This window comes from Streptomyces sp. VRA16 Mangrove soil (assembly GCF_017377775.1).
In the GTDB taxonomy this organism is placed as follows: Bacteria; Actinomycetota; Actinomycetes; order Streptomycetales; family Streptomycetaceae; genus Streptomyces.
The window spans coordinates 1-113,203 of the sequence record NZ_JAFVLN010000007.1; the positions used below are offsets into that span (position 1 = coordinate 1).

At 72.9% G+C, this 113,203-nt stretch carries 100 protein-coding genes (1 of these 100 cut by a window edge); 49 read left to right on the forward strand and 51 right to left on the reverse strand.

From position 1 onward, the window contains the following. Positions 1-86: 86 nt before the first annotated feature. Complete coding sequence (locus J3486_RS19960; RefSeq protein ID WP_207822019.1) at positions 87-962, forward strand: hypothetical protein; 876 nt, start codon at positions 87-89, stop codon at positions 960-962. 66 nt (positions 963-1,028) lie between these two features. Next, positions 1,029-1,376 (forward strand): rhodanese-like domain-containing protein, encoded by a 348-nt coding sequence (locus J3486_RS19965; RefSeq protein WP_207822021.1) that lies wholly within the window; start codon positions 1,029-1,031, stop codon positions 1,374-1,376. A gap of 12 nt (positions 1,377-1,388) precedes the next feature. On the opposite strand, the gene J3486_RS19970 is transcribed toward J3486_RS19965, so the two are convergent. The 6 genes from J3486_RS19970 to paaA all read right to left on the reverse strand — a co-directional run bounded on the left by J3486_RS19970 (position 1,389) and on the right by paaA (position 6,463). Continuing rightward, a complete protein-coding gene (locus J3486_RS19970) occupies positions 1,389-2,579 on the reverse strand; it encodes an acyl-CoA dehydrogenase family protein (RefSeq protein ID WP_207822023.1) in 1,191 nt (396 codons plus the stop codon). Between the two features lie 153 nt (positions 2,580-2,732). After that, positions 2,733-3,827, reverse strand: a complete 1,095-nt coding sequence (gene paaE / locus J3486_RS19975) for a 1,2-phenylacetyl-CoA epoxidase subunit PaaE (protein ID WP_207822026.1) — start codon at positions 3,825-3,827, stop codon at positions 2,733-2,735. Next, the gene (gene paaD / locus J3486_RS19980; protein ID WP_207822029.1) at positions 3,827-4,393 is read right to left on the reverse strand and encodes a 1,2-phenylacetyl-CoA epoxidase subunit PaaD; all 567 of its coding nucleotides are present in this window, start codon (positions 4,391-4,393) and stop codon (positions 3,827-3,829) included. Before paaD ends, paaE begins: the two co-directional genes overlap by 1 nt. Next, positions 4,387-5,136 carry a 1,2-phenylacetyl-CoA epoxidase subunit PaaC gene (gene paaC / locus J3486_RS19985; RefSeq protein ID WP_207822031.1) on the reverse strand — a complete coding sequence of 250 codons (750 nt, stop codon included), beginning with the start codon at positions 5,134-5,136 and terminating at the stop codon, positions 4,387-4,389. Before paaC ends, paaD begins: the two co-directional genes overlap by 7 nt. Next, positions 5,133-5,444, reverse strand: coding sequence for a 1,2-phenylacetyl-CoA epoxidase subunit PaaB (gene paaB, locus J3486_RS19990; RefSeq protein WP_207822033.1), 312 nt, complete (start codon positions 5,442-5,444; stop codon positions 5,133-5,135). Before paaB ends, paaC begins: the two co-directional genes overlap by 4 nt. After that, a complete protein-coding gene (gene paaA, locus J3486_RS19995; protein WP_207822035.1) occupies positions 5,441-6,463 on the reverse strand; it encodes a 1,2-phenylacetyl-CoA epoxidase subunit PaaA in 1,023 nt (340 codons plus the stop codon). The genes paaB and paaA overlap by 4 nt, the downstream gene beginning before the upstream one ends. A 289-nt stretch (positions 6,464-6,752) precedes the next feature. On the opposite strand from paaA, the gene J3486_RS20000 reads away from it, so the two are divergent. From J3486_RS20000 to J3486_RS20010, 3 genes are all read left to right on the forward strand, one after another. Further along, complete coding sequence (locus J3486_RS20000) at positions 6,753-7,550, forward strand: DUF5819 family protein (protein WP_207822036.1); 798 nt, start codon at positions 6,753-6,755, stop codon at positions 7,548-7,550. Then, positions 7,547-8,830: an HTTM domain-containing protein gene (locus J3486_RS20005; protein WP_229378317.1), complete on the forward strand. Its 1,284-nt coding sequence runs from the start codon at positions 7,547-7,549 to the stop codon at positions 8,828-8,830. The genes J3486_RS20000 and J3486_RS20005 overlap by 4 nt, the downstream gene beginning before the upstream one ends. 85 nt (positions 8,831-8,915) lie before the next feature. Next, positions 8,916-9,719 (forward strand): RNA methyltransferase, encoded by an 804-nt coding sequence (locus tag J3486_RS20010; RefSeq protein WP_207822038.1) that lies wholly within the window; start codon positions 8,916-8,918, stop codon positions 9,717-9,719. Positions 9,720-9,722: 3 nt separating this feature from the next. On the opposite strand, the gene paaN is transcribed toward J3486_RS20010, so the two are convergent. Then, positions 9,723-11,441 carry a phenylacetic acid degradation protein PaaN gene (paaN, locus tag J3486_RS20015; protein ID WP_207822040.1) on the reverse strand — a complete coding sequence of 573 codons (1,719 nt, stop codon included), beginning with the start codon at positions 11,439-11,441 and terminating at the stop codon, positions 9,723-9,725. 201 nt (positions 11,442-11,642) lie between these two features. Here paaN and J3486_RS20020 point away from each other — a divergent pair, with 201 nt between their 5' ends. After that, entirely contained in the window at positions 11,643-13,151 is a 1,509-nt protein-coding gene (locus tag J3486_RS20020) for a 3-hydroxyacyl-CoA dehydrogenase (RefSeq protein ID WP_207822042.1), read from the forward strand. Continuing rightward, a complete protein-coding gene (locus J3486_RS20025; protein ID WP_207822044.1) occupies positions 13,148-13,741 on the forward strand; it encodes a TetR/AcrR family transcriptional regulator in 594 nt (197 codons plus the stop codon). The genes J3486_RS20020 and J3486_RS20025 overlap by 4 nt, the downstream gene beginning before the upstream one ends. A gap of 9 nt (positions 13,742-13,750) precedes the next feature. Here J3486_RS20025 and J3486_RS20030 read toward each other — a convergent pair whose 3' ends face one another. Beyond that, positions 13,751-14,278 carry an Lrp/AsnC family transcriptional regulator gene (locus J3486_RS20030; RefSeq protein ID WP_374194749.1) on the reverse strand — a complete coding sequence of 176 codons (528 nt, stop codon included), beginning with the start codon at positions 14,276-14,278 and terminating at the stop codon, positions 13,751-13,753. Positions 14,279-14,452: 174 nt separating this feature from the next. On the opposite strand from J3486_RS20030, the gene pdhA (J3486_RS20035) reads away from it, so the two are divergent. From pdhA (J3486_RS20035) to J3486_RS20065, 7 genes are all read left to right on the forward strand, one after another. Further along, positions 14,453-15,592 (forward strand): pyruvate dehydrogenase (acetyl-transferring) E1 component subunit alpha, encoded by a 1,140-nt coding sequence (pdhA, locus tag J3486_RS20035; protein ID WP_207822046.1) that lies wholly within the window; start codon positions 14,453-14,455, stop codon positions 15,590-15,592. Next, positions 15,589-16,599 (forward strand): alpha-ketoacid dehydrogenase subunit beta, encoded by a 1,011-nt coding sequence (locus J3486_RS20040; RefSeq protein WP_207822049.1) that lies wholly within the window; start codon positions 15,589-15,591, stop codon positions 16,597-16,599. The genes pdhA (J3486_RS20035) and J3486_RS20040 overlap by 4 nt, the downstream gene beginning before the upstream one ends. A gap of 53 nt (positions 16,600-16,652) precedes the next feature. Further along, complete coding sequence (locus J3486_RS20045) at positions 16,653-18,113, forward strand: dihydrolipoamide acetyltransferase family protein (RefSeq protein ID WP_207822050.1); 1,461 nt, start codon at positions 16,653-16,655, stop codon at positions 18,111-18,113. Between the two features lie 90 nt (positions 18,114-18,203). Then, positions 18,204-19,325, forward strand: a complete 1,122-nt coding sequence (locus tag J3486_RS20050; protein WP_207822053.1) for a DUF6457 domain-containing protein — start codon at positions 18,204-18,206, stop codon at positions 19,323-19,325. 251 nt (positions 19,326-19,576) lie between these two features. Continuing rightward, positions 19,577-21,181 (forward strand): molybdopterin molybdotransferase MoeA, encoded by a 1,605-nt coding sequence (locus J3486_RS20055; RefSeq protein WP_374194754.1) that lies wholly within the window; start codon positions 19,577-19,579, stop codon positions 21,179-21,181. A gap of 46 nt (positions 21,182-21,227) precedes the next feature. After that, complete coding sequence (locus J3486_RS20060; RefSeq protein ID WP_207822056.1) at positions 21,228-22,304, forward strand: TrkA family potassium uptake protein; 1,077 nt, start codon at positions 21,228-21,230, stop codon at positions 22,302-22,304. Positions 22,305-22,365: 61 nt separating this feature from the next. Further along, on the forward strand, positions 22,366-23,346 hold the full coding sequence (locus tag J3486_RS20065; protein WP_207822059.1) for an NAD(P)H-quinone oxidoreductase: 981 nt from the start codon (positions 22,366-22,368) through the stop codon (positions 23,344-23,346). 15 nt (positions 23,347-23,361) lie between these two features. Here J3486_RS20065 and J3486_RS44195 read toward each other — a convergent pair whose 3' ends face one another. Continuing rightward, on the reverse strand, positions 23,362-23,763 hold the full coding sequence (locus J3486_RS44195; protein ID WP_229378319.1) for a hypothetical protein: 402 nt from the start codon (positions 23,761-23,763) through the stop codon (positions 23,362-23,364). A 171-nt stretch (positions 23,764-23,934) separates the two neighbouring features. On the opposite strand from J3486_RS44195, the gene J3486_RS20075 reads away from it, so the two are divergent. Beyond that, the gene (locus tag J3486_RS20075; RefSeq protein ID WP_307804873.1) at positions 23,935-24,483 is read left to right on the forward strand and encodes a bacterial proteasome activator family protein; all 549 of its coding nucleotides are present in this window, start codon (positions 23,935-23,937) and stop codon (positions 24,481-24,483) included. A 229-nt stretch (positions 24,484-24,712) separates the two neighbouring features. On the opposite strand, the gene J3486_RS20080 is transcribed toward J3486_RS20075, so the two are convergent. Then, complete coding sequence (locus J3486_RS20080; protein WP_207822061.1) at positions 24,713-26,386, reverse strand: protein kinase; 1,674 nt, start codon at positions 26,384-26,386, stop codon at positions 24,713-24,715. A 333-nt stretch (positions 26,387-26,719) separates the two neighbouring features. On the opposite strand from J3486_RS20080, the gene J3486_RS44710 reads away from it, so the two are divergent. Together J3486_RS44710 and J3486_RS20085 are read left to right on the forward strand one after the other, a co-directional pair. After that, on the forward strand, positions 26,720-26,845 hold the full coding sequence (locus J3486_RS44710; protein ID WP_267878212.1) for a hypothetical protein: 126 nt from the start codon (positions 26,720-26,722) through the stop codon (positions 26,843-26,845). After that, positions 26,845-28,416: a protein kinase gene (locus tag J3486_RS20085; protein ID WP_207822063.1), complete on the forward strand. Its 1,572-nt coding sequence runs from the start codon at positions 26,845-26,847 to the stop codon at positions 28,414-28,416. Before J3486_RS44710 ends, J3486_RS20085 begins: the two co-directional genes overlap by 1 nt. A gap of 10 nt (positions 28,417-28,426) precedes the next feature. Here the strand turns inward: J3486_RS20085 and J3486_RS20090 are convergent, their stop codons facing one another. Together J3486_RS20090 and J3486_RS20095 are read right to left on the reverse strand one after the other, a co-directional pair. Further along, positions 28,427-28,891 (reverse strand): pyridoxamine 5'-phosphate oxidase family protein, encoded by a 465-nt coding sequence (locus tag J3486_RS20090; RefSeq protein WP_207822065.1) that lies wholly within the window; start codon positions 28,889-28,891, stop codon positions 28,427-28,429. 98 nt (positions 28,892-28,989) lie between these two features. Beyond that, positions 28,990-29,649: a response regulator transcription factor gene (locus tag J3486_RS20095; RefSeq protein ID WP_207822067.1), complete on the reverse strand. Its 660-nt coding sequence runs from the start codon at positions 29,647-29,649 to the stop codon at positions 28,990-28,992. A 395-nt stretch (positions 29,650-30,044) separates the two neighbouring features. Here J3486_RS20095 and pdhA (J3486_RS20100) point away from each other — a divergent pair, with 395 nt between their 5' ends. The 3 genes from pdhA (J3486_RS20100) to J3486_RS20110 are packed head-to-tail and all read left to right on the forward strand — an operon-like array spanning position 30,045 to position 33,563. Beyond that, positions 30,045-31,223: a pyruvate dehydrogenase (acetyl-transferring) E1 component subunit alpha gene (gene pdhA / locus J3486_RS20100; RefSeq protein ID WP_307804874.1), complete on the forward strand. Its 1,179-nt coding sequence runs from the start codon at positions 30,045-30,047 to the stop codon at positions 31,221-31,223. Between the two features lie 5 nt (positions 31,224-31,228). Beyond that, entirely contained in the window at positions 31,229-32,209 is a 981-nt protein-coding gene (locus tag J3486_RS20105) for an alpha-ketoacid dehydrogenase subunit beta (RefSeq protein WP_207822069.1), read from the forward strand. A gap of 19 nt (positions 32,210-32,228) precedes the next feature. Continuing rightward, positions 32,229-33,563 (forward strand): dihydrolipoamide acetyltransferase family protein, encoded by a 1,335-nt coding sequence (locus tag J3486_RS20110; protein WP_207822071.1) that lies wholly within the window; start codon positions 32,229-32,231, stop codon positions 33,561-33,563. A gap of 100 nt (positions 33,564-33,663) precedes the next feature. Here the strand turns inward: J3486_RS20110 and J3486_RS20115 are convergent, their stop codons facing one another. Beyond that, the gene (locus J3486_RS20115) at positions 33,664-34,539 is read right to left on the reverse strand and encodes a D-alanyl-D-alanine carboxypeptidase (RefSeq protein ID WP_229378320.1); all 876 of its coding nucleotides are present in this window, start codon (positions 34,537-34,539) and stop codon (positions 33,664-33,666) included. Positions 34,540-34,715: 176 nt separating this feature from the next. Between J3486_RS20115 and J3486_RS20120 the strand changes: the two genes are divergently transcribed. Then, positions 34,716-35,387: a GntR family transcriptional regulator gene (locus J3486_RS20120; RefSeq protein WP_207822073.1), complete on the forward strand. Its 672-nt coding sequence runs from the start codon at positions 34,716-34,718 to the stop codon at positions 35,385-35,387. Further along, complete coding sequence (locus J3486_RS20125; protein WP_207822075.1) at positions 35,384-36,700, forward strand: nitrate/nitrite transporter; 1,317 nt, start codon at positions 35,384-35,386, stop codon at positions 36,698-36,700. Before J3486_RS20120 ends, J3486_RS20125 begins: the two co-directional genes overlap by 4 nt. 182 nt (positions 36,701-36,882) lie before the next feature. On the opposite strand, the gene J3486_RS20130 is transcribed toward J3486_RS20125, so the two are convergent. Then, positions 36,883-37,707 carry a maleylpyruvate isomerase family mycothiol-dependent enzyme gene (locus tag J3486_RS20130; protein WP_207822077.1) on the reverse strand — a complete coding sequence of 275 codons (825 nt, stop codon included), beginning with the start codon at positions 37,705-37,707 and terminating at the stop codon, positions 36,883-36,885. A gap of 147 nt (positions 37,708-37,854) precedes the next feature. Between J3486_RS20130 and J3486_RS20135 the strand changes: the two genes are divergently transcribed. Further along, entirely contained in the window at positions 37,855-38,655 is an 801-nt protein-coding gene (locus J3486_RS20135) for a carbon-nitrogen family hydrolase (RefSeq protein ID WP_207822080.1), read from the forward strand. 330 nt (positions 38,656-38,985) lie between these two features. Here the strand turns inward: J3486_RS20135 and J3486_RS20140 are convergent, their stop codons facing one another. After that, positions 38,986-39,486 carry an LURP-one-related/scramblase family protein gene (locus tag J3486_RS20140; RefSeq protein ID WP_207822081.1) on the reverse strand — a complete coding sequence of 167 codons (501 nt, stop codon included), beginning with the start codon at positions 39,484-39,486 and terminating at the stop codon, positions 38,986-38,988. A gap of 285 nt (positions 39,487-39,771) precedes the next feature. On the opposite strand from J3486_RS20140, the gene J3486_RS20145 reads away from it, so the two are divergent. Both J3486_RS20145 and J3486_RS20150 read left to right on the forward strand, forming a co-directional pair. Further along, entirely contained in the window at positions 39,772-41,247 is a 1,476-nt protein-coding gene (locus J3486_RS20145) for a VCBS repeat-containing protein (RefSeq protein ID WP_207822084.1), read from the forward strand. Between the two features lie 90 nt (positions 41,248-41,337). After that, entirely contained in the window at positions 41,338-42,663 is a 1,326-nt protein-coding gene (locus J3486_RS20150; RefSeq protein ID WP_229378321.1) for a hypothetical protein, read from the forward strand. Here the strand turns inward: J3486_RS20150 and J3486_RS20155 are convergent. From J3486_RS20155 to J3486_RS20165, 3 genes are all read right to left on the reverse strand, one after another. Then, complete coding sequence (locus J3486_RS20155; RefSeq protein WP_207822086.1) at positions 42,569-43,462, reverse strand: YhjD/YihY/BrkB family envelope integrity protein; 894 nt, start codon at positions 43,460-43,462, stop codon at positions 42,569-42,571. The two genes, J3486_RS20150 and J3486_RS20155, sit on opposite strands and share 95 nt — an antisense overlap. 83 nt (positions 43,463-43,545) lie before the next feature. Continuing rightward, entirely contained in the window at positions 43,546-43,989 is a 444-nt protein-coding gene (locus J3486_RS20160; protein WP_207822089.1) for a GNAT family N-acetyltransferase, read from the reverse strand. Positions 43,990-44,037: 48 nt separating this feature from the next. Beyond that, positions 44,038-45,060, reverse strand: a complete 1,023-nt coding sequence (locus J3486_RS20165) for a helix-turn-helix domain-containing protein (RefSeq protein WP_207822091.1) — start codon at positions 45,058-45,060, stop codon at positions 44,038-44,040. Between the two features lie 53 nt (positions 45,061-45,113). Here J3486_RS20165 and J3486_RS20170 point away from each other — a divergent pair, with 53 nt between their 5' ends. Continuing rightward, the gene (locus tag J3486_RS20170) at positions 45,114-45,512 is read left to right on the forward strand and encodes a cupin domain-containing protein (protein WP_207822092.1); all 399 of its coding nucleotides are present in this window, start codon (positions 45,114-45,116) and stop codon (positions 45,510-45,512) included. Between the two features lie 22 nt (positions 45,513-45,534). Next, complete coding sequence (locus tag J3486_RS20175; protein WP_207822094.1) at positions 45,535-47,358, forward strand: NHL domain-containing thioredoxin family protein; 1,824 nt, start codon at positions 45,535-45,537, stop codon at positions 47,356-47,358. A gap of 21 nt (positions 47,359-47,379) precedes the next feature. On the opposite strand, the gene J3486_RS44715 is transcribed toward J3486_RS20175, so the two are convergent. The 8 genes from J3486_RS44715 to J3486_RS20215 form a co-directional block, all read right to left on the reverse strand. Further along, positions 47,380-48,102: a DUF4232 domain-containing protein gene (locus J3486_RS44715; RefSeq protein ID WP_207822097.1), complete on the reverse strand. Its 723-nt coding sequence runs from the start codon at positions 48,100-48,102 to the stop codon at positions 47,380-47,382. 94 nt (positions 48,103-48,196) lie between these two features. Continuing rightward, complete coding sequence (locus tag J3486_RS20185) at positions 48,197-50,971, reverse strand: BTAD domain-containing putative transcriptional regulator (protein ID WP_207822099.1); 2,775 nt, start codon at positions 50,969-50,971, stop codon at positions 48,197-48,199. Between the two features lie 54 nt (positions 50,972-51,025). Beyond that, positions 51,026-51,646, reverse strand: a complete 621-nt coding sequence (locus tag J3486_RS20190; protein WP_207822101.1) for a hypothetical protein — start codon at positions 51,644-51,646, stop codon at positions 51,026-51,028. Positions 51,647-51,761: 115 nt separating this feature from the next. Next, positions 51,762-54,554 carry an AfsR/SARP family transcriptional regulator gene (locus J3486_RS20195; protein WP_207822103.1) on the reverse strand — a complete coding sequence of 931 codons (2,793 nt, stop codon included), beginning with the start codon at positions 54,552-54,554 and terminating at the stop codon, positions 51,762-51,764. A 171-nt stretch (positions 54,555-54,725) separates the two neighbouring features. After that, positions 54,726-54,950 carry a DUF6458 family protein gene (locus J3486_RS20200; protein WP_207822105.1) on the reverse strand — a complete coding sequence of 75 codons (225 nt, stop codon included), beginning with the start codon at positions 54,948-54,950 and terminating at the stop codon, positions 54,726-54,728. Between the two features lie 93 nt (positions 54,951-55,043). Beyond that, positions 55,044-56,342 carry a M18 family aminopeptidase gene (locus tag J3486_RS20205; protein WP_207822107.1) on the reverse strand — a complete coding sequence of 433 codons (1,299 nt, stop codon included), beginning with the start codon at positions 56,340-56,342 and terminating at the stop codon, positions 55,044-55,046. A 209-nt stretch (positions 56,343-56,551) separates the two neighbouring features. Further along, a complete protein-coding gene (locus J3486_RS20210) occupies positions 56,552-58,390 on the reverse strand; it encodes an acyl-CoA dehydrogenase (protein WP_207822109.1) in 1,839 nt (612 codons plus the stop codon). 179 nt (positions 58,391-58,569) lie between these two features. After that, positions 58,570-59,388, reverse strand: coding sequence for an alpha/beta fold hydrolase (locus J3486_RS20215; protein WP_207822111.1), 819 nt, complete (start codon positions 59,386-59,388; stop codon positions 58,570-58,572). A 163-nt stretch (positions 59,389-59,551) separates the two neighbouring features. Here J3486_RS20215 and J3486_RS20220 point away from each other — a divergent pair, with 163 nt between their 5' ends. The 4 genes from J3486_RS20220 to J3486_RS20235 all read left to right on the forward strand — a co-directional run bounded on the left by J3486_RS20220 (position 59,552) and on the right by J3486_RS20235 (position 64,821). Next, positions 59,552-60,055, forward strand: coding sequence for an SseB family protein (locus J3486_RS20220; RefSeq protein ID WP_207822114.1), 504 nt, complete (start codon positions 59,552-59,554; stop codon positions 60,053-60,055). Positions 60,056-60,222: 167 nt separating this feature from the next. Continuing rightward, entirely contained in the window at positions 60,223-62,343 is a 2,121-nt protein-coding gene (locus J3486_RS20225; RefSeq protein WP_207822116.1) for a DUF11 domain-containing protein, read from the forward strand. A gap of 199 nt (positions 62,344-62,542) precedes the next feature. Continuing rightward, positions 62,543-63,511, forward strand: a complete 969-nt coding sequence (locus J3486_RS20230; RefSeq protein WP_207822118.1) for a pirin family protein — start codon at positions 62,543-62,545, stop codon at positions 63,509-63,511. 125 nt (positions 63,512-63,636) lie between these two features. Next, positions 63,637-64,821: an AI-2E family transporter gene (locus J3486_RS20235; RefSeq protein WP_207822120.1), complete on the forward strand. Its 1,185-nt coding sequence runs from the start codon at positions 63,637-63,639 to the stop codon at positions 64,819-64,821. Here the strand turns inward: J3486_RS20235 and J3486_RS20240 are convergent. Beyond that, on the reverse strand, positions 64,707-66,902 hold the full coding sequence (locus J3486_RS20240) for a SpoIIE family protein phosphatase (protein ID WP_207822122.1): 2,196 nt from the start codon (positions 66,900-66,902) through the stop codon (positions 64,707-64,709). The genes J3486_RS20235 and J3486_RS20240 overlap by 115 nt on opposite strands. 250 nt (positions 66,903-67,152) lie before the next feature. On the opposite strand from J3486_RS20240, the gene aspS reads away from it, so the two are divergent. Further along, the gene (gene aspS, locus J3486_RS20245) at positions 67,153-68,919 is read left to right on the forward strand and encodes an aspartate--tRNA ligase (RefSeq protein WP_207822124.1); all 1,767 of its coding nucleotides are present in this window, start codon (positions 67,153-67,155) and stop codon (positions 68,917-68,919) included. Between the two features lie 108 nt (positions 68,920-69,027). On the opposite strand, the gene J3486_RS20250 is transcribed toward aspS, so the two are convergent. The 3 genes from J3486_RS20250 to J3486_RS20260 all read right to left on the reverse strand — a co-directional run bounded on the left by J3486_RS20250 (position 69,028) and on the right by J3486_RS20260 (position 71,417). Further along, positions 69,028-69,429 carry a hypothetical protein gene (locus J3486_RS20250; protein WP_207822126.1) on the reverse strand — a complete coding sequence of 134 codons (402 nt, stop codon included), beginning with the start codon at positions 69,427-69,429 and terminating at the stop codon, positions 69,028-69,030. A 153-nt stretch (positions 69,430-69,582) separates the two neighbouring features. Continuing rightward, positions 69,583-70,281, reverse strand: a complete 699-nt coding sequence (locus J3486_RS20255; protein WP_307804875.1) for a response regulator transcription factor — start codon at positions 70,279-70,281, stop codon at positions 69,583-69,585. Beyond that, positions 70,278-71,417, reverse strand: coding sequence for a sensor histidine kinase (locus tag J3486_RS20260; protein WP_207822128.1), 1,140 nt, complete (start codon positions 71,415-71,417; stop codon positions 70,278-70,280). Before J3486_RS20260 ends, J3486_RS20255 begins: the two co-directional genes overlap by 4 nt. Before the next feature lie 290 nt (positions 71,418-71,707). Between J3486_RS20260 and J3486_RS20265 the strand changes: the two genes are divergently transcribed. The 4 genes from J3486_RS20265 (at position 71,708) to J3486_RS20280 (ending at position 75,128) form a co-directional block, all read left to right on the forward strand. Next, positions 71,708-72,649 (forward strand): ABC transporter ATP-binding protein, encoded by a 942-nt coding sequence (locus tag J3486_RS20265; RefSeq protein ID WP_229378322.1) that lies wholly within the window; start codon positions 71,708-71,710, stop codon positions 72,647-72,649. Then, a complete protein-coding gene (locus J3486_RS20270) occupies positions 72,646-74,088 on the forward strand; it encodes a hypothetical protein (RefSeq protein ID WP_307804876.1) in 1,443 nt (480 codons plus the stop codon). The genes J3486_RS20265 and J3486_RS20270 overlap by 4 nt, the downstream gene beginning before the upstream one ends. A 17-nt stretch (positions 74,089-74,105) precedes the next feature. Next, positions 74,106-74,858 carry a hypothetical protein gene (locus tag J3486_RS20275; RefSeq protein ID WP_229378323.1) on the forward strand — a complete coding sequence of 251 codons (753 nt, stop codon included), beginning with the start codon at positions 74,106-74,108 and terminating at the stop codon, positions 74,856-74,858. Between the two features lie 78 nt (positions 74,859-74,936). After that, positions 74,937-75,128: a hypothetical protein gene (locus J3486_RS20280; RefSeq protein WP_207822130.1), complete on the forward strand. Its 192-nt coding sequence runs from the start codon at positions 74,937-74,939 to the stop codon at positions 75,126-75,128. Positions 75,129-75,138: 10 nt separating this feature from the next. Here the strand turns inward: J3486_RS20280 and metG are convergent, their stop codons facing one another. The 3 genes from metG to J3486_RS20295 all read right to left on the reverse strand — a co-directional run bounded on the left by metG (position 75,139) and on the right by J3486_RS20295 (position 80,350). Then, complete coding sequence (gene metG, locus J3486_RS20285; RefSeq protein ID WP_207822132.1) at positions 75,139-76,866, reverse strand: methionine--tRNA ligase; 1,728 nt, start codon at positions 76,864-76,866, stop codon at positions 75,139-75,141. Between the two features lie 200 nt (positions 76,867-77,066). Continuing rightward, positions 77,067-79,139 carry a VWA domain-containing protein gene (locus J3486_RS20290; protein WP_207822134.1) on the reverse strand — a complete coding sequence of 691 codons (2,073 nt, stop codon included), beginning with the start codon at positions 79,137-79,139 and terminating at the stop codon, positions 77,067-77,069. 206 nt (positions 79,140-79,345) lie between these two features. Continuing rightward, the gene (locus J3486_RS20295) at positions 79,346-80,350 is read right to left on the reverse strand and encodes a hypothetical protein (RefSeq protein WP_207822136.1); all 1,005 of its coding nucleotides are present in this window, start codon (positions 80,348-80,350) and stop codon (positions 79,346-79,348) included. Between the two features lie 260 nt (positions 80,351-80,610). Between J3486_RS20295 and J3486_RS20300 the strand changes: the two genes are divergently transcribed. After that, positions 80,611-80,985, forward strand: a complete 375-nt coding sequence (locus J3486_RS20300) for a VOC family protein (RefSeq protein WP_207822138.1) — start codon at positions 80,611-80,613, stop codon at positions 80,983-80,985. 87 nt (positions 80,986-81,072) lie between these two features. Here the strand turns inward: J3486_RS20300 and J3486_RS20305 are convergent, their stop codons facing one another. The 4 genes from J3486_RS20305 to J3486_RS20320 form a co-directional block, all read right to left on the reverse strand. Next, the gene (locus J3486_RS20305; RefSeq protein ID WP_207822140.1) at positions 81,073-83,031 is read right to left on the reverse strand and encodes an FUSC family protein; all 1,959 of its coding nucleotides are present in this window, start codon (positions 83,029-83,031) and stop codon (positions 81,073-81,075) included. Positions 83,032-83,079: 48 nt separating this feature from the next. Next, the gene (locus tag J3486_RS20310) at positions 83,080-84,102 is read right to left on the reverse strand and encodes an endonuclease/exonuclease/phosphatase family protein (RefSeq protein WP_207822143.1); all 1,023 of its coding nucleotides are present in this window, start codon (positions 84,100-84,102) and stop codon (positions 83,080-83,082) included. Between the two features lie 89 nt (positions 84,103-84,191). Further along, complete coding sequence (locus J3486_RS20315; protein WP_207822145.1) at positions 84,192-84,704, reverse strand: hypothetical protein; 513 nt, start codon at positions 84,702-84,704, stop codon at positions 84,192-84,194. After that, positions 84,701-85,597 (reverse strand): hypothetical protein, encoded by an 897-nt coding sequence (locus J3486_RS20320; protein ID WP_207822147.1) that lies wholly within the window; start codon positions 85,595-85,597, stop codon positions 84,701-84,703. The genes J3486_RS20315 and J3486_RS20320 overlap by 4 nt, the downstream gene beginning before the upstream one ends. A gap of 132 nt (positions 85,598-85,729) precedes the next feature. Between J3486_RS20320 and J3486_RS20325 the strand changes: the two genes are divergently transcribed. Beyond that, a complete protein-coding gene (locus J3486_RS20325) occupies positions 85,730-86,161 on the forward strand; it encodes an SH3 domain-containing protein (RefSeq protein WP_207822150.1) in 432 nt (143 codons plus the stop codon). 32 nt (positions 86,162-86,193) lie between these two features. Here the strand turns inward: J3486_RS20325 and J3486_RS20330 are convergent, their stop codons facing one another. Next, complete coding sequence (locus J3486_RS20330; RefSeq protein ID WP_207822152.1) at positions 86,194-86,595, reverse strand: hypothetical protein; 402 nt, start codon at positions 86,593-86,595, stop codon at positions 86,194-86,196. Between the two features lie 109 nt (positions 86,596-86,704). Between J3486_RS20330 and J3486_RS20335 the strand changes: the two genes are divergently transcribed. Then, a complete protein-coding gene (locus J3486_RS20335) occupies positions 86,705-87,346 on the forward strand; it encodes an NAD(P)-dependent oxidoreductase (protein ID WP_207822154.1) in 642 nt (213 codons plus the stop codon). On the opposite strand, the gene J3486_RS20340 is transcribed toward J3486_RS20335, so the two are convergent. The 5 genes from J3486_RS20340 to J3486_RS20360 all read right to left on the reverse strand — a co-directional run bounded on the left by J3486_RS20340 (position 87,274) and on the right by J3486_RS20360 (position 93,048). Then, positions 87,274-88,560, reverse strand: a complete 1,287-nt coding sequence (locus J3486_RS20340) for a PP2C family protein-serine/threonine phosphatase (RefSeq protein WP_207822156.1) — start codon at positions 88,558-88,560, stop codon at positions 87,274-87,276. The two genes, J3486_RS20335 and J3486_RS20340, sit on opposite strands and share 73 nt — an antisense overlap. A gap of 270 nt (positions 88,561-88,830) precedes the next feature. Beyond that, positions 88,831-90,234 carry a helix-turn-helix domain-containing protein gene (locus tag J3486_RS20345; RefSeq protein WP_307804877.1) on the reverse strand — a complete coding sequence of 468 codons (1,404 nt, stop codon included), beginning with the start codon at positions 90,232-90,234 and terminating at the stop codon, positions 88,831-88,833. 24 nt (positions 90,235-90,258) lie between these two features. Further along, positions 90,259-91,080, reverse strand: coding sequence for a ParB/RepB/Spo0J family partition protein (locus J3486_RS20350; RefSeq protein WP_207822158.1), 822 nt, complete (start codon positions 91,078-91,080; stop codon positions 90,259-90,261). Next, complete coding sequence (locus tag J3486_RS20355; RefSeq protein WP_207822160.1) at positions 91,080-91,907, reverse strand: ParA family protein; 828 nt, start codon at positions 91,905-91,907, stop codon at positions 91,080-91,082. The genes J3486_RS20350 and J3486_RS20355 overlap by 1 nt, the downstream gene beginning before the upstream one ends. 85 nt (positions 91,908-91,992) lie before the next feature. After that, positions 91,993-93,048 (reverse strand): Lrp/AsnC family transcriptional regulator, encoded by a 1,056-nt coding sequence (locus J3486_RS20360; protein WP_207822162.1) that lies wholly within the window; start codon positions 93,046-93,048, stop codon positions 91,993-91,995. A gap of 146 nt (positions 93,049-93,194) precedes the next feature. Between J3486_RS20360 and J3486_RS20365 the strand changes: the two genes are divergently transcribed. Together J3486_RS20365 and J3486_RS20370 are read left to right on the forward strand one after the other, a co-directional pair. Then, a complete protein-coding gene (locus tag J3486_RS20365) occupies positions 93,195-95,276 on the forward strand; it encodes a hypothetical protein (RefSeq protein ID WP_207822164.1) in 2,082 nt (693 codons plus the stop codon). Further along, positions 95,264-97,807 (forward strand): bifunctional serine/threonine protein kinase/MFS transporter, encoded by a 2,544-nt coding sequence (locus J3486_RS20370; RefSeq protein ID WP_207822166.1) that lies wholly within the window; start codon positions 95,264-95,266, stop codon positions 97,805-97,807. Before J3486_RS20365 ends, J3486_RS20370 begins: the two co-directional genes overlap by 13 nt. Here J3486_RS20370 and J3486_RS20375 read toward each other — a convergent pair. Both J3486_RS20375 and J3486_RS20380 read right to left on the reverse strand, forming a co-directional pair. Next, positions 97,777-98,580 carry a DUF4389 domain-containing protein gene (locus J3486_RS20375; protein ID WP_207822168.1) on the reverse strand — a complete coding sequence of 268 codons (804 nt, stop codon included), beginning with the start codon at positions 98,578-98,580 and terminating at the stop codon, positions 97,777-97,779. The genes J3486_RS20370 and J3486_RS20375 overlap by 31 nt on opposite strands. 226 nt (positions 98,581-98,806) lie before the next feature. Then, positions 98,807-100,057: an MFS transporter gene (locus J3486_RS20380; RefSeq protein WP_207822170.1), complete on the reverse strand. Its 1,251-nt coding sequence runs from the start codon at positions 100,055-100,057 to the stop codon at positions 98,807-98,809. A gap of 83 nt (positions 100,058-100,140) precedes the next feature. Here J3486_RS20380 and J3486_RS20385 point away from each other — a divergent pair, with 83 nt between their 5' ends. Then, positions 100,141-101,124 (forward strand): LysR family transcriptional regulator, encoded by a 984-nt coding sequence (locus J3486_RS20385; RefSeq protein WP_207822771.1) that lies wholly within the window; start codon positions 100,141-100,143, stop codon positions 101,122-101,124. A gap of 14 nt (positions 101,125-101,138) precedes the next feature. Further along, positions 101,139-102,113 carry a S8 family peptidase gene (locus tag J3486_RS20390; RefSeq protein ID WP_207822172.1) on the forward strand — a complete coding sequence of 325 codons (975 nt, stop codon included), beginning with the start codon at positions 101,139-101,141 and terminating at the stop codon, positions 102,111-102,113. Positions 102,114-102,125: 12 nt separating this feature from the next. Here J3486_RS20390 and J3486_RS20395 read toward each other — a convergent pair whose 3' ends face one another. Continuing rightward, a complete protein-coding gene (locus tag J3486_RS20395; RefSeq protein ID WP_207822174.1) occupies positions 102,126-103,142 on the reverse strand; it encodes a sodium-dependent transporter in 1,017 nt (338 codons plus the stop codon). A 101-nt stretch (positions 103,143-103,243) separates the two neighbouring features. Here J3486_RS20395 and J3486_RS20400 point away from each other — a divergent pair, with 101 nt between their 5' ends. Continuing rightward, positions 103,244-103,699 carry a hypothetical protein gene (locus J3486_RS20400; RefSeq protein WP_207822176.1) on the forward strand — a complete coding sequence of 152 codons (456 nt, stop codon included), beginning with the start codon at positions 103,244-103,246 and terminating at the stop codon, positions 103,697-103,699. Here the strand turns inward: J3486_RS20400 and J3486_RS20405 are convergent. Then, on the reverse strand, positions 103,690-105,522 hold the full coding sequence (locus J3486_RS20405; protein ID WP_207822178.1) for a DUF6049 family protein: 1,833 nt from the start codon (positions 105,520-105,522) through the stop codon (positions 103,690-103,692). The two genes, J3486_RS20400 and J3486_RS20405, sit on opposite strands and share 10 nt — an antisense overlap. A gap of 112 nt (positions 105,523-105,634) precedes the next feature. Then, complete coding sequence (locus tag J3486_RS20410) at positions 105,635-106,045, reverse strand: VOC family protein (protein ID WP_207822180.1); 411 nt, start codon at positions 106,043-106,045, stop codon at positions 105,635-105,637. 129 nt (positions 106,046-106,174) lie between these two features. Between J3486_RS20410 and cbiE the strand changes: the two genes are divergently transcribed. The 3 genes from cbiE (at position 106,175) to J3486_RS20425 (ending at position 109,139) form a co-directional block, all read left to right on the forward strand. Then, a complete protein-coding gene (gene cbiE, locus J3486_RS20415) occupies positions 106,175-107,434 on the forward strand; it encodes a precorrin-6y C5,15-methyltransferase (decarboxylating) subunit CbiE (RefSeq protein WP_307804878.1) in 1,260 nt (419 codons plus the stop codon). 6 nt (positions 107,435-107,440) lie between these two features. Further along, positions 107,441-108,190: a precorrin-4 C(11)-methyltransferase gene (cobM, locus tag J3486_RS20420; RefSeq protein ID WP_207822182.1), complete on the forward strand. Its 750-nt coding sequence runs from the start codon at positions 107,441-107,443 to the stop codon at positions 108,188-108,190. Between the two features lie 208 nt (positions 108,191-108,398). After that, entirely contained in the window at positions 108,399-109,139 is a 741-nt protein-coding gene (locus J3486_RS20425) for an MBL fold metallo-hydrolase (RefSeq protein WP_207822184.1), read from the forward strand. Here J3486_RS20425 and J3486_RS20430 read toward each other — a convergent pair. Then, entirely contained in the window at positions 109,126-109,473 is a 348-nt protein-coding gene (locus J3486_RS20430; protein WP_207822186.1) for a helix-turn-helix domain-containing protein, read from the reverse strand. The two genes, J3486_RS20425 and J3486_RS20430, sit on opposite strands and share 14 nt — an antisense overlap. A 98-nt stretch (positions 109,474-109,571) precedes the next feature. Here J3486_RS20430 and J3486_RS20435 point away from each other — a divergent pair, with 98 nt between their 5' ends. Further along, positions 109,572-110,450, forward strand: a complete 879-nt coding sequence (locus tag J3486_RS20435) for an NAD(P)-dependent oxidoreductase (protein WP_207822188.1) — start codon at positions 109,572-109,574, stop codon at positions 110,448-110,450. Between the two features lie 27 nt (positions 110,451-110,477). On the opposite strand, the gene J3486_RS20440 is transcribed toward J3486_RS20435, so the two are convergent. Together J3486_RS20440 and J3486_RS20445 are read right to left on the reverse strand one after the other, a co-directional pair. Further along, positions 110,478-111,248, reverse strand: a complete 771-nt coding sequence (locus J3486_RS20440) for a calcium-binding protein (protein ID WP_207822190.1) — start codon at positions 111,246-111,248, stop codon at positions 110,478-110,480. A gap of 136 nt (positions 111,249-111,384) precedes the next feature. Then, on the reverse strand, positions 111,385-112,524 hold the full coding sequence (locus J3486_RS20445) for a cobalt-precorrin-5B (C(1))-methyltransferase (RefSeq protein ID WP_207822192.1): 1,140 nt from the start codon (positions 112,522-112,524) through the stop codon (positions 111,385-111,387). A gap of 11 nt (positions 112,525-112,535) precedes the next feature. Between J3486_RS20445 and J3486_RS20450 the strand changes: the two genes are divergently transcribed. Then, positions 112,536-113,203 carry the 5' portion of a cobalt-precorrin-6A reductase gene (locus J3486_RS20450; RefSeq protein WP_207822194.1) on the forward strand. It continues 76 nt past the right edge of the window, so 668 of the gene's 744 nt are visible here — the first part of the coding sequence; the start codon lies at positions 112,536-112,538; its stop codon lies off the right edge, out of view.

Genomic DNA, 113,203 nt, shown 5'->3' on the forward strand with positions numbered 1-113,203 from the left:
GGGGCGGGGAGGGAGGGGGGAGGGGGAGGGGCCCCCTCCCCGAGCGGACCGGAAGTGCCCAGGGCGCCGTGCCCTACGCTGGACGGGTGACGACCCCGGAGACCGACGACGTGGCAGGGCAGCCGGAGGAGCAGCCTCGGGAGCGGCTCAAGGACCGCCTGAAGCAGCGCCTTGAGCAGGCTGAGGAGCGGCCCGAGGAGCGCCTTGAGCGGGCTGTGCGCGCTGCCGAGCAGGCGCTGATCGAGTTCGAGATCGCCGTGGAGACCTTCCGGGTCGAGGTGGAGAACTTCTCGCGGCTGCATCACCAGAAGCTCGGCCCGATGTACACCCGGCTCGATGAGCTGGAGGCGTTGATCGCCGAGGCGACGGCGGAGCGCAGCGGGGATCCGGAGGACCGGCGGCGGGCCGAGGAGGCGCGGGCGCGGGTGTTGCCGATGCCGGGTGTCGAGGAGCTGTTCCACGGGTGGATGGACGGGGACGGGTTGTTCCCGGAGGCCGTGGCGATGCTGACCGATCAGCCGGTGCGGCCGCCGCAGCGGGTGCGGCCCAGCGAGGAGGCCCGCAAGCTCTACCGCGAGCTGGCCCGTAAGGCGCATCCGGATCTGGCGCAGGACGACAGGGAGCGGGAGCGGCGCGACGAGTTCATCGCGCGGGTCAACGCGGCGTACGGGCGTGGTGACGAGGCTCTGTTGCGTGAGCTGGCGGAGGAGTGGGCCGCGGGTCCGGTGCCGGCGGAGCGGGCGCCTTCGCCGAGCGAGGAGCTGTATGCGCGGCTGGAGTGGCTGGCGCAGCGCAAGGAGCTGTTGACGGTCGTGGCGCGGGATCTGGAGGAGAGCGCGATCGGCTCGATGCTGCGGATGGCGCCCGATGATCCGGACAAGCTGCTGGAGGAGATCGCGGAGCAGTTGCTCGCGCAGGTCGCCGAGCGGGAGTCCGAGCTGGAGCGGATCACCGCGGGGTGATCATGGCGGGCCGACCGTCTTGAGGGTGGGGCGTGTGTCCGTGGGTGGTCGGGTAGCGTCGGGGGCATGGTTTTCGGTTCTGGTGTGCCCACGGTCGGTGTCGATGAGCTCAAGGAAGGTGACTTCCTGCTCGATGTCCGTGAGGACGACGAGTGGCAGGCGGGTCACGCCGAGGGTGCGTTGCACATTCCGATGAGTGAATTCGTGTCCCGGTTCGGTGAGTTCACCGAGGCGGTGCCGCAGGACGCCCAGGTGAAGGTGGTCTGCCGGGTCGGCGGGCGGTCGGCTCAGGTGACGGCTTATCTGGTGCAGCAGGGCGTCGACGCGGTGAATGTGGCGGGTGGCATGCAGGCGTGGGAGTCGGCCGGCCGCCCTGTCGTGGATGACAAGGGGCAGCCGGGCGCGGTTGTCTGACCTGCTGATTTCTCAGCCCAGGGGGTGGGCGGCCAGGAGGTCGCCCAGGGTTTCCTCGTGGGCGGCTGCCGGGCCGAGCGAGAGTTCGAGGTGCTTGGCCCAGGCGTGGTAGCGGTGCAGTGGGTAGTCGGTGTCGGCGCCGAAGCCGCCGTGCAGGTGCTGTGCGGTCTGCACGATGCGTCGTACGCCGTCGGAGGCCCAGGTCTTCGCGACCGCGATGTCCGCGCCGGCGGGGAGTGCGCCGCCCGCTCCGCTGCTGATGCGCCAGGCGGCCTGCCACAGGGTGGCTTCCATGGCGCGCAGGTCGATGTAGCGGTCGGCGGCCTGGACGGCGACGGCCTGGAACGTGGCGATGGGGTGCCCGAACTGTTCGCGTTTGCTCGCGTAGTCGCTGGTCATCTTGAGGACGCCGGTGCCGAGGCCGAGTGCGAGGGCGCAGGTGCCGGTGGCGAGCAAGTCGTGGAGTGAGGACCAGGCGGCCGGGTTCTCGATGAGGTGGCGGTCGTCGAGGTGTACGCCGTCGAGGCGGAGTTCGGCCAGGCGTTCGCCGGTGGTGGAGATCTGCTCGGTGAGGGTGAGGCCGGGCAGGCGGGGCTCTTCGGTGGCGGGTCCGGGGAGGATCGCGAGGACGGCGGTGCCGTCGCCGGTGTGGGCGGGGACGAGGATGTGGTCGGCTCCCCAGGCCCAGGGCACGGCTGTCTGTACGCCGTCGAGGATCCAGCCGGTGGTGGTCGTGGTGGTTGTGGTGGGCGTGGTGGGCGTGGTGGTCTCGCGGTGTGCGGTGACGGCGAGTTCGGCCGGGTCGTGTCCGGTGCGGCCGGCTGTCGCGACGGTCAGGGTGAGTCGGCCGTCGGCGGCGCGGGGGAGGATCTCCTGTCGGAGTTCGTCGCCGCCGTACGTGTCCACGGTCGCCGCCGCCGCGCTGTGTTCGAGGAGCGGGATGCGGGCGAGGACCTTGGCGGATTCGCGCAGGACGAGGCAGAGGGCGATGGCGTCGAGTCCGGCGCCGCCGTGCTCGGGGGTGATGAGCAGGCTGAGCAGGTCGGCGTCGGCGGCTTTGGTCCACAGGGTGCGGTCGAGGTCGGCGGCGACGGCGCCGGAGGTGAGGGCGGGGCTGGGCACGCTGTCGGGGGCGACCGGTGCGAACACCGCCTGTGCTGCCTCGAGTGCCGCCTGTTGCTCCTCGGAGAAGGTGAAGTCCACCGGCTGTCCTCCCGTTCCTGCTGAGCTCGTGCCCGGGGGTGGGTCCGTGGCCGTGCGGCGGTGTGGACCCACCGGGATCTGACGGAGCGTCAAGATAGAACAGGTTCTACGAGGAGGGAAGGGAACGGCCGCGCCGGTGCGCGCGGTGTCCGCTCAGCGGTCGAAGTCCAACTCCACTTTCTCCGTGGTCGGATGGGACTGGCAGGCCAGGACGTATCCGGCTTCGGTCTCCTCGGGTTCGAGTGCGAAGTTGCGGTCCATGCGGACCGAACCCGAGACGAGGAAGGCGCGGCACGTGCCGCAGACGCCGCCCTTGCAGGCGTAGGGCGCGTCGGTTCTGTTGCGCAGCACGGTCTCCAGGAGGGACTCGGCGCCCTGTACCGGCCAGGTGCCGGAGCGGCCGTCGAGCTGTGCGGTCACCGTGCTGTGCGCGGGAGCCGAGGCCGCGGCGGTGCGGTCCGGTGCGGGTCCTTCATCCACGTGGAAGATCTCCTCGTGGATGCGCTCGCGCCGGACGCCGAGTCCGCGCAGCGCCCGCTCGGCGCTCTGCACCAGGCCGTAGGGCCCGCACAGGAACCAGCCCGCCATCCGCTCCACCGGCAGCAGCGCGGGCAGCAGTGCCGTCAGCCGCTCCTGGTCGAGCCGTCCCGATGCCAGGCCGGCCTGCTGCTCTTCCCGGGACAGGACGGTGACCAGCTGGAACCGGTCCGGGTAGCGGTCTTTGAGGTCGGCGACCTCTTCGAGGAACATCGTCGAGGCGGTGGTGCGGTCGCTGCGTATCAGGCAGAAACGGGCCCGGGGCTGCTGTTGCAGGACTGTCGTCGCGATGGAGAGCACCGGGGTGATGCCGCTGCCGCCGACCACGGCCGCGTAGTGCCCGGGGGCCGCGTCGGGGGTGATGTCGAGCGTGAACCGTCCGGCTGGTGTCATCACCTCCAGCTCGTCGCCCACCGCTATCTCCTTGTGGGCGTACGTGGAGAAGGCGCCGCCGTCGACCAGGCGCACTCCGACCCGCAGGGTGTGCGGGGCGGCGCCGTCGGCGGGGGCGGCGGAGCAGATCGAGTACGTGCGGCGGACCTCTGTGCCGTCCACGGTGCGGCGCAGGGCGAGGTGCTGGCCCGGTGCGTGGCGGTAGGCGTCGCGCAGGTCGGGCGGGACGGTGAAGGTGAGGGCGACGGAGTCGTCGGTGAGCCGGTCGACCGCCGTGACGGGGAGCCGGTGGAAGCGGGCGCGGGCAGCTGCTGCCATCACAACTCCTTGAAGTGGTCGAAGGGTTCACGGCAGGCGAGGCAGCGGCGCAGTGCCTTGCAGGCGGTGGAGGAGAACCGGCTGAGCAGCTCGGTGTCGGTCGAGCCGCAGTGCGGGCAGGCGATGGCCTCGTGCGCGGGGTCGGTGGCCGGGGCTGCGGTGGGGTGCGTGGTGTGCCGGGTCGGGCCGAGGGCGACGGTGACCGGGCCGGCCGGGGTGCGGGTGGTGCGCGGCGGCGCGATCCCGAACTCCTTCAGTTTGCGGCGGCCTTCGGGGCTGATGTCGTCCGTCGACCAGGCCGGTGCGAGCACGGGGCGGACGGTGACGTCGGGGATGCCGTGCTCGTGCAGGACCCGCTCGATGTCGGCCGACATGCTCTCGATGGCGGGGCAGCCGGTGTAGGTGGGGCTGAGCTCGACCTCGACGCGGCCCGGCCCGAGGGTGTGCACGGCGCGCAGGACACCGAGCTCCTCCAGGGTGAGCACCGGCAGTTCGGGGTCGGGCACCGCGCCGGCGAGGCGCCGCAGCTCGGCCTCCAGGGGCGTCTCTTCGAGGGGGGTCACCATGTCGCCCCCGGGTGGCTGCGGTGCAGGTGCTGCATCTCGGCGAGCATCCGCCCGAACGGTTCGGTGTGCAGGCCCTGGCGGCCCGCTCCCGCGCTCCAGGCGCCGCTGTGCGGGCCGTCGGGGACGGTGAGGGTCGCTTCCTGGAGGACGGCGGTGATCGTCGCGGTCCAACGGGTGTGCAGGTCCTGCCCGTTGACGTCGAGGCCGGGGAGCGGCTGGAACATCTCGCCGGTGAAGCGCCACAGGGCGTCGACGGCGCGCTGCATCCGCGCGTGGCTCTCCTGTGTGCCGTCGCCGAGGCGCAGGGTCCACTGCCGGGCGTGGTCCTGGTGGTAGGCCACCTCCTTGACCGCTTTGCCGGCCAGTGGGGCGAACGTGCTGTCCCCGGCGGCCAGTTGGCCGTACAGGAGGTGCTGGTAGGTGGAGAAGTACAGCTGGCGGGCGATGGTGTGGGCGAAGTCGCCGTTGGGCTGCTCGACCAGCTGGAGGTTGCGGAAGGCGCGCTCCTCGCGCAGATACGCCAGTTCGTCCTCGTCGCCGACTGTGCTGAGCAGGACGCGGGCCTGGCCGAGCAGGTCGAGCGCGATGTTCGCGAGGGCGACCTCCTCCTCCAGGACCGGGGCGTGGCCCGCCCACTCCCCCAGCCGGTGCGAGAGCACCAGGGCGTCGTCGCCGAGGGCCAGGGCGGCGTCGGTCGTTTTCGTGTGCTGGGCGTGCTGCGTGTGCTGCGCGGGCTGCGTCACAGGTGCTTCACCCCTTCCGGGATCTCGTAGAACGTCGGGTGCCGGTAGGGCTTGTCGGCGGCCGGTTCGAAGAACGGGTCCTTCTCGTCGGGCGAGGAGGCGGTGATCGCCGCGGACGGTACGACCCACAGGGAGACGCCTTCGCCGCGGCGTGTGTACAGGTCCCGTGCGTTGCGCAGGGCCAGCTCGGCGTCCGGTGCGTGCAGGCTGCCGGCGTGGGTGTGGGCGAGGCCGCGCCGGGAGCGTACGAAGACCTCCCAAAGGGGCCACTCCGTGGTGCCCGAGGAGCTGCTCGGGGTCTCGCTCATGCCGCCCTGCCTTCGTGAAGAGGTCCTGCGGAGGGGCCTGTGGAGGGTTCTGCGCTGGGTCCTGTGGAGGGGCCTGCGTGCTTGGCCGCGTGGGCCGCCGCGGCCTCGCGGACCCAGGCGCCCTCGTCGTGGGCGCGCCTGCGCTGGGTGATCCGCTGTTCGTTGCACGGGCCGTTGCCCTTGAGGATCTCCTTGAACTCCGCCCAGTCGATCGGGCCGAAGTCGTGGTGTCCCCGCTCCTCGTTCCACCGCAGGTCCGGGTCGGGGAGGGTGAGTCCGAGGGAGGCGGCCTGGGGGACGCAGATGTCGACGAAGCGCTGCCTCAGCTCGTCGTTCGAGTGGCGCTTGATCTTCCAGGCCATGGACTGGGCGGAGTGCGCCGACTCGTCGTCGGGCGGGCCGAACATCATCAGGGACGGCCACCACCAGCGGTCCACCGCGTCCTGCGCCATCGCGTGCTGGGCCTGGGTGCCGCGGCTGAGGGCGAGCAGCAGCTCGTACCCCTGGCGCTGGTGGAAGGACTCCTCCTTGCAGATGCGGACCATCGCGCGGGCGTAGGGGCCGTAGGAGCAGCGGCACAGCGGGACCTGGTTGGTGATCGCCGCGCCGTCCACGAGCCAGCCGATCGCGCCGACGTCGGCCCAGGTCAGCGTCGGGTAGTTGAAGATCGAGGAGTATTTCTGGCGGCCGCTGTGCAGCTTGTCGAGGAGCTCGTCGCGGCTGGTGCCGAGGGTTTCGGCGGCGCTGTACAGATACAGTCCGTGCCCCGCCTCGTCCTGCACCTTCGCCATCAGGATCGCCTTGCGGCGCAGGGAGGGTGCGCGGGTGATCCAGTTGGCCTCCGGCTGCATGCCGATGATCTCGGAGTGCGCGTGCTGTGCGATCTGGCGCACGAGCGTGGCGCGGTAGGCGTCGGGCATCCAGTCGCGGGGCTCGATGCGCTCTTCCGCGGCCACGGCCGTGTCGAACGCGGACTGGAGCGTGCCCGTCGCGTCCGTCCCGTCCACTGCTGTCGCCATTCCAGGTCCCCCTCGACCTCGATCGACCTTCGGCTGTCCGATCCGCCGACCGGGCCCTCACCGCTCCCGACCGATCGTTCGGTTCGTCGGATTCAATGGTGGGACCCGGCGCCGTAAGGTGTCAACCCTGAACGACCCGGCCTGTGGATAACCTCGGCCGCCTGTGCTTCGGAGCCGCTCCCCAGTACCGTGCCGGTGCGCCGCACCTGTGCGTCGACGGCGCGGAATCGGTTCGGCGGCGGACGGGCCGGGCGCGACGGCACCGGGACCGGAAAAACGGGGAGCACTGATGAACACGGAAGCAGGCGCCGCGGGCGAGGCCGACCGGCCCGCCCCGCAGGCGCCGCCCGCGGCGCCCGGCGCCGCGTACGAGCCCGCCCCGCAGGCGCCGCCCGAGCGCCGCGGCCTCGCGGCGCTCTCCCCGCGCTACCAGGTGGCCGCCGCGCTGGCCCTCGCCGGTGTCGCCCTTGTCGCGTGCGTCCACGTCCTGATGGTGTTCCTGCACGTCGCTCCGGCGAACACGCTGACCAAGGAGCACGGGGACGTCGTCGACGAGTGGATCTACCCCGAGTTCGAGCAGAACTGGAAGCTGTTCGCACCCAACCCGCTGCAGCAGAACATCGCCGTGCAGGTCCGCGCCGAGCTGCGCGGCTCCGACGGTGCGCAGCGCACGACCGGCTGGTACGACCTGTCCGCGCAGGACGGCGCCGCGATCAAGAGCAATCTGCTGCCCAGCCACACCCAGCAGAACGAACTGCGCCGCGCCTGGGACGTCTACAGCGCCACGCACGACACCGAGAACCGGCCGACCGGGCTGCGCGGCACGCTGTCCGAGCAGTACCTGCGGCGCATTCTCGTGATGCGGCTCGACCGGCTCGGTGTGGCCGGCAAGGGGGACGTGATCGAGCGCGTCCAGGTCCGTTCCGAGTCGACGACCATCGCGCCCCCGAAGTGGAGTGACGAGAAGGTGAACCAGAAGCCGTTCTACCGGCAGCTGCCCTGGTGGGCGGTGAGTTCGAGCGACGCGCCGCTCGACAGCGGTACGCACGTGCGCGCGCTGGACGGCCGGACGGGCGGTGCCCGATGAACGCCCCGCACACCCCCGCACCGCACACCCCCGCACCGCACACGCCCGCCCCGCACACCCCCGTGACGCCCGCTGCCGGCGTCGGTCAGCGGATCGGCACCGCGCTGGGTGCCGGGGTCCAGCGGGCCACCGCGTCCGCGCTCGGCCCCTACCAGACCGCCGTGGTCCGTATCGGGTTCTCGGCGACCTGGCTGCTGTTCCTTCTGCGTGAGTTCCCGCACCGCCAGGAGCTGTACGGTCCCGACGGCCCGTGGAGCTGGAACCTGGCGCAGCAACTGATCTCCGACAACGGCGCGTTCACCGCGCTGATGTGGTCGGACGGCCAGGGCTGGTTCGAGTGCGTCTATGCCGTCGCGGTGCTCTCCGCCCTGCTGCTGATGCTGGGCTGGCGCACCCGCACCATGTCGGTCCTGTTCATGATCGGCGTGCTGTCGCTGCAGAACCGTAGCGTGTTCATGGGGGACGGCGGCGACAACGTCATCCACCTCATGTCGATCTACCTGGTCTTCACCCGGTGCGGGCAGGTGTGGTCGCTGGACGCGCGCCGGGCGGCACGCGCGCGTGAAGGGCTGCCCGGTGAGGACCGGGCCGGGCCCGTGCTGTGGTGGGTGGTCGGGCTCGCGCTGTCGGCGCTCACGTTCACGGGGAAGGCGAGCGTCGGCTGGCTGCTCCTCTTCTGGGGGCTGTGGGCCGTCCAGGGTGTGTGGTGGTACGTCAACCGCCGTGACCCGTACGGCGATCCGCGGCTGCTGTGCGACGTCGTCGCCAACCTCGCGCACAACGCCGCCCTGCTGATCGTCATGGTCGAGGCGTGCCTGATCTACGCGACGGCCGGCTGGTACAAGATCCAGGGCAGCCGCTGGCAGGACGGCACCGCCGTCTATTACCCGCTCCACCTGGACTACTTCTCGCCGTGGCCCGCCCTGGGCGAGCTGCTCACCACGTTCGGCCCGATGGTGATGCTCGTGACCTACGGGACGGTCGTCGTCCAGGTCGCCTTCCCGTTCACCGTCTTCAACCGGCGGGTGAAGAACGTCCTGCTGGTGTTCATGATGATCGAGCACACGTTCATCGCGGTCATGCTGGGCCTGCCGTTCTTCTCGCTCGCGATGATCGCCGCCGACGCGGTGTTCCTGCCGACGCCGTTCCTGCGGTTCGTCGGCGACCGGGTGGCCCGCGCGGCCGGCCGCGTCCTCCCCGCCCGCACGGGCGGCGTCCCGGTGCTGCCGGGCCAGCGCCCCGCCACGGAGGGCGTGGAGTCTTCGGCGGCGCGCACGTAAGGGGGCAGCACCTTGCGCGCCGGTGCGGTGGGCGGACGTCGACGTCGAGCCGGGCCGGCCCCACCCACGGATTAGGCTTCCTGCCATGAGCGGCACAAGCACGGTGGGTGGCAGGGGCAGCGGGGAGCAGGAGGGGCCCGAGGAGGCCGTGCGGGTCTGGCGGCTCGGGGTCGACTCCTCCGTGGTGCTCGACGGGTTCCATGCCCTCAAGCACGCCCTGCGCTTCGGTGCGACCGTTCCGGTGGCGCTCGCCGTGGACAAGGCGGCCGCACTGGCCCTGGCCGGCGAGCTGGCGCCCGATGTCGCCGACGAGCTGGCCGCGCGGCTCGTCGAGGTGCCGGGCGACGTACTGCGTGCGCTCGTGCCGCGGCTGCACCCCACCGGGGTCGCCGCGCTCGCCGCGCGGCCCGCGCGCGCCGACAACCTGGCCGCCCTCGGGCGCGCGGGACGCACCACCCCGGTCGTCGTCCTCGACGAGCCGCGCAACCTCGGCAACGCGGGCGCGGTGATCCGCCTGGCCGCCGGGTACGGGGCCGCCGGCGTCGTCACCACGGGCAGCCTCGACCCCTGGCACCCCACCGTCGTACGGGGCGGGGCCGGGCTGCACTTCGCGACCGCCGTGGAACGCCTTGCCGTCGACGCGCTGCCCGACGGGCCGCTGTACGCGCTCGACCCCGAGGGCGACGACATCCGGGGCCTGAAGCTGCCGGACGACGCACTGCTCGCCTTCGGGTCCGAGCGCAGTGGCCTGTCCGCCGAACTGCGCGCGCGTGCCGACCACTTGGTGTCTCTGCCGATGCGGCCCCAGGTCTCCAGCTACAACCTGGCCACCAGCGTCGGCATGACTCTGTTCCACTGGAGCACGCACAGCACATACGCGCCCCAGTAGGTGTCAGGCGGTCTCGCGGCGGACTTCCACCACCCGGAAGCGGTTGGCCACGAACGCGCCGTCGCACAGCGCCGCGTTCGCCGCCGGGTTGCCGCCCGAGCCGTGGAAGTCGGAGAACGCCGCCGTCTGGTTCACGTACACCCCGCCCGTCAGGTTGAGCGAGAGCTGGGCGCACTCCTCCAGGCAGACCTCCTCGACCTCCGCGGCCACCTCCTCGGAGGTGGTGTACGCGCCGACCGTCATGGCGCCCTTCTCGCGCACGGTGCGCCGCAGCAGCTCCAGCGCCTCCCGCGTGGAGTCGACGGCGACCGCGAAGGAGACCGGGCCGAAGCACTCGCTCATGTAGGCGGCCTCGGTGTCCGCCCCCTCCCAGTACTTCTGTGCGCCGTCGAGCTTCACGATCACCGGGGTGCGGACCACGGCGTCGGGGAACTCCGGATTGCTGATCTCCCGTGACGGCAGGGCGACGTCACCGAGCCCGGCGGCCGCCTCCAGGCGCGCCTTCACGTCGGGATTGACGAGGGCGCCGAGCAGCGCGTTCGCCCGCGCGTCGTCGCCGAGCAGGCCGCCGACCGCCTTGGCGAGGTCCGCGACCACCTCCTCGTACGACTTGGGGCCCGCGTCGGTGGTGATGCCCTCGCGCGGCACCAGCAGGTTCTGCGGGGTCGTGCACATCTGGCCGCTGTACAGGGACAGCGAGAAGGCCAGGTTCGACAGCATGCCCTTGTAGTTGTCCGTGGAGTCGACGACGACCGTGTTGACGCCCGCCTTCTCCGTGTAGACCTGCGCCTGGCGGGCGTGGGTCTCCAGCCAGTCGCCGAACGCCGTCGATCCCGTGTAGTCGATGATCCGGATCTCGGGGCGGACGGCCAGGGTCTTCGCGATGCCCTCGCCGGGCCGCTCGGCCGCGAGCGCCACCAGGTTCGGGTCGAAGCCCGCCTCGGCGAGCACATCGCGGGCCACCCGCACGGTGAGTGCGAGCGGCAGCACCGCGCGCGGGTGCGGCTTCACCAGGACCGGGTTGCCGGTCGCCAGGGAGGCGAACAGGCCCGGGTACCCGTTCCACGTCGGGAACGTGTTGCAGCCGATCAGCAGGGAGATGCCGCGACCGACCGGGGTGAACTCCTTGGTGAGCTCCAGCGGTTCGCGCTTGCCCTGCGGCTTGGACCAGGCGGCCGTGCCGGGGGTGCGCACCTGCTCCGCGTACGCGTACGCCACCGCCTCCAGGCCGCGGTCCTGCGCGTGCGGGCCGCCCGCCTGGAACGCCATCATGAACGCCTGGCCGCTGGTGTGCATGACCGCGTGTGCGAACTCGTGCGTACGGGCGCTGATGCGGGCCAGGATCTCCAGGCAGACCGCGGCGCGCAGCTCCGGGCCGGCCTCGCGCCACGCGCGCATGCCCGCGCGCATGGCGGGCAGCAGCACGTCCGCGTCCACGTGCGGGTACGTGACGCCCAACTCGATCCCGTAGGGCGAGACTTCACCGCCTACGAAGTCGTCCGTGCCGGGCTGGTCCAGGTCGATGCGGGTGCCGAGCAGTGCGTCGAAGGCGGCCTTGCCGTCCGCCGTGCTCAGGCTGCTGCTTCCCTCGGTGTCCCCGTACGCCTTGGGGTGCTCGGGGTGCGGGGACCAGTACGCGCGGGTGCGGATCGCCTCCAGCGCCTGGTCGAGGGTGGGCCGGTGCTGGGCGATCAGGTCGTGCGCGGTGGATACGGCGGCCATGCGGACCAACTCCTCCTCGGCGGCGGCTCCTCGTCGAGCCGGCGAGCTGGGCGGGACTGAGCGGGCTGGGCGGGTGAGCACAGCAAGAGTTAGAGTAACCGAACGATCGGTCGGGACAAGGGGCCGGGGAGAAGCTGTGGAAAACCTGCCCATCGAGCCCCGAAGGGCCGCGGTCGGCCGGGGTACGGAAGGATCGCGGCCATGACTGCACATGACCGCCTCGTGGGCGTCGTCGGCACCGGGACCATGGGCCAGGGCATCGCACAGGTCGCGCTCGTCGCGGGCCATCCCGTCCGGCTGTACGACGCGGCGCCGGGCCGGGCGCGCCAGGCCGCGGACGCGATCGCCGCGCGGCTCGCCCGGCTCGTCGAGAAGGGGCGGATGAGCGCGCAGGAGCGCGAGTCCGCCGTCGCGCGCCTGGAGCCCGCGCAGAGCCTCCACGAGCTCGCCCCCGCCGCGCTCGTCGTCGAGGCCGTCCTGGAGCGTCTGGACGCCAAGCAGGAGCTGCTGCGCGAGCTGGAGGACATCGTTGCCGACGACTGTCTGCTCGCCACCAACACCTCGTCCCTGTCCGTGACGGCGATCGGCGGCGCGCTGCGCGTGCCGGGACGTTTCGTCGGACTGCACTTCTTCAACCCGGCGCCGCTGATGCCCCTGGTCGAGGTCGTCTCCGGGTACGCCACCGACGTCACGGCGGCCACGCGCGCGTACGAGACCGCGCGTGCCTGGGGCAAGACCCCCGTGGCCTGCGCCGACACCCCTGGTTTCCTGGTCAACCGGATCGCGCGGCCCTTCTACGCGGAGGCGTTCGCCGTGTACGAGGAGCAGGGCGCCGACCCGGCCACCGTCGACGCCGTGCTGCGCGAGAGCGGCGGCTTCAAGATGGGCGCCTTCGAGCTGACCGACCTCATCGGGCAGGACGTGAACGAGGCGGTCACCCGCTCCGTGTGGGAGGGCTTCTTCCAGGACGTGAAGTTCCGGCCGTCCCTGGCACAGCGCCGGCTCGTCGAGGCCGGGCGCCTCGGCCGCAAGTCCGGGCAGGGCTGGTACGCGTACGGGGAGGGCGAGGAGCGTCCCGAGCCGCACACCGCGGCCCCGGCCGAGCCGCCCGCGCGCGTGACCGTCGAGGGCGACCTGGACAACGCCTCGGAGCTGATCGCGATGATGCGCGAGGCGGGCATCGCGGTCGACCAGGAGGACGAGGACAAGGGAACCCGCATCGTGCTGCCCAGCGGCGGCCAGCTGGTGCAGGCGGACGGGCAGACGTCCATCGAGTTCCGGGACGTCGTCTACTTCGACCTGGCGCTCGACTACCGGTCGGCGACCCGTATCGCCCTGGCGGCCTGCCAGGACGGCAACCCGCGCACTCTCGGCGAGGCCGTGGGCCTCTTCCAGGCGCTCGGCAAGAAGGTCAGCGTCATCGGTGACGTGCCCGGCATGATCGTCGCCCGGACGGTGGCCCGGATCATCGACCTGGCGCACGACGCCCTCACGCGCGGGGTGGCCACCGAGGAGGACATCGACACCGCGATGCGGCTCGGCGTCAACTACCCGCTGGGGCCCTTCGAATGGAGCCGCAAACTCGGCAGGAACTGGGCCTGCGGCCTGCTGGAGGAGCTGCACGACCGGGACCCCTCCGGGCGCTGCGCGCCGTCCTTCGCGCTCCTGAGGCACTCGTACGACCCCAAGAAGTGGGAGGGCTCCGCATGACCACCGCCCGGCGTGACACCTACACCCCGGAATCCCTGCTCGCGGTCGCCGTGACCGTCTTCAACGAGCGTGGCTACGACGGCACGTCCATGGAGCACCTCTCCAAGGCGGCCGGTATCTCCAAGTCGTCGATCTACCACCATGTGACGGGCAAGGAGGAGCTGCTGCGGCGTGCGGTGAGCCGGGCGCTCGACGGGCTCTTCGGGATCCTCGACGAGCGGCCCGCGCGCGTGGGACGCGCGGTGGAGCGCCTGGAGTACGTCACCCGGCGGATGGTCGAGGTGCTCACCGCCGAACTGCCCTACGTGACGCTGCTGTTGCGGGTGCGCGGCAACACCGGCACCGAGCGCTGGGCCATGGAGCGGCGCAGAGAGTTCGACCACCAGGTCGCCGAGCTGCTCAAGGCGGCCGCCGCCGACGGCGACGTACGGGGCGACATAGAGGTGCGCCTCGCGACCCGGCTCGTCTTCGGCATGATCAACTCGATCGTGGAGTGGTTCCGGCCCGAGGGCGGCGAGCTGGAGAGCGCTGAAGTGGCCGACGCCGTCGTGGAGTTGGTGTTCGGCGGGCTGCGCGGCGCGGACCGCTGAGGGGCCGCCCTACGCGTCCGGGGACCCCGCGTCCAGGGTCTCCTCCTCGAAGACCAGCAGGGTGCGCGTGCTGAGCACCTCGGGGATGGCCTGCAGCTTGGTGAGGACCAGCTCGCGCAGTGCCCGGTTGTCCCGGGTGTGGACCAGGATCAGGACGTCGAAGTCGCCGCTGACCAGCGCGATGTGCGCGGCCTCCGGCATCCGGCGCAGCTGGTCGCGGACCGTCCGCCAGGAGTTCTGGACGATCTTGAGCGTGATGTAGGCGGAAGCGCCCTGGCCCGCCCGTTCATGGTCGACGCGGGCGCCGAAGCCGCGGATCACGCCGTCGTCGATGAGGCGGTTGATCCGTGCGTAGGCGTTCGCCCGTGACACATGGACGCGCTCGGCTACGGAGCGTATCGAGGCGCGCCCGTCCTTCTGGAGCATCTGGAGGATGTCGCGGTCGATGGCGTCCAGCGGGCGGGCCGCGGGGTCCTGGGCGCCGGAATCCTCGGCGGCGCGGCCTCCGGAGCCTTCGGCCATTTGTTCAGATGCCATGTGCCCCCGCCTCCTTACCATGGACGTACTGCGTTCATCTCAGGCTGTGGAGAACCGATTGTCCACAGCCTGGAGGGGCCTGTAGCCAAAATGTGCCGACGACCGAACAATCGGTAGGTGAGGCGGGTCACATCCGACACGCCCTCTGAGCCGCTCCCACGAGGAGGTGTCGTCATGACGGTCATGGAGCAGCGGGACACCCGCGCCGCACCGGTTCCCCCGCCCGCCTGGCAGCCCCGCACGGACCCCGCGCCGCTGCTGCCGGACACGGAGCCGTACCGGGTCCTGGGCACCGCAGCGGCCGCCCAGGCCGACCCCGCACTGCTGCGCCGGCTGTACGCCGAGGTGGTGCGCGGCCGCCGGTACAACGCGCAGGCGACGGCGCTGACCCGGCAGGGACGCCTCGCCGTGTACCCGTCGACGACCGGCCAGGAGGCCGGCGAGGTCGCCGCCGCCCTCGTCCTCCAGGAGCGCGACTGGCTCTTTCCCAGCTACCGCGACACCCTCGCGGCCGTCGCCCGTGGCCTGGACCCCGTCCAGGCGCTGACGCTGCTGCGCGGCGACTGGCACACCGGGTACGACCCGCGCGAGCACCGCATCGCCCCGCTGAGCACCCCGCTCGCGACCCAGCTCCCGCACGCCGTGGGCCTCGCCCACGCCGCCCGCCTCAAGGGCGACGACGTGGTGGCGCTCGCCATGGTGGGCGACGGCGGCACCAGTGAGGGCGACTTCCACGAGGCGATGAACTTCGCCGCAGTGTGGCAGGCCCCGGTCGTCTTCCTCGTCCAGAACAACGGTTTCGCCATTTCCGTGCCGCTGTCGAAGCAGACCGCGGCGCCTTCCCTGGCCCACAAGGCCGTCGGGTACGGGATGCCGGGCCGCCTGGTCGACGGCAACGACGCGGTGGCGATGCACGAGGTGTTGAGCGAGGCCGTGACCCGCGCGCGCGAAGGGCACGGCCCGACGCTGGTCGAGGCCGTCACGTACCGCATGGACGCGCACACCAACGCCGACGACGCGACCCGCTACCGCAGCGACGCCGAGGTCGAGACGTGGCGGGCGCACGACCCGATCCTGCTCCTGGAGCGGGAGCTGACCACGCGCGGGCTGCTCGACGAGGACGGCATACAGGCCGTGCGCGACGAAGCCGAGACGATGGCGGCCGGGCTGCGCGCACGCATGAACCAGGACCCGGAGCTCGACCCCATGGACCTGTTCGGCGACGTGTACGCCGAGCCGACACCGCAACTGCGCGAGCAGGCCGCCCAGTTGCGGGCCGAGCTGGCGGCCGAGGCCGAAGGGGGACAGGCATGAGCACGGTCGCGGAGCCGCGCGCGGCCAAGCCCGCCACCATGGCGCAGGCCCTCGGCCGGGCACTGCGGGACGCCATGGCGCAGGACCCCACGGTGCACGTCATGGGTGAGGACGTGGGCACCCTGGGCGGCGTCTTCCGGATCACCGACGGCCTCGCCAAGGAGTTCGGCGACGACCGCTGCACCGACACCCCGCTCGCCGAGGCGGGCATCCTCGGCACCGCCGTGGGCATGGCGATGTACGGGCTGCGGCCGGTCGTGGAGATGCAGTTCGACGCGTTCGCCTACCCGGCCTTCGAGCAGCTGATCTCGCACGTGGCCCGGATGCGCAACCGCACGCGCGGCGCCATGCCGCTGCCCATCACCGTGCGCGTGCCCTACGGCGGCGGCATCGGCGGCGTCGAGCACCACAGCGACTCATCCGAGGCGTACTACATGGCGACGCCGGGCCTGACCGTCGTCACCCCGGCCACGGTCGCCGACGCCTACGGGCTGCTGCGGCAGTCGATCGCCTCGGACGACCCGGTGGTGTTCCTGGAGCCCAAGCGCCTGTACTGGGCCAAGGATTCCTGGAACCCCGAGCAGCCGGCGGACGTTGAACCGATAGGCAAGGCAGTGGTCCGCCGCCCCGGGACCGGTGCCACGCTGATCACGTACGGTCCGTCCGTGCCCGTCTGCCTGGAGGCGGCGGAGGCGGCCCGCACGGAGGGCTGGGACCTCGAAGTGATCGATCTGCGCTCCTTGGTGCCGTTCGACGACGAGACGGTCGCCGCCTCCGTGCGCCGCACCGGGCGCGCGGTCGTGGTGCACGAGTCGGGCGGCTTCGGCGGGCCCGGAGGGGAGATCGCGGCGCGTGTCAGCGAGCGCTGCTTCCACTACCTTCAGGCACCGGTGCTGAGGGTCGCCGGGTTCGACATCCCGTATCCGCCGCCGATGCTGGAGCGTCACCATCTGCCCGGTGTGGACCGGGTGCTGGACGCAGTGGCGCGGCTGCAGTGGGACCAGTGAACATGGGACCAGTGACAGGGCCGGTCAAGGATCCGGTGAGGGACGGTGGGCCGATGGCGCAGGTGCTGGAGTTCAAGCTGCCCGACCTCGGGGAGGGACTCACCGAGGCGACAATAGTGAGCTGGTTGGTGCAGGTCGGCGACGTGGTCGCCGTGGACCAGCCGGTCGTCGAGGTGGAGACCGCCAAGGCGATGGTCGAGGTGCCGTGTCCCTACGGGGGCGTGGTCACCGCACGCTTCGGCGACGAGGGGACCGAACTGCCCGTGGGCGCCGCGCTGTTGACGGTCGCCGTCGGAGCCTCCGACGGCGCGCCGGTCAGGACAGGTGCCGCCGGTGCCGGTGCCGGTGCCGGTGCCGAATCCGGTTCCGCGGCGGCGGGGGACGTGGTCGCCGCCAAGGGCGGCAAGGCCGAAGGGTCGGGGAACGTCCTGGTGGGGTACGGGACCAGCGCGGCCCCCGCACGCCGCAGGCGGGTGCGGCCCACGGTGTCGAACGGGGTGCCCGAGCGCAGGGAACCCCCGCGCGTGGTGCCCGCCCCGGGACCGATCCCCGTGATCTCGCCGCTCGTGCGCCGGCTGGCGCGTGAGAATGGCCTCGATCTGCGCGCGGTGAAGGGATCGGGGCCCGAAGGGCTCATCCTGCGCTCGGACGTGGAGCGGGCTGTGGCGGATCGCCCCGCGACCGCCGCCACCGCGTCCTCCACCGTCGTGGACGTCATGCCCTCCGCGTCGGCCGATGCCATGCCGATGCCCTCCGAGGAGCCGACACCGACAGCCGCCGCATCCGCTCCCGCGTCCGCCCCCGCCGCACCCCAGGGTCACCGCACCCCGCTGCGCGGCATCCGCGGCGCCATCGCCGACAAGCTGTCGCGCAGCCGTACCGAGATACCCGACGCCACCTGCTGGGTGGACGCCGACGCCACGGAACTGCTGCGCGCGCGTGCGGTGATGAACGCGGCGACCGGCCCGTCCGCGGGCCCGAAGATCTCCGTGCTGGCGCTGCTCGCGCGGATCTGCACGGCGGCCCTCGCCCGCTTCCCGGAGCTGAACGCGACGGTGGACATGGAGCGCCGCGAGATCGTCCGCCTCGACGCGGTGCACCTCGGGTTCGCCGCGCAGACCGAGCGCGGCCTCGTCGTCCCCGTCGTGCGGGACGCCCACGCGCGCGGCGCCGAGTCGCTGAGCGCCGAGTTCGCGCGGCTCACCGACAAGGCACGGGCCGGGACGCTGACGCCCGGGGAACTCACCGGCGGCACCTTCACGTTGAACAACTACGGGGTGTTCGGGGTCGACGGCTCCACGCCGATCATCAACCACCCCGAGGCTGCCATGCTCGGGGTCGGCCGGATCGCGCCCAAGCCGTGGGTGCACGAAGGGGAGTTGGCGGTCCGTCAGGTCGTCCAGCTCTCCCTGACCTTCGACCACCGGGTGTGCGACGGGGGCACTGCGGGCGGCTTCCTGCGGTACGTGGCGGACTGCGTGGAACAGCCGGCGGTGTTGCTGCGCACGCTGTGACGGCCGGTGCGGCCCCCGCTGACCGGGGCCGCGCCGCCGAGTCGGTGTCCCCGGGGTGGCAATGATCGATTCTGCGCCCATACTCGGGGGATGACCGAAGCAGCCGCGCCCGGCCGCCGCACCGTGCCCGTGTACGACGCCGTCGTGCTCGCGGGAGGCGCCGCGCGACGGCTCGGCGGCGCGGACAAGCCCGGGGTGCGGGTCGGCGGCCGCGCGCTGCTCGACCGGGTCCTCGCCGCGTGCGCCGGGGCCCGCGCCACGGTCGTCGTGGCGGAACCGCGGCCCACCGCGCGCCCCGTCGGCTGGGCCCGCGAGGAACCGCCCGGCGGCGGCCCGCTCGCTGCGCTGGGCGCGGGAATCCAGAGCCTGGGCCCGGACAAGGGACAGCAGCCTCAGGACGATCGGCGGAACGCTCCGGATCCGATGGACGACCGGCGGAACGCCCCGGATCGGACGGATGATCGGCGGAACGCCGCGGATCCGATGGATGATCGGCGGAACGCTCCGGATCCGACGGGCGATCGGCAGAACGCGCAGGCGGAGACTGTGATCGTGCTCTCCGCCGATCTGCCGTTCCTGCGGGAGCGCACCGTGCGGCTGCTGCTCGACGCCCTCGACGGACCCGGCGCTCCGGACGCCCGAGGGGCTGAAGGGGCCGAAGGGGTCGAAGGCGTAGAAGGCGTCGAGGGGGCGCTGCTCACCGACCGGGACGGCCGGGACCAACCACTCGTGGCCGCCTACCGGGTGGCGGCGTTGCGCCGGACGCTCGACGCCCTCGCACAGGAGCACGGGGCGCTCACGGGGCTGCCGTTGCGGCTGCTCACCCGGGAGTTGCGCCTCGCCCGCGTCGCGGATCCCGTCGACGGGTCGGCGTCCTTCGACTGCGACACCTGGGACGACATCGCCGTCGCCCGATCACGTATCAGGGAGCATGGTCACGTGTTGGATGAATGGATCTCCGCAGCCAAGGACGAACTGGGTATCGACCTGGACGTCGACACCGGCGTTCTCCTCGATCTCGCCCGCGACGCCGCACACGGGGTCGCGCGCCCCGCGGCGCCGCTGACGACGTTCCTCGTCGGCTACGCGGCCGCGCAGGCGGGCGGCGGCCCCGAAGCCGTGGCCGCGGCGGCCGCCAAAGCCGCGGCGCTCGCCAACCGGTGGGCCGAGGAAGCCGCCGCGTCGGACGCCGCACCCGGCGACGCGGGATGAGCGGCCCGCAGGCGCGGGCGGCGCACGCCGGACCGCCGGCCGCCGACCCGCTGGACGGCGACGTCGACGAGGCGCTCGCGCTGGCCAACGAGAACCGGGGACCGTCCCGCCCGGACACCCCGGCCCCTGACCCCGCCGCCCCGGCCACCGACGCCGCCCGGCAGGAACGGGACCGGCAGCCGGCACCCCCCGGCGCCCGCTCGGCCCCGGACACCGCACAGACCGCACAGACCCCACACACCCCACAGACCCTGCACGGCAGCCACGGCAGCCACGGCGGTCAAGGCGTGCACGGCAGCCGCGGCGGTCAAGAAGTGCACGGCGGTCACGGCGGTCACGGGCACCGCGAGGGAACGCCCTGGCCCGCCGCCCGCGACCGGGCCGCCCTGGCGGGCCGCGAGGCCGCCGAGCACCGGGTCCGCAGCGCCCGGCCCCCACAGCCGACGCCGCGGCGGGCCCCGGACGCGCCGGGCGACGCGCGCCCAGGAGCGGCGGAACCTGACCCCCGTACGGCAGCGGCAGCGGCCGCGACGGCCGGTACCGCCTCCGACGCCCTGCCTCCCGTCCCGGTGGGCGAGGACCAACTCCCGCTCCCCGGGCTCCCGTTCGAGGCACCCGAACCCAAACCCGCACCCGCACCCGCACCCGCACCCACCCCGCCCCCGTCGCCCCAGGAGGCCGAGCCCCCGGCCGAACCGGCGCCCGTCCCCCGCGGAGCCGTCCGCGTCCCCCTGGACCAGGCGCTCGGCCTCGTGCTGGCCGCTCCGCTGACCGCCCTCACCGATCTGCCGTCCTTCGACACGTCGGCGATGGACGGCTGGGTCGTGGCGGGGCCGGGTCCCTGGGTCGTACGGGACCAGGGGATCCTCGCCGGGCACGAGCTGCCGGAGCCGTTGGCCGACGGCGAGGCGGCGACGATCGCGACCGGTGCCCGCATCCCGCAGGACACCACCGCCGTCATCCGCTCCGAGCACGGACACCTCGACGCACAGGGCCGGCTGCACCCGCTGCACGACGTCGCGCACGGGCAGGACATCCGCCCGCGCGGCCAGGAGTGCCGCAGCGGCGAACCGCTGCTGCCCGCCGGAGCGGTCGTCACTCCGGCCGTCCTCGGGCTCGCGGCCGCCGCCGGCTACGACGACCTGGCCGTCGTCCCCCGGCCCCGGGTCGAAGTCCTCGTCCTGGGCGACGAGTTGCTGACCTCGGGGCGGCCCCACGACGGTCTGATCCGGGACGCGCTCGGCCCGATGCTGCCGCACTGGCTGCGGGCGCTCGGCGTCGAGGTCACCGCGGTGCGCCGGCTCGGCGACGACGCGAAGGCGGTGCTGCGGGCCGTACGGAAGTCCACGGCCGACCTCGTCGTGACGACCGGCGGCACCGCGTCCGGGCCCGTCGACCACGTCCACCCGACCCTGAAGGCCCTCGACGCCGACCTTCTCGTGGACGGGGTCGCGGTCCGCCCCGGCCATCCGATGCTGCTGGCCCGCCTCAAGGAGGGGCAGCACCTCGTCGGGCTTCCCGGCAATCCGCTGGCCGCCGTCTCCGGACTGCTCACGCTCGCCGAACCGCTGCTGCGCGCACTGTCCGGGCGGGCCCGCCCGCACGACGAGCCGTACGGGGCGCCGCTCCACACCTCCGTGCAGGGGCACCCGCGTGACACCCGGCTCGTCCCCGTCGTGCTCCGGCAGGACGAGGGCAGCGGGCACGAGTGGGCGGTACCGCTGCACTACAACGGCCCGGCCATGCTGCGCGGGGTCGCCGCCGCCGACGCGCTCGCGGTGATCCCGCCGGGCGGGGCCAAGGAGGGGCAGGACGTCGAGATCCTCGACCTGCCGTGGTCCTGGGGCACGCGATGACCGTCCGGGCCCGTCCCCAACCGTGCGCGAACGAAGGGTGTTTCACGTGAAACTGGCCGGCCATGACGCCATGGCGCGCCAAGCGGACGAGCGCACCGCGACCTACCGGGTGAAACTGCCGCGGCGGATCGTCGAGCGTCCGCTGCGCCAGGTCGCCCGCCGTGTCCTGATGGCGCTGACCGTCCTGGTGACGACCGCGCTGATCGTGTGGTCCGACCGCGACGGCTACAACGACACCTCCGACGGCAAGGTCGACTTCCTCGACTCCTTCTACTACGCGACCGTCACCCTCTCCACCACGGGCTACGGCGACATCGTCCCGGTCAGCGACCTCGCCCGGCTCGTCAACATCTTCGTCATCACGCCGCTGCGTGTGCTGTTCCTGATCATCTTGGTCGGCACCACGCTCGAAGTCCTCACCGAACGGACCCGGGAGGAATGGCGTCTGAACCGCTGGAGGTCCACCTTGCGTGACCACGTCGTCGTCGTCGGCTTCGGTACGAAGGGCCGCAGCGCCGTGGAGACGCTCTGCGCCGCCGGTCTGAAGCCGGAGCAGGTCGTGGTCGTCGACCCCAGCCCCAAGGTCATCGACGCGGCCACCGCCTCCGGGTACGCGGGCGTCATGGGCGACGCCACTCGCAGCAGCGTCCTGCTGCGGGCCGAGGTGCAGAAGGCCCGGAAGATCATCATCGCCACCCAGCGCGACGACACGGCGGTGCTCGTGACGCTCACGGCGCGACAGCTCAACCGCGGCGCGAAGATCGTCGCCTGTGTGCGCGAGGAGGAGAACGCGCCGCTGGTGCGCCAGTCCGGCGCCGACGCCGTCATCACCAGCGCCAGCGCGGCGGGCCGGCTGCTGGGCCTGTCGGTGCACAGCCCGCACGCGGGCGCGGTGATCGACGATCTGATCCAGCAGGGCAGCGGCCTCGACCTGATCGAGCGGCCGGTGGTCAAACCCGAGGTCGGACTGAAGCCGCGGGACGTGGAGGACCTGGTCGTCAGCGTCGTACGGGGCCATCGCGTCCTCGGCTACGACGACGAGGCCATCGGCACCCTCCAGCCGGCGGACCGCCTCATCACCATCACGCGGGTCTCGCCGCAGTCCAGGACCGTGCGGGGCTGACGGCCCGCGCACCCGCGTCCGGAACCTCGTCCCGCAACCGCACGGGAGTAGCCTCGCGGCCATGTATGCGATCACGATTCCGGAACCCGGTGGACCCGAGGCGCTCGTCTGGGCGGAGGTCCCCGACCCCGTGCCCGGCGAGGGGGAGGTCCTCGTCGAGGTGGTCTCCAGCGCGGTCAACCGCGCCGATCTGCTCCAGCGCCAGGGCTTCTACAGCCCGCCGCCCGGCTCGTCCCCGTACCCCGGTCTGGAGTGCGCGGGGCGGATCGCCGCGCTCGGGCCGGGCGTCTCCGGCTGGTCGGTCGGCGACGAGGTGTGCGCGCTGCTCGTCGGCGGCGGTTACGCCGAGAAGGTCGCCGTCCCGGCCGGGCAGCTGCTGCCCGTGCCGAAGGGCGTCGACCTCGCCACGGCCGCCGCGCTGCCCGAGGTGACCTGCACCGTCTGGTCGAACGTCTTCATGATCGCCCACCTGCGTCCGGGCGAGACCTTCCTGGTGCACGGCGGCTCCAGCGGCATCGGCACGATGGCGGTCCAGCTGGCGAAGGCGGTCGGCGCCAAGGTCGCGGTGACGGCGGGGACCAAGGAGAAGCTGGACTTCTGCGCCGAGCTGGGCGCGGACATCCTCGTGAACTACCGCGAGCAGGACTTCGTCGAGGAGATCAGGAACGCCACGGACGGCGCCGGGGCGGACGTCATCCTCGACAACATGGGCGCCAAGTACCTGAACCGCAACGTCGACGCCCTGGCCACCAACGGCCGTCTCGCGATCATCGGCATGCAGGGCGGTGTGAAGGGCGAGCTGAACATCGGCACGCTGCTCGGCAAGCGCGGCGCCATCACGGCGACCACGCTGCGGGCCCGCCCGCTGGCGGAGAAGGCGGCGGTCGTGGCGGCGGTGCGCGAGCACGTGTGGCCGCTGGTCGAGGGCGGCCATGTGCGGCCGGTCGTGGACCGTACGCTGCCGATGAGCGACGCGGCGCAGGGCCACCGGGTCCTGGAGGAGTCGGGCCACATCGGCAAGGTGCTGCTGACCTGCGCGTAGGGCCTGTGCAGGGGGTCAGCGGCGCAGTCGCAGGGCCAGGAAGGCCAGGCCGAGGCCGGTCAGCAGCAGGCCCGCGCCCAGCGGCAGCACGTTGACGACGGGCCCGTCGAAGCCCCGCGGCAGTACGTACTGATCCGCCGCGGCGGGCCGCTCGGTCCGCCGCGGCGCCGGGCTGGTCCCGGCCGGGGACGGCGGCACCGCCGCGGCGTCGGGCTCGTCCGGGGGCAGCTCCCGGCCCGGCGGTGTGCGGCCCACACCGGCCCGGCTGCCGGCGAGCGACTCCTGCGGGGCGGGGGACCCGGCCGCGTACCCGAGGCCGCCGGAGAGCGGGCCGCCCAGGAGCACCGGCACCGCGAGCGCGACGGCGAGCAGGGCGGTGAGGGCCCCCGCCGTCCACGCCCACCGAAGCCGCCGCATGCACTGCCCCTTTCGCCGCCCGCGCGGGGCCCGATCGCCCCATGCCTGCGATAAGCCTCACATAGAGGGATTAAACGGGCACGCCGGATTTCGGTTCCGCTCAGCGCGGTGGATCAGCCGGGAACGGGGGCACCACGGTGATGTGACAGCTCGGTGCGAGAGAATGGCGGCATGGAGATGCCGAGGAACGAACAGTCGCCGGAACACCCGCAGATCCTGGTCGTGGGGCAGGACGGTATGGCTCTGGGCGGCGGAGGCGGAGGAGACGACGACTCCCGCGAGGTCCCGGTGACGGAGATGGTGGAACAGCCCGCCAAGGTGATGCGGATCGGCAGCATGATCAAGCAGCTGCTCGAAGAAGTACGCGTGGCCCCGCTGGACGAGGCGAGCCGACAGCGCCTCAAGGAGATCCACGCCAGCTCGGTCAAGGAGCTGGAGGACGGGCTCGCGCCGGAGCTCGTCGAGGAACTGGAGCGGCTCTCCCTGCCCTTCACGGACGACGCGACCCCGACCGATGCCGAACTGCGCATCGCGCAGGCGCAGCTGGTGGGCTGGCTGGAGGGTCTCTTCCACGGGATCCAGACCACCCTGTTCGCGCAGCAGATGGCCGCGCGGGCCCAACTGGAGCAGATGCGCCGCGCGCTGCCCCCGGGCGTCGGCGGCGGCGAGGAGGGCGAGGACCCGCGCGCGGGCGGCCGCTCGGGCGGCCCGTACCTGTAGACCTCCGCGAGCGACGGCACAGCACACACGGAAGGGCCCGCACCGCCGGACGACGGCGGTGCGGGCCCTTCCCGCAATCAGTGGCCCGCAGCCGGTGCCACGTAATCAGTGGCCCGCAGCCGGTGGCACGTAATCAGTGGCCCGCAGCCGGTGGCACGCAATCGGTGGCCCGCAACCAGTAAACGCAACCAGTAGCACGCAACCGTGGCACGCGCTCACGGGCGCATGCTCAGCTGCCGCCGCCCGCCGGGTCACCCGTGGACACGGACAGCGTGATGGTGAGGTTCTTCGGGTCGGCGTCCTCGCCCGCCGCCGGCACCTGGTTCATGACCGAGCCCTCGCCGAACGTGTTCTCGTCGACCGAGGTCTCCTTGTACTTCCAGCCCGCGGCGCGCAGGCACGCCTTCACGGACTTGATGTTCTTCAGGTAGAAGTCCGGGACCTGGATCTTGTTCTCGTCGTTGTAGCTGGTCTGCGGCTCGCTGCACTCGGTCGTCTCGATGGTCTTGGTCAGGTCCGGCCCCTTGTGGCCCGCGACCGTCGACTTGCTGGGCTTGTCGGTGGTGCCGCCGCCCTTGTCGTCGCCGTTGAGCATGAGGGCCGTGACCAGTCCGCCGATGGCCACCAGCGCAACCACGATCGAGCCGACGATCACCGCGGTGTTCTTCTTGTTGCCCTTGTTCTGGTTGCCCGCGCTCAGCGAACTCGTCGTCGGCTGCGGCGAGATGGTGTACGGCGGCGGGGTCTGGTAGCCCTGCCCCTGCCCCTGCATCTGTCCCTGCTGCGGGTAGCCGTACGACGGCTGGGGCTGCGTCGGGGGCGGCGTCGAGTACCCCGGCTGCGGCGTGGGCGTCCCGTAGGGCGAGGGCGTCGCGGGCCCCGGCTGGTACGGCGTCTGCACCGGCCCCGGTGTCGGCGTCCCGGCCTGGCCGACCGGCGGGAAGACCGCCGAACCGACGCCCTGACCGCTCGACGTCGGCGTGCCCGGCACGATGCTGGGCGCCGCGGGGGTGAGCGAGGCGGCCACCCGCAGGCACTCTTCGCGCATCGCGTCGGCGCTGGGGAAACGCTCGTTCGGGTTCTTCTTCAGGGCGCGGGCGACGAGCGCGTCGATGGCCGGCGGCAGCGCGCGGTTGATCGAGGACGGAGCGACCGGCTCCTCCTGGACGTGTGCGTACGCTATGGCCAGCGGCGAGTCCGCCTCGAACGGAAGCCGCCCCGTGACCAGCTGGAACAGCATGATGCCGACCGAGTAGAGGTCGGAGCGGGCGTCCACGCCGCGGCCGAGGGCCTGCTCGGGCGAGAGGTACTGGGGCGTGCCCACGACCATGCCGGTCTGCGTCATCGACGTGACGCCGGACTGCATGGCGCGCGCGATGCCGAAGTCCATGACCTTGACGACGCCGCGCTTCGTCATCATCACGTTGCCCGGCTTGATGTCGCGGTGGACCAGGCCCATCTCGTGGCTGATCTCCAGGGCCGCGAGCACATCGGCGGTGATCTTCAGCGCCTTGTCGGAGGGCATCGCGCCGAACCGGCGGACGTCCTCGTCGAGCACGGAGCCGAGCGGCCGGCCCTCCACGTACTCCATGACGATGTACGGGGTGATGGCCCCGTCGAGATCGTCCTCTCCGGAGTCGAAGACCGACACGATGTTCGTGTGCGTGAGCTTCGCCACCGCCTGGGCCTCGCGCACGAACCGCTGGCGGAAGGAGTCCTCGCGCCCGAGTTCCGTGTGCAAAGTCTTGATGGCGACCGCGCGGTCGAGCCGGGTGTCGTGCGCGAGATGCACGGAGGCCATGCCGCCCTGGCCGAGCAGGTCGCGCAGTTGGTACCGGTTGTTCGCCAGGGCACGCCCCGCGTACTGCCCGCCGTGCGGGCCGCCAGCACTCGCCTCGGTCATGTTCTACGTCCCCCATAGGCGCCCCGACGTCGGCGCGGCCGGTGATCGAATTCAGCTATTCCCGGCCAAGTCTGCCCCAGGGCGGTGACACGTCAAGCGTGATGCCCGTTCCGTGACCGTACGGGCAAGAAGCGTCGCGCAAGCGTTACAGGAGGGGATGGGGAAATTGCCATGGAACGGTCATGAGCCCGGCACAGAAATTGCGCGCACGATTTGCATCGCGTGCACGGCAACGGGTTTGATGTCCGGTCCGTCTCGGGCCGGGGCGGTGGCCGGAGCCTGTAGCGTGGCTCGCCGGAGACCGTAATTCACAACCGCGCGTACTCCGGCGACGTGAACGACGTGAACGACATGTGCGACGTGCACGACGTGTGCGACGTGAACGACGTGCACGACGTGTGCGACGTGATGGTGACGCAGAGATCCGGCAGCACGGACAGAAACGACGGCGAGGACTGATGGACCAGCAGCAGCGCGCTCAGGGCCCGTCCGACCCCGAGGCGACTGGCGGCGGTATGTCAGATGCGCCGGAGTTGTGGGGCAACGGCGGGCTGGTCGGCGACGGCCGATATCGGCTGACGCGCAGACTCGGCCGGGGCGGCATGGCCGAGGTGTTCGCGGCCGAGGACGTGCGGCTGGGGCGCACCGTCGCCGTCAAGCTGCTCCGCGCCGACCTCGCCGAGGACCCGGTCTCCAAGGCCCGCTTCACGCGCGAGGCCCAGTCGGTCGCGGGCCTCAACCACCATGCGATCGTCGCGGTCTACGACTCCGGCGAGGACTATGTGAACGGCCAGGCCGTTCCGTACATCGTCATGGAGATCGTCGAGGGCCGCACCATTCGCGACCTTCTGCTCAACGCCGAGGCGCCGGGCCCCGAGCAGGCCCTGATCATCGTCTCCGGCGTGCTCGAAGCGCTCGCCTACTCGCACCAGCACGGCATCGTGCACCGCGACATCAAGCCGGCCAACGTCATCATCACCAACACCGGCGCGGTGAAGGTGATGGACTTCGGCATCGCGCGCGCCCTGCACGGCGCGCAGTCGACGATGACGCAGACCGGCATGGTGATGGGCACGCCCCAGTACCTCTCCCCCGAGCAGGCTCTCGGCAAGGCCGTCGACCACCGCTCGGACCTCTACGCGACCGGCTGTCTGCTCTACGAACTCCTCGCGCTGCGCCCGCCGTTCACCGGTGAGACGCCGCTGTCGGTCGTCTACCAGCACGTGCAGGACGCCCCGGTAGCCCCGTCCGAGGTCTCGGACGGCGTGCCGCCGGAGCTGGACGGCCTCGTCATGCGCTCGCTCGCCAAGGACCCGGACGACCGGTTCCAGACGGCCGAGGAGATGCGCGGGCTCGTCCAGTACGGGCTGCAGATGCTGTACGAGCAGGGCGGCCACACCGGCACCTGGAACACGGGCCCGGTCGACATGCACGAGGGCGGCTCGACCCCGGCGATGGGTCTTGGCGTCGCGGCCACCACGGCCATGCAGCACCCCGGGGACAGCGGCACGGCGGCCCAGCCGATGCTGCGTCCGCCGGGCGGCGACGACGGCGGCTTCGAGGGCGGCGGCAACCGGGGCGGCGGCCGCGGCAAGATGTGGATCGTGGTCGTCCTCGCGGTGATCGCCATCGCGGTGGGCGTCGCCTGGGCGGTCAGCAACAGCGGCGGCGACGGCGGGGGCGGCGGCAAGCAGTCGCCGTCGCCGACCCGGTCCGAGAAGTCGGAGTCGCCCAGCGAGTCCTCCTCCGACGAGTCCACGCAGGACCAGACCGAGGAGCCGGGCGGCGGCACCGGCGGACAGAGCGACTACACGCCGACCGAGGAGCCCACCACCGGCGAGGCGACCCCGTCCGACACGGGACAGCCGACGGACACGGGCAAGCCGACGCAGCCGACGAAGGAGCCGACCGACGAGCCCACGGACACCGGGCAGCCCACGGAGCCGACCGGCAACCCGACGAACTCGGGCGACGCGGGCGGCACCGCGACCCCCGGTACCGACGCCGGTACCGACGCCGGTACCGAGTAACGCCCCGCGTCTACCCCCGCCGGGCCTCCAGGCCCTGCTCCCGGTCCTGGCTCAGGCCCGCGGCCGACCCGCCCCGCAGTTCGTGCACCGTCATGAACTGCGGGGTGACGTGCAGATAGACCGGGTCGAAGACCTCGCCGTCCGCGAAGTGCGGGGCGGGGCCGAAGAGTTCGAGTGCGGCGGTGCCGGGTTCGATCTGCTCACAGGTACCGACGCACTGCACCGACCACTGGCCCGCGTCACCGGGCCGCATCGCGTCGAGATTGTCCGCGCCGTACGCGACGACGCTGCCGACGCACGCCTGGTGGTAGCCGTAGCCGCGGTGCATGCGCAGCAGCAGGCGGCCGTCGGCCACGACGTGGCGGGCGGCGGCGAGGAAGGGCAGGGCGCGCATGCTGGTGGCCACGCGGCCGTAGGGCACACGGGCGAGCAGCTCGAAGCCGCGGTCCAGGTCCTGCTGCGTCTCGGAGGGCATGTCACCACTGTGCTTCGCCGGCACCGTGCCGGAGAAGAGGAGCCCGCCCCCAGCCCACAGGACCTATGTCCCGAGCGGGCGGGCCCGGCACCGCGCTTCTAGCGCTTCTCGGCCTGCAGGCGGGCCACGTACGCGGCCGCCTGGGAGCGGCGCTCCATGCCGAGCTTCGAGAGCAGGCTGGACACATAGTTCTTGATCGTCTTCTCGGCGAGATGGAGGCGCTCGCCGATCGCACGGTTGGTCATGCCCTCGCCGATCAGGTCGAGGATCTTGCGCTCCTGCTCGGTGAGCCCGGCGAGCCGGTCGTCGTCCTTGTTGCGGCCGCCGTCGCGCAGCCGCTCCAGGACCCGGGCGGTGGCCACGGGGTCGAGCAGGGACTTGCCCGCGGCGACGTCGCGCACGGCCGTCAGCAGCTCGTTGCCCCGGATCGCCTTCAGTACGTAGCCGGAGGCGCCGGCCATGATCGCGTCGAAGAGCGCCTCGTCGTCCGCGAACGACGTCAGCATCAGGCACTTGATCGACTCGTCCTGGGAGCGGATCTCCCGGCACACCTCGACCCCGCTGCCGTCGGGCAGCCGCACGTCGAGGACCGCGACGTCGGGCCGGGTGGCGGGGATGCGGACCAGGGCGTCGGCCGCGGTACCGGCCTCACCGACGACCTCGATGTCCTCTTCCACCGAAAGGAGCTCGTGGACCCCCCTTCGCACCACTTCGTGGTCGTCGAGGAGAAATACCTTGATTTTTCCGTCTTCGCGCACGCTGTCAGTCTCACACACAAGCTCTTCCCGTGCCCTGGGTGACCGGGATAACGTGCCGGTGTTCCGGCCCCCTGCCAGGCTGTGATCACGTGTCGTCGCACAGCCGTCGAACAGCGGTTGACCTGCGACACTCCGCCCGACCTTGCGCATACTAGGAAATCCAACCAACCAGGTACTTGGAAATCCAAGCAAAAACGCAGGTCAGATGGGGTTTCGCAGATGTGTGACCCACTGGGTAACGTGCATGGGTGAAGGGTGCTCGCCGGAGCGCAGGTTCTTTCTCAAGTCACGCCTGTTCCGGCTCCACCGCACCCACCCCGTGCGTGGACGGATCAGGCGAGCCGAGCCGACTGGCCATCCGGCAATCCCGGGGCCGGACCGACGGAGGAGCACACGTGACCGTTGACAGTGCTGCCGGCACTGCCGCAGCGCGCACCCCGCGCAAGCGGGCCGCTACCGGCAAGTCTGCGAAGAAATCCCCGACCGAGCTGGTCCAGCTGCTGACCCCCGAGGGCAAGCGGGTCAAGAACGCGAAGACCGCCGCGTACGACAAGTACGTCGCCGACATCACCGACGACGACCTGCGCGGCCTGTACCGCGACATGGTCATGGCCCGCCGCTTCGACGCCGAGGCCGTCACCCTGCAGCGCCAGGGCGAGCTGGGCCTGTGGCCCTCGATGCTCGGCCAGGAGGCCGCCCAGGTCGGCTCCGGGCGTGCCACCCGCGACGACGACTACGTCTTCCCGACCTACCGCGAGCACGGCGTCGCCTGGTGCCGCGGTGTCGACCCGACGAACCTGCTCGGCATGTTCCGCGGCGTGAACAACGGCGGCTGGGACCCGAACAGCAACAACTTCCACCTGTACACGATCGTCATCGGCTCGCAGACGCTGCACGCGGTCGGCTACGCGATGGGTATCGCCAAGGACGGCGCCGACGCGGGCGTCGTCGCGTACTTCGGCGACGGCGCCTCCAGCGAGGGCGACGTCATGGAGGCCCTGAACTTCGCGGCGGTCTACAACGCGCCGGTCGTGTTCTTCTGCCAGAACAACCAGTTCGCGATCTCGCACGCCAGCGAGAAGCAGTTCCGGGTGCCGCTGTACGAGCGCGCCGCCGGCTACGGCTTCCCGGGTGTGCGCGTCGACGGCAACGACGTGCTCGCCACGCTCGCCGTGACCCGCTGGGCCCTGGACCGGGCGCGCTCCGGCGAGGGCCCGACGCTGGTCGAGGCGTTCACCTACCGGATGGGCGCCCACACCACCTCCGACGACCCGACCCGCTACCGCTCGGACGACGAGCGCGTCGCGTGGGAGGCGAAGGACCCGGTGCTGCGGCTGCGCCGCCACCTGGAGGCGCACACGAAGACGCCCGACAGCTTCTTCTCGGACCTCGAGGCCGAGGCCGAGGCGCTCGGCAAGCGGGTGCGCGAGGCGGTGCGGGCCATGCAGGACCCGGACCGCATGGCCATGTTCGAGAACGCGTACGCGGACGGGCACGCGCTCGTCGACGAGGAGCGGGCCCAATTCGCCGCCTACCAGGCGTCGTTCGCGGACACCGTCGACGGGGAGGCCTGAGGATCATGGCGGTAGAGAAGCTTCCGATCGCCAAGGCGATCAACGAGTCCCTCCGTACGGCCATGGAGAACGACCCCAAGGTCCTTCTCATGGGCGAGGACATCGGCAAGCTCGGCGGCGTCTTCCGCGTCACCGACGGGCTGCAGAAGGACTTCGGCGAGGACCGGGTCATCGACACCCCGCTCGCCGAGTCCGGCATCGTCGGCACGGCCATCGGGCTCGCGCTGCGTGGCTACCGGCCGGTCGTGGAGATCCAGTTCGACGGGTTCGTCTTCCCCGCGTACGACCAGATCGTCACGCAGCTCGCCAAGATGCACGCCCGTGCGCTCGGCAAGGTCAAGGTGCCCGTCGTCATCCGGATCCCGTACGGCGGCGGCATCGGCGCGGTCGAGCACCACAGTGAGTCGCCCGAGTCGCTGTTCGCGCACGTCGCGGGCCTGAAGGTGATCACGCCCTCGAACTCGTCGGACGCGTACTGGATGCTCCAGCAGGCCATCCAGAGCGACGACCCGGTGATCTTCTTCGAGCCCAAGCGCCGCTACTGGGACAAGGGCGAGGTCGACAAGGAGGCCGTGCCCGGCGACCTGCACAAGGCGCGCGTCGTGCGCGAGGGCACGGATCTGACCCTCGTCGCGTACGGCCCGATGGTGAAGGTCTGTCAGGAGGTGGCGGCCGCGGCCGCCGAGGAGGGCAAGTCCCTGGAGGTCCTCGACCTGCGTTCCATCTCGCCGATGGACTTCGACGCCGTGCAGAAGTCGGTGGAGAAGACGCGGCGGCTCGTCGTCGTGCACGAGGCCCCGGTCTTCTTCGGCTCCGGTGCGGAGCTGGCGGCCCGGATCACCGAGCGCTGCTTCTACCACCTGGAGGCGCCCGTGCTGCGGGTCGGCGGGTACCACGCGCCGTATCCGCCGGCGCGTCTGGAGGAGGAGTACCTGCCGGGCCTGGACCGGGTGCTCGACGCCGTCGACCGCTCGCTGGCGTACTGAGGGAAGGGCTGACAGAACCATGGTGCGCGAGTTCAAGATGCCCGATGTGGGCGAGGGCCTGACCGAGGCCGAGATCCTCAAGTGGTACGTACAGCCCGGTGACACGGTCACCGACGGGCAGGTCGTCTGCGAGGTCGAGACGGCGAAGGCCGCGGTCGAACTGCCCATCCCGTTCGACGGGGTGGTCGGTGAGCTGAAGTTCCCCGAGGGCACGACGGTCGACGTCGGTCAGGTGATCATCTCGGTGAACGTGGCGGGCGAGGAGCCCGTCGCCGCGGCGCCTGCCGCGGCGCCCGTGGAGGAGGAGGCGCCGACCGGCCGCCAGCCCGTGCTCGTCGGGTACGGCGTCGCCGAGTCCTCCACCAAGCGGCGGGCCCGCAAGGACGCCGCCCCGGCCGCCAACGGCACGGCCGCGCCCCCGGTCGTCGAGCAGCGTCCGCTGGCCAAGCCGCCGGTGCGCAAGCTCGCCAAGGACCTCGGGGTCGACCTGGCGACCGTGATCCCGTCGAGCCCCGACGGGATCATCACGCGCGAGGACGTGCACGCGGCGGTGGCGCCCGCTCCGGCGGCCCCCGAGGTCCCGGTGCAGGCCCCGGCCCCGGCGCCCGTGGCGGCGCCGCCCGCGGCGGCCTCGTACGACGCCGTGCGCGAGACCCGCATCCCGGTCAAGGGGGTGCGCAAGGCGACCGCGCAGGCGATGGTGGCCTCGAAGTTCACCGCGCCGCACGTCACCGAGTTCGTGACGGTCGACGTGACGCGCACGATGAAGCTCGTCGAGGAGCTGAAGGCCGACAAGGACATGGCGGGCCTGCGGGTCAACCCGCTGCTGATGGTCGCCAAGGCGCTGCTCGTCGCCATCAAGCGCAACCCCGAGGTCAACGCGGCCTGGGACGAGGGGGCCGACGGAAAGGCCGAGATCGTCCAGAAGCACTACGTGAATCTGGGCATCGCCGCCGCCACGCCCCGCGGTCTGATCGTGCCGAACATCAAGGACGCGCACGCCAAGACGCTGCCCGAACTGGCGGGTGCGCTCGGCGAGTTGGTGGCCACGGCGCGCGAGGGCAAGACGTCCCCCGCCGCCATGCAGGGCGGCACGGTGACCATCACCAACGTCGGTGTCTTCGGCATCGACACCGGTACGCCCATCCTGAACCCGGGTGAGTCGGCGATCCTCGCCATGGGGGCCATCAAGCTCCAGCCCTGGGTGCACAAGGGCAAGGTCAAGCCGCGTCATGTCACGACGCTGGCGCTCTCCTTCGACCACCGCCTGGTCGACGGCGAGCTGGGTTCCAAGGTGCTCGCCGACGTGGCGGCCGTCCTGGAGCGGCCGAAGCGGCTGCTGACCTGGAACTGAGCCAGTAAGCAAGCAAGCAGGCAAGTAAGCGCGAAGGGCGCCCCGGGAGATCCCGGGGCGCCCTTTCGTCGTGCGGTGCGCCGACTGCTTCGTGCGGGGACTACTTCTTGAAGCCGTAGTCCATGAGCTTCTTGGCGTCCGAGGTGCGGGCGCTGACCGACGTGGACTTCAGGACCGTGCCGATGACCGTCTTGCCGTTCCGGGTCGCCGCGAAGACCAGGCAGTAGCCCGCCTCCGGGCCCGAGCCCGTCTTCACGCCGATGGTGCCCGAGTACGTACCGAGCAGCGTGTTCGTGTTGGACCACGACATGTAGCGGTAGCCGCCGGACTTCGTCGTGACCTTCTGCTTCGTCGACTTGGTCTTGACGACCGTACGGAACGTCGAGCTCTTCATCGCGCTGCTGGCGATCTTCGTGAGGTCGCGCGGCGTCGAGTAGTTCGACCCGTTGCCTATCCCGTCGAACGAGTCGAAGTGGGTGTTCTTCAGGCCCAGGTTCTTCGCCTCGGTGTTCATCTTGCCGATGAACGACTTCACGCGGGCCGAACGGGTCGAGCCCGAGCCGAACTTGTCCGCGAGCGCGTACGCGGCGTCGCAGCCGGACGGCAGCATCAGACCGTAGAGGAGCTGGCGGACGGTCACCTTGTCGCCGACGATCAGACGGGCCGACGAGGCGTTGTTCTTGACGATGTAGTCGCTGTACGCCTTCTGGATCGTGACCTTGCTGTCCAGGTTGAGGTTCTTCTGGGCCAGCACCACCTTCGCGGTCATGATCTTGGTCGTCGAGCCGGTGGACCGGCGGGTGTCGGCCGCCTTGGTGAACAGGGTCTTGCCCGTCCCGTTGTTCATCACGAAGCCGCCCTTGGCGGCGATCGTGGGCGTGGCCAGGGTGGCGGCCTGTGCGGAGGTGGTCAGGACTCCGCTGGTGAGCACGGTTCCCGCGACGAGAACGGCGATGCCCGTTATGCGAGTTTTCAAGTCAAACGCTCCAAATGCCCCTGGGATGCGGCCCGTTGGGGACGGGCGCGCGCACAAGTGAGACGGTTGCGGTGAGGGAAGGGTTGCGTTGCGAAGGGGGCGCGTTGTGGTGCGCCGGGTGTCCCGCATGGTGGACGTGAGCCATCTTGCGTACGTGTTGTATCTATGATGTGCGCATGCCCTCGCCCGTCACCGAGAAACCGGTCACCGAAAAGCGCCCTCCCGCCGCCGAGCGGGTCTACGAACACGTCAAGCGCGGCGTCCTCGAACGCCGTTATGAGGGTGGGACGTTGCTCACCGAGGGCGAGCTCGCCGAGGCGGTGGGCGTCTCCCGCACGCCCGTCCGCGAGGCGCTGCTCAAGCTGGAGGTCGAAGGACTGCTCCGGCTCTACCCGAAGAAGGGCGCCCTCGTGCTGCCCGTCTCCGCGCAGGAGATCGTGGACGTCGTCGAGACCCGGCTGCTCGTGGAGGAGCACGCGGTGCGCAGGGCGGTCCCCGCCCCGCCGCGTCTGATCGAGCGGCTCACCGAACTCCTCGACGAGCAGCGCGCGCAGGTCGCCGCCGGCGACCTCGCCGAGGCCGCCGCCACCGACCGCTGCTTCCACGCGGAGATCGTCCGCAACGCGGGCAACGCGATCCTCTCCCGTGTCTACGACCAGATGCGCGACCGGCAGCTGCGGATGGGTGTCGTCGTCATGCAGGCCCACCCGGACCGTACGGCGAAGACGCTCGCCGAGCACGAGGAGATCCTCGACGCGCTGCGCGCCGGGGACATGGAGGCCGCCGTCGCCGTGGTGCGCCGGCACGTCTCGCGCGTGCGCGACCTGGCCCGGGGTGAGGAGCGATGAGCAGCGGCGCCACGTCCTCGTCCGTCTCGCTGCCCGGCGATCCGCCCGGCGGCCGCAGGGCCGTCGTCGTGTGGTCGATCGGCGTCGCCGTCTACTTCGTCGCGGTCGTCTTCCGTACGTCGCTGGGGGTGGCGGGGCTCGACGCCGTCGAGCGCTTCCACATCAACGCCTCGGCCCTGTCCACGTTCTCGATCCTCCAGCTCCTCGTGTACGCGGGCATGCAGATACCCGTCGGCCTGATGGTCGACCGGCTCGGCACCAAGAAGGTGCTGACCTTCGGCGTGGTCCTGTTCACCGTCGGACAGCTCGGCTTCGCCTTCTCGTCCTCGTACGCCATGGCGCTCGCCTCGCGCGCGCTGCTCGGCTGCGGTGACGCCATGACGTTCATCAGCGTGCTGCGGCTCGGCACCCGCTGGTTCCCCGCGCGGCGCGGACCGCTGGTCGCGCAGCTCGCCGGTCTGGTGGGCATGGCGGGCAACCTCGTCTCCACGCTGGTCCTCGCCCGGCTGCTGCACGGGGTGGGCTGGACGACGGCGTTCGCGGGCAGTGCGCTGCTCGGCGTGCTGGTCCTGGTGCTGATGCTGCTCTTCCTGAAGGACCATCCGGAAGGGTTCGAGCCGGCGCCGCTGCCGCACACGCACAAGGGCGCCGTCTATGTCCGGGCGCAGATCGTCGCGGCCTGGCGGGAGCCGGGGACGCGGCTCGGGCTGTGGGTGCACTTCACGACGCAGTTCCCGGCGATGGTGTTCCTGCTGCTGTGGGGGCTGCCGTTCCTGGTCGAGGCGCAGGGTCTCTCCCGGGGGACCGCCGGTGAGCTGCTGACCCTGGTGGTCCTCTCCAACATGGTCATAGGGCTCGTGTACGGGCAGATAGTCGCCCGGCACCACACGGCCCGGCTGCCGCTGGCGCTCGGCACCGTGGGGACCGTGGCCGTGCTGTGGGCGGCGCCCATGGTGTGGCCGGGGCAGGCACCGATGTGGCTGCTCCTGGTGATGTGCGTGGGGCTCGGGGCGTGCGGGCCCGCGTCGATGATCGGGTTCGACTTCGCGCGGCCGGCGAATCCGCCGGAGCGGCAGGGCACCGGGTCCGGGATCGTGAACATGGGCGGGTTCGTCGCCTCGATGACGACGCTGCTCGCGGTGGGCGTGCTGCTCGACGCGACCGGGGACAACTACCGGGTCGCCTTCTCCGCGGTGTACGTGCTGCAGGCGCTCGGGGTGAGCCAGATTCTGCGGTTGCGGAAGCGGGCGGCTCGGGCGGAGCGGGAGCGGCTCGTGGCTTCCCGGGTCACCTCGGTGCACGTGCCTGCTTGAGCGGTGGGCCCGGGTTTCCGGTCGCGGGTCGCCGGTCGCAGGTTGCCGGGACCGTGGGCGAGGCCTGCGGGGGCGCCTGCCCGGCGCCGGGGTGCCGCCTTGCCCACCCTGCCGCCCTTGGCGGCAGATTGCCCAAGGCTTCGGGGGCTTCGGGGCTTGCGGCGGGTTGTCCGAGGCTGTGGTCAGGGGGTGACGACCATTGAGGTCAGGATCGCCTTTGCCAGGTCCTGGTCGCCCTCGGTCTTGATGCGGTCCGCCGCCGCGTCCGGGGTGATCCGGCCGCAGGACAGGCGGACGTAGGTCTCCCAGTCCATGGCGAGCGTCGCCGCCGGGCCCAGCGAGGGGGCGCCGTCGATCGTACCGTTGCCGTCCGCGTCCACGCGCACCGTGCGCAGGAACTCCACCGGGCCGTGCACGTCGAAGACGACCGCCGAGTTCGGCGGGGCGCCCGCGTCCTTCGCGACGATCTTCGGGAGGACGGCCAGCAGCATGTCGCGGGTGACGTGCGCGCCCGGCGAGTCGAGGTTGCCCGGCTTGCCCAGTGCCGTGCGCAGATCCTGCTCGTGCACCCAGATGTCGAACGCCCGCCTGCGCATGGAGTATTCGAGGGTCTCCTCCACGCCGCGCGGGCCGCGCACGAGGGTGCCGGGCTCGCGGCTCTCGTTGCGCAGCTGCCGCGAGCGGCGGATGACCGTGTACTCCAGCTCGGAGACCATCTCGGGCGCCGTGTGGTGGCGGCGCACGTCGACCTGGACCTCCTGGTAGCGCTGCGCCTCCGTCTTCACGTGGTACAGGTCGCGCGGCAGCGTGTGGATGGGCCGGGGGTCGCCCAGCATCTCGCAGTCCACGCCGATGACGTGGGAGACGATGTCGCGCACCGACCATCCCCAGCACGGGGTCGCCCGGTTCCACTCACCCTCCACGAGCGGGGTGACCAGCTCGGATATCGCCTCCACGGAGTGGGTCCAGGCGTCGGCGTAGGTCTGAAGGCTGGGGTGGAGACTCACGGAAGGGGACCCCTCGAGCGGTAACGGGCGGCACTGGGTGGTTATGAAGTTACGCTGCCTGAGGGCACCCCGGCAGTGCTTTCGTGTGACGATCGTAGGCCGTTGTTGACGTGTAGCCGACGGCTCGAATGCCAGGACGGTGGTACTGTGCGCGCCTCCCTCATCCAGATCGCAGTAAACGAGGACGAATCGGTCAATGAGCGCCGCGAACGCGTGAGTTCACTGGTGCGGGAACAGGCCGGTTCCGCCGACCTCGTCGTCCTGCCCGAGTTGTGGACCACGGGGGCGTTCGCGTACGAGCTCTTCGCGGACGAGGCCGAGCCGCTGGAGGGGCCTACGTTCGAGGTGATGGCGAAGGCCGCGCGGGAGGCGGGCGTGTGGCTGCACGCCGGGTCCATCCCCGAGCGGGACCCTGAGGGGCCGCTGTACAACACCGCGCTGGTCTTCTCCCCGGACGGGGAGCTCGCCGTCGCCTACCGGAAGATCCACCGGTTCGGCTTCGACAAGGGCGAGGCCGTGCTGATGAGCGCGGGCGAGGAACTGGTCACCGTGCGGTTGCCGGAGACGGTCATGGGCGTCAGCACCTGCTACGACCTGCGCTTCCCGGAGCTGTACCGGGGGCTGGTGGACCGGGGGGCCGAGACGCTCGTCGTGTCCGCGGGGTGGCCGGAGCGGCGGCGGGGGCACTGGTCGTTGCTGGCGCGGGCGCGGGCGGTGGAGAACCAGGCGTTCGTGCTGGCCTGCGGGAGTGCGGGGACGCATGCGGGGGTGCCTCAGGCGGGGCACAGTGTCGTGGTGGATCCGTGGGGTGAGGTGCTCGGCGAGGCGGGGGCGGGGGAGGAAGTGCTCCGGGTGGAGTTCGACCCGGCGAAGGTCGGGGTCACGCGCGATCAGTTCCCCGCGCTGAAGGACCGGTTGCTGGGTCTTGAGGCCCCGCGGCGCCGCTGAGCGCGGGCGCGGGGCTGTGCGGCTCCGCCGCGCGGTCGCGACCGGCGGCGGTCGTGCCCCGTAGGGGCGCGGGGAACTGCGCGACCAGCCCCCACCGGAGCCGCACCCGGCGACGACGCGACCGGGACCGAGCTGGGCGCCGGATGGAGCGCTCACCCCGCGCCGGGGCGCCGCCTTGCCCACCCTGCCGCCCATGGCGGCAGATTGCCCAAGGCGGCGCGGCACACGGCAGATTGCCCGAGGCGGGGGCGGCCGGCGGCCGGGGCGGGGAAGCCCATGGCGGCAGATTGCCCGAGGCGGCGGCTGCTGCCCGGGGCGTCGGGGCAGGGGTCAGTCGACCACTCCGCGTTCCTTTTCTGCCAGGTGGATGACGCAGACCGCCACCGCGATGATCAGCGCAGGATCGGCGTCCTCGCGGATCACGTTCACGCCGTACGTGTCGCGCACCCGCAACCACCGCCGGGAGATCTCCGCGAGGAGCTCGCCCTCGTACTCGATGGCGAACTCGCGGTCCAGGATCTTGCCGCTGACGTCCAGCTCGGTGGAGCCGTCGGCGAGCTGGACCCGGTAGTGGTTGCGCAGGAGGGAGAGGCGCTTGCGCCGGATGCGCGCCAGTTCCTCGTCCCCGCGCTCGATGATCATCGTGTCGCGGATCGCGAACATCTTCTGGTGGATGTCGATGAGGACGCGCCCGTCCGGGCCCTTCAGCTCGAAGGTGTCGCGCAGCCGCATCGCCTTCCCGTCGACGAGGAACGCCTTGCGGCCGGTCTCGTCCTCGATCCAGTAGTCCTCGCCGATCGCGAAGAGCTTCTCTCGTACTTCGTAGCGCATACGTCGATGAGTTCCCGGAAGCAGGCCGGTGGACCCTTCCGCGGTGCGGCCGGGTGAATTCGGCCCGATCCCGCCGCCCGGCGCCGCGCCCGCACGGCGCTCAAATCACGGAAGAAACAAGTCAGTTCAGTGCCGTGTGCAACCAATGGGGGAACGGGTGGGTCATAAGAGGTGGACGTGACGGAACGAGCCGATCGAGCCGATCGAGCCGATCGAGCCGAACCGTCCCAGCCGTCCGATCGAACCGAGCCGTCCGATCGAACCGACCCGTCGAAGGAACCCCCCATGGCACGTGCACGACTCCGTCTCACCGCACCGCTGGTCGCCGCGGCGCTCGTCGGGGGCGGATGCGCCGCCTTGTCGCTCGCTCCGGGCGAGGCGGCGGCCGCCACCGCGACCGGCAAGGCCGACCGCGCCGACGACTTCAACGGCGACGGGTACGCGGACCTCGTCTCCGGCGCCCCGGGCGGCACCGTCTCCGGCCAGGCCGCGGCCGGGTACGTCGCGGTGACGTACGGCTCGCCGACCGGCCTGAAGGCCACGAACAAGAAGCTGATCAGCCGCTCGACCAGCGGGGTGCCGGGTTCGGCCGCCGCCAAGGAGGGTTTCGGCACCTTCTTCACCAAGGGCGACCTCGACGGGGACGGCTACAGCGACCTCGTCATCGGCAGCGGTGACGCGGCCAAGGGCTCCGTCATCCTGTGGGGTTCGGCCTCCGGCCTGACCGGCGGCACGAAGATAGCGACGTACGGACGCGCGCCGCAGATCGGCGACTTCGACGGCGACGGCAAGGCCGACCTCGCCGTGCTCGCCGGGATGACCAGTTACGGCGACGACCCGGAGCACCAGGGCGCCGCCCTGTGGAAGGGCCCGATCAGCCGGGCCGGCGTCCCCGCCAAGGCCCTCAACGTCATGGACAAGTCCCTGTGGTGGGGGTACGGCAAGGACGACGCGAGCTGCGTCGACGACGAGTACGGCTGTGTCGACGGCCCCGACTCCACGACCGGGCCCGTCATCTTCAAGGCGGTCGGCGACTTCAACGGGGACGGCCGCGACGACCTGGGCGTGCGCCAGTACGCCGGTGACGGCTCGTGGGAGAACGGCGTGCTGTACGGCAGCGCCTCCGGGTTCACCCGCGGCTGGGCGCCGGCCACCCTGGGCGACCTCGCCGCCGGCGACGTGAACGGCGACGGCCGCGCCGACCTCGTGGTCGGCTCCGACGAGGACAACCAGAAGGTCACCATCGCCTTCGGCACGGCCGACGGGCTCTCCGCCGACCACCAGCAGACCTTCGACCAGTCGCTGCCCGGCTTCTACGGCGCCCAGGAGGACGGTGACAGGACCGGCTCCTGCGTCTCGGTCGCCGATGTGACCGGCGACGGCAAGGCCGATGTCGCGGTCGGCATCTCGGGCGAGGACTTCGGCGGCGCGACGGACGCGGGCGCGGTCGCCCTGCTGCCCGGTACCGCGAACGGGGTGACCGGCACCGGCTCGGTGGTCCTCAACCAGAACTCGGCGGACGTGCCCGGCGTCGCCGAGAGCGGCGACAAGTTCGGCGCCGACTGCGCCCTGCTGGACGTGAACGGCGACGGGCACCGCGACCTGGCCGCCTCCGCCCCGGCGGAGAACGCCTCGTCCGGCGCCGTGTGGGCGTTCCCGGGCACGGCGTCCGGCGTCACCGCGAAGGGCTCGGTCGCCTTCAACCCGAACGACCTGGCCGCGCCGTACACCAAGGCGCTGCTCGGCAGCCCGCTGCAGTAACAGCCGCGAAGGGGGCGCGGGGCCGGGCCCCGCGCCCCCTTCGGCGCAACCCGGCGAGCGCAGGCGCCGCGCTTCGCGTCTCCTGGAGAAATGACCAGAGACGACGAGCTCGGCGAACTCGCCGCGCTGCGCGCCCGGGTGAGCGAACTGGAAGCCGAGCAGAGCGCCCCGCCCCCGCGCCGCTCCCGCCTGAAATCGACGCTTGCCGTGGTCCTGGTCGTCCTCGCGGCGATCCTCACGCCGCTCAGCGTCGTCGCCGTCTGGTCGGACGCGCTGATCGGCGACACCGACCGCTATGTGCAGACCATGGCGCCGCTCGCCGACGACCCGGACGTGCAGAACGCCGTCGCGAACCGGGTCACCACGGCCGTCATGCAGCAGATCAACGTGGACGATCTGCTCTCCGGCGTCTCCCCCGCCGACCGGCCCCGTCTGGAGAAGGCGCTGGGTGCGGCCAGCGGGCCTCTCACCAGCGGCCTCACGTCCCTGGTGCACGGCACGGCCGAGAGGTTCGTCTCCAGCAGCGCCTTCGCCACCGTGTGGGACCAGCTCAACCGCACCGCGCACGCCGCCGTCGACAAGGCGCTCACCGGCAACGGCGGCGGCGCGGTCAAGGTCGAGGACGGCGAGGTGCGGCTGGATCTCGCGCCGGTCGTCGAGAAGGTGAAGCAGGCCCTCGTCGACCAGGGCCTCACGGTCGCGGCGAAGATCCCGACCGTCCACACGAGCATCACGGTGATGCAGTCCACCGGCACCCTCGCCAAGGCCCGCACCGGTTTCCGGCTGCTCCAGCTGCTGTCCTGGGTGCTGCCGCTGATCGTCCTGCTGCTCGTCGCCGGCGCCGTGCTGCTGGCCCGGCGCCGCCGCCGGGCCCTGATCACCGCCGCGATCGCGGTCGCCGTCGGCGCGCTGGTCCTCGGCCTCGCCCTGTGGATCGGCCGCGCCGTCTACCTGGACGCGCTGCCCGCCGACGTCTCCCGGCCCGCCGCCGAGTCCGTCTACGACACCCTGATCCGCTTCCTGCGCACGGCCGTCCGCGTCGTCGCCGTGCTCGGCGCGGTGATCGCGCTCGCGGCCTGGCTGTGCGGCCCGGGCCGCTGGGCGCGTGCGGTGCGCGGCGCGTGGACCGGCGGGATCGGCTCCGTACGGCAGGCCACCGGCGTGGGCACGATCGGGCCCGTCGGGCCGTGGGTGCACCGGATGCGCACCTGGCTGAACTGGACGGTGGCGGCCGTCGCCGTGGTCGTGCTGCTCGTCTGGAACTATCCGACCGGCGCGGTCGTCGCCTGGATCGCGGTGTGCGCCGTGTGCGCGCTCGCCGTCATCGAGTTCCTGGACGCGCCTGCGCTGCCGGATCTGCCGGCGGGTCCTGGGGCACCCGCAGCAGACGGGCCGGCAGACGCTCGTGCGCGATGACGTAACCGGCGGAGATGCCCACGCACACCACCGTGAACAGCACGATCAGCCACGACAGCAGCGTGAAGACGAGGCCGAACGGGCCGAACTGGGCCAGTGACCGGTCCAGGGTGCGCGGGATGTAGATCCGGGAGGCGACGGTCAGGCCGACCGCCCCGATGCCGGTGAGCAGTGCGCCCGGCAGCAGCGGCAGCCAGGTCATCCGCCCGCCGAGCAGCAGGTGCTGCGTCCACCACCACAGCGCGGTGCTGGTGACGAGGCACAGCGGCAGGCCCAGCCACAGGCCGGCGCCGAACCCGTCGCGCAGCAGCCCCTGCATGACGAGCGCGACGAACCACACCGCGAGCCAGGCGAGCCACCGCCAGGCGACGATCGAGAACTTCCCCGGCGGCAGATGCCAGGCCCGCTCGCAGACCCGTTGCAGGGCGCGGCTGCACGCGGTCGCCGAGGCGAGCAGGACGAGGACGCCGATGACGCCGGTGGCGTTGCGGGTCGCGTCGTCCTGTGCCCCGAAGACCTGCCTGACCTGGTCGGCCGACGCGCCGTCGAGACCGAGCATGCCGCGCAGCGAGTCCAGCAGGTGCTGGCGCACGGAGGCCGGCGTGAACGCGGCCACGACGAACAGCACCGGCAGCGCGGTGAGGAACGTCTGCGCGGCGAGCCGGGTCGCCGAGTCGAGCAGGTTCACGGCGACCATCTGCCGGGTCATGCGTGTGATGAAGGGGAACTCCTCCTGGAGTTCCTGGACCCGCCGGGTCGCCCAGCCGGTGACCTTGGCGGCGGTGCTGCTGTCGCTCATAGCTGCTCAGCATGCGGGGGGCGCCGTCCGGCACAAGGACGCCGGGCGGCGCCGTGGGCCGGACGGGTGACCGGTCAGCCGGCTCAGATGTCCATGCCGTACGTCAGGAAGACGGTCCTGGCGCCGTGCCGGTCGTAGACGGCCCGCGCCCGGTAGTTGTTCTCGGCGGTGCGCCACCGCACGTTCGGCCAGCCCTCGGCGGCGGCGACGCGGCGCAGCTCCTCGAAGAGCGCGTCGACGGCGCCGCTCCCGCGGTGCGCCGGGTCGACGAACAGGTCGTCGAGGAAGCCGCGGGTCCCGTTGAGCGGGGAGTCCTCGGCGCGGTAGTGCGCGAAGCCGACCGGGGTGCCGTCCTCGGCGCGGGCGATCAGGCAGCGGGTCGAGCGCGCCGGGTCGTGGATCCAGGCCCAGGCCCGGTCGATGTCGGCTTCATTCAGCCCGACTTCGTAGAACGCGGCGTATCCGGCGAAGAGTTGCCGCCAGACGAGGTGGTCGCGCGGCTCGGCGGCGGAGACGTCGGTGATCATGACGTGGACTCTAGAGGGGCGTTGCACTAGCGTCAACAGGCTTTCGCTCTAGTGCAATTGGTTCAGAGGGTGAGGGCCGACGGGCAGGGGCTGGTGGGTGGAGAACCGCTGCCGGTACGCCGACGGGCTCAGCCCCGTCGCCCGCTTCACCCGCGCCCGCAGATTGGCCGCGCTGCCCAGGCCGCTGCGCCGGGCGACGACGTCGAGGCGCTGCTCCCCGCGCTCGATGAGCCGGCACGCGAGGGCGACCCGCTCGCCGAGCAGCCAGGCCAGCGGGGTCGTGCCCAGTTCGGCGCGGAAGCGGCGGTGCAGGGTGGCGGGGCTGACCCCGGCGCGGGCGGCCAGGTCGCCCACCGCCAGGGGCCGGTCGAGGTGCTCCCGCGCCCAGTCGAGCAGCGGCGCGAGCGAGGCGTCCGGCACCTCGGGTACCGGCCGCTCCACGAACTGCCGCTGCCCGCCGTCGCGGTGGGCGGCGAAGACCAGGCGCCGGGAGACCGCGTTGGCGATCTCCGCGCCGTGGTCGCGGCGCACGAGGTGCAGGCCCAGATCGAGGGCCGAGGCGCTGCCGGATGCGGTGAGGAGGTCGCCGTCGTCCACGAACAGCACGTCGGACTCCAGGCGCACCCCGGGGAACCGGGCCCGGAACGCGTCCGCCCACATCCAGTGACAGGCCGCCCGCCGCCCGTCGAGCAGCCCCGCCTCGGCCAGCGTGAACGCCCCGCTGCAGAACCCGACGAGCCGCGCCCCGCGCGCGTGCGCCGCCCGGATCGCCTCCAGGACGGCGGACCTGCGCGGCACTTCGATGTCGGGCCGGTTCGGCACGATCACCGTGTCCGCCGTCTCCAGCGCGGACAGGTCCGCGACCCCGCTCAGGGTGAAGAACCCGTCCCGCATCAGCACGCTCGGCTCGGCGGCGCAGAGGCTGAACTCGTAGAGCCTGCAGCCCAGTTCGGGCCTGCTGAGACCGAACACCTCGATGGCGCAGGAGAGCTCGAAGGGGTTGGAGTTCTCGTCGACGAGAGCGACGACGCGGGGGGTGCGGCCGGGCGGCTGCGAGGATCCATGCGACATGTGCAATTCCTAGCACTCACCGGGGAGGCGGCGCCGCCCGCAGCATGGAGGCCATGGAACCCACCGCACCCGTGCAGCTCGCCAAGGCCCTGACCACCTTCGACGCGCTGTGGAGCCCGCGCATCGTCACCACCGTCAACGACTACGACGTCCGCCTCGCCAAGGCCGAGGGCGAGCACGTCTGGCACGTCCACGCGGACACCGACGAGTTCTTCCTGGTCGTGGAGGGCGAGCTGACCATCGCCCTGCGCGAGGAGGGCGGCGAGCGCGCCGTGGTCCTGGAGCGCGGCAGCGTCTTCACCGTCCCGCGCGGCACCTGGCACAAGCCGCACGCGGCCCCCGGCACCGCGATCCTCGTCCTCGAACCGACGGGGACGTCCTCGACGGGCGACGCCCACGACCCCGTACCGGACCACGTCGACTCGACGACGGGGCACACCTGGCACGCATGAGCGCGCGTGGCACCCTTGAATCATGAACGACTCCGCGCCCGCCCCCGCTCCCCGCCGTGCCCGTGTCCGCGCCCCCGAGCTGGTCGGCAAGGGCGGCTGGCTGAACACGGGCGGGACCGGCTACACCCTCGCGGACCTGCGCGGACGCATCGTCATCCTGGATTTCTGGACGTTCTGCTGCATCAACTGCCTGCACGTCCTCGACGAGCTGCGGGAGCTGGAGGAGAAGCACCGCGACACCGTCGTGATCATCGGTGTGCACTCGCCGAAGTTCGTGCACGAGGCCGAGCACGCGGCGGTCGTCGACGCGGTCGAGCGGTACGGGGTGGAGCACCCCGTCCTCGACGACCCGGAGCTCGCGACCTGGAAGCAGTACGCGGTCCGGGCCTGGCCCACGCTCGTCGTCATCGACCCCGAGGGGTACGTCGTCGCCCAGCACGCCGGTGAGGGGCACGCGCACGCCATCGCCCGGCTGGTGGACGAGCTGGAGGCCGAGCACGCGGCGAAGGGCACGCTGCGCCGCGGCGACGGCCCGTACGTCGCCCCCGAGCCGGTCGCCACCGACCTGCGCTTCCCCGGCAAGGCGCTGCTGCTGCCGTCGGGGAACTTCCTGGTCAGCGACACGACCCGGCACCAGCTCGTGGAGCTGGCCGGGGACGGCGAGACGGTCGTGCGGCGCATCGGCAGCGGTGAGCGCGGCTTCGGTCCCGACGCCTTCAACGAGCCGCAGGGCCTCGCCCTCCTCGACGAGCACACCGTCGTCGTCGCCGACACGGTCAACCACGCGCTGCGCGCCGTCGACCTCGGGACGGGGGAGATCACCACCCTCGCCGGGACCGGCAAGCAGTGGTGGCAGGGCTCCCCGACCAGCGGCCCGGCCCGCGAGGTCGACCTCTCCTCGCCCTGGGACGTGGCGGTCTTCGGCGGCAAGGTGTGGATCGCGATGGCGGGCGTCCACCAGCTGTGGACGTACGACCCCGAGGCCGGCGTCGTCGCCGTCGCGGCGGGGACGACGAACGAGGGCCTGGTCGACGGACCGGGCGCAGAGGCCTGGTTCGCGCAGCCGTCCGGGCTCGCCGCCACCGAGGACCGCCTGTGGGTGGCCGACTCCGAGACGAGCGCGCTGCGCTACGTGGACCTCGACGGCGCCGTGCACACGGCGGTCGGCACCGGCCTCTTCGACTTCGGGCACCGCGACGGGGATGCTCAGCAGGCCCTGTTCCAGCATCCGTTGGGCGTCACCGCGCTGCCCGACGGCTCGGTCGCGGTCTCGGACACGTACAACCACGCGCTGCGCCGCTACGACCCGGCGACGGACCGGGTGACCACGCTGGCGACGGATGTGCGGGAGCCCAGCGGCGCCGTCCTGGCCGGCTCCGACATCGTGGTCGTCGAGTCCGCGCGGCACCGGCTGACCCGGCTGCGGCTGCCCGACGAGGCCGTCCGCGTCGAGTCCGTCGCCCACCGCACCCGGCGCGCCGCGACCGAGGTGGCGGGCGGCAAGCTCCGGCTGGACGTCGTCTTCCAGGCCCCGGCGGGCCAGAAGCTCGACACCCGCTACGGCCCCTCGACCCGGCTCCTGGTCTCCTCCACCCCGCCCGAGCTGCTGGTCTCCGGCGACGGCGCGGGCACCGAGCTGTCCCGCGAACTCGTCCTGAACGCGGACGTCACCGAGGGCGTCCTGCACGTCTCGGCGATGGCGGCGTCCTGCGACACGGCGTCCGACAACGAGTACCCCGCCTGTCACGTGCACCAGCAGGACTGGGGTGTCCCGGTCGTGCTGGTGGGTGACGGCGGGGCGCGGCGGCTGCCGCTGGTGCTCGCGGGCATGGACGAAGGGGCCTGACCGTCCGCCCGCGGCGGATCATCAGAAGTCGTACGGCTTCTTGGTGTTCCAGGACAGCACCTCGATGCCGTCGGCCTTCTTGCCGGCGTACTCGACCTCGCCCGGCGTCTTCAGGGTGACCACACCGCTGGAGTTGTCGACGTCGTTCATCTGCAGGGACAGCCGGATCGACGTGAAGTAGTCGTCCTCGGCCTTGATGTCCTGGTAGACGGGGAGCGCGGAGTAGACCGTGCCGCCGGCCTTCACGAGGATCGGCTGCGCGGGCTGCTCGTCCTTCTTGGACAGCGGCACGTCGCCGTTGGCGTCGCCCGGCGTGACGACGGGGAACTTCTGCACGGTGCAGGCGCTGCCCGACTTGTTCACCGCGGTGATCAGCAGGTGGTCGCCCTGCTGCTCGGGGAACCTGCGGGTCAGCGTGTAGGACAGCGAGGCCGTCCGGCACTCGGGGGCGGCCGACGTCCCGGTGCCCTGCTTGCCCGGGCTCTTCTTGGTGGCGCCCGCCTGCGCGGTGCCGCTGCCCGAGCCCGACGTGCCGGAGGCGGTCGTGTCGGCGGACGCCGTGTCGCCGGTCTTGCTGTCGGTGCTCGTGGCGCCGGCCGTGCTGTTGGTGGTCTTGGCGGCGGCGCCCTCGTCCTTGGTGCCGCTGCCGTCACCGCCGCAGGCGGTCAGGGTGAGGGCGAGCGCGGCGGCGGCGCCGGCGAGGACGGTCGTACGGGCCGTGCGGGTCAGGATGGTGCGGTTCACGGTGGTGCTCCCCCGTTCAGGGCGGCCGCCTGGTCCGGTGGGCCGCTGTGACGACTACAGTGCCCGGTCCCGTCGCCGTCTTGTCGCTCCCGCGCTAGCGCGTCGTCGCCGTTCCGCTGTCGGCCGCCTTGAGCTGGGCATTCGCCGCGTGCAGGCCCGGCTCGAAGCCGCGCTGCGCCGCCTCGTCGCGGGCCGTCCGCAGCTCCGCTCGACCCTCGTCGCGGCGGCCCAGCGCGAGCAGCGCGGCGCCCCGCGAGATCCGCAGCGTGATCTGCCGCAGCGGGGCGAGGCCCTCGGCGGCGCCGGGCAGGGCGAGCCCCCGCTCGGTGCAGTCGAGCACCGCCGCGTGGTCGGCGAGGGCGAGCAGGCGCCGGGCCAGGTGCTCCAGGGCGAGCAGTTCGGTCAGTACGTCGTCGCAGGCGCGGGCCAGCTCCGCGGCGCGCGTCAGATGCGTGAGCGACGTGGGTCCTGGCGCCCCGCCGCGGTCGAGGGCGACGGCGAGATTGACCAGGGCGGTGGCCTCGCTCGACGGGTCGCCGGCGCGGGCGGCGAGCGCCGGGGCCGGCTCCAGGTGCTCCAGGGCCTGGGCGAGCCGGCCCTCCTCGGTGAGCACCCAGCCGAACAGGGCCCGCACCCGGGCCTCCGCGTCCGGGTTGTCGAGCCGCACGGCGGCGCCGAGGCCCTGTTCGAGCAGCGGGATCCAGTCGTCGCGCACATAGCCGACGACGGACGGCCACTGCAGGACGACCAGCCGCCAGGCCCGCTCGTCGTGGCCCGCGGCGACGGCGGCGTTCACGGCCGCGGCCAGGTTCTCCCGCTGGGCCGTGTACCAGCGCAGGGCGGCGGCCCGGTCGGGCAGCGGCGGTGTGCCCAGGTCGGGGCGGACGTCCTCGGGCAGGACGCAGCAGGGCCGGTCGTCGGGCTCGGCGACGGCGGCGGCGCGCAGGGCGGTGCGCACGTAGTGGTCGAGGAGCCGCACGAGGGCCTCCCCGGACTCCCCGGCCTTCTCGGGCCTGTCCGTCCCGTCCGCCCCGTCCGCCCGGTCCGCGTCGTCTCGCTCGGCGAGTCCGCGCGCGTAGAGGCGTACGAGATCGTGCATCGCGTACTGGCCGGGCGCCGGTTCGGTCAGCAGATGGGCGGCGGTGAGCCGGTCCAGGGCCGCGGCCGCGGCGGCGGGCGGGGCCGCGGTGAGGGCGGCGGCCGCGTACCGGTCGAGGCCGGGGCCCGGAAGGCCGCCCAGGCGGTGGAAGAGCCGGCGGGCGTCGTCGGGCAGGGTGCGCAGGGTGAGGCGCAGCGCCGCGCACACGCCGGTGTCGTCGATGTCGAGGAGCGCCAGCCGCCGCTGCTCGTCGGCCAGTTCGTCGGCGAGGGAGGCCAGGGTCCACGGCGTCCTGGCGTTGACGCGGGCGGCGACGACGCGCAGCGCGAGCGGCAGCCCCGCGCAGAGCGCGGTGAGCCGGGCGGCCGCCTCCGGCTCCGCGGTGAGCCGGTCGTCGGCGCCGGTGGCGGCGGCGAGCAGCGCGGTGGACGCGGCGCCGTCGAGGACGCCGACGTCGACGGTGCGGGCGAGCTCGGTCACCGCGAGCCCGTCCAGGCGCAGCCGCGAGGTGACGAGGGCGGCGCTGTGCGGCCCGGCCGGGAGCAGCGGGCGGACCTGGGCGGCGGTGCGGGCGTTGTCGAGGACCACCAGGAGCCGCCTGCGCTCGCTGCACCGCCGGTACGCGGCCGCCAACGCGCCCTGGGTGTCCGGCAGTTCGCGGGCCGGGACGCCCAGCGCGATCAGGAACTCGCGCAGCACGTCGGCGGTCTCCGGGACGCTCTCGTCGCTGAAGCCGCGCAGATCGGCGAAGAGCACGCCGTCGTAGCGGTCGCGCGCGGCGTGCGCCCAGTGCAGGGTGACGGCGCTCTTGCCGACCCCGGCGGGCCCGGTGATGACGACGACGGCGTGCTCGTGGCGCGCGGCCGAGGTGAGCGCGGCCAGTTCGCGGTCCCGGCCGACGAAACCGCGCGGCGGCCGCGGCAGCAGATCGGGCCCGTCCACCGCCACCGGCTCCTCCTCGGGCACGGGTGCGGGTGCGGGCGCGGCCGGGGGCGGGCTCATGGGGTCGGGGGCGCCGCCGCTGGCCAGGATCTCCGCGTACGCCTCGCGCAGCGCGGGCCCCGGGTCGACGCCGAGCTCGTCGGCGAGCAGGGTGCGGGTGCGGTGGTACTGGTCGATGGCGTCGGACTGGCGGCCCGCCCGGTACAGCGCCCGCATCAGCGCGGCGGCCAGCGACTCCCGCATGGGGTGCGCGACGGCCTCCGCGTGCAGCAGCGCCGCGGCCCGCGCATGGTCGCCGAACTCCCCGTACGTGCGCGCCAGTTGCTCCACCGCGGAGATCCGGGCCTCCTCCAGGCCGTCGGCCGCGACCCGCAGCGCCCCGCCGGTGGCGACACCGACGAGCGCGGGCCCGCGCCACAGCGCCAGGGCCTCGCGCAGCAGGGCGGCCGCGTCGTCGGGGGTGCGCTGGTCGCGGGCGAGCCGGACCAGCTCCTCGAAGCGGTACGCGTCGAGCAGCGACTCGGGCATCTCCAGGACGTACGCGTCGCCGCGCGTCACGAGCCGGACGTCCCACTCCTCGGCGCCGCCCTGCGCGAGCAGCGCCCGCAGCCGCGACACGTGACCCTGCGCCACGGTCCTGGCCCGCGCGGGCGGGCCCTCCGGCCACAGCGCGTCGATCAGTTGGTCCAGCGGCACCGCGGTGTTGGGCCGCAGCAGCAGCGCCGCGAGCAGGCTGCGCCGCTTGGCGGGACCGAGGGGGAGCTCCCCGCTCCCGGTCGCCACGGCGACCGCACCGAGCAGCCGGAACTCCACGACACCGACCCCCACCCGATACCCCGACCAACCCGATGTGACCAGGGTACGGGGGCGGGGGCGGCGCGCTTACGGGTGGTAGATCTCCCGGACCGAGGTGGCGAGGCCGTCGCCGCCCTTGAGGACGCGCACCTTGACGCTGCTCATCTTGGCGGCCTTCACCAGCTGGTCGTACGTGCACGGGGTGGTGCCCACGTTGTTCTCGGCGGTGACGGAGCCGTCGGAGGAGCCGCAGATCGCCGCGGCGCCGCGGATCTGGGTGCTGTCGTCGACGTCGAAGGCCTGGTCGCCGACCATCATCTTGTGGTCGGCCAGGTAGGTCAGCGTGCCGGTCCAGCAGCCCTCGGTGCCGGTGTTGACGCACTCGCCGTGCGCGCCGGAGTCGTCGCCCGCGCCGCCGGAGTCCGCGTTGGTGACGTCGTCGGAGCCGCCGCTGCCCGAGCCGCCGGTCGCCCCCGAGCCGTCGCCGGAACCGGAGCCGCCGTTGCCCGAGCCGTCCGCGGCCGCGCTCGCCGAGGCGCCCGCGTCGCTGCTCGGGGAGCCGGTGGCGCTCGCGCTCGACGACGCGGCGGCGCCGCTGTCCTGCGTGCCGTCGCCGTCGTTGCAGGCGGTCAGCGAGAAGGCGAGCGCCGCGACGGCGGCGACGGCGAGTGCGGAGTTGGCGGTCTTCTTGCGCAGAGCGGTACGCATGGTGTGCAGTCCCCCGGAGAATGGTCCGTTCCTGTGACGTCTGCGACTCTGCCGCCCGCCGCTGGCGTTCCGCTAACACCTGACTAACGCACCGTCGTCGCAGGTGAAGGGCTGGTCAAGGATGTGTGAGGGACTGTTGAAGCTGCTCCGCTCTGGCCCGGTACGCGGCTTCCGAATCCGGTTCGTCGAGCACCGCGGCGACGTCCCCGAGCCGGGTCAGCGTCCGCACGGTACGCGCCGGGAGGTCCTCCTCCTCGTTGGCGGCGACCGCGGCGAGCAGTGCCTCACGGGCCTCCTGGTGCAGCCCGCTGTGGTGCAGCGCGACGCCGTACGACTCCCAGATCAGCGGCCGCCAGCCGGCGATCTCGTTCTCCGGGATCGCGGCGAGGCAGCGGGACATGCGGGTGGCTCCCGTGACGAAGTCGGCGCGGGCCAGGGCGACATGGGTGGCGTGGTAGTGGTCCAGGGTGTCGGCGATGGGATGGCGGGCCGTGCGGGCGTCGTGCGCGGCGTCGGCCAGCGCGTCGAGCATCCCGGCCGGGTCGCCGTGCCGCTGCCTGGCGATGGCGAGCAGCACGAGGACCTGCGCGGAGACCTCGGGGGCGAAGGTGCGCAGCGGCGCCACCGCACCGGCCAGGAAGGTCTCGGCCCGCGCGAACTGCCCGGTCTCCACGAACAGCAGGCCGGTGACGGCGCGCAGCCAGCCGATGCCCTGGGTGCTGCCGATCCGCTCGGCGGCGGCGAGCGCCGTGCGCAGTGGCTGCTGCCAGCCGGGGTGCGGGTGCCAGTGCACGAGCGGCCACAGCAGGGTGGCGATCCGCCAGGTGCGGTCCTCGTCGCCGAGCCGGGCCGCGGCCGAGACGGCGGCCATCAGCGACTCCTGCTCCTGGAGGAACCAGCCGAACACGGCGTCGCGCTCGGCGAACCGCGGAACGGGCGGCGCGGTGTCGAACCCGTCGGGCAGCGCCACGGTCCGCGCGCCGGTGGGGTCGAACACGTCCACGGCGACGTGCTGGGCGCGCAGCCAGTGGTCGACGAGCCGCCGGGTGACCGCGTCGGGCGTCTCGTCGCGCGGCAGGCCGCGCGCGTAGAGCCGGACGAGATCGTGCAGGCCGTAGCGGCCGGGCGTGGTCTCCTGGACGAGATGGGCGGCGGCGAGCCGGTCCAGGCCCGCGCGGGCCTCGGCGAGCGGGATGCCGGCGGCGGCCGCGGCGGCGTACGCGTCGCTCTCCCGGGTGAAGGAGCGGCCGAGTGCGCCGAGCAGCCCGGTGTCGGCCGCCGTGAGCCGGGCGACGGAGGCGCGCAGGGCGGCCTCGATGCCGGTGTCCTCGGCGGACAGCAGCGTCAACCGGCCCTCCTCGTCGGCGAGCTCGGTGGCCAGGTCGGCGACGGTCCAGTGTCGGCGGCCCTTGAGCCGGGCGGCGGCGATGCGCAGCGCGAGCGGCAGCCCGTCGCAGAGCCGGGCGACCTCCCGTACGGCGTCGTCGTCGGTGGCGTCCGGGCCGAGCGCCGCGGTGAGCAGTCCGGCGGCGTCGTCCTCTCCGAGCACGTCGACCGGGACCGGTGTCGCCCAGTCCGAGGCCATGACGCCGTCGAGCCGGGTGCGGCTGGTGACGACGGTGGCGCAGCCGGCGCCGCCCGGCAGCAGCGGGCGGACCTGCGCGGAGTCCCTGGCGTTGTCGAGGACGACGAGCAGCCGCCGCTTTCTGACCAGGGACCGGAACAGGGCCGCGGCGGCGTCCGACGACGCGGGCACGGCCGGGGCCTCGACACCGAGGGCGAGCAGGAACTCCCGTAGGACGTCCGCGGGTTGGACGGCGTCCTCGGGCGCGGGACCGCTGTGGCCGCGCAGATCGGCGAAGAGCCGGCCGTCAGGGAAGTCGTCGGCGCGGTCGTGCGCCCAGTGCACGGCGAGGGAGGTCTTGCCGACCCCGGCGGGCCCGGTGACCAGGGCGATGGGGGACTCGGCCGCGGTGACGGCACGGGTCAGCGCGGCGAGTTCGGCATGCTGGCCGTGGAACCCGCGCGGCGGCCGCGGCAGCAGATCGGGCCCGGCCGCCGACGGCCGCGGGAGGAGGCCGGGGGCTCCGGGCGCGATGGTGGCGTCCCGGGGAGCCGGGGTGGCGGCGCCGGAGGTGGGGTGGGGCCCAGGGGCGCTGGTGACGGGTGGGCGGCCTTCGAGCACCTCCTCGTACGCCTTGCGCAGCGCGGGCCCCGGGTCGACGCCCAGCTCGTCGGCGAGGGCACGGCGGGTGCGGTGGTACTGGTCCAGGGCGTCGGACTGGCGGCCCGCGTGGAACAGGGCCCGGATCAGCTCGGCTATCAGCGGTTCGCGCAGGGCGTGGGCGACCGCCTCCCCGCTCAGCAGCGCCACGGCCCGGTCGTGCTCCCCCAACGCGCCGTACGCGAGGGCCAGTTGCTCGACGGTGCCGAGCCGGCTCTCCTCCAGGGCGTTCGCGGCGGCCAGCAGCGGGGCGGTGACGGCCGTCCCGCCGAGCGCCGGGCCCTGCCACAGCGCGAGCGCCTCGCGCAGCATCAGGGCGGTGTCGGCCGGGTCGCGCTGCTGCTGGGCGAGGGTGACGAGCTCGTCGAAACGGTGCGCGTCGAGCAGGGTCTCGGGCAGCTGGAGCGCGTACGCCTGGCCCTGCGTGGTCAGTTCGACCCCGTACGCGTCCAGGCCGGCCTCGGTGATCAGCGCGCGCAGCCGGGAGACATGACCCTGGATCACGGTGCGCGCGTGCAGCGGCGGTTCGTCGTCCCACAGCGCCGTGGTGAGGGTGTCCACGGAGACGGCCGCCGGGGAACGCAGCAGCAGGATCGCGAGGAGGCTGCGCCGCTTCGCCGGACCGAGCGGAACGGGACCCGAGCCGCCGTTGACCGCCACCGGTCCGAGGAGCTGGAACTCCATGTGCGTGCACTCTCCCGGCGGGCCGACGCGGCTGACATGGCTGACATGGCTGACATGGCTGACGTACGAGACTATCGCCGGGTGTCAGCCGCAGGTCACGGCGGCTCGACTGGGGACGGACGGGTGGACGGACGGGTGGATGGACGGGGGATGTGCGGGCGAGGGGGCCGCCTACAGGCGGCGGTCCCGCTCGTCCTCGATCACGGTGGTGCGGTTCGCCGGTGGGATCAGCCCCCGGCGCTTGCCGATGCTGCGGAACACGAAGACGCCGATCAGGCCGACGATCATGAAGATCCATCCGACCAGGTCGAGGTTGACGCCCTTCATGTGCCAGTCGGTCGCGAACGCGAGGATCGCTCCGACGGCCATCAGGATGATGCAACCCCCCAAGCTCATGAGCTCCGCCTCCTGCTGCTGTGACGTGCACGGATGTGCCTGAGGGGTCCGGGTACCCCCGAACCCCTCGCCGTCACACAGAAGTTCGGGAGGTCAGCCCTCCAGGAACGCCGCCAGCGCGTTCGCCAGGTGGTGCGGGTCGTCGGCGCCGCACAGCTCGCGGACGCTGTGCATGGACAGGATCGCCGCGCCGATGTCGACGGTCTTGATCCCGTGCCGGGCGGCGGTGATCGGGCCGATGGTGGTCCCGCACGGCATCGCGTTGTTCGAGACGAACGCCTGGTACGGCACGCCCGCCTTCTCGCACGCGGCGACGAACACGGACCGGCCGGCGCCGTCGGTGGCGTAGCGGTTGTTGACGTTCACCTTGAGGATCGGGCCGCCGTTGGCCCGCGGGTGGTGGGTCGGGTCGTGGCGCTCGGCGTAGTTGGGGTGCACCGCGTGACCGGTGTCCGAGGACAGGCAGATGGTCCCGGCGAAGGCGCGGGCCTTGTCCTCCAGGGACCCGCCGCGCGCGAACACCGACCGCTCAAGGACGTTGCCGAGCAGCGGGCCGTCGGCGCCGGTGTCGGACTGCGACCCGTTCTCCTCGTGGTCGAAGGCGGCGAGCACCGGGATGTACGGCAGTTCCTTCTGCTTGCTGACCTCGCCGAGCGCGGCGACGCAGGCGTGCACGGACAGCAGGTTGTCCATCCGGGGCCCGGCCACCAGCTCCTTGTCGCGGCCCAGGTAGGACGGCGCCTCGATGGAGTACGGCATCAGGTCCCAGCCGGTGATCGAGCCGCGCTCCAGGCCGTACTCGTCCTCCAGGAAGCCGAGCAGATCGCCCTCGGTGACGTCGTCGCCCAGCCCCCAGATGGGCTGCATGTGACGCTGCTTGTCCAGCTTCAGGCCGTCGACGTTCACGCCGCGGTCCAGGTGCACGGCGAGCTGCGGCACGCGCAGCAGCGCGCGGTCGATGTCGACGAGCCGCTCGCTGCCGTCGCGCAGCGTGATCCGCCCGGCGAGACCGAGGTCCCGGTCGAGCCAGGAGTTGAGCAGCGGCCCGCCGTAGATCTCCACGGCAACCTGGCGCCAGCCGTGCGCCCCGGTGTCGGGCTGCGGCTTCACCCGCAGGTTCGGGGAGTCGGTGTGCCCGCCGACGATCCGGTACGGGGTGTGGGGCGCGGCGCCCTCCGGCACGTACCAGGCGATGATCGCGCCGCCGCGCGTCACGTACTTCCCACCGGTCTCGCCGTCCCAGGCGTCGGTCTCGGCGACCTGCTTGAAGCCCGCCTTCTCCAGGCGCGCGGCGACGTTCGCCACGGCGTGGTACGGCGTGGGGCTCGCCGCGAGGAAGGTCATCAGGTCGTCGGTGTGCCCGCGGTCGAAGGGGCCGGTGGATGTGTGCATGCCGCCAGGGTAGGCCCTGGCCGCACGGGGGTGCCTACTCGTCTGCCGGGCGGGGTTCGGTGCAGGGGGAAGGCTGCGCGCAGCGCATGCCTTCAGGGGCGCGGGGAACTGCGCGACCAGCCCCCACCGGGCCCGCTGACGACGAGAAGGCCCGCCGCCCCGGGCAAGGGGGCGACGGGCCTCAGCTGCGATGTCCGGCTCGGCGGAGCCTAGAACGCGGCCTCGTCCAGCTCCATGACGTCCAGACCCGCCGCACTGACACCCTGCGCCAGCTTCCGCGCACCCGTGACACCCGGCAGGACATTCGCCGCGAAGAACTTCGCCGCCGCGACCTTGCCCTGGTAGAAGGCGACGTCCTTGCCCGCGTCCCCGGCGGCCAGCCGCTCCGCGGCGACGGCCGCGCCCTTGAGGAGCAGGTAGCCGACGACCACGTCACCGGACGCCATCAGCAGGCGCGTGGTGTTCAGGCCGACCTTGTAGATGTTCTTCGGGTCCTGCTCGGTGGCGGCCAGGTCGGTCAGCATGACGCCGACGATGGCCTCCAGCTCGACGGCCGCCTTGGCGAGCGACTCGCGGGCCCCGGCCAGCTCCTCGCCGCCGGTCTCCACCGCGAGGAACTTCTTGATCTCCTCGGCCAGCCCGTTCAGCGCGGCGCCCTGGTTGCGGACGATCTTCCGGAAGAAGAAGTCCTGGCCCTGGATCGCCGTGGTGCCCTCGTAGAGGGTGTCGATCTTGGAGTCACGGATGTACTGCTCGATCGGGTACTCCTGCAGGAAGCCGGAGCCGCCGAAGGTCTGCAGCGACTGCGCCAGCTGCTCGTAGCCCTTCTCCGAGCCGTAGCCCTTCACGATCGGCAGGAGCAGGTCGTTCAGCGCGTGCTCGGCGGAGGCGTCCTCGCCGGCGGCCTCCTTGACCTGGATCGCGTCCTGGACCGAGGCCGTGTAGAGCACCAGCGTGCGCATGCCCTCCGCGTACGCCTTCTGCGTGAGCAGCGAGCGGCGCACGTCCGGGTGGTGCGTGATGGTGACCTTCGGGGCGGCCTTGTCCATGAACTGGGCCAGGTCCGGACCCTGCACGCGCTCCTTGGCGTACTCCAGCGCGTTCAGGTACCCCGTCGACAGCGTCGAGATCGCCTTCGTGCCGACCATCATGCGGGCGAACTCGATGATGCGGAACATCTGGCGGATGCCGTCGTGCTTGTCGCCGATCAGCCAGCCCTTGGCGGGGTGCTGGTCGCCGAACGTCATCTCGCAGGTGTTGGACGCCTTGAGGCCCATCTTGTGCTCGACGTTGGTCGCGTACACGCCGTTGCGCTCGCCCAGCTCGCCGGTCTCCCAGTCGAACTCGAACTTCGGGACGAGGAAGAGCGAGAGGCCCTTGGTGCCGGGGCCGTGGCCCTCGGGGCGGGCGAGGACGTAGTGGAGGATGTTCTCCGACATGTCGTGCTCACCGGACGTGATGAACCGCTTCACGCCCTCGATGTGCCAGGAGCCGTCCTCCTGCTGGACCGCCTTGGTGCGGCCGGCGCCCACGTCCGAACCGGCGTCCGGCTCGGTCAGCACCATCGTCGAGCCCCACTGCTTCTCGACGGCGATCTCGGCGACCTTCTTCTGCGCCTCGTTGCCCTCCTCGAAGAGGATGCCGGCGAAGGCCGGGCCGGAGGAGTACATCCACACGGCCGGGTTGGCGCCCAGGATCAGCTCGGCGTGGGCCCAGATGAGCGAGCGCGGGGCCGTCGTGCCGCCGATCTCCTCGGGCAGGCCGAGCCGCCAGTACTCGGAGGCCATGAACGCCTCGTAGGACTTCTTGAAGGAGGCCGGGACCGGCGCCGTGTTCGTCTCCGGGTCGAAGACCGGCGGGTTGCGGTCGGCGTCGGCGAAGGACTCGGCCAGGTCGTTCTCGGAGAGGCGGGCGACCTCGTCGAGGATGCTCTTGGCGGTGTCGACATCCATGTCCCCGAACGGGCCGGTGCCGTACAGCTTGTCGCGGCCGAGCACCTCGAAGAGGTTGAACTCGATGTCGCGGAGATTCGACTTGTAGTGGCCCATGGCGACGGCTCCGTAAAGGATCGGGGGGATCGACGAGGGGCCGAGCGAGGCCGACTCGTACGCGTACCAACTAGTAACTAAGTACCAGGATGCTACCCACGGGTAATAAGAATCAACCCCTCTTGGGCCAACTGTGACGGAACGCTCCGCCGGGCGCGGGCGGGCGACGGGGCGCGCCCCTACGGCCTCCGGGGCTCCACCTCCCCCAGGAACTCCACCATCAACGCGCCCCACGCGCCAGGCAGTTCGGCGAACGGAAGGTGTCCGGTCGGCAGCTCGGCGACGCGGGCGCCCGGTATCGCCGCCGCGAGCTCCCGCTGTGCCGCGGGCGGCACCAGCCGGTCCTGTGTGGTCACCGTCACCAGCGTCGGCGCCGTGATCCGGGCCAGGTCCGCGCGTACGTCCGCCCGGGTGACCAGGTCCGCGTGATCGCCCGCGCCGGGCGGAACCGTCGCCGCCGTCCCCGCGACGACCGGGGCCAGCCGCTCCTCGGTCAGCGCGTGCAGTGCCGCCTCGCTCAGCGCGTACGGCACGAGGAAGCGGGCGAGGGCGTCGTGGTCGCCGGCCGCGGCGAGGGTGCGCCAGGTCTCGGCGGCCAGTCGCAGCTGGGGCCCGGGGTGCGCGAAGCCGGCCGTCAGCAGCAGTGCCGTCACGCGCTCGGGGTGGCGGGCGGCGACCCGGACGGCCACCGTGCTGCCCAGCGAGTACCCCGACACGGCGAATCGGTCCAGGCCCTCCGCGTCGGCCGCCGCCACCAGCTGGTCCGCCAGGTCGTCGAGCCGGAGCGGGGTGCCGGCGCGCGGGGTGCCGCCCGTGCCCGGGTAGTCGACGCCGACGACCGTGTGCCCGGCGGCCAGGGTGTCGAGCACCGGCCCGTAGTTCGCCTCGACCGAGCCGCCCGCGCCGTGCGCCAGGAGCAGACCCGGGCCCGCACCGCGCACCGTCCGTGCGTCAGCGGCCGTGATCTCGGCCGTGGCCCCGATTCCCGTACCGGACATGGCTGTTCCTCCCCCTCGGCGCGCACGGGTGCCCCCGGCCGCATATTTCTGTATCGGAAGCTACAGAAAGACCGTAGCAGTCCCCGCCCCTCTTTCTCTAGTCCTCATTACAGAAATCCGGCCCGGCCCCGGAACCCAGCCCGCGCTCGGTACTCTTGCCCCCATGTACGGATACGAGCGGACCCCGGGTGGAGCGGGCGCCGGGCAGCAGTACGCCCCGCCGCAGCAGGGCATGCCTCCGCAGTCCGGAATGCAGGCCGGCATGGGTGGATACGGGCAGCAGGCGCCGCCGCTGTACCCGGAGCCTTCGCCCCCGTCGCTCGCCGACGCCGTCCGCGCGTTCACCACGGGCTCGATGTCCGCCGAGGACTTCCAGCAGATCTTCGCGACGTCGAAGGTCTACTGCCCGCGCGGCGACAACCCGGGCTTCCTGGCACTGCACAACACGCAGCAGCCGGTGATCCCGATGTTCACCACGCTCAAGGAGCTGCGCCGGTACGCCGGCAAGGAGTCCAAGTACTTCGTCATCACCGGCGCCGAGGTGATCGACCTGCTGCCCACCGGATACGGCTTCGTCCTCGACATGGAGGGCGAGCACCGGATGGTCTTCGACGCGAAGGCGGTCGAGCAGATGGTCGACTTCGCGATGCGCCGCATGTACGGCTGAACGTACGGCTGACCGCGTCATCGCCCAAGTGGCGGTTGTACGGCCTCATTTGGCGGCCGGGTTCCCCCTCCGGGCCCCTCTCCGGTTGCGGAGCGTCACCGATCAGGGCTTCTGCTTGAGGAGCAACAGTTACGCCTGATTAGTGCTTCGACTTCGAGAGGGAAGCCATGCACTTCGCGCACACTGTCCGTTCCTGGCTCGGGCCACCGGGCCGTCTGGGCGCCGTGATCTGCGGCGTCACCATGGGTGTCACGGCGCTCGCGGCGCCGGGCACCGCCGCCGCGTCGGCGGGCACCCGCCCCGGCGCAGGCACCGACGACAGCCGGTTCGTCCTGCTGGACGAGCCCTTCGTCGGTGAGGGGGCCGCCCCGGGCCGCTGGGTCTCCCAGTACGGCCCCACCAACTCCGGCTTCGCCTGCCTCACCGCGGCCAAGGGGCAGCCCGCGCCGCTGGGCGCCTGCCCGTCCGCCCCGCACGACGAACCCGGCCAGGGTGTCCTGCGGCTGACCAACCAGTTCAAGATGCGCAGCGGCTTCGTCGTCCACACCGAACCGGTGCGGGCGGACGCGGGGCTGATCGCCGAGTTCGACATGTACCAGTACGGCTCCACCACCGGTAAGGGAGCCGACGGCATCAGCTTCTTCCTGCTGGACGGGGCGGAGCGCGTCGACCGGGAGGGCGCCCAGGGCGGCGCCCTCGGCTACCGGGACATCCCGGGCGGCTACCTCGGCATCGGCTTCGACCAGTACGGCAACTTCTCCAGCCCGCGCTGGGCCGGTACGGGCGGGCCCGGCAAGGTGCCCAACTCGGTCGCCCTGCGCGGCGCGACGAGCATCGGCAACCCCTACATCGACGGCACGCCGACGCTCAAGAAGTCGCTCGGCGACGTGGCGGCGAAACAGCGCTCCAAGGCGCGCCGCACCGGACGTGTCACGCTCACCCCGACGGGCCTGCTGTCCGTCGCCGTCGACTTCAACGACGGCAAGGGCTACGCCCGGGTGCTCGGGCCGGTGGACGTGCACCGCATCCCCGGCCAGCCGGACGTGCCGAAGACGCTGCGGTTCGGGTTCTCCGCGAGCACCGGCGCGCACACCGCCCTGCACGAGATCAGCGACGTACGGCTGCGCAGGCTGCCGCCGGACCTGTACCTGACACCGCGCACCACCGGGGACTTCGCGGCCGGCGGCACCGGGCAGCTGGAGCTGACGGTGACGAACAAGCCGACGGCCGGACGCAGCGAGGGCCCGGTCACCGTGACCAAGGTGCTGCCGCCGGGGCTGAAGCCGGTGTCGGCGAGCGGCGACGGCTGGGAGTGCGCCATCGAGGGCGCCGAGGTCACCTGCAGGCGGGACGAGGATCTCGCGCCGGGCGACTCGTTCCCGCCGATCGTCGTGCCGGTGGAGATCGCCCCCGACGTGGCCGGAGGCCGGCCGGTCGAGTTCGCGGTGGACACCCCGGGCGACGCGGTCGCCTCGGACAACGTCGCGCGGCTCAGCCCGGACGTGCCCGTGCGGACGGGCCTGTGGCTCAAGGAGTCGGCACGGCCCGATCCGTACGTGGCGGGTGCCCCGGTCGCCTATGCCGTCAGCGTCGGCAACGACGGTCCGGCGCAGGCGACGAACGCGCCGCTCGCCGCCGAGGTGCCCAAGTCCCTGGAGGACCCGCGCTGGACCTGCGCCGCGAGCGGCGGCGCCGTCTGTCCCGGCACACCGGACGGGCCCCGGCTCGACACCCCGGTGACACTGCCGCCGGGCGCGAAGCTGGTCTTCACGGCCACCGGCGGTACGCCGTCGGACGAGGCGGGGCCGCTGGTGGGCACGTCGGTCCTGAAGCCCCCGCCGGGCGCCGCCGACGAAGGATGCGCCGACGACTGCCGGGCCAAGGTCACCCTGGACGGCACGTTCCGCACGGCGCTGAGCGTGACGCACCGCCATACGCCGCAGGACCTGCAGTCCGGCGGCCGGATCACCTACACGATCTCGGTGCGCAACGACGGTCCGTCGGACGCGTCCGGGGTGCGGATCCAGCAGAGCGCGCCGCTGATGATCCACGGCATGGAGTGGACGTGCGAGGCCCGCAGCCCGTCGCGCTGCGGTGCGGCATCGGGCAAGGCGCCGGTCATGACGACGGCGGACATCGCGGCGGGCGGCGAGGTCGTCTACACGGTGTCCGGGCCGATCGAGCAGCAGTCGATCGTGAGCGAGGTGAGCGTCGAGCCGTCGGTCGACGCGATCGACGCGAAGTGCCAGAACGGCTGCGCGGCGACCGACACGGCCCGCCTGCCCTAGGGCGGGCCCGATGAGGAGGTGACGAAGGGCCCGGACGGTGATCGTGCCGTCCGGGCCCTGCGCCGTACCGGGCCGTACCGGGCCGTACCGGGCCGTTCCGGACCGCGGAGGCGGTGCGGAATACCGCGTGCGGAATACCGGGCGACTTGCCGAATGTTCACTGTTCAACTAAATTGATGGCAGACCTGAGGAGGCCGCCATGCCCGCTGTGACCGTCGAGAACCCGCTGACCCTGCCCCGCGTGTCCGCGCCGGCCGACGCCGTGGCGCGCCCCGTGCTCGCTGTGACGACCGCGCCCACCGGCTTCGAGGGGGAGGGTTTCCCGGTGCGCCGCGCGTTCGCCGGGATCAACTACAAGTACCTCGACCCGTTCATCATGATGGACCAGATGGGTGAGGTGGAGTACGCGCCCGGAGAGCCCAAGGGCACGCCCTGGCACCCGCACCGCGGCTTCGAGACCGTCACGTACATCATCGACGGCACCTTCATCCACCAGGACTCCCACGGTGGCGGCGGCACCATCACCAACGGCGACACCCAGTGGATGACGGCGGGTTCCGGCCTGCTGCACATCGAGGCGCCGCCGGAGTCGCTCGTCATGTCCGGCGGGCTCTTCCACGGCCTGCAGCTGTGGGTGAACCTGCCCGCCAAGGACAAGATGCAGGACCCGCGCTACCAGGACATCCGCGGTGGCCAGGTCAAGCTGCTCACCACCGGCGACGGCGGCGCGCTGCTGCGCGTCATCGCCGGTGAGTTCGACGGCCACGAGGGCCCGGGCATCACGCACACCCCGATCACGATGGTGCACGCCACGATCCGCCCCGGCGCCGAGGCCACGCTGCCCTGGCGCGAGGACTACAACGGGCTCGTCTACGTCCTCGCCGGCCGCGGCACCGTGGGCGCCGACCGCCGCCCGGTCCACATGGGGCAGACGGCCGTGTTCGGAGCGGGCTCGGCCCTGACCGTGCGCGCCGACGAGTCGCAGGACTCGAACACCCCCGACCTGGAGGTCGTGATCCTCGGCGGACAGCCGATCCGTGAGCCCATGGCGCACTACGGCCCGTTCGTGATGAACACCAAGGCCGAACTCCAGCAGGCCTTCGACGACTTCCAGGCCGGCCGCCTGGGCGTCGTCCCGTCGGCGGAGCGTCTGCCGCACACCGACTGACCGCGCGTCCGACGGTACGTCCGCCGGCCCGTCCGACAGTACGTCTCACTGCACGTCTGACTGCACGTCACCCGCGTGGCCCCGCCCGGAAGGTCGGGGCCACGCGCGCGTGATGGCCTGTAGGCGTGCAGACGACCCGCGAGCCCCAGGACCCGTCCCCGGGACAGCCCGGAGGGAAGCCGCTGCTTCCCGAGGGTGCCCGGCGCACCGCGGCCTGGTGCGCGGTCGCGCTGCTCGTCACCGGGGTCGGCGCCGTGGCCGTCTGGCTCTGCATCGTCTTCAAGTCGGCCGTCACACCCACCCTGCTGGCCCTGCTCGGGACCGCGCTGCTCGCGCCCGTCTTCGAGTGGCTGATCAGGATGAAGGTGCCGCGGGCGCTGGCCGCCGCCCTCACCTGCGTCGCCCTCATCGCCGTCGTCGGCGGCGCCGGGTACATCGTCGTCAAGGCGCTCATCGACACCGGCGACCAGATCGTCGACTCCGTGCAGGTCGCGGGCGACTGGATCCGCGAGCACTTCGGGATCACCGGCGCCGACGACCTCGGCAACATCGCCGACAACGCCAAGCAGTTGCTCGCCAAGTGGGGCTCCAACCTGGCCAGCGGGGTCCTCGCCGGGCTCACCGTGCTCGGCTCACTGCTCGCCACCAGTGTGCTCGCGCTGTTGCTCACGTTCTTCTTCCTCAAGGACTCCGACCGGGCCGTGGGCCTCGCGCACGCCGTCGCCCCGCGCGGCACCGGCGAGGTCATCGAGGCGATGGGGCGCCGCGCCTTCCAGGCGGTCTCCGGCTTCATGCGCGGCACCACCTTCATCGCGCTCATCGACGCCGTGTGCATCACGGTCGGCCTGCTGATCCTGCGGGTGCCGGGCGCGGTGGGCCTGGGCGCCCTGGTCCTGGTCGGCGCCTACATCCCGTACCTCGGCGCCACCATCTCCGGCGCCGTCGCCGTCCTGGTCGCGCTCGCCGACCGGGGCTTCGCGATCGCCCTGTGGGCGCTGGTGGTGATCCTCGCCGTGCAGCAGCTGGAGGGGCACATCCTCCAGCCGATGATCCAGTCGCGCACCGTGCAGATGCACCCGGCCCTGGTGATGCTGGCCATCACCGCGGGCGCCTCGGTCGCGGGCATCCTCGGGATGCTGCTCGCGGTGCCGGTGACGGCGGCCGCGTTCGGGATCATCGGGGAGCTGAGGGGGCGCTACGCGCCCGAGGGCTCCGATGCCCCGGATGATTCACCCGATGAGCCCGTTTCACGTGAAACAGGACCGGGGCCGGGTCCTGCCTCGGCCTCGGGGCCCGCGTCGGGCTCGTAGAGCTCGAACCAGATGCTCTTGCCCTCGCCCCGGGGGTCGACGCCCCACTTCTGGGCGAGCAGCTCCATGAGCACAAGGCCCCGCCCGGAGGAGGCGAGTTCACCGGGCCTGCGCTTGTGCGGCAGGTCGTCCGAGGCGTCCGCGACCTCCACGCGCAGCCGGCGCGGCCCGGCGCAGGCGCTGCTGACCTCGGCGACGAGCAGCGCGTCGCCGTCGGTGTGCACGAGCACGTTGGTGACCATCTCGGAGACCATCAGGACCGCCGAGTCGACCTGGTCCTCGTCGGCCCAGTCGTGCAGCAGCTCGCGCAGCTGCTGGCGGGCCGTGGCGATCCGCTCGGGCTCGGCCTGGGCGATGGTCATCGCGGTGCGGCGGGCCGCGGGGACCGCCCTGGCCTCGGCCGTGCGGCGCAGGAGCAGCAGCGCTATGTCGTCCTCGCGGCGGTCCGCGAGCGGGCCCGTGGTGTGGTGCGAGGAGGGACCGTGGACGGCCTGGACGAGGGCGTCGGCCAGCTCCTCCAGCTCGTCGGCGGGGCCGGTCTCCAGCGTCGTACGGATCCGCGCCCAGCCGGAGTCGAAGTCGTGCCCGCCCGTCTCGATCAGGCCGTCCGTGCAGATCAGCAGGGTCTCGCCGGACTCCAGGACGAGCCGGGTGGTGGGGTAGTCGGCGTCCGGGTCGATGCCGAGCGGCAGGCCGCCCGCGGTGGGGCGCATCAGGACCGTGCCGTCGGCGGTGCGTATCGCGGGGTCGGGGTGGCCCGCGCGGGCGATCTCCAGCGTGCCGCTGAGCGGGTCCGCCTCGACGTACAGGCAGGTCGCGAAGCGGGCGCCGAGCTGGTCGGCCTGGTTCTCGACGACGCCGTTGAGGAAGCGGGAGGCGCGGGAGAGGACCGCGTCGGGGCGGTGGCCCTCGGAGGCGTAGGCGCGCAGGGCGATGCGCAGCTGGCCCATGAGCCCCGCGGCCCGTACGTCGTGGCCCTGCACGTCCCCGATGACCAGGGCGATCCGGCCGTTGGGCAGCGGGATCATGTCGTACCAGTCGCCGCCGACCTGGAGGCCGCCGCCGGTCGGGACGTAGCGGGCGGCGATCGTCATGCCCGGGATCTCGGGGCCCAGCGTCGGCAGCATCGACTTCTGGAGGCCGTCGGTGAGCTCGCGCTCGGACTCGGCGACCCAGGAGCGGGAGAGGGCCTGGGCGAGCATCCGGGCGACCGTGGTGAGCACGGAGCGCTCGTCGGGGGTGAACGTCACCGGGTAGGCGAAGCCCGCCATCCACGCGCCGATCGTGCGGCCCGCGACGACGAGCGGCAGGAACGCCCAGGACTGCCGGTTGAAACGGGCGGCGAGGGGCCAGGCGGCGGGGTAGCGGCGGCGGTACTCCTCGGGGGAGGAGAGATAGACGGCGCGGCCGGTGCGGACGACCTCGGCGGCCGGGTAGTCGGTGGCCAGGTCCATGTCGGTGAAGGGGCCCTCGGCGCCGGGCTGGTGCCCGTGGTGGCCGATGACCGTGAGCCGGTCGCCCGCGACGCCGAACACGGCGAGGCCGTCGGGCGAGAACCCCGGCATGGACAGGCCCGCCGCGACCCGCATGACCTCGGAGGTCGAGTCCGCCTCGGCGAGGGCGCGGCCCGCGTCCAGCAGGAACGCCTCGCGGGAGCGGCGCCAGTCGCCGGTGACGGGGGTGCGGGACGAGGCGCCGGGCGGGGGCTCGGCGACCTCCTGGAGGGTGCCGATCAGCTCGTACGAGTCCGGGGCGTCGCCGTGCATCACCGGCTTGGAGCGGCTGCGTACGGTGCGTATGACGTGGCCCTGGTCGTCCATGATGCGCAGCCGGGCCTCGGCGAGGGTGCCCTCGGCGACGGCCAGGCGGACGACGCCGTCGATCTCGTTCCAGTCGACCGGGTGGAAGCGGGCGCGGGCGCCGGCCTCCGTGAGGGTGGTCGCGGTCGCGGGCAGGCCGACGAGGCGGGCGGCCTCCGCGTCGAAGGTGACCAGCCCCGCTCGGTTGTCCCAGCGCCACAGGCCGGTCGCCAGGGCGGCGAGGACATCCTCCACCGGGGGGAGGGGGTCACCAGTGCGCATGCCTCCCACTCTATGGAGGGGTGATCGCGTGCGGCCAGCCAGAGCGGGGTGGGCTTTGGGTGCGGGGCGGCCGTGGTGCGGGAGCCGGGCCGTGGGCGGGGCCTGCGGGAGCGCCTGCCCGGCGCCGGGGTGCCGCCTTGCCCACCCTGCCGCCCTTGGCGGCAGATCGCCCAAGGCGGGGGCCGGTACTCTGGGGGAGATCCGGGTTGTCTCCCCGGGAACCCCGAAACCAAAGGCTGGATGAACGACGATGCATCGGTACAGGTCCCACACCTGCGGCGAGCTCCGCGCCTCTGACGTCGGCACCGACGTCCGGCTGAGCGGCTGGCTGCACAATCGCCGAGACCTGGGCGGCATCCTCTTCATCGATCTGCGCGACCACTACGGCATCACGCAGCTCGTCGCCCGCCCCGGCACGAAGGCCGCCGAGGTCCTCGACAAGCTCACCAAGGAGACCGTCGTCCGCGTGGACGGCAAGGTCGTCTCCCGCGGCGCCGACAACGTCAACGCGGAGCTGCCCACCGGTGAGATCGAGATCGAGGCCGCCGAGGTCGAGGTCCTGGGCGCGGCCCAGCAGATCCCGTTCACGATCAACGCGGACGACGGCGTGAACGAGGAGCGGCGCCTGGAGTACCGCTTCCTCGACCTGCGCCGCGAGCGCATGCACCGCAACATCATGCTGCGCTCCGCCGTGATCGCCTCGATCCGCTCGAAGATGGTCGCCCTCGGCTTCAACGAGATGGCGACGCCGATCCTCACCGCGACCTCCCCCGAGGGCGCCCGTGACTTCGTCGTCCCGTCCCGCCTGAACCCCGGCAAGTTCTACGCGCTGCCGCAGGCCCCGCAGCAGTTCAAGCAGCTGCTGATGATCTCGGGCTTCGACCGCTACTTCCAGATCGCGCCGTGCTTCCGCGACGAGGACGCGCGCGCGGACCGCTCGCCGGGCGAGTTCTACCAGCTCGACATCGAGATGAGCTTCGTGGAGCAGGAAGACGTCTTCCAGCCCATCGAGCGGCTCATGACCGAGATCTTCACGGAGTTCGGCGGCGGCCGCGAGGTCACCTCCCCGTTCCCGCGCATCCCGTTCCGCGAGTCGATGCTGAAGTACGGCAACGACAAGCCGGACCTGCGCGCCAAGCTGGAGCTCGTCGACATCACGGACGTCTTCGCGGACTCCGAGTTCAAGGCGTTCGCGGGCAAGCACGTGCGTGCGCTGCCGGTGCCGGACACGGCGTCGCAGTCCCGCAAGTTCTTCGACGGCCTGGGCGACTACGCGGTCGAGCAGGGCGCGAAGGGTCTGGCCTGGATCCGCGTCGGCGAGGACGGCTCCTTCCAGGGCCCGATCGCCAAGTTCCTCACCGAGGAGAACGCGAAGGTCCTCACCGAGCGCCTGGAGCTCAAGGCCGGCCACGCCGTCTTCTTCGGCGCGGGCGAGTTCGACGAGGTCTCCAAGATCATGGGCGCCGTCCGTGTCGAGGCCGCCAAGCGCGCCGGGCACTTCGAGGAGGGCGTGTTCCGCTTCTGCTGGATCGTCGACTTCCCGATGTACGAGAAGGACGAGGAGACCGGCAAGATCGACTTCTCCCACAACCCGTTCTCCATGCCGCAGGGCGGCATGCAGGACCTGGAGGAGAAGGACCCGCTGGACATCCTCGCCTGGCAGTACGACATCGTCTGCAACGGCGTGGAGCTGTCCTCCGGCGCCATCCGGAACCACGAGCCGGACATCATGCTCAAGGCCTTCGAGATCGCGGGCTACGACCGTGACACCGTCGAGCACGAGTTCGCGGGCATGCTCCGCGCGTTCCGCTTCGGCGCCCCGCCGCACGGCGGGATCGCCCCGGGCGTCGACCGCATGGTCATGCTCCTCGCCGACGAGCCGAACATCCGGGAGACCATCGCGTTCCCGCTGAACGGCAACGCGCAGGACCTGATGATGGGCGCGCCCACCGAGCTGGACGAGACGCGTCTGCGCGAGCTCAACATCCAGCTGCGCAAGCCGGTCGAGAAGAAGTAACCGACCCCGGCAGCGGTCCGCCCGGACGCGGGCAGGACACAGGCAGTACGGAAGGGCCCGGAACCGTTCGGCGGTTTTGGGCCCTTACCTGTGCGCGGCGGCCTGCGGCTACGCGGACCGGCGCAGCCTGCGCCCCACGGCGAGCAGCGCGGTACCGAGGGCGAGCAGCCCCGCCGCGGTGAGCCCCGCGGCGGTGGGGAAGCGGGGGACGACGGTGTCACCCGGGTCGTGGAGGAGCGGGGCCGACGCCTCGTCGACCGGCCGCACCCCGGAGCCGCCGGCCTCCGGCGCGTACCTGGCGCGCGCGGCCGGCGCGATCCGCGGACCGATCGCTCGCGCGGCTTGCGCGGCCTGCGTGGCCCGCGTGACCTGCGTGGCCTGCGCGGTGTGCGTGGCGTGGGTCGCGGGCGCCGGGGAGTCGGCGGCCGCGCCCAGGGGGCCGGCACAGACCAGAACCGCGATCAGGGCGATGACCAGCCCCGTCGCTCTCGTCCTTCGTACGGTTCGCACGGAGTCAGGGTGCCGCGCACGGGTGCGGACCGGGGCCCGTGTCGGCCCGTTGCGGCCTCCGACCATCTGATCGCAGTAATGCCCGGCTCCCGCGCCACTCCCGTACGGCCCTCGCCGACCGCCGCCCCGTCCGCCTCCCAGGCCGTGGCTCCGTCAGCCCGACCGGGGCACGACGAGCCCGGACTCGTACGCCGCCACCACCGCCTGTGCCCGGTCGCGCACCCCGAGCTTGGCGAGCACCCGGCTGACGTGCGTCTTCACGGTCTCGCCGCCGACGACCAGGCGCGCGGCGATCTCCTGATTGGACAGGCCCTCGGCGATCAGGCGCAGTACCTCGCGTTCGCGCGGGGTCAACGCGTCGACGGCGAGGGCCTGTCGGGGTGCCGGGCGGGGGCGCAGCCGGGTGAACTCGGCGATCAGCCGCCGGGTGACGGTCGGCGCGAGCAGCGCCTCGCCCGCGGCGACCACCCGGACCGCCTCGAAGAGCCGCTCGGCCTGCATGTCCTTGAGCAGGAACCCGCTGGCCCCGGCGGCGAGCGCGTCGTACACGTACTCGTCGAGGTCGAAGGTCGTCAGCATCACGATCCGGGTGCCGGGCTGGTCGCGGGTGATGCGGCGGGTCGCCTCGATGCCGTCCATGCCCGGCATCCGTACGTCCATCAGGACCAGGTCGGGTGTCACGTCCCGGCACACGCGCACCGCCTCGGCGCCGCCGTGCGCGCTGCCCACGACCGTGAAGTCCGGCTGGCTGTCGAGGAGGGCGCCGAACCCGGCGCGTACGACGTCCTGGTCGTCGGCGACGACGATGCGGATGGCCGCCGGGAAGTCCGGTGGCGAAGGGGAGTCCGTCACGGCGTGCCGGTCCGCACGGGCAGGACCGCCTCCACCAGGAAACCGCCCGCCGGGGCCGGCCCGGTGTGCAGGGTGCCGCCCGCCATCGCGGTGCGTTCGCGCATGCCGAGCAGGCCGTGGCCCACCGGGTCCGCGGTGCTCGTGCCCGGCCCGCAGTCGCGTATCCGGAGTCTCAACTCTTCCTCCCCGTAGTGGAGTTCGACGTCCACGGCGACGCCCTGGGCGTGCCGGCGGGCGTTGGTCAGGGCTTCCTGGACGATGCGGTACGCGGTCAGTTCCAGGCCCGGGTCGAGCGGGGTGACGGGCCCGCGCACGATGAGCCGGACCGCGCCGCCGGACGTCTCGCGGGCCTCGTCGACGAGGGCGAGCAGCTGGTCGAGGCCGGGCTGCGGGACCCTGGCGCGGGCCGCCTCCTCGGGCACGTCCTCGCGCAGCACACCGAGCAGCCGGCGCATCTCGGTGAGCGCCAGCCGGGCCGTGTCCCCGATCGCCAGGAACTTCTCCGCGCCCTCGGGCGGCAGCCCCGGTGTCGTGTAGCGGGCCGTCTCCGCCTGCACCGAGAGCGTCGAGATGTGGTGGGCGACGATGTCGTGCAACTCCCTTGCGATACGGGCCCGTTCGCCGAGGGCGGCGTGGGCGAGCGCGGTGTCGGCGTGCGCCCAGTCGACGGCGGTGCGGCGGTCCTGTTCGGCGCGGGTGCGGCGGGCGTGGCCCGCGGTGAGGGCGAGCGCGGCGCCGACGAGGAGGGGGGTGCCGTACGCGCCGCCCGCCAGGGCGTACCCGGCGAAGGGCGCGGCGAACGCGAGCGTCGTACGGCCCGTGCGCTGCCTGCCCACCGTGTACAGCGCGGCTGCCAGCGCCGGGAGGCCGGAGAGGAAGAGACGGTCGTACGCGGGCGGTGCGAGCAGCGTCGCGGTCGTCACCGTCGCCGCGGTGAGGACGGGGTGGGGGCGGAGGAAGGCGAGCGGGACGGTGGTGGCGAGGGCCAGGGCCAGCGGGCCGAGGAGGTCGTCGGGGGTGCGGGGGCCCAGGAGTTCCACGAGGGCCAGCACGGTGAGGACCACTGCGGCGGTCAGGGGCAGGTCGGGGTGGGACAGGGCCCGGCGGGTCGTTTCTGCCAGGTCCTGCCGTGTCATGGCGGTCATTATCGGGGGGTGGGGCCGGCGGTGGCGTCACCCTGTGGGGGGAGCGTCTGCGGGAGTGCGGGTACGAGCCGGGTCGCCCCCTCCTCCCCTTCCCGTCCCTGTTCCTGGGGGCTGCGCCCCCAGACCCCCTCAGGGTTCGCTGTCGGCTCGACGGCCGGTGGGGGCTGGTCGCGCAGTTCCCCGCGCCCCTGGGGCGTCCCCCTGGCGGGGGACTGCCCAGGGGCGAGGACCCCGCCCCAGCGGGACGACCCCCCGCCCTCCCCCGCCCTACTTTCTTCCCCATGAGCGATGACATGAGGGGCGGGCCCGCGATAGAGGCCCGGGGGCTGTGCAAGCGGTACGGCGGCACCGTCGCCGTGGACGAGCTGAGTTTCACCGTGCTGCCCGGCCGCGTGACCGGGTTCGTCGGGCCCAACGGGGCGGGGAAGTCCACGACGTTGCGGATGATGCTCGGGCTCGACGCCCCCGACAGCGGGCAGGCCCTGATCGGGGGACGGCCCTACGTCGAGCTGCCCGACCCGCTCGCCACGGTCGGCGCGCTGCTCGACTGCGAGGCGCTGCACCCGGGGCGGCGGGCCCGGGACCATCTCCTCTGGCTGGCCCACTACAGCGGGTTCCCGGCCCGCCGGGTCGACGCCGTCCTGGAGCAGGTGGGCCTGGCATCGGCCGCGAAGAAGCGGGCGGGCGGCTTCTCCCTCGGGATGCGGCAGCGGCTGGGGATGGCCGCCGCGCTGCTCGGCGATCCGCCGGTGCTGATCCTCGACGAGCCGGTCAACGGCCTCGACCCCGAGGGCATCCAGTGGATCAGGGGCTTCCTGAAGTCCCTTGCCGCGCAGGGCCGTACGGTCCTCGTCTCGTCCCATCTGATGAGCGAGCTGGAGGACACCGCCGACCATCTCGTCGTCATCGGGCGCGGGCGGCTGCTCGCCGACACCGACGTCTCCGCGCTGCTCGACCAGGTGTCCGGGGAGCACGTCGCCCTGCGCACCGCGCGGCGTGCCGAGGCGATGATGGTGTTGACCGGCGCCGGGGCCACGGTCGCCATGAACGGCCCCGAGTCCCTCACCGTCACCGGACTGCCCGCGCAGCGCGTCGCCGAACTGCTCGGCGCGCAGGCCGTGCCGTTCTCCGAACTCACCCGGCACCGGGCGACGCTGGAGGAGGCGTACATGGAACTCACCGCGTCCACCACGGAGTTCGCCGCGCAGGAGGTGACGTCGTGAGCGCCGCCGCGCTGCGTGCCGTGCGCGCCGAGTGGACCAAGCTGCGCTCCGTGCGCAGCACGGCCTTCGCACTGGTCGCCATGGCCGCCCTGCTGCTCCTGATGACGATCGCCTCGGTGAGCGGCAGCGTGACCGGTTACAACGGCCCGAAGTGGTACGACTCGCTGACCTTCGCGCACCGGGCGACGACGTCGGGCGACGGCACCTACACCGCCCGGGTCGCGCGCCAGAAGGACAGCGCGCCGTGGGCGAAGGCGGGGCTGCTGCTCAAGGACGGGACGGCGAGCGGATCCTCGTACGCGGCGCTGATGGTGACGCCGGGACACGGCCTCAGCATGATGACCGACAACCATCGTGAACTGACCGCGGCCGGTGACCGCGGGGCGCCGGTCTGGCTGCGGCTGACCCGGGCGGGCGAGCGGGTCACCGGCGCCTGGTCGGCGGACGGCCGCACCTGGCACACCGTCGGCACGCTCCCGGCCCCGCGGCTGCCCGCGACCGCCGAGGCGGGCGTCTTCGTCACCTCGCCGCAGATCGCGAAGGAAAAGCGCACCGGCCCCACGCAGGTCACCGCGCATCCCGTGCGCACGGTCGGCCGGGCGGTCTTCGACCACGTCTCGCTGTCCACGGCGCACGGCGGCTGGACGAAGACGGACGTGGTGCAGCCGCCGCCGAGCAACGACTGGCCCGGCGCGGACGCCAAGGCCGTCCCCGGCACTTTCCAGCGCACCGCGGCCACCGGCGCCCTCACCCTCACCGGCAGCGGTGACCTGGGCCGGCTCGGCATGGGCGGGGTCGGCGAGGGCCCGGGCGTCGACCTGGTGAAGCAGTCCCTGGACGACGGCGTCCAGCTGGCCACGCTCGCCGTCATCGCGCTCGGCGTCCTGTTCATCACCGCCGAGTACAAGAGCGGCACCCTGCGCACGACGTTCACGGCGAGCCCGCGCCGCGGCCGGGTCCTCGCGGCGAAGGCGGCGGTGCTCGGCGCGACGGTCTTCGTCGTCGCCCTGCCGGTCACGTTCGGGGCGTTCCTGCTGGCCCGCCCCTACCAGCGCGGCAACGGCTTCCGCCCGCCCCTGTTCGACGACCCCTCGCTCGCCGACCCGGCGACTGTGCGGGCGGTGATCGGCAGCGCCGCGTTCCTCGCCCTGATCGCGGTCCTCAGCCTGGGCGTCGGCGCGCTGCTGCGCCGCACGGTCCCGGCGATCGTGCTGATGTTCGTCGCGGTGGTGGTCGTGCCGATCGTCGCCGACACCACCTCCATCACGCTCGGCGACTTCGTCGGCAGCTCGACGCCGGTGGCCGGGATGGCGATCCAGCAGACGAAGCGGCTCCTGGAGAACGCGACGACGCCCTGGGCGGGCTTCGGCGTGCTGTGCCTGTACGTGGCCGTGGTGCTCGGCGCCGCGCGCCTCAGGCTCGTACGGCGTGACGCGTGAGAGGACGGAGCCGGCCGATGCGCACCCTGCACGGTGAATGGACCAAATTCCGTACGGTTCCGGGCCAGTTGTGGACGCTGCCCGCGCTGCCGCTCGCGATGATCGTCTGCACGGCCCTGATCGCGGCCGGCGCCCACCCGGAACAGGAGGGCACGCTCGACGTGACGGCGCTGTCCCTCTCCGGCGTCTACTTCGCGCAGGCGGTGGCCGTCCTGGTCGCGGTGGCGGTGGTGTCGGCGGAGTATCCGCGCATGATGCGCACGACGCTGGCGGCGAACCCGCGCCGCGGCACGGTCTTCACGGCGAAGACGCTGCTGGCCGCGGGCGCGGTCGGGGTGCTCGCGCTGCCCGGGGTGACCGGCGCGCTCCTGACCGGCCGCGCGGTCCTGACCGGCGGGGCCGCTCGACTGCCGCTGTCCTCCTGGCCGCTGTGGCGGGCGACGCTCGGCACCGCGGTCTACCTCCTCCTGGTCGCCCTGCTGACGACGGGCATCGCGCTGATCGTGCGGCACGCGGCCGCCGCGGTCGGCACGGCACTGACGCTCCTGTACGGCCCGTACCTGGCGACCCTGATCATCGAGATGCCGGACCACGCCCTGCACCTGGTCCAGAAGATCTCCCCGATGACGGCGGGCCTCGCGGTGCAGACGGTCGGGGGCGCGGGCGGCACGTCCCCGTGGTCCCCGGGGGCCGGTCTCGCGGTGACGGCGGTGTACGCGGCCGGGGCGCTCGTGGCGGGGTGGGGGATGCTGAGGTGGAGGGACGCGTGATCGGACGGTCGCTGTCAGTGGTGGCCCGTACTGTGGAACACGTACCTGATCCACGCCGACGAGCATGGGGAGGCCGTCATGAGTCCCGTGGAGGAGCGGTCCGCTGTGGTGATGAGCCAGGAGGACTTCGAGGAGATGGCCCGCCATGCCATGCGGACGAACGAGGCACTGAGGCTGGAGTTCATCGGGGGGAAGCTCGGGCTGAGCGGCTCCGCGACGCACCGATGGCCCGGAACCTCGCGGGTTCCGGGCCATCGGTACATCCGGTGAGCGGCGGAGGTTACGCCTGCGGCTCGCCGCCGAAGCGCTCCTTGTACGACTCCAGGTCCTCGTCCGTGATCTTCGCGAAGAGCACCGGCGGGACGGTGAACGGCGTACCGGCCGGGACCGTCGTCAGCGCGGTGGCCTCCTCGGCGGAGACCCACGTGCGGCCCTCGTCACCGGGCAGCTCGAACGCGGCGCGCATCGCGGCGGCCGAGGACGGGATGAAGGGCTCCGAGACCACCGAGTAGAGGTGGATCAGGTTCATCGCCGTACGCAGGGTTAGGGCGGCGCCCTCGGGGTTGGTCTTGATCTCCAGCCAGGGGGCCTTCTCCTCCAGATAGGAGTTGCCCGCCGACCACAGGGCGCGCAGCGCCGCCGCCGCCTTGCGGAACTGGAGGGCCTCCATCTGCTCCTCGTACTCGGCGAGGAGGCGGGAGATCTCGGCGCCCAGCTTCTGCTCGGCCTCGGCCGGCTCGCCGCCCGCGGGGACCTCCTCGCCGAAGCGCTTCTTCGAGAAGGACAGGACGCGGTTGACGAAGTTGCCGAGGGTGTCGGCCAGGTCCTTGTTCACCGTCGCCGTGAAGTGCTCCCAGGTGAACGACGAGTCGTCCGACTCCGGGGCGTTGGCGATGAGGAAGTAGCGCCAGTAGTCGGCGGGCAGGAGCGCGAGGGCCTGGTCGGTGAAGACACCGCGCTTCTGCGACGTCGAGAACTTGCCGCCGTAGTACGTCAGCCAGTTGAAGGCCTTCAGGTAGTCGACCTTCTTCCACGGCTCACGGACACCCATCTCGGTGGCCGGGAACATGACGCTGTGGAACGGCACGTTGTCCTTCGCCATGAACTCCGTGTACCGGACGTCGGAGGCGCCGTTCGGCTCGTACCACCAGGACTTCCAGTCGCGGTTCTCCGGGTCCTGGTCGGCCCATTCCTTCGTCGAGCCGATGTACTCGATCGGGGCGTCGAACCAGACGTAGAAGACCTTGCCGTCGGCGGCCAGCTCCGGCCAGGTGTCGGCCGGGACCGGGACGCCCCAGTCGAGGTCACGGGTGATCGCGCGGTCGTTCAGGCCCTCGGTCAGCCACTTGCGGGCGATGGAGGAGGCCAGGTGCGGCCACTCGCCGGCGACCTCGTCGATCCACGCCTCGACCTCGACCTGCAGCTTCGACTGGAGCAGGAAGAGGTGCTTGGTCTCGCGGATCTCCAGCTCGGTGGAGCCGGAGATCGCCGAGCGCGGGTTGATCAGGTCGGTCGGGTCGAGGACACGGGTGCAGTTCTCGCACTGGTCGCCGCGGGCCTTGTCGTAGCCGCAGTGTGGGCAGGTGCCCTCGACGTAGCGGTCCGGCAGGAAGCGGCCGTCGGCGGGCGAGTACACCTGCCGGATCGCGCGCTCCTCGATGAACCCGTTCTCGTTCAGCTTCCGGGCGAAGTGCTGGGTGATCTCCGCGTTCTGCGGGGACGACGAGCGGCCGAAGTGGTCGAAGGCGAGCGCGAAGCCGTCGTAGACCGCCTTCTGCGCGTCGTGCGCCTGCGCGCAGAAGTCCGCGACCGGGATGCCCTGCTCCTTGGCGGCCAGCTCGGCCGGGGTGCCGTGCTCGTCCGTCGCGCAGATGTACAGCACCTCGTGGCCGGTCTGGCGCAGGTAACGGGCGTACACATCGGCCGGGAGCATGGACCCCACCATGTTGCCCAGGTGCTTGATCCCGTTGATGTACGGAAGGGCGCTGGTGATGAGGTGTCGAGCCATCGGGGGCTGCTCCCGGGTTGTGACGTGGGGCGGCGGGGACCGGACCGTTCGTCGCGGTTCGCCGCCTGCGGATCCAAAAATCGTAGCCGACATGGGTGGGCCGTCCGCGCGGTGTTTTACAGCGCGGACGGCCCGGGGGTGCCGAGGGGTGCTTACGGGCCCACGTGCTTACGGGCTCGCGGGCTTACGGGCTCGCGTGCTTACGGGCGCCAGGTGGCGAGCAGGCCCTCGTACAGCTCGGCGTCGGTCAGCTCCAGCGGGGTCGCGCCCGCGTGGAAGTAGCCGGCGTTGTCGGCCTTGAGCTTGCGCAGGTAGTCGAAGCCCTTCGCCTCCGGGTCGCCGAACGCGACGAACTGGAAGTGGATCGGGTGGCCTGCCGCCTTCGCCAGGGCCTCGTTCGCCGGGCGCTGCACGTCCGGCGGGCCGTCCGTCTGGAAGACGACGAAGGCGGGGGCGGTGGGGTCCTCGCTCTTCTCGTGGTGGGCGACGATCTCCTCGATCGCGCGGTGGTAGCTGGTGCGGCCCATCCGGCCCGCGCCCGCGTTCCACTCGTCGATCCTGCCCTCGTACCCGTCCGTGTCCAGGGTCAGGTCGCCGGTCGCGTCGATGTCCGTCGAGAAGAACACCGTGTGCACGGTCGGCGTCTCGCGCTCGTCCAGGTGCGCGGCGAGCGCGAGGGTCTGCTCGGCGAGCGCCGCGGCGGAACCGTCCTTGTAGTACGGGCGCATCGACCCGGAGCGGTCCAGGACGAGGTAGACGGTGGCGCGGGCCCCGGTCAGGCCGTTCTTCTTGAGCGCGGCCCCGGCGGCCTTGTAGGCGGCGGCGAGTCCGGGAGCCCGGGACTTCACGCGGGCGGCGGGGTGAGCGGGCTTGCCGACGGCGCCGGTCTCCGCGGAGCTGTCCGGGGTGGCGGCTGCGGTGGCGGGTTCCGGGGTGGTGGCGGCTGCGGCTGCGGCGGATTCCGGGGTGGCGGCGGCTGCGGCGGTGGGTTCCGGGGTGGGCGCGACCTTGGGCTCGGGCTCCGGGGCGGATTCCGCGGCGGCCTTCGGCTCGGGGGCGGTCTTGGCCTCCGGCTCCGGGGTGGTCTTGGCCTTCGGCTCGGCCTCCGGCTTGGAGGCGACCGAGGTCTCGGCCTGCGCCTTGGGGTCGGCCTCCGGCTCGGGGGCGGGCTCCGGCTTGGGGGCGGCCTCGGCCTCGGGCTTGGCTGCGGCCTTGGACTTCGGGGCGGTTTTGGCCTTCGGCTTGGCCGCGGCCTTGGACTTCGGCGCGGTCTCGGCCTTCGGCTCGGGTTCGGTGACCGGCTCGGGGTTGGCCTCGGGCTTGGGCTCGGGCTCGGCGGCGACGGTGGCTTCGGCCGTGGTCGTGGCGGTGGCCGTGGCGGTGGCGGGCTTGGTCTCCGGCTCGGGCTTCGGCGCCTTCTCGGCCTTCGGCTCGGGGGTGGTCTTGGTCTCCGGCGCGGGGGCGGCCTTCGGCTCGGCCTCCGGCTTGGAGGCGACCGAGGTCTCGGCCTGCGCCTTGGGGTCGGCCTCCGGCTTGGCTGTGGCCTTGGTCTCCGGCGCGGTCTCCGCCTTCGGCTTGGCCTCGGCGACCGGCTCGGGGTTGGCCTCGGGCTCGGCGTCGGCGGTGGCCTCGGTGGCGGACTTGGTCTCCGCCTCGGGCTCGGCCACCTTCTCGGCCTGCGGCTTGGCCTCGGCCTCCGGCACCGTCTCCGGCTCAGTCTCGGCGACGGCCTCGGCGGGTTCGGTCTTCGGCGCCGTCTCCGCTCCGGTCTCCGCCTGCGCCTCGGCTGCGGTCTCGGCCTCCGGCCCGGCCTCGACCTTCGGCTCGGCTTCGGTCTTCGGCTTGGCCTCGGCGACCGGCTTGGTCTCCGCTGCCTCGGGCTCAGAGGTGGCCTTCGACTCAGAAGCGGCCTCGGCCACCGGCTCGGCCTGCGCCGCAGGCTCGGACTCGGACTCGGCCTCGGCCGCACCGGTCACCCGTTCCGACCCGACCGGCCGGGACGGCTTCGGCACCGTCACGTTGTCGAACGCCGCCGCCACCAGGTCGTCCGCAGCCCCCGCCTTCTTGGGGGCCGGGACCTTGGTCGACGCGGCGGGCTCCGCCGGGGCGGACGGCGCGGGGACCGTCGGCTCCTCCGCCGTGGCTGTCGTAGCTGTCGTGGCCGTGGTGGCTGTCGGCGCCGACGGCGTGGGCTCCGATTCCGGCGCGGCAGCGGCCTCGTCCTTCTTGCGGGACCGCCCGAACGCGTTCCGCAGCAGATCCAGAATGCCCATGTGCGCAACCTTCCGCATGAATTGGTCGAGTTGGTCCCGGCTTCCCTGGAACCCCTGGCCAGGGCGGACACGTAAGGTTAGCCGCCAACGCCGGTGATCTTGGGAAGGGTCGGCCCGATCGGCGGAGCGCACAACTGCCGTTCGTTCGCGCGCGGGTGGCGCCAGCGCCAACGCCCGTACGAGCGTCGGCACTTGACCCGCGTCCGTCAGCCCTGCTTCCTGCGGCGGTACAGCACGAAGCCGAGGCCCGCCGCGCCGGTGGCCGCGGCGCCGGCACCCGCGGCGATCAGCGGCGACGGGCTCTTGGAGGTGGCGGCCGCCGCCGGGGTGCCCTGCGGGGACCCCTTCGTCTCCGTGGAGTTGTTCGTCGTGGTCTCCGTGTTCGTCGAGTTCGTCGAGTTCGTCGAGTTCGTCGAGTTCGTCGTGTTGGGGGTGTCCGTCGTGTTCGACGTGGTCCCCGCATCCGACGTAGTCGTCGTGTGCGAGGTGTGCGTCGTGGCCGTCCCGTGCTTGGCCTGGTGCTGCACCGGGTGCACCTTCTTCGGCTGAGGCTTCGGCTTCGGCTTGGGGGCCGGCTTCGGGGCCGGGGCCTGCCGCGCCGTGATCCTGCCGTCGGCCGTCAGCGTGAACGTGTAACCGTCCACCTTGGTCCGGGCATTGTCGATGTACGCCTCCAACTCGCCCTTCGACGACCCGTTCCGGGACAGCTCGGCCCTGGCCGTGCGCGCCGACGCGTTGACATCGACCTGCGCGGACCAGCCGTGGCCCAGGTCCGTGACGCCCAGCGACTCCCAGCTCCCGGGGGCCGGCGGCGTCGGGTTGTCCCCGCTGGTGTCCTGGTCGGCCGTGAGGTCACCGCTCGGCGTGAGCGTGAAGACGTAGCCGTCGGTGGTCGTGGTCGCGGGGGAGCCGTCCGCCTCCAGCGTGGTGACGAGCGCCCCGGACTTGGATATGTCGGCCTCCGCGGAGTCGTCCGCGAGGTGGTGGACCTCGGCGGAGAACCCCTCCGCCAGCTCGACGGAGTCGGTCGGCACGGTGGGCGAGGCGGGCGCGGGCGTCGGCGTCGCGTCGTCCGCGAACGCGGCGGTGGCGGTGGCGGCCGTGACGGGGAGGATCAGGACGGCCGCGGCGCCGGTGGCGACGGCGGCGGTGCGGACGGTGCGACGGGAGGCGCGGTGGGAGGCGTGACGGGACGTCGTGGTGGTGCGCATGGGGGGCTTCCTTCGGCTGAGCTTCCTTCAGCGGAGCTTCGTGGCGGGAACGTCTTCGAAGGTAGGTCGCCGTCCACGCGTCTTCGTGTGCGTCGTCCGTACGTCGTGTAACAGCCTCGGAGAGGGCGGCCCGAACTCCGGAGAAGTCGGGGAAAGTGCAGGTCAGGGCGGGTCCCGGGCCTTGGTCCCGAATGTTGTGGGACCAAGGTCGCGGTCCGGCCGGGGTGGCGTCCCGCGCCGTGATCGGGGAGGCTGCGCGCATGGTCTCGGTAGTGCAGAACGTGGCGATCGACTGTGCGGACGCCTATGAACTGGCCCGGTTCTGGAGCGCGGTGACAGGCCGCCCGCTGGATCCGGAGGACGCCCCCGGCTCCCACGAGACGCAGGTGATCCTGGCCGAGGGACCGGTGCTCTACTTCAACCAGGTGCCCGAGCCGAAGACGGTCAAGAACCGCATCCATCTGTGCCTGCGGCCCGAGACCACCCGGGACCGTGAGGTGGAGCGGCTGCTCGGGCTCGGCGCCACCTTCGTCGGCGACCACCGCAACCCCGACGGCACCGGCTGGGCGGTCCTCGCCGACCCCGAGGGCAACGAGTTCTGCGTGCTGCGCAGCACGGCCGAGCGGGAGCACTGAGCCCCTCAGCGCTCGTCCCCTGAGTGCTCGTCCCCTGAGCGCTCAGCCCCTCAGCACTCAGCCCCTCAGCTCTTAAGTCCGAGGTGCTCAGGCCGTCGGACCGCCCGCCACCCCGATCGCCCGCGCCGCCGCCACCTCCTGGCGCACATGCTCCAGAACGCCGTCCTGGGACCCGGCGCCCGGCCCGCCGAAGTCGGCCCGCACTTCGAGCAGCACCTCCGACTCGCGCAACCCCTTCGCCAACTCCCGCAGCTGCCCGGCGACTTGGGCCACCTCGGCCGCCCCGGGCGGCGCCGCACCGTGCCGCACCCGGACCCGCGCGGCGGTCGTCGCGTCCACGATCCGCTCGACCGCGACGACCAGCGGCCACCACGCCGCCGCCCGCCTGCCCACCGGCGGCGGCTCGGTGAGCGCCCGCTGGAACTCGGCGCGCACGACGGACAGGTCCCGGTACAGGCGGCGGCGCATCCGGGCCCGTACGGCGACGTCCTCGGCGGCTCCGAACGCGCACTCCACGTACGCCGCCGCATCCGCGACCGCGTCGGCGAGCCGGTCGCCGATCCGGGTGTGCCAGCTCTCCGGCCACAGCAGATAGCCCGCCACGAGCGCGATGCCGCAGCCCATCAGGCTGTCCAGGAGGCGGGGCCACAGCAGCGCCGTGCCCTGGTGGTTGAGGATGTCGGAGAGGACGAGGATCACGGGGGTGATGGCGGCGGTCTGGAAGCCGTAGCCGCGCGGTGTGAGCGCCGGGATCAGCGGCGCGAGCAGCATCATCACCGGCACGTCCCACCAGCCGATCGGCACCTCGGACAGCACGGCGGCGGCCACCACGAGGCCCGCCGCGGTGCCGAGCGCGCGCAGCACCGCCCGCGAGAACACCGAGCCGAAGTCGGGCTTCATCACGAACGTGATGGTCAGCGCCACCCAGTACGAGCGCGGCACGGGCACGATCGAGACGAGGGCCTGTGCGATGCCGATGCACAGCGCGAGCCGCAGGCCGTAGCGCCAGGAGATGGCGGAGAGCAGGACGTTGCGGACGCCGCGGCGGGCCCGCACCCGCAGCGCGGCCGGGCGCCCGAGCCGGTCGTCGACGTTGGTGAAGTCGGCGTCGCCCGCGCGGGAGGCGACCTCGGCGGCGTGCCGCAGCGCGTGGTCGACGGCGCGCGAGGCCGGGCCCTCCGGCGCGGGGAGCGTGAGCGGGCCGACCTCACCGGGGCGTCCCGCCGCGATCGTGTCCGCGAGGTGCCGTGCGGCGGCGGGCACGGACGGCGGCAGCGGGATGCCGCACTGGTGGGCGGCGGGCGCGGCCTCCACGATCGGCGTGACCGCGTTCAACTGGCTGACCAGGCGCACCAGTTCGGGGTTGCGGCCGTGCGCGAGGGCGCGCCGGGCGAGGACGAGGTCGTACGCCTGGTCGAGGGACTGGGTGACGGCGATCCGGGTCTCGGCGTAGGTGAGGGGGTCGCCGGCGGCGGCCTCCAGGAGGTTGGCGACGCTGCGGTACGTCGCCGCGACCGCGGCCCGCTCCGGCACCCCGCCGCGCAGCGGCCAGGCCAGCAGCGCCAGGAGCAGGACCAGCAGGCCGCCGCTCACCATCAGCAGCGGGGCGAGCCACCACGCGCCGGGCATCGGCAGGCCCGCGCCCACCACGCAGTTGAGCAGCAGGAGCAGCCCGGAGACCGAGGCGACCGCGCCGACCGTCGAGATCATCCCGGAGACCAGCGCGACGGCCGTGACGACCACGACCGCGAGCCATCCCTGCCCGTACACCGCGGAGCCGGCCGTCACGCCGATCGCGCCGAACACCTGCGGCACGGCGATGTTGAAGATCCGCATCCGGTAGGCGTCGGCGGTGTCGCCGATGACGCCGGACAGGCCGCCCATCGCGGCGAGCGCGCCGTAGGTGAAGTGGTCCGTGGCGAGGCCCACCGCCAGCGGCAGCGCGAGCGCCACGGCGGCCCGTGCGGCGGCCGGCCAGGGCACGGCGGCCCGCTGTGGCTTCAGCGTTCTGACGAGCCAGTCGGGAGGGGTGAGGCGCGGCGGCATGGGGTCATTATGCGAGCCACGCGCGGTATGGGAGGGTCCAGGCCCTGGTCAGCCGCGGTGGCGGCGCAGCGTCAACTGCACGAGCAGCGCCCGGTGGTCGGTGTCCGCGAGCTTCAGGAACCGCACCTGTTCCGCCGAGAAGTCGTCGCTCACCAGCACGTGGTCGATCTGGGTGCCGAGCGGGCGCGGCGCCGACGAGGGCCAGCTGGGCGTCCGCGACGCCCCGTCGAGGCGGGCCGCGTCGCGCAGCTGCCCCGCGTCGAGGATCTGCCGGAACGCCGCGTGGTCCTGCGTCGCGTTGAAGTCCCCCGCCATGATCATCGCCCCGTCGTGCGCGGCGGCGACCGAGCGCAGCCGCCCCAGCTCGGTCTTCCACAGGCCGACCTGCCGGGACAGCGGCGGCATCGGGTGGGCGAGTTGGAGCCGTACGGCATGGCCGCGCACGTCGGCGACCGCGCCCGGCATGCCCATCGTCGAGTCCACCGTGGGCGCCGCCTTCAGCGGGAACTCCGACAGGATCAGCGACCCCTCGGAGCCGCCCGCGCGCACCGCCTGCCGGTAGGGGTACGCCGTCTCCAGGGAGTTGCGGGCGAGGGCGTCCTGGCAGCCGTAGTCGCACTCCTCGACGAAGACGAGGTCGGGGCGGTTGCGGGTGATCGCGTCGATCAGCGCGTTCGTGCCCCGGCCGAACTGCACGTTCGAGGCGAGCACCCGGATGCCGGAGACGGGGGCCCCGCTCGCCTGTGCGTCGGTCCCGTACGGCTCCATGTACCAGGCCAGCGCGCCCAGCGCGGCCACGCCCCACACCATGCCGGTGCGCCAGCGCGCGAGCAGCGCCAGGAGCAGCGCGGCGACCGTCGGGGCGATCAGCCACGGCAGGAACGCGAGGAGCTGCGGCACCGGGGTGATCGCGTCGGTGTCCGCGGCGCGGCAGCCGACGACCGTGCTGACGCCGGCGAGCAGCAGCCCCGCCGCCCACGCCCCGGCCCGGCCGACGCGGCGGCGCCCGGCGCCCCGGGGTGCGTACCGCAGGGTGCCGGGCGCTGTGTCCGTGATGTCCCGCTGGTCCAAGGCCCGGCCTCCGTGTCGGTGTCCACCGAATCATCCTGAAGGACGGTCCCGGGGGCCAGACGGTTGTCGGGCGAGCCGGACGCGGGCTCTCAGACGTGCTTCGCCGTCGGGGAGTTGAGGCCCGCGCCGTCCGTCGCGGTCGCCAGCGACCAGATGACGAAGACGCCGATGCCGATGGAGATCACCGACCACACGGGCGCGTACGGCAGGAACATGAAGTACTCGACGATGTAGAGCGCGGCCAGGCCGATGCCCGCGCCGCGCGCCCAGTCGGCGCCCTTGAGCAGGCCCCAGCCGGTGATCGCGACGAGCACGCCGATGATCAGGTGGATCCAGCCCCAGGTGGTCAGGTTGAACGAGTAGACGTAGTCGCCGATCCGCCCGTACACGTCGTCCTTCGCGATGCCCGCGATCCCGTTGAGGATCCCGAGGACGCCGCTGACCAGCATGAGGACTCCGGCGAACATCATGCCGCCGGTCGCCCAGGCGTTGCCCTCGCCCTGACCGCGGGTCGGGTCGGGGGCCCGGTCGCGGTGCTGCGCCGACCAGGCCGCCGGGTCGGGCTCGGGCCGGGGGGTGTCGTTGGGGGTGTTCTCGCTCATGGGGCGCCCTCCTTCTGTGTCATCGGAAGGCTCGCTCCCGAACGGCCCGACGGCATCGCGGACGCGCCCGAACGGGTGAGCCGGCGCCCCGTCAGCCACGCGGCGAGCGCCACCGCGAGCCCCACCCCGACGATCACCCAGGACGCCGTCCGCATCGACGCCGTGAGCGCGTCGTACACCGCGCCCGCGGCCCCCCGGTCGGCCGCGGCGACGCCGTCCAGGGTGAGCGAGCGGGAGATGGCCAGGGCGATCAGCAGCGCGCCCGCGGCCAGGGCCGCGCCGAGCCCCGTCGCGGCGAGCGCGCGGAGCCGGTGCACCGCCAGGGCCAGACCCGCCGCCGCGCACACCAGGGCCGCCAACGGCAGCCAGGGCCCGGCCAGTTGGAGGGTCCGCAGTACGCCCCGCAGGGTCTCCAGGTCGTCGGCGGGCAGGATCGTGATCTCGGTGTGGGTGACGGGGATCTGGGACGCGAACGGCACGTTCTCGTCCTGGAGCTGCTGCTTGACCTGCTCGGTGACCGGCGCCAGATCGAGCGTGACGGGCCCGCTGCCGCCCTCGTCGAGGGCCTGCTGGACGGCGTCGTGGGCGGCCCGGTTGGCGGTGTTCCACGCTTTCTGGAACGCGGCGGTGTCCGTGAACGAGACGATGGCGTCGTGCAGATACTGCTCCAGCGCGGACTGGAGCGGGCCCACGTCGAGCTTCCGCATGATCCCGTCGGTGATCGCGTCCGCGACGGCCTCGCGCACCTCGCTCCGGGTCGCCAGCGGCGCCATCGTCGCCACATAGCGGTCGCTGTCGCCGATCTCGTACTTCGCCCAGGTGGACAGGGTGCCGAGGGGCACCAGCAGACAGGCGAGGACGAGCAGCGCGGGCGCCAGGGTTCTTCGGATCACCGTTCCAGGCAAGGGGCAGCCGGGGCGGGGCGCGAGCGGGGCGCGTGCATACGGAGGTCCGGGCGGCGGGTCTCCGGTGGAGCGTTGGGCCGAACGGGTGTTTCCTGGTGAGGGGGAGCCAGGAGGTCGATCATGCGCCGTACACCTGTAGCTCTTGCCACGACCGCGCTGCTCACGGGCGGCGTGCTCGCCGTGACCGCGGCGGCCCCAGCCAGTGCCGACAGCGGGGGCGGGGATCCGATCTGGGGCACGGTCGTCTCGTCCGCGGCCCTCAACGTCCGCTCGGGCCCCAGCACCTCTTCGTCGGTCGTCTACCGGCTCGCGCCGGGCAGCCAGGACCGTATCGAGTGCGCGACGAACGGTACGTCCGTGAACGGCAACTCGACCTGGTACTGGTTCATCGGCGCCCGCGGCTGGGCCAGCGCCTCCTACGTGTCCATCAGCGCGAACGTGCCGAGCTGCGACACCCCCTGCCCGCCCGACCAGCACCAGGGCGGCGGCGGTGGTCCGAGCAGCTTCTGGTTCCGCTCGGACTACCGCGTGGAGTTCGGTTACGTGGGCTAGGCGTTCATTCCTGCCGAGCCGGTGTAACAGCGTTACACCGGCTCGGTCGCCGTGTAGTACCGGTAGTACGTCGCCACGAACGTGCTCGCCGCGACGATCAGGCCCAGCACGATCGACCAGATGATCGCGGAGTTGGCCAGACTGTGCAGGAAGCCGACGGCGATGCCCGCGAACGCGGCCCAGGTCGCCGCGCGCAGCCCGATGTGCCGCCCGGCCTGCTGCTTGGACCACTGATGGATGCCCAGGCACAGGGCGGCGACGATGATCCCGGTGACGAAGCCGAGGGCGACGTTGCCGCCCGTGACGCCGTGCCCGAACCGCTGGATGTTCGCCGCCCAGAAGCCGTAGAGGACGCCGGTGATCACCGGGATCACCACGCCCGCGCTGGTGGGGGAGAGCGACATGCCCCGTGCCGGGGCCGCATGCTGAGCCATGAGGGGCTCCTTCCGCGGATGACGTGGCCCCCCGTGCTCACTCCATTGACCGCCGACGGCACACCTTCCGCAACATGCGCACTACGGGGCGTCGTGTTTCGCTGAGGTCATGTCCCTCAACATCGTGCTGTTCGGCGCCACCGGCATGGTCGGCAGCCGCATCGCCGCCGAGGCCGTGCAACGCGGCCACCGGGTCACGGCCGTCAGCCGCTCCGGTGCCTCGCCGGTGCCGGGTGTGACGGCGGCCGCCGCGGACCTGGCCGACCTCGACCGGGTCGCGCAGGTCGTCGCGGGGCACGACGCGGTGGCGTCGGCCGCGGCCCCGCCGCGCGACGGCAGCGACCCCAAGGCGCCGTTCCTCAAGCTGAACCAGACCCTCGTCGCGGGTGTCCGCAGGGCGGGCGTGGGACGGCTCGTGGTGGTCGGCGGCGCGGGCAGCCTGGAGGTCGCGCCCGGCCAGGCCCTGGCGGACCAGCCGGGCTTCCCCGACGCGTATCTGGGCGAGGCGCTCGCCCACCGCGACGTCCTGACGTATCTGCGCACGGTGGACGACCTCGACTGGACGTACATCTCCCCGGCAGCCGAGATCGCGCCGGGCGAGCGCACCGGCGAGTTCCGGATCGGCGGCGACCGGCTGATGACCGACGCCGACGGCAACAGCCGGATCAGCGCCGAGGACTACGCCATCGCGTTCGTCGACGAGGTGGAGCGGGACGGGCACGCGCGCTCGCGCATGTCGGTCGCGTACTGAGGCCCGGCGGGCGCGTACAGCGTCGCGTCCCCGGCCGTCGCGAACGGGTCCACGTGCCCCGACGTCCGCCGGATCACCGTGACCGCGGCGTCGTCGCCGGGCGGCCCGTGCCGGTGCCCGTGCAGATCGAGCGCGAGCCGGCGCAGCAGCTCGTTCGGCGGCGCGTGAGCGGGCAGCTCGTCGACGAGGCGCGGCAGCCGCTCCCGTACGGGATAGAAGACGCCGTCCGCGTCCCGGCACTCGGTGACGCCGTCGGTGAACAGCACGAGCGTGTCGCCGGTCCGGAACGGCAGCCGCACCGGCTCGGGCAGGCCCGCGCCGAGCGGCCCCATGCCCAGCGGCACGCCGGGCGCCACGTCCGGGGTGTGCACGGTGCCGTCGGCGGCCACGACCAGCGGCGGCTCGTGCCCGAAGTTCACGACGTCCACGACGTCGAGGCCGTGCGGGAAGTGCAGCAGCAGCGCCGTGGAGAACGCGTCCCGCAGTCCCTCCTCGCCGACCACCCGGGTCCACGCGCCGTAGCGCTGCATGGCGATCTCCAGGCGGCGGGCGACCTCCCGCACATCGGCCTCGTGGTACGCCGCCTCGCGGAACGCGCCGAGCAGCGAGGCCGACGCGGAGACCGCGGGCAGGCCCTTGCCGCTGACGTCGCCGAGCACGGCGCGGATGCCGTGCGGGGAGGGCTGGAAGTCGTACCAGTCGCCGCCGACCCGGGCCGCGCGGGCGGCCGGCTGGTAGTAGTCGGCGATGTGCAGATCGCCGACGTGGTCGGGGAGCGTGCGCATCACGGCCCGCTGGGTCGCCTCGGCGATGTCCGTGACGGCCTGCAACCGGGCCCGCTGCTCCTCCCTGCGGCGCGCGATCAGCACACCGAGGAGACCGCCGGTGCCGATGAGCAGGGGTTCGAGCACGGACCAGCCCGTCGTCGGGACGGGGGAGAGAGCCTGCAGCGTGACGTACACGGCGAGCAGCGCACCGGTGACGGTGGCGGTCGCCATGACCGGGGCGAGCAGCGACACGGCGATCGGCACCAGGCCCAGCAGGGTGCGGGCGCGGAAGTCGTCGGGCGTGGCCATGTCGAGCGTGCGGATGCCGGCCAGCATCACGAACACGAGCAGTCCCACGGCACGCCAGCCGCCCGTGGGGCGCCCGGTGCTGGGCCGGGCCTCACGGGTCGAGGCGGAGAAGTAGCTGCTGGAGCCGGAGAAAGGCATCACGTAAAAGGTTCCGGGGAACTTGGTCCCCCGACCAGGGCCGAAGGTCCACCCCCCGATGAGATCCGCGTCTCGTGGCCCACACCACAAAGCCCCGGCCGCCGCGACCGATCCGCGGCCCGCCGCTTTCCCGCCCGGCCCCGCCCCCACCCGTCTCGGGCGATCTGCCGCCGAGGGCGGCGGTGGGCAAGGCGGCGCCCCGGCGCGGGGTGAGCGCGCATCCGGCGTCCGCCCCGCCCCACCGGCGAGACCCGGCCCCGCCCCGCCGGTTCAGCCGGCCGGCACCGAGACGAACCGTGACGTCGCCCGCAGCTCGCTCTCGATCGCCTCGGCGGTCTCCCGCAGCGCCGCCAGCCACACCCCCGGCTCCCCCCGTCCCCGATGCGCCGTGACATCGAGCGCGGACACGACCACCCCGTCGGTCCCCCGCACCGGTACCGCCACCGACCACAGCCCGTCCTCGGGCCCCTCGGCCACGACCCCGTCACCCGCACCCGCCCCGCCCACCAGCACCCGCCCGGCAGCCGTGACCCGCACACCCAGCCGCGCCCCGACCCCGATGTCCACACTCATCACCCGCCGCGGCGCCACCCGCGCGGTGCACCGCACGAACTCCCCGCTCTCCCCGCTCCCGACGTCCCGCACCGAAAGCCCCACCGACTCCCCGAGCCGCTCCGAGAGCGCCGCCAGATGCGGCGCCGCGATGCGCGGCACCGTCGTGCGGGACAACGGCGCGCAGCCAAGACCGAGCACGCGCGGAGTGAGCCGGTAGGCGCGGCCGTCCTGACGCACGTACCCCAGGTGCTCGTACGTGATGAGCGCCCGCCGCGCCGTGGCACGGGCCAGCCCTGCGGCCCCGGCGATCTCGCTGAGCGTCATCGCGGGCCGCGCCGCGCTGAAGACGGTGAGCACACCGAGGCCGCGCGCGAGGGACTGGACGGGGGCCCCGTCCAGGACCCCGGTTCCGACGACGCCGGCGACGGGCTGCGGCGGCACCCGCAACCCCCGCAACACCTGCTCCATGCGCCGCACACACACCTCAAGCGGCCCACGCACCACATCCGCCAGCGACCGTGCCGTGTGCCGGCTCGTATGGCTGACCACGCTCACGGCACACACCACGGCCCCGTCGGCCCCCCGCACCGGCGCCGCCACCGCGATCAGTCCCGGCTCCACCAGCTGGTCGTCCACGGCCCGGTCGACGCCCCGCGCGAAGACGATCCCGGGCGCCGAACCCTCCCCGGGCAGCAGATCGCCCACCCGGAAACTGATCGACAGGGCCCGGCGCCGCAGCACCTGGTGCACGAACCGGATGTCGTCCCCGTCCGGCACGGCGATCGACACGGACTCGTCGAGCTCGGCGGCGAGCGCGTCGGCGAGCGGCCCCAGCGGCCCCGGCACCCGCAGCGCGTCCAGACAGGCGTTGGCGACGGCCATCAGGGGCGGGGCGAGCGAGGCGTCCCGCCCGTCCAGGCGTACGTACCCGAGATGCGCCAGCGTCGCGCAGATCCGGTCCACCGTGGAACGGGCAAGACCGGTCACCCGGGCCAGCTCGGCGAGCGCGAGCGTGCCGTCCGCGTCCGTGAGGCGCCGCAGCACGTCGAGGCCGCGCATCAGCGGGGCGACGGCCTCGGCGGGGGGCTGGTCCACGGGCGGGGAGGGCAGATCGAGCACGGGGCAACCGTAAAGGACCGGCCCCTAGCGGCTCAGCAACCGCACCACGCGGTCGAGCGCCGCCGGGGCCAGATGGCGGCGGAGCGCCTCCACGATCTCCTCCGGCGTCGAACGGCTGTCGAGCTCGATTACGCCGTAATCGTTCTTCCGGCGCTCGGGCTTGCCCTGGCGGGCGGCGGGGACCGCCGCCGTGAAGGGACCCGGCAGCTCCTGCTCGTCCCGCGGCAGCCGCGCGATGCGCCGCGCGTCCTCCACCGAGACCCGCCCGTCGGCCAGCGCCTCCTGGATGTCCTCGCGCAGCTTCATCAGGGAGAGCCGCTGCGAGATGAACCCCTGGGTCTTGCCGATCCGGGCGGCGACCTGGCGCTGCGAGTAGCCGTACGCGGTGATCAGGCCCTGGATGGCCTGCGCCTGCTCCAGCTCGGTGAGGTCGTCGCGCTGCACGTTCTCGATCAGCGCGTCCTCGTCGGAGCGCGTGGCGTCGTCCCTGACCAGGACCGGCACCTCGTCCAGGCCCGCCATCCGCGCGGCGGCGAGGCGCCGGTGGCCGTGCAGGACCACGTACGCGGCCTCGCCGACCGCCTCCTTGTGGCGCGGGTGGGCGGCGAGGAAGACGGCGGCCGGGACCACGCCCAGGGCCTGGAGGACGCCGCGCTCGCGCACCGTCTCGGCGAGTCCCTCCAGGTCACGCAGTTCGTGGCGCGGGTTGTCGGGGTTCTCGGCGAGGTCGGTGACGGCCACGGTGAGCGGCCGGGTGTCGGGCCGCTTCTTCGGCGCGGCCGCCGCCGTGGCCTGCCCGCCCTTGTCGGACGAGAGCAGGGAGGACAGATCGGTACGGCGGCCCATCAGGCGGTCACCTTCTTCGTACGGGAGTTCTTGGCGCCGGGGTTCTTGGTGCCGGGGTTCTTGGCACCGGACTTCTTCTCGGCGGCCTTGCGGGGCTTGCGTGCGGGCTTCGGGATCGCCGCGAGCCCCACCTCCAGGGCGAGGCGGAAGAAGTCCTCGCGGGCCTGGAGAGCGACCTTGTTGGCGCCGTACTGGGTGACGACCAGGCCGTCCGCGCTGGCGCGGGTGTGCAGCTTGTAGTGGCGCACGACCGTGCGGGCCAGCGGCCAGCCCTGGGCCTCGACGAAGGCGCGGGTCTGCTCCAGGTCGGCCCGCCCGTCGCGCGGGTCCCAGTTGTTGATGACGACGCGGAAGGGCAGCCCGCGCGGTTTCACGACCTTCTCCACCGTGCGCTGGGTGGGCTGGAAGCCGAGCGGCTCGGGCTCGACGGGGACGATGACGTCGGTGGCGTTGGAGAGCACCGCCCGCAGTGCGTCGGCCGCCGCGCCCTTGCCCAGCGGGTCCGCGCCGTCGTCCTCGGCGAGGTCGAGCCAGCCCGGGGTGTCGACGAAGACGTGCTGGGCGGACGGGATGCGGGACAGGGCCGCGAGCCCGGCGAGGTCGTCGTGGGCCTGCACGAAGTCGAACGGCAGGCCGTCGCCGACCCGCTCCGACCACCACACGGCGGAGCCCTGCGGGTCGATGGAGACGGCGACGACGGGCGGGCGCTCGCCGTCGGCCCGGTTGCCCGCGCCCAGGACGTCGGCCGTCACGGCGGCGAGGTTGACGGCGAGCGTGGACTTTCCGACGCCGCCCTTCTGATTGAGGATCACGTGTACATATGCCACGAAAGCTCCCTGACTGGTGCTTTTGGGGTGGTCGTTCGTGGTCACTGTGGCAGCGGGGCCGCCGCGAGCCGCGGTGTACACGCCGTCACGTATGCGAGGAGACGCCCCAGATGTCCGGCGGGACGAGACGTTCGCGGTTGCCGTCCGGGCCGAGGACGTGCGCGCCGAGCTTGTGCACGCGCAGCGCGACCATCGTGTCGGCGATCCGCAGTCCGGGGGCCTTGCGGGCCAGTCCCAGGGTGTACTCGGGCAGCTCCTCGATCCGGCCGAGCCAGGCGCAGACGAAGAGGTTGTGCGGCCCCGTGACGGTGGCGACGGTGCGGGTGTCGCGCAGCCGGGACACCGCGGCCGCGACCGGGGTGAGCTGGTCGGGCGGTACGTCGGCGCAGATCAGGCACCACACGGGGCGGCCGGAGTGGCGGGGTGCCACCTCGGTCCTGAAGAGCACCGCGGCGGTCGACTCCAGGCGGGACAGGCGGCGCCGCGCGGTCGACTCGCCGGCGCCGATCCGCTTGGCGAGCGCGGCGACGCTGGCCCGGCCGTCCTCGGCGAGGGCGAGCAGGAGGCGCTGGTCGACGGCGTCGGGCGCCGCCATCAGCGGGGCGGGCCGGACGGCACGGGATCCGCGGGTGTTCAGCGCCCTGACCTCGCGCAGCTGCTGCGGCGTGAGCTGGTTCAGGCGCGGGGGCGCGGCCGGGCCGTACAGGGCGGTGATGACATGCGTGCGGGTGGCGCGGACGCCGGGCAGCTTGTGCAGCCGCTCCACGACGTAGTGGTCGAGGGCGGCGGCGTCGGGCAGGGCGACGTACACCACGAGGTCGGCGGCGCCGGTGACGTGCTGCACGGTCAGGGTGCCGGGGTCCTCGACGAGCGCCGCCGCGGTGTCCGGCACGGTGCCGGCCGCGCACTCCACCCGGATCCAGGCCGTGCTGACCGCGGGGCTGCCCGCCGTCAGGGCGCCCGGGAGCATCCCCGACCAGGCGCGCCCCTGCGCCGTGAGGCGGGCCCAGCGCCGGGCGAGGGTGTCGGCGGAGGGGCCGAGCGCGGCCGCCAGCTGGGCCCAGCCGGCGCGGGGAGCGAGCTGAAGTGCGTGGATCAGGGTGAGATCGGCCTCCGAGACGGAGGATTCCCGTGGGGGCACAACCTCTCCTCGGCGGTTATCCGGTCGACGCCGCGGCGCTGCGCCGCTCCGTACGAGCATGGGCCTAGGGCATATGCATTGAATAGGGCACTCCGTACTGACGACCGTCAATCGTGCCCTGGATCCGGAATCGGGGAATCGGAAGTATGGCGCTTCACGACGACGCTCGGGACGACGGCCCGGCGGGCCACCTCGTCGGCCGCGGCCGCGAGCTGGCCGCGCTGCTGTCCCGGCTCGCCACGTCCCGGCTGGTCTCCCTGACGGGGCTGCCGGGCGTCGGGCGCACCCGGCTCGCCCGTGAGGCCGCCGGTCAGCTGCGGCGCGAAGTGGTGTGGGAGTCGGGCGCCGGATACGAGCCGGAGATGCTCCCCGGCGTCGGGGCGCGGCTGCGGCACCGGTGCGCAGGGCGGCGCGGGATGCTGCTGGTGCTCGACGACTGGGACCACCTCGGCGGCGCGGGCACGGCCCTGGTCGCCTCGCTCCTCCTGGACCTCCCGCACCTGACCGTCCTGGTGGTCGCCGAGCGCCCCTGCCATCTGCGCGGCGAGACGGCCGTGGTGCTCCGCCCGCTCGCGGTCCCCCCGCCCGGCTGCCCGCCCGAGGAGGCCCGCCGGTACGAGGCCGTGGAGCTGCTGCGTGCGGTGCTCGGGGAGGCGGCGGTGGACCGCGACCCGCGGGCCGCCGCGGAACTGTGCCGCCGGTTCGGCGGGGTGCCCGGGACGCTGCTGGCGGCGGCCGGGGACGCAGCGGGTGCAGGGGGTACAAGGGACGCAGTGGGTGCAGGGGACGCAGGGGGCACAGACGGCACAGACGGCACAGAGGGCACAGAGGGCACAGAGGGCGCAGGGGATGCAGGGGACGTTGTCCCCGGGCTGGGCGCCGCCGCCCGGTCCCACGCCCGCTGCTCCCGCGTCGAGCGGGTGCTGTGGCGCAGGCTCGCCGTCTTCGCCGGGGAGTTCGGGCGGGAGGCCGTGCGGGAGGTCTGCGGGGGCGGGCCGCTGCCCGCCGGGCAGGTGCTCGACATCCTCGACCGGATCGCCCCGCATGTGCTGATCCACGACCCGGAGACCGACCGCTACCGGTTGCCGCCCGCCCAACGCGCCGTAGGAGTAGGGGAGTTGGCGGAGTCCGGCGAGCGGTGGTCGACCGTGTTCCAGCACCGGCGATGGGCCCTCGGCGTCGCCCGGCAGGCCGCCGAGTGGTGGAACGCCGGACGCCAGGACGAGGCCGTCGCGCTGGCCCTGCGGGAGCTGCCCGAGCTGCGGGCCGCCATGGACCCGGCGACGGCGCCCCTCTCCCCGCACGTCGAGGCGGCCACGGCGGTCGACGTCGTGGTGCACCTCTGGTTCCTCTGGGCGGCGTGCGGGCGCACCGCCGAGGGCCGCGACCTGCTGCGGCACGCCCTCTCCCTGCACCAGGAAGCCCCGCCCGCGCGGGCGCTGTGGCTCGCCGCCTGGCTGGAGCTGGACCTCGGCGCCCCCGAGGCCGCCGATCCGCTGCTCACGGCGGCCTGGGCGGCGGCGGTGCGCGAGGGCGACGAGCACTGCCTGGGCCTGCTCGCACACCTGCGGGGCTCGGTGGCGCTGTGGCAGGGCCGCAGCGACGCGGCGGCCAGGGACTTCCACGAGGCCGTCGCACGCGTCGGCGACGCCACGCACTTCGGCCCCGGGCCCCAGCAGTGCCGGGCCGCGCTCGCCCTCGCCCTGGTCCGCACGGACCCGGACGCGGCCCTGGAGGTGGCCCAGGACGGCCCCGGCCACCCCGGCGGCGCCCGGGACGTGTGGGCGGAGGCATGGCTGCGGTACGTGCGTGCCGAGGCGCTGCGCTGGGTGGGCGACGCCGACTCCGCGCACACGCTGGCGCGCTCGGCGCTGCGTACGTTCCTCGGGTACGGCTCCACGGTCGGCGGGCGCTGCGCGGCCGAACTGCTCGCCGACGTGACGGCGATGCGCGGCGAGGGGGAGCGGGCGGCCCAACTCCTCGGCGCCGTCGACGCGTTGCGGGCCGCGGCGCCGCCCATGTCGCGGGCGCCGTATCTGGACCCCGTGCGCCGCAGGGCCGAGCAGCTCCTCGAAGGGCTGCTCCCGGTCGAGCGGCGCGCCGCGGCGTACGAGCGCGGGGCGCGCCTGGGGCTCGTACGGATCCTGGACGGGGACGACAGGGAGAAGTCGCGAAATCTCGAACCGTGGGGCGTGGGGTGCAATACCTTGCCCTCGTGGACCAGTTGATCGCTTCCGACCCGACGCACATGGGCCCGTACCGGCTGATCGCGCGCCTCGGCGCCGGCGGTATGGGCCTCGTCTACCTCGGCCGCTCGGCGGCCGGGCGGACCGTCGCCGTGAAGGTCGTGCAGGCCGAGTACGCGCAGAACCCCGAGTTCCGGCGGCGGTTCGCGCGGGAGGTGGCGGCGGCCCGCAAGGTGGGCGGGGACTGGACGGCGGACGTGCTCGACGCCGACACGGACGCGCAGACCCCGTGGGTGGCGACCCAGTACATCCCCGGGCCCGATCTGACGGCCGTGGTCGCCAAGGACTTCGGGCCGCTGCCCGTCGACTCCGTGACCGTGCTCGCCCACCGGCTCGCGCAGGCGCTGCGGGCCGTGCACGGCGCCGGCCTGATCCACCGCGACCTCAAGCCGTCGAACGTCCTGGTCACCGTCGACGGGCCGCGCGTCATCGACTTCGGCATCGCCCGCGCCATGGACAGCCTCGCCCAGGACAGTCTGCTCACCCGCACGGGCATGTTCGTCGGTTCGCCCGGATTCATGTCGCCGGAGCAGGTGCGCGGCCGTGAACTCACCCCGGCCAGCGACGTGTTCTGCCTCGGCGCGGTCCTCGTCTTCGCCGCCACCGGCCGGCTGCTGTTCGGCGCCGCCGACGCCGGGCTCAACGCCCATCTGTTCCGGGTCGCCGAGGAGGAGCCCGACCTGACCGGCGTCCCCGAGCCGCTGCTCGGTCTCGTCCGGTCGTGTCTCGCCAAGGACCCGGCCGAGCGGCCCACACCGGAGGAGATAGCGCAGCGCACCCAGGTGAGTTCGCAGGAGGAGTGGCTGCCGGGCGCGGTCCTGGCCCAACTGGGGCGGCACGCGGCGAAGTTGCTGGACTTCGCGCCGGAGACGAGAGCGGACCAGCAGCCCTCGGTGTCCGTCCCCGCCCAGGCGCCAGAGCCCACAACCGCCCTCACGCCGGCCTCCGCGCAGGGGGCGACCCCGTCCGTCGGGTTCGGGCCGCCGCCCGCGCCGTACGGGGCCCCGCAGTGGTCCCCACCTGCGCCGCCCGGCTACGCGCCCACCGTCGCGCTCGGGGACTCCGCGCGTCCCAACCCGCACCGCAGGCAGGGCGTCGTGGCCGTCGCGCTCGTGCTGCTCACGGTGAGCTTCGGGGCGTCGTTCGCGGGGCCGGCGCTCAACGTGATCGAGAGGGACCTGCACGCGAGCGCCACCGAACTGAACTGGCTGTACGGCGGATACGCGCTCGGTTTCGGCGCGCTGCTGTTCCTCGGTGGTCTGTTCGCGGACCGGGTGGGCCGCAAACGCATGATGGTCGTCGGCCTGTCCGGGATCGCCGTCACCGCCCTGGCCGCGGGTCTGGCCCCGGCGATCCCCGTGATGATCGCGGCCGCCGTCGCGCAGGGCGCCTTCGCCGGGCTCGTTGTGCCTGCCGCGTTGTCCTTGGTGGCGGCCGACTTCCCCGAGCCGCGGGGGCGTGCCTACGCGTTCGGGGTCTATGCCGCGGTCGCCGCGGGCGGTGAGTGGCTTGCGCTGGTCCCCGCCAACTGGCTCATCGAGGAAGTAAGTTGGCGCAGCATCCTGCTTGCGGCGGCGGGCTTCGCCGTGCTGTCCGTCCTCGTCGTCGCCGCTGCGGTGCGCGATCCGCACGGCCGCACCGCCGTCGGGTCCGGCGCGCTGTCCGTGCTGACCGGCACCTTCGGGACCGTCGCCCTCGTCTACGGCTGTTTCAAGGCGTCCCTGGAAGGCTGGGCGCACCCCGACGTCGTGGTCCCGCTGTTGGTGGGCGCGGCTCTGTTCGCGGTCTCCGTGGTGGGGCAGTCGCGGCCCACGACGCCGGCGCAGGCCGAGCCGGTCCCGGGCCGGGTCCGGGCCGGGGCGTTCGTCGCGTTGCTGCTGGTCTGCGGCGGCACGTACGCCATTGCCTCGTCGGCGAGTTCGTTCCTCTACAACGTCCAGGGCCTGGCCCCCAGCGGCATCTCGGTGCTGCTGCTGCCGCTGCCCGTCGCGCTCGTCGTCGGCGCCGTCCTGATCGCGCCCCGGCTGCGCAGCCGCTTCGCACCGCCCGCCGTGATCGTGCCGGGCCTGTTGCTCTGCGCGCTCGGCGCGGGAGTGCTCTCCCTGCTCGCGCCGAACAGCTCCTACCTGCCTCTGGTGCCGATCGCGCTGGTTTTGGACGGCCTGGGCCTCGGCCTGGCCCTGATGCCGCTGTACTCCCTGGCGACGGCTGGCGGCGTGGGGCGCGGCACGGGCGGCGACGCGGCCATGGCCGGGGCGGCGGTCCAGGTGGGCGGCTCGCTGGGCGCCGCCCTGCTTGGCGCCGCCTGGCTCAGCGCCTACCAGGACGCGAACCGACGGGCCGACACCGCGAGCGACGCGCAGAGCCTCTTCCGGAGCGCGGCGGTGGACGGCAGCGTCATCGGCCTGTTCTGGGGCCTCGCACTGATCGTGCTCGCAGTCCTGCTCGTGGCGGTGCTGGTGCGGGCCCGCACCAGCACCGCTCAGGGCGCGCCGCCCTCCGTACGCGCCTGAGCCGGGGCGGGTTCGTACGTCACCGCGTTCCCCGCCCAGCCGACCAGCCCCAGCAGGACGAACGCCCCGACGAGGACGCGCCCCGTGCCGCTCAGCATCAGCGGCCGGGTCGCCGAGGGGCCGCGCACGACGCCGATGACGGACTCGGCCGACGACTGGTCGCCGAAGAGCCGCTTGGGGTACGCGGACGTCAGCAGCAGGACGTACGCGGACACCCGCATCCGGTAGCGGAGCACGGCCGCGGTCGCCTCGAACAGCGGCTGCGGCATCCGGCCGAGGACGAGCACGATCAGCCAGGACACCACCGACACCGCCCACCAGCCGGCCGTCGCGAGCGCGGTCAGGAGCGCGGCCGGGATCACGAGGAACAGGCGCAGGAGGACCGCGAGCCGGTTCAGGGCGGTGGAGCGGAGCCGGACCTGGACCGGGTAGCCGTGCGGCTCGCCGAGCAGCTGGAAGGGCGGGTAGCGGTCGGTCAGCAGCATCGAGGCGGCGCCGAACCGGGTCTCGTACCGGACGTACCCGGCGAGCCACTGCTCCAGCGGGTCGGGAACCCGGCCGAGCACCAGCGTCGCGCACCATGCCGCGACCGCCACGAAGAAGGTGACGACGGACAGCAGCGCGAGCACGATCGCGTGCGGCAGCAGGAGCAGCAGCCGGAGCAGAACCGTCAGCCGGTGCTGCCGGCCGGGCGGCGGGACGTCGAGTTCGGGCAGGGGTTCGGCACCGGGGACCAGGGGGACGGCGCCGTAGTGGGGGGAGGGGGCGGCCATGCGGCAACTCTGTACACGGGTGGGGGGACCGGCATCCGGGGGCGCCTGATCGGGTGGTGCCGAGCACTGCGGTGGCGTGCGTGACCGCGTCGATCAGCATCGGCCCCCGCCCTCCCTCGGCCGGTTGATCCGCCGCGGTCGGCACGGGCGGACGCGGGTCCGGGTCCGTCACCTCGACCCGGACGCCGCCTGGAGAGCGCAGGATCAGCAGCGAGCGCCTGCGCTCTCAAAGAACCCCGACGGCGGGGTCCTGGTCCTCCGCCCGCAGGCCTTCCGGAGGTTCACCGAGTACGCCGCGCGGGAGCAGCAGCAACGGCGTGGCCAGCATCAGGGCGCCCGCCACGGCCACCGCCTCGCGCGTTCCCACCACGGCGGCCAGGGCGCCCCACGTCAGGGTCAGTACGGCCTTGGTGACGTTGCCCGTGACGGACCAGGACGCCATGACCCGGGCGATCTGGTCCGGGGCGGTCCAGCGCAGGCGGGCCGTGGCGAGGACCGGGTTGAAGACGCCGCAGCACGTGACGAGGCCGAGCTCGACGAGGACCGCGACCGTGAGGCCGGCGGGGCCCGGGCCGATGAAGGCCAGGCCGCCGAGCCAGAGGGCGCGGGCGGCACCCGCGTACAGCAGGAGGCGTTCCTCGCCCAGGCGCGCGGCGAGGGGGCGGGCGAGGCGGGAGCCGATGAGGCCGCCGACGCACGGGATGCCGCCGAACGCCAGACCGTACTGCCAGGGTGGGAAGCCGAGGTCGCTGACCATGAGGACGGTCAGGAGCGGGGCCGTGCCCATGATCAGGCCGTTGACGGCTGTCGTGTTGAGGAAGAGCGCGCGCAGACGGCGGGAGTGCCAGATGTGGCGCCAGCCCGCGCCGATCGACGCCCGGTCGAGGGGGCGGCGGTCGGCCGGGGCGGGTTCGGGGGCGCGGATCGCGGCGATGCCGCACGCCGAGAGCAGGAAGCTGACCGCGTTGGCGAGGGTCGTGGCGAGCGGGCCGAACAGGCCGATCGCGGCGCCGCCGAGAGGCGGACCGAGGGCGGTCGTGGTCCACGTGACGTTTTCGAAGCGGGAGTTGGCGAGCAGGAGGCCGTCCGTCGGGACCAGGGCCTTCAGATGGGCGCCGCTCGCCGCGCGGAAGACGATGTCGGCGGTGGCGACGACCACCGCGACGGCGACGAGCTGGGCGAACGTGAGCGCGCCGAGAGCGTGGGACAGGGGCAGCGTGAGGAGCGCGGCGCAGCGGACCAGGTCCGCCGCGATCATCACCGGCCGTTTGCGGCGGAACTCCACCCACGGCCCGAGCGGCACCGCGAACGCCGCGCCCGCCGCGAGCCCGGCCGCCGCCAGGAACGACACCTGCGCGGGCCCCGCGCCGAGCGCGAGCACGGCGATCAGCGGGAACGCGTCGAGCGCGAGCCACGTCCCGGCCGAACTCGCCGCGAACGCCGCCCACAACCATCCGAAATCCCGCCCGAGCCTCATGACCTGCGATTCAAGCCCTCGACCCGCGGCCCGATCAAACAACCGACAGGCCGTCCCCGTACAACCCGTGGTTGTATGACGAGGTGGATCTGGAAGCCGTACGCACCTTTGTCACCGTCGCCGACGAGGGCCAGTTCAAGGTGGCCGCGGCGGAGCTGGGTGTCACTCAGCAGGCCGCGTCGAAGCGGGTCGCCGTGCTGGAGCGGGAGCTCGGTGTGCGGCTGTTCACCCGGACACCGCGCGGGGCCCGGCTCACCCTCGACGGGGAGGCGTTCCTGCCGCACGCCAGGGCGGTGCTGCGGGCCGTGGAGCGGGCGGAGACGTTCGTCAGGTCCGGGCGCAGGGCGCTGCGCGTCGACGTCCTCGGCAAGGGGGTGATCACGACGGGGCTGCTGCGCGACTTCCACGAGGTGCACCCGGACGTCGGACTCGACATGGCGACGCTCGGCGGCGGCCGGGCCGCGCTCGCCGCCGTCCGCGACGGGAGCGTGGACGCGTCCTTCTGGGCCTGCGGAGTGCCGCGCGAACAGTGGCCCGCGGGGGTGCGCAGCGAGCGGGTCGTCGACGAGCAGCTGCTGCTCGCCGTGGGCGCCGCGCATCCCCTGGCGGACGCGGACTCGGTCGGCCTCACCGAACTCGCCGGGTACCGCATCTGGATGCCGGGCCTGGTGGAGGGGAGCGAATGGGGCGCGTACTACGGGGAGCTGGCGCGCGAGTTCGGGCTCGACATCTACTCCGACGGGCTGCACTTCGGCAGCGGGCATCTGCTGGAGACGGTCGCCGGGTCCGCGTCGGTGGCGACGTTCGTCGGGCACCGCTCCCCGCTGGTGCGGCCCGCCGGGCTGGACCTGCGGATGGTTCCCGTACTGCATCCGACCCCCGTCTACCCGCACTCCCTGCTGTGGCGGGACGACAATCCGCATCCGGGTCTCGGGGCCCTGCGGGAGTACCTCGTACGGGCGTACCGGGCGGCGCCGGTGCCCGACCGCTGGCTGCCGCGCTGGGCGGACCGGGGCGCGGCGGCCCCCCGTTCGGCCCGCCACCAGATGCGTGACAACCGCACCTGACCCAGGCTCAGGTCATGTCGACCACGCGTACACGTACTCCTCTTGCCTTCTGCCTCGCCGCCGTCGTCCTGCTGAGCGCCACCGTCACGGCCTGCGGCGGTGACGACAGCAAGCCCGATCCCATGAAGGGCGACCAGTGGGCCCTCGACGCGCTCAAGCTGCCCGGCGCCTGGGACACGTCGAAGGGCGACGACACGGTCATCGCGGTCGTCGACACCGGTGTCGACCCCGACCACCCCGACCTCAAGGGCCGCCTCGTCGACGGACACGACTTCGTCGACAACGACGACACCCCCAAGGACCTGAACGGCCACGGTACCCATGTCTCCGGCATCGCCGCCGCCCACACCGACAACGGCGTCGGCATCGCGGGCGGCGCCCCCGGCGCCAAGATCATGCCGGTCCGGGTGCTGGGCGCCGACGGCTCCGGCACCAACGACAACATCAACAAGGGCATCAAGTGGGCCGCCGACCACGGCGCCGACGTCATCAACCTCTCCCTCGGCGAGTCCGGCCTGATGGCCAAGCTCCTCAAGGGCGGCACCCTCAACACGTCCATCAAGTACGCCTACGGCAAGGGCGTCACGGTGGTGGCCGCCGCGGGCAACGACGGCGACAACGTGCAGACGTACAAGGTGGACACCCCGGTCCTCGTCGTCGGCGCCAGCAACTCCTCGGGCCTGCCCGCGTCGTTCTCCAACTTCGGTGTGGAGAACGCCGTTTCGGCCCCCGGCGTCGACATCCTCTCCACGCTCCCGACCTACACGACGAAGGAGACGCTGAAGAACACCTCCGGGTACGGGGACCTGTCCGGTACGTCGATGGCGTCGCCGTACGTCGCGGCGGTCGCCGCCCTCCTGCACCACCAGGGCCTGAAGCCCGACGAGATCATGTCGACGATCCGGGAGACGGCGCAGAACCCGAAGAACATCGCGCGGCTCGGCCTCGGCATCGTGGACGCCGAGGCCGCCGTCAAGAAGCACGCGTAGTCACGGGACGGGTCACGAGGCCCGTATGGCCCGCGTCACCACCCGGTTCGCGGCGAGCTTCTGCAGCATCCCGTAGGCCAGGACCGGCAGCAGCACATGCGGCCGGTCCGGCAGCGCGGCCGAGACGAGCACGGCGCTCGCGCTGCTGTTGTTCATCCCGCAGGCCAGCGTCACCGACGCCCCCGCGGGCCGGTCCAGACGCAGCACCCGCGCCGTGATCCGGCCGAGCGCGAACGACACCGCGCAGACCGTGGCCGCGACCGCGAGCGCGGCCCCGAGCAGCAGGAACCGCGGGCGGGCCAGGAAGGGGCCGATGGCGCCGCCCGCGTTCGCGTACGTCAGGACGAGCGAGCCGACCAGCGCGGTGGGCAGGACGACCCCGCGCACCCGCGCCAGCGGCCGCTCCGGCAGCAGCAGCCGGATCGCGATGCCCGCGGCGCAGGGCAGCAGCACCCCGGTCAGGGCGAGCCCGGAGCCGGTGTCGTGGGCGACGGCGGTGAGCGTGGCGGCGTACGTGCCGGAGAGCAGCGGCGCGAGGGCGGCCACGGTGAGCGGGACGGTCAGCGGGCTCAGCAGCGTGGACAGCAGCACCAGGCCGACCATGGTGGGCTGGTCGCCGTTGCCGCGCCCCGTCCACACGGTGGCCCCGGCCGCGACCGGCATCGCGACGGTGAGGATGACGGCGGCGGTCACTCCGCTGCCGCCGTCGGTGTCCGGCGAGTGGTGCAGGGCCCAGGCGACGGCCGGGACGATCAGCAGGGGGGCGGTGAGATGCACGGCGAGCCCGGCGAGCAACGCCCGTGGCCTGCGCAGGAGATGGGTGAGTTCCCTGACCGGCACCTGGAGTCCCGCGCTGAACATGATCAGGGCGAGCAGACACGGCAGGAACGGGGCGGCGATGCGGTGGGGGAGCGGGACGAGCACCGCGGCGGCGTAGGCCACGGCGACGTACCGGCTGAGATGGCGGCGCACGCGGCGGAGCGTAGGGCTCGCGGGTAAGAACGGGCCGTGACACGCGCACCGTGACATTTGTACTCAGGGAGTCGGGACGGCTCGCTCTGCCGCCGCGCACCCCCGCTCCGCGATGCTCAGTGGTGTCGGAAACGGAACGCATCGCAGGGGGCGGGGACATGGGCGCGAGCACGCTGACGGAGACCACGCAGACCACGCAGGCCGGGGACAAGGCGCGGGCCGGGGTGCCGGTGGACTTCAAGGGGCTGCCGCTCTGGTACTTCCCGATCGCGGGCTGCTTCGCCGGGATCTTCGACGTCTCCCGCGTCGACCCGGCGATGACCGCGGTGCTGCCGGCCCTGATCGTCCTCAACCTGGTGCTCTCGCTCACCGTCCTCAAGACGCGGATGCGGCTGATGAAGGCGCTGTGGAAGAACAAGCGCACCCGGCTGCTCGCGTTCGGCCTGATCGCCCTGCGGTTCGTGGTGCACGCCGGGCTCGGCGCGGCCGGGTTCGCGGCCGGCAGCGCCGTCGGCGGGGTGACCGTCGGCATCGTGATGGCCGTGCTCGGCACCGTGCTGGCGTGGGGCGACCAGTGGCTGATCCTGCGGACGCTGCGCCGGGCTCAGTCCTGAACGTCCTCGGAGTCGGGGGGCTGTTGCGCCGCGCGCCGTCTGCGCACCTGGTGCATCCGGAACGCGGCGGCCAGCACGATCAGGCCCACGCCCGCGGCGACCACGGCGATCGCCCCCGACGACACGGACGTGACGTCGACCTCGAACGTCATGGGGTCGCCCCACGGCCTGCCGTCGCTGGTGGTGTAGAGCTGGGCGGTGATCCGGGCCTTGCCGTTGGCCTTCGCGGTGACGCCGACCTGCGAGGTGTGGCTGGCGGAGCCCGCGGCCTCCACGGACAGCGTCCCGTCGTTGACCTTCAGCCGTTCCGCGTCGCTGGAGCTGACGCGCAGTTCGAGCCCGGAGACCGGTTGCTGGAGGCCGTTGTCGACGGTGACCGGGACGGTGGCGTCGCCGGAGGTGAGTGTGACGGTGGTCTTCGGGACGAGCCGCAGCGACGCCACGGACGTGCTCAGGAAGTCGCTGGTGCGCTGCTGGAACGTCTCCTGGTCGGAGTCGTCCAGGGCGCGCCAGGCCGTCGACAGGGCGCGGGCCATCGCCGCGTGCACGGAGGCCGTGGTGACCTTCGGGTCGGCGAGCACCTTGGAAAGCGTGGCGAGGCCGTCCAAGTCACCTGCCACTGAAGTGAGTTGATCGGCCGTCAGCTCGCCGGACCGGAGCCGGCCCGGATAGTCGGACGGGGTGCCGATCCGCCCGGTCACCGGGTCGTTGTCGGCGGTGCGGATCCCCTCCAGGTCCAGCCAGCCGTCGTCAGTGCCGGAGTCGAGCGCGGCGGCGAGCGCGTTCGCCGCGGTGCCGGACAGATCGCGGGGCGGTACGAGGACGGGGCGGGTGTTCGCCTTCAGGAGCGCGGTGACGCGGCTGACGGTGGCGTCGTCGGGGGTGTCGGGTTCCGCGGACGCCGACGCGGAAGGGCTGGGGCTCGGGGAGCCGGTCGAGGTGGACGGCGCGGACGCGGAGGCGGCGGGGGCCGGGGACGAGCCCGACGGTGAGGGAGAGGCCAAGGAGCCGTCGCCGTCCTGGTCCTTGATGCCGGCGAGGGCCGTCGTCACGTCCGTGTCGTACGGCAGCGCCGTGATCGCGTCGTCGCCGCTGCCGAGGGTGAGGGGTGAGTCCCCGGCGGGGCCGACGCCCTGCCCCGAGGTCAGCAGCCGCGTCACCCCGAGCTTGCCGGCGAGACCGGTGACCCGGGTGTCGACGGCGCCGTCGGCGGGCCAGCCGAGCCCGGCGCGGGTGCCGGTCCCGAGGATCGAGTCGACCTGCTTCTTGGCACTGTCCGCGAGGCCCGTGACGACCTCCGTCAGGTCGTCGGTGTCGGAGGAGGGGTGGTGGGCGAGGGACGCCAGGTCGGTGTCGGCGTACGGCAGCAGCCACACGTCCTGCCCGCCGACCGCGTCCCTGAGCTCGGACAGCCAGGCGCGGGCGGCGCTCTGCCCGGTGCCCCGCGTGCTGTCCTGCGGGCTGGAGGACCCGGCGCTGTCGGCGACGCGGTAGCCGTCCGCCATGGCCTGCGCGGCGATGACGAGGTCCGGGTCGACGACCCAGCTCACCCCGCGCCCCTTGCCGGCCTCGACGACCTCGCGCAGCCGCCCGCCCTCGGCGAACAGACCGGCCAGCTCGTCGTCGTCGAAGACGGCCTGCGCCGTCGAGCCGGAGCCGAGCGCCGCCGCCGTCATGTGCGGGCGGGCCGTCACCGGCCAGACCACGGCGGCGTGTCCCGCGCTGTCGTCGTCCGCGGCGTGCGCCTGCACCCCGGTCGTGGATGCCCCGAGCACCATGGCCGACACGACCCAGGCCCGCGCCGCCCCGTACGCCCTAGCCATGTCCGTCCGTTCCTCCCGCTCGGTGTACCGGTCTACCGGTGTATCGGTGGTTCGAGGTAACACCGTGGAGGGGACGGTTCCGCGGACCGCGACGCCGGGCGGCGCGTCGGTCTCAGCCTTCGGTGGGCTCCAGCACCGCGCCGATCCGCAGCAGATTCCCGTCCGGGTCCACCAGGGCGAACTCCCGCATCCCGTACACCGTGTCGTCGGGCTCGACGAGCCGCGGCGTCGCGTACGGGTCGCCGCTCAGACCGGTCGCGCTCCACTCCTCGTGAAGGGTGTCGGCGACGTGCGCGCCGCCGTCGAGCCGCAGGTACGCGGCGTGCGCCGCGGTCAGGGGGTCGGTGTCGGGCGCGTGGTAGAAGTGCAGCTCTGCGGCGTCACGGACGAGGATCAGGTAGCCGTCGTCCGGGTAGTGGGCGCCGGCCGCGAAGCCGAGAGAGGCGTAGAAGTCGAGGGTGACGGTCAGGTCGCGGCTCGGCATGATCGGCGCGAGCCGTCCGATGAGAGGGGTCCGGCACATCGCTGCTCCCTGGGGCGCTCGGCGGGGGAGCCGATGTCGCCCGATAGAGTGCGGCTCCCGACGTTGACGTTCTTGACGTTCTTGATGCGGTCTCCCGAGCATGACGCACCCGGCACGAGGTACCAGGCAGTGACTCCCGCGAACGACCACCCCGCGATACCGAGTGCGGCCGTCGTCGGGATCGGCGCCGACGGCTGGCCGGGCCTGCCGCCCGCGTCCCGCGCCGCCCTCGCCGGGGCGGAGGTGCTGATCGGCGGCCCGCGCCAGCTCGCGCTGCTCCCCGACGACGCCTGCCCCGGCGAACGGGTCGCGTGGCCTTCGCCGCTGCGGCCCGCCGTCCCCGGCCTCCTGAAGCGGTACGCCGGCCGCCGCGTCGCGGTCCTGGCGAGCGGCGACCCGATGTTCTACGGCATCGGCCGCACCCTCACGGAGACCGTGAGCGCCCACGCCTACGCCTTCGATGTGCTGCCGCACCCGTCCTCCGTCTCCTACGCCTGCGCCCGGCTCGGCTGGCCGCTGGAGGAGACCGAGACGGTGACGCTGGTGGGCCGCCCCGTGGACCGGCTGGCGGCGGCGCTGCACGACGGCCGCCGGATCCTGGTCCTGTCGGCGGGCGCGGACACCCCGGCGCGGGTGGCGGCCCTGCTGACCGACCGGGGCTTCGGCGCGAGCCGCATGACGGTCCTGGAGCAGCTGGGCGGCGAGGCGGAGACCGCGTACGAGGCAGTGGCGCGCGACTGGCCGCACCCGCCCGGCGACCCGCTGAACGTGATCGCGGTCGCCTGCGTGCGGGACGCGGACGCGCTGCGCCTGGGCGCCACCCCCGGCCTGCCCGACGCGGCGTACGAGAACGACGGCCAGCTCACCAAGCGCCACATCCGCGCCGCGACCCTCGCGGCGCTCGCCCCGGCCCCCGGCGAACTCCTGTGGGACGTGGGCGGCGGCTCGGGCTCGATCGGCGTGGAGTGGATGCGCACGCACCCGTCGTGCCGGGCGTACGCGGTGGAACGCTCGCCGGAGCGGGCGCGGCGCATCGAGCGCAACGCGGCCCGCCTGGGCGTACCCGCGCTCGGCGTGGTGACGGGCGCGGCCCCGCAGGCGCTCGCCGAACTCCCGCCCCCCGACGCGGTGTTCATCGGCGGCGGGCTGACGGCGCCGGGGCTGCTGGACGCCTGCTGGGACGCGCTGGCGCCCGGCGGCCGGCTCGTCGCGAACACGGTGACGCTGGAGTCGGAGGCGCTGCTCACGCAGTGGTACCGCCGCCACGGCGGGGAGCTGGTGAAGCTCTCGGTGGCGCACGCGGTCCCGGTGGGCGGCTTCACGGGCTGGCGACAGGCGATGCCGGTGACGCAATGGTCGGTAACGAGAACGAACGGCGACAGGGGCTGAGGATCGATGACCGTCTACTTCATCGGAGCGGGACCGGGCGCGGCCGACCTGATCACCCTGCGCGGCGCGCGCACGCTGGCGGCCTGCCAGGTGTGCCTGTACGCGGGTTCGCTGGTCCCGCGCGAGCTCCTCGACGAGTGCCCGCGGGGCGCCCGCCTGATCGACACGGCGAACCTCGACCTGGACGCCATCGAACGCGAGCTGGTCGCGGCGCACGAGGCGGGCCTGGACGTGGCCCGGCTGCACTCCGGCGACCCGTCGGTGTTCTCGGCGGTGGCGGAGCAGATGCGCCGCCTGGACGCGCACGGCATCCCGTACGAGGTCGTGCCGGGTGTCCCCGCGTTCGCGGCGGCGGCAGCGGCGCTCAAGCGGGAGCTGACGGTGCCCACGGTCGGCCAGACGGTGATCCTGACCCGCATCGCCCAGCAGGCGACGCCGATGCCGCCCGGCGAGGACCTGGCGACGCTGGGCGCGTCGGGCGCGCTCCTGGTCCTGCACCTGGGCGCCCGCTACGTCGACCGGATCGTGGCGGAGCTGACCCCCCACTACGGCGCGGACTGCCCGGCCGCGGTCGTCGCCTACGCGAGCCGCCCCGACGAACTCGTCCTGCGCGGCACGCTCGGCGACATCGCGGACCAGGTGAAGAAGGCGGGCGTGCTGCGCACCGCGGTGATCCTGGTCGGCCGCACCCTGGGCGCGTCCCAGTTCCGCGACAGCCACCTGTACTCGACGGAACGCGACCGGCACGTGTGCTGAACGCGGGGGCCGAAGGCCCCTGGGCGCGGCGGCCCGGCCCGCCGGACACTGGCCCCATGGACGACCGCCCCGGACCGCGACTCCGCGGCCGGCACGCCGGGCCTCGTACCGTGGCGGGCGCTGGTGCTGCGGGCGGCGTAGTCCCGCAACGCGGCGCGTGCGCAAGCGAGTTGGGCCGGGCGCCGGGCAGGCCCTAGTGTTCCGTGGCATGCGGCTGACGGTTCTCGGTGGATGTGGGGCATGGCCCACGGCGGAGCAGGCGTGCAGCGGGTACCTCGTCGAGGACGAGGGGTTCCGGCTGCTGGTCGACCCCGGGTACGCCACGCTGCCGCGGCTGCTCGCCCGCACCACGGCCGACGCCGTCGACGCCGTGCTGGTCAGCCACGGGCACCCCGATCACTGCGCGGACCTCAACCCCCTGCTGCGGGCGCGCGGCCTGAGCGACCGTCCGCCGGCCCCGCTGCCGGTGTACGCGCCGTACGGTGCCGTCGACGCGGTGCTGGCGCTCGACCGTCCAGGGATGCTCGCCGAGGCGTACCGGTTGCGGGAGTTCAGGCCCGGCGAGGGGTTCGGGATCGGGCCGTTCCGGGTCGACACCCGGCTGCTGCCGCACCATGTGCCGAACGCGGGCATCCGGCTCTCGACGCCGCGCGCCGCGCTCGCCTACACCGGCGACACGGGGCCGAGCCCGGACATCACCCGGCTCGCCCACGGCGCGGACCTGCTGCTGTCGGAGGCCACTCACGTGCACGAGGTGCCGGCCGTCGACGCGCCGTACCTGCTGACCGCGCGGCTGGCCGGGCAGTACGCCGAGCAGGCCGGTGCCGCCCGGCTCGCCCTCACCCATCTGTGGCCCGGGACCGCGCCGGACGGCGCCAGGGAGGTCGCGGCCCGGCTCTACCGGGGGCCCGTCGACGTGGCCGCACCCGGCCTGGTCATCGCGCTCTGACGGTGGCGTGCCCGCTGCCCCACCGCGACAGCGGCTCCAGCGCCGTGTTGAGGCGGGTGCCCGCCTCGGTCAGTGAGTACTCGACGCGCGGCGGGACCTCGTCGTACGCGACGCGGCGCACGATGCCGTCGGCCTCCATCTCCTGGAGGTGGGAGGCGAGGACCTTCTCGGTGATGCCGGGGACCAGGCGGCGCAGCTCGCCGAAGCGGCGGTGCGGGTGCTCGTGCAGGGCCCACAGGATCAGCACCTTCCACTTGCCGCCGATCACCTCCATCGCGGTGTCGAGCCCACAGCGGTGCCCGTCCGGTGTGCCCGGCCGGTTCACAGTCGTCATTGCGTCCCCCTGTCCGACCTCGTCACTCACTTCGGGGTAACCACCCACTTCGAAGTGCGTACTTGATCACCTTTGCGGCCGGGTTCAGCCTAACTGGCATGACGAAGAAGCCTGTTGAGAACGTTGTGGTGCTGGGTCTCGGCGCCATGGGGACCGCCCTCGCCCGCGCCTGGCTCGCCGCCGGCCACCCCGTCACCGTCTGGAACCGCACCCCGGCCCGCGCCGCCGCCCTCGCCGCCGAGGGCGCGCGGGTCGCGGACAGCGCCGCCGAGGCGGTCGCCGGAGGCGGGCTCGTCGTGGCCTGCCTGCTGGACGACGCGTCCGTCGGCACGGTGCTGGAGGAAGCGGCGCTGGACGGCCGGGACCTGGTGAACCTGACCACCGGGACCCCGGCGCAGGCCCGCGCCCGCGCCGAGTGGGCCCGGGAGCGCGGCGCCCGTTATCTGGACGGCGGGATCATGGCCGTACCGCCGATGGTCGGTGTCCCGGAGGCCGGCGGCTACGTCTTCTACAGCGGCGCCCCGGACGTGTTCGAGCGGCACCGCGAGACGCTGGCCGTGCCCGTCGGCACGAAGTACGTGGGCGAGGACGCCGGGCTCGCCGCCCTGCACGACGTGGCGCTGCTCAGCGCCATGTACGGGATGTTCGCCGGGGCCGCGCACGCCTTCGCCCTGATCGCGAAGGAGGACGTCGACCCGGTGGGCTTCGCCCCGCTGCTCGCCGACTGGCTCGTCGCGATGTCCGCGTCGGTCCACCGGACCGCCGACCAGCTGCGCAGCGGCGACTACACCACGAACGTCGTCTCCCACCTCGCCATGCAGGTGGCCGGCACGACGACCCTGCTGGAGACCGCCGACCAGCAGGGCGTGAGCACCGAACTGCTCACGCCCTACGTGGAGTTGATGCGCCGGCGGCTGGCCGAGGGGGACGGCAAGGAGGATCTGACGGGGGTGGTGGATCTGCTGTCGACCCGCTGACCCGTGCCCCGGGAGCCTCCCCGGGGGCTACTTCAGGGCGACGCTGTCACCCGTCGCCGTGACCGCGCTCGTCGTCCCCGTCCCCGCGAACTTCCAGCGCCAGGTGCCCGCGTAGTTCGCCGTGACCGTCGTCTTCAGCTTCCCCGAGCCGTCCGTGGTCACCGTCTTCACGGTCGAGTACGTCGACGAGCCGGACTTCTTGAACTGCAGGGCCACCTTCTGCGAGGTGTAACCGGCGTAGACGTTCGTGTTCCAGTTGGCCCGGGTCAGCGTGCCCGTCACCGTCAGGCCGCGGCCCTTGACGACCGGCTCGGGGCTCGCCTGGGTGGCGGTCAGCTTCGCGTACCGCTTCACCTTGACGGTCTTGCTGGTGTCGATCGTGTAGAAGTCCTGGTCGTTGGCCGCGACCTCGCCGTCGAAGTGCCACGTGCCGGCGTAGCTGTTCTTCAGGTCCGCGTAGTCGTCGGTGGCGTTCGCGTCCAGCGAGTACGTCCAGGAGCACTTCATCGTCGTGGACGTGGGCCGCGAGCAGGAGGCGTCGTCGGGGAAGACGACGTGGCCGTCGGGGGTGATCAGCTTGTCGCCGTAGATGCCCTTGATCCCGGAGTCGTCCTTGGCGGTCGCCGAGACGGTCAGGGACTGGGCGGCGCTGACGCCGACGTTCACGGTGGACCTGCTGAACGAGAAGGACGTGATCGTCGTGTCGCCCTTGTGGGTGTCCGCCTGCGCGGCGGGGGCGAGCAGGGCGAGCAGCGTCAGGGTGCCGCACGCGGCGGTGGCGGCCGTACGGATGCGCATGGTTCTCCAGCGGGAGTGAGCCGGATCTCTGTCCGGGCGAGGTGAAGACACTCGGCGGGGCGCATTGGTTGTGCGCCCCGTGCGCCCCGTGCGCCCCGTGCGTCCCGCGCGTCCCGTGCGTCCTGGCGGCGCCGGGTCAGCGCACCGTGCTGCGGCCCACCACGTTCCCCGCCCGGTCGATGCAGATCACGTCGACCGCGACCGGCGCCCCGCGCAGCACGAGCAGCGCCTGGTCGCGGGCCTCGGCCGCCACCAGGTCGCCGAGCGGCACCCCGGCCGCCGCGCACAACTGGAGCGCGGCGAGCCCGGTGTTGGCCTCCGCGACCGCCGCCGCCAGCTCGTCCGGCGCGCCGCCCCTGCGGGCCAGTTCGGCGAGGAAACCCTTGTCGACCTGGGAGCGCGCCGAGTGCAGGTCCAGGTGCCCGGCCGCCAGTTTCGACAGCTTCGCGAAGCCGCCGCAGATCGTGAGCCGGTCGACCGGGTGCCGCCGGATGTACTTCAGGACGGCGCCCGCGAAGTCGCCCATGTCCAGCAACGCGTCCTCGGGCAGCGCGTGTTCGCGGACCACCGTCTTCTCGGACGTCGAGCCCGTGCACCCCGCCACGTGCGTGCGGCCCGCGGCCCGCGCCACGTCCACGCCCCGCCGGATCGAGTCGATCCACGCCGAGCAGGAGTACGGCACGACGATGCCGGTGGTGCCGAGCACGGAGAGGCCGCCGAGGATGCCCAGGCGCGGGTTCCAGGTGGAGCGGGCGATCTCCTCGCCGTGGTCGATGGAGACGGTGATCTCGACGTCACCGGTGCCGCCGTGCCCGGCCGCGACCCGGGCCACGTGGTCGCGCATCATCTGCCGCGGCACCGGGTTGATGGCGGGCTCGCCCACCTCCAGCGGCAGCCCGGGCCGGGTGACCGTGCCGACCCCGGGGCCCGCCCGGAAGACGACCCCAGCGCCGGGCGGCAGCACCCGGACCGTCGAGCGGACCAGCGCGCCGTGTGTGACGTCCGGGTCGTCGCCCGCGTCCTTCACGACCCCGGCCGTCGCCGTGCCCGTACCGAACGTCTCCACCGCGAGCGCGAAGGACGGCGTCTGCCCCTTGGGCAGGGTGATCGTCACCGGGTCGGGGAAGTCGCCGGTCAGCAGTGCGGTGTACGCGGCCGTGGTCGCCGCCGTCGCACAGGCCCCGGTCGTCCAGCCGGGCCGCAGACCGGTGTGCTTGAGTTGGGCGCCGCGACCGCCCTTCGCCGCCGTCGCCGCTGCTTCTGCCGGTTCAGTCATGGAGTGTCCCGATGCACGTACTCATTCTCGGCGGAACCACGGAGGCCCGCCGCCTCGCGGCGACCCTGCACCCGCGCGTCCGCGTGACCAGCTCCCTGGCGGGCCGGGTCGCCGCGCCCCGGCTCCCGGCGGGCGAGGTGCGGATCGGCGGCTTCGGCGGGCCCGAGGGCATGGCGCGGTGGATCGGGCAGCACGCCGTGGACGCGGTCATCGACGCCACCCATCCCTTCGCGGAGCGGATCAGTTTCAACGCGGCCGGGGCCACGGCCACCGCCCATGTTCCCCTGCTGGCGCTGCGCCGCCCCGGCTGGGTGCCGGTGGCGGGCGACGACTGGCGGGAGGCCGCCTCCCTCGACGAGGCGGCGGACCTGGTGCGCGGGCTCGGCGGGCGGGTCTTCCTGACCACGGGGCGGACGGGGCTCGCCGCGTTCGCCGGGATCGACGACGCGTTCTTCCTCGTACGGTCCGTGGACGCGTCCGAGCCGCCGTGCCCGCCGCACATGGAGGTGCTGCTCGACCGCGGCCCGTTCACCCTCGAAGGGGAGCGGGAGCTCATCGCCCGCCACCGCATCGACGTCCTGGTGACGAAGGACAGCGGCGCCGCCGCCACCGCCGCCAAGCTGACCGCCGCGCGGGAGGCGGGGATCCCGGTGGTCGTGGTGCGCCGGCCGCCGGTGCC

Excerpts from the sequence above, each read along its gene's own strand:
- metG (WP_207822132.1), bottom strand. The coding sequence starts at position 76,866 with ATGGCTCGACACCTCATCACCAGCGCCCTTCCGTACATCAACGGGATC.
- J3486_RS20025 (WP_207822044.1), top strand. The coding sequence starts at position 13,148 with ATGACCACCGCCCGGCGTGACACCTACACCCCGGAATCCCTGCTCGCG.
- J3486_RS20330 (WP_207822152.1), bottom strand. The coding sequence starts at position 86,595 with ATGGCTCAGCATGCGGCCCCGGCACGGGGCATGTCGCTCTCCCCCACC.
- J3486_RS20080 (WP_207822061.1), bottom strand. The coding sequence starts at position 26,386 with ATGACCGAGGCGAGTGCTGGCGGCCCGCACGGCGGGCAGTACGCGGGG.
- J3486_RS20090 (WP_207822065.1), bottom strand. The coding sequence starts at position 28,891 with ATGCCCTCCGAGACGCAGCAGGACCTGGACCGCGGCTTCGAGCTGCTC.
- J3486_RS20425 (WP_207822184.1), top strand. The coding sequence starts at position 108,399 with ATGCGGCTGACGGTTCTCGGTGGATGTGGGGCATGGCCCACGGCGGAG.
- J3486_RS20265 (WP_229378322.1), top strand. The coding sequence starts at position 71,708 with ATGAGCGATGACATGAGGGGCGGGCCCGCGATAGAGGCCCGGGGGCTG.
- J3486_RS20405 (WP_207822178.1), bottom strand. The coding sequence starts at position 105,522 with ATGGCTAGGGCGTACGGGGCGGCGCGGGCCTGGGTCGTGTCGGCCATG.
- J3486_RS20295 (WP_207822136.1), bottom strand. The coding sequence starts at position 80,350 with ATGCGCACCACCACGACGTCCCGTCACGCCTCCCACCGCGCCTCCCGT.
- J3486_RS20120 (WP_207822073.1), top strand. The coding sequence starts at position 34,716 with ATGCCCTCGCCCGTCACCGAGAAACCGGTCACCGAAAAGCGCCCTCCC.
- J3486_RS20175 (WP_207822094.1), top strand. The coding sequence starts at position 45,535 with ATGAACGACTCCGCGCCCGCCCCCGCTCCCCGCCGTGCCCGTGTCCGC.
- J3486_RS20380 (WP_207822170.1), bottom strand. The coding sequence starts at position 100,057 with ATGAGGCTCGGGCGGGATTTCGGATGGTTGTGGGCGGCGTTCGCGGCG.
- J3486_RS20125 (WP_207822075.1), top strand. The coding sequence starts at position 35,384 with ATGAGCAGCGGCGCCACGTCCTCGTCCGTCTCGCTGCCCGGCGATCCG.
- J3486_RS20140 (WP_207822081.1), bottom strand. The coding sequence starts at position 39,486 with ATGCGCTACGAAGTACGAGAGAAGCTCTTCGCGATCGGCGAGGACTAC.
- J3486_RS20145 (WP_207822084.1), top strand. The coding sequence starts at position 39,772 with ATGGCACGTGCACGACTCCGTCTCACCGCACCGCTGGTCGCCGCGGCG.
- J3486_RS20030 (WP_374194749.1), bottom strand. The coding sequence starts at position 14,278 with ATGGCATCTGAACAAATGGCCGAAGGCTCCGGAGGCCGCGCCGCCGAG.
- paaE (WP_207822026.1), bottom strand. The coding sequence starts at position 3,827 with ATGGCAGCAGCTGCCCGCGCCCGCTTCCACCGGCTCCCCGTCACGGCG.
- J3486_RS20050 (WP_207822053.1), top strand. The coding sequence starts at position 18,204 with ATGACCGAAGCAGCCGCGCCCGGCCGCCGCACCGTGCCCGTGTACGAC.
- J3486_RS20240 (WP_207822122.1), bottom strand. The coding sequence starts at position 66,902 with ATGCGCACTGGTGACCCCCTCCCCCCGGTGGAGGATGTCCTCGCCGCC.
- paaN (WP_207822040.1), bottom strand. The coding sequence starts at position 11,441 with ATGGCCGCCGTATCCACCGCGCACGACCTGATCGCCCAGCACCGGCCC.
- J3486_RS44195 (WP_229378319.1), bottom strand. The coding sequence starts at position 23,763 with ATGCGGCGGCTTCGGTGGGCGTGGACGGCGGGGGCCCTCACCGCCCTG.
- J3486_RS20165 (WP_207822091.1), bottom strand. The coding sequence starts at position 45,060 with ATGTCGCATGGATCCTCGCAGCCGCCCGGCCGCACCCCCCGCGTCGTC.
- J3486_RS20010 (WP_207822038.1), top strand. The coding sequence starts at position 8,916 with ATGAGCGGCACAAGCACGGTGGGTGGCAGGGGCAGCGGGGAGCAGGAG.
- J3486_RS20225 (WP_207822116.1), top strand. The coding sequence starts at position 60,223 with ATGCACTTCGCGCACACTGTCCGTTCCTGGCTCGGGCCACCGGGCCGT.
- J3486_RS20220 (WP_207822114.1), top strand. The coding sequence starts at position 59,552 with ATGTACGGATACGAGCGGACCCCGGGTGGAGCGGGCGCCGGGCAGCAG.
- J3486_RS20350 (WP_207822158.1), bottom strand. The coding sequence starts at position 91,080 with ATGGGCCGCCGTACCGATCTGTCCTCCCTGCTCTCGTCCGACAAGGGC.
- J3486_RS20435 (WP_207822188.1), top strand. The coding sequence starts at position 109,572 with ATGACGAAGAAGCCTGTTGAGAACGTTGTGGTGCTGGGTCTCGGCGCC.
- J3486_RS20215 (WP_207822111.1), bottom strand. The coding sequence starts at position 59,388 with ATGTCCGGTACGGGAATCGGGGCCACGGCCGAGATCACGGCCGCTGAC.
- J3486_RS20375 (WP_207822168.1), bottom strand. The coding sequence starts at position 98,580 with ATGGCCGCCCCCTCCCCCCACTACGGCGCCGTCCCCCTGGTCCCCGGT.
- J3486_RS20315 (WP_207822145.1), bottom strand. The coding sequence starts at position 84,704 with ATGAGCGAGAACACCCCCAACGACACCCCCCGGCCCGAGCCCGACCCG.
- J3486_RS20290 (WP_207822134.1), bottom strand. The coding sequence starts at position 79,139 with ATGGGCATTCTGGATCTGCTGCGGAACGCGTTCGGGCGGTCCCGCAAG.
- J3486_RS20445 (WP_207822192.1), bottom strand. The coding sequence starts at position 112,524 with ATGACTGAACCGGCAGAAGCAGCGGCGACGGCGGCGAAGGGCGGTCGC.
- J3486_RS20395 (WP_207822174.1), bottom strand. The coding sequence starts at position 103,142 with ATGTCACGGTGCGCGTGTCACGGCCCGTTCTTACCCGCGAGCCCTACG.
- J3486_RS20280 (WP_207822130.1), top strand. The coding sequence starts at position 74,937 with ATGAGTCCCGTGGAGGAGCGGTCCGCTGTGGTGATGAGCCAGGAGGAC.
- J3486_RS20160 (WP_207822089.1), bottom strand. The coding sequence starts at position 43,989 with ATGATCACCGACGTCTCCGCCGCCGAGCCGCGCGACCACCTCGTCTGG.
- J3486_RS20020 (WP_207822042.1), top strand. The coding sequence starts at position 11,643 with ATGACTGCACATGACCGCCTCGTGGGCGTCGTCGGCACCGGGACCATG.
- J3486_RS20305 (WP_207822140.1), bottom strand. The coding sequence starts at position 83,031 with ATGCCGCCGCGCCTCACCCCTCCCGACTGGCTCGTCAGAACGCTGAAG.
- J3486_RS20340 (WP_207822156.1), bottom strand. The coding sequence starts at position 88,560 with ATGCCTTTCTCCGGCTCCAGCAGCTACTTCTCCGCCTCGACCCGTGAG.
- J3486_RS20365 (WP_207822164.1), top strand. The coding sequence starts at position 93,195 with ATGGCGCTTCACGACGACGCTCGGGACGACGGCCCGGCGGGCCACCTC.
- J3486_RS20390 (WP_207822172.1), top strand. The coding sequence starts at position 101,139 with ATGTCGACCACGCGTACACGTACTCCTCTTGCCTTCTGCCTCGCCGCC.
- J3486_RS20040 (WP_207822049.1), top strand. The coding sequence starts at position 15,589 with ATGAGCACGGTCGCGGAGCCGCGCGCGGCCAAGCCCGCCACCATGGCG.
- J3486_RS20400 (WP_207822176.1), top strand. The coding sequence starts at position 103,244 with ATGGGCGCGAGCACGCTGACGGAGACCACGCAGACCACGCAGGCCGGG.
- cobM (WP_207822182.1), top strand. The coding sequence starts at position 107,441 with ATGACCGTCTACTTCATCGGAGCGGGACCGGGCGCGGCCGACCTGATC.
- J3486_RS20000 (WP_207822036.1), top strand. The coding sequence starts at position 6,753 with ATGAACACGGAAGCAGGCGCCGCGGGCGAGGCCGACCGGCCCGCCCCG.
- J3486_RS20065 (WP_207822059.1), top strand. The coding sequence starts at position 22,366 with ATGTATGCGATCACGATTCCGGAACCCGGTGGACCCGAGGCGCTCGTC.
- J3486_RS20005 (WP_229378317.1), top strand. The coding sequence starts at position 7,547 with ATGAACGCCCCGCACACCCCCGCACCGCACACCCCCGCACCGCACACG.
- J3486_RS20170 (WP_207822092.1), top strand. The coding sequence starts at position 45,114 with ATGGAACCCACCGCACCCGTGCAGCTCGCCAAGGCCCTGACCACCTTC.
- J3486_RS20150 (WP_229378321.1), top strand. The coding sequence starts at position 41,338 with ATGACCAGAGACGACGAGCTCGGCGAACTCGCCGCGCTGCGCGCCCGG.
- J3486_RS20045 (WP_207822050.1), top strand. The coding sequence starts at position 16,653 with ATGGCGCAGGTGCTGGAGTTCAAGCTGCCCGACCTCGGGGAGGGACTC.
- J3486_RS20190 (WP_207822101.1), bottom strand. The coding sequence starts at position 51,646 with ATGCGTACCGCTCTGCGCAAGAAGACCGCCAACTCCGCACTCGCCGTC.
- J3486_RS20325 (WP_207822150.1), top strand. The coding sequence starts at position 85,730 with ATGCGCCGTACACCTGTAGCTCTTGCCACGACCGCGCTGCTCACGGGC.
- J3486_RS20155 (WP_207822086.1), bottom strand. The coding sequence starts at position 43,462 with ATGAGCGACAGCAGCACCGCCGCCAAGGTCACCGGCTGGGCGACCCGG.
- J3486_RS20275 (WP_229378323.1), top strand. The coding sequence starts at position 74,106 with ATGCGCACCCTGCACGGTGAATGGACCAAATTCCGTACGGTTCCGGGC.
- J3486_RS20230 (WP_207822118.1), top strand. The coding sequence starts at position 62,543 with ATGCCCGCTGTGACCGTCGAGAACCCGCTGACCCTGCCCCGCGTGTCC.
- J3486_RS20335 (WP_207822154.1), top strand. The coding sequence starts at position 86,705 with ATGTCCCTCAACATCGTGCTGTTCGGCGCCACCGGCATGGTCGGCAGC.
- aspS (WP_207822124.1), top strand. The coding sequence starts at position 67,153 with ATGCATCGGTACAGGTCCCACACCTGCGGCGAGCTCCGCGCCTCTGAC.
- paaB (WP_207822033.1), bottom strand. The coding sequence starts at position 5,444 with ATGAGCGAGACCCCGAGCAGCTCCTCGGGCACCACGGAGTGGCCCCTT.
- J3486_RS20110 (WP_207822071.1), top strand. The coding sequence starts at position 32,229 with ATGGTGCGCGAGTTCAAGATGCCCGATGTGGGCGAGGGCCTGACCGAG.
- J3486_RS20195 (WP_207822103.1), bottom strand. The coding sequence starts at position 54,554 with ATGGAGTTCCAGCTCCTCGGACCGGTGGCGGTCAACGGCGGCTCGGGT.
- paaA (WP_207822035.1), bottom strand. The coding sequence starts at position 6,463 with ATGGCGACAGCAGTGGACGGGACGGACGCGACGGGCACGCTCCAGTCC.
- J3486_RS20430 (WP_207822186.1), bottom strand. The coding sequence starts at position 109,473 with ATGACGACTGTGAACCGGCCGGGCACACCGGACGGGCACCGCTGTGGG.
- J3486_RS20440 (WP_207822190.1), bottom strand. The coding sequence starts at position 111,248 with ATGCGCATCCGTACGGCCGCCACCGCCGCGTGCGGCACCCTGACGCTG.
- J3486_RS20300 (WP_207822138.1), top strand. The coding sequence starts at position 80,611 with ATGGTCTCGGTAGTGCAGAACGTGGCGATCGACTGTGCGGACGCCTAT.
- J3486_RS20210 (WP_207822109.1), bottom strand. The coding sequence starts at position 58,390 with ATGGGCCACTACAAGTCGAATCTCCGCGACATCGAGTTCAACCTCTTC.
- J3486_RS20075 (WP_307804873.1), top strand. The coding sequence starts at position 23,935 with ATGGAGATGCCGAGGAACGAACAGTCGCCGGAACACCCGCAGATCCTG.
- paaD (WP_207822029.1), bottom strand. The coding sequence starts at position 4,393 with ATGGTGACCCCCCTCGAAGAGACGCCCCTGGAGGCCGAGCTGCGGCGC.
- J3486_RS19965 (WP_207822021.1), top strand. The coding sequence starts at position 1,029 with ATGGTTTTCGGTTCTGGTGTGCCCACGGTCGGTGTCGATGAGCTCAAG.
- pdhA (WP_207822046.1), top strand. The coding sequence starts at position 14,453 with ATGACGGTCATGGAGCAGCGGGACACCCGCGCCGCACCGGTTCCCCCG.
- J3486_RS20205 (WP_207822107.1), bottom strand. The coding sequence starts at position 56,342 with ATGCACACATCCACCGGCCCCTTCGACCGCGGGCACACCGACGACCTG.
- J3486_RS20200 (WP_207822105.1), bottom strand. The coding sequence starts at position 54,950 with ATGAGCTTGGGGGGTTGCATCATCCTGATGGCCGTCGGAGCGATCCTC.
- J3486_RS20085 (WP_207822063.1), top strand. The coding sequence starts at position 26,845 with ATGGACCAGCAGCAGCGCGCTCAGGGCCCGTCCGACCCCGAGGCGACT.
- J3486_RS20105 (WP_207822069.1), top strand. The coding sequence starts at position 31,229 with ATGGCGGTAGAGAAGCTTCCGATCGCCAAGGCGATCAACGAGTCCCTC.
- J3486_RS20410 (WP_207822180.1), bottom strand. The coding sequence starts at position 106,045 with ATGTGCCGGACCCCTCTCATCGGACGGCTCGCGCCGATCATGCCGAGC.
- J3486_RS20260 (WP_207822128.1), bottom strand. The coding sequence starts at position 71,417 with ATGACACGGCAGGACCTGGCAGAAACGACCCGCCGGGCCCTGTCCCAC.